We start from the raw sequence: 114,939 nt of genomic DNA on the forward strand, positions 1-114,939 counted from the left end.
CTCCATGAACTCGCTCATGTCGATGCGGATCAGGTGCTCTTCCGAATCGAACAGGAACGACGCCAGCGCCTTGCACAGCTCGGTCTTGCCGACACCCGTCGGGCCGAGGAACAGGAACGAGCCGTACGGACGGTTCGGATCGGCGAGACCCGCGCGCGAACGACGGATCGCATCCGCGACCGCGCTGATCGCCTCGTCCTGGCCGACCACGCGCTCGTGCAGCTTTTCCTCGATGTGCAGCAGCTTCTCGCGTTCGCCCTGCATCATCCGCGACACCGGAATCCCGGTTGCGCGCGACACGACTTCCGCGATTTCTTCCGCGCCAACCTGCGTGCGCAGCAGACGCGGACGCGTCGGGTTGTGCTGCTCCTGCTCTTCGGCCTGCGTGACCTGCTTCAGTTGCGACTCGAGTTGCGGCAGCTTGCCGTACTGCAGTTCGGCGACCTTCTCCAGCTTGCCTTCACGCTGCAGGCGCACGATGTCGGCCCGCACCTTCTCGATCTCTTCCTTGAGCTGCGCGCTGCCCTGCACGGCGGCCTTCTCGGCGGTCCAGATCTCCTCGAGGTCCGCATATTCGCGGCCGAGACGGTCGATCTCTTCCTCGATCAGCTGCAGGCGCTTCTGCGACGCTTCGTCCTGCTCCTTCTTCACGGCCTCGCGCTCGATCTTCAGCTGGATCAGACGACGATCGAGCTTGTCCATCTCTTCGGGCTTCGAATCGATTTCCATCTTGATCTTCGACGCAGCCTCGTCGATCAGGTCGATCGCCTTGTCCGGCAGGAAACGGTCGGTGATGTAGCGGTGCGACAGCTCGGCCGCGGCGACGATCGCCGGGTCGGTGATGTCGACGCCGTGGTGCAGTTCGTACTTCTCCTGCAGCCCGCGCAGGATCGCGATCGTCGCCTCGACGCTCGGCTCGTCGACGAGCACCTTCTGGAAGCGGCGCTCGAGCGCGGCGTCCTTCTCGATGTACTTGCGGTATTCGTCGAGCGTGGTCGCGCCGATGCAGTGCAGCTCGCCGCGCGACAGCGCCGGCTTCAGCATGTTGCCCGCATCCATCGCGCCTTCGGCCTTGCCCGCGCCGACCATCGTGTGGATCTCGTCGATGAACACGATCGTCTGGCCTTCGTCCTTCGCGATGTCGTTGAGCACGGCCTTCAGGCGCTCCTCGAACTCGCCGCGATACTTCGCGCCGGCGAGCAGCGCGGCCATGTCGAGCGACAGCACGCGCTTGCCCTTCAGCGTCTCGGGCACTTCGCCGTTGACGATCCGCTGCGCGAGCCCTTCGACGATCGCGGTCTTGCCAACGCCCGGCTCGCCGATCAGCACCGGGTTGTTCTTGGTGCGGCGCTGCAGGATCTGGATCGAGCGGCGGATTTCGTCGTCGCGGCCGATCACCGGGTCGAGCTTGCCCGCACGGGCGCGCTCGGTCAGGTCGACCGTGTATTTCTTCAGCGCCTCGCGCTGGCTTTCGGCGTCCTGGCTGTGCACCTGCGAGCCGCCGCGCACCGCGGCGATCGCGGCTTCGAGCGACTTGCGCGACAGGCCGTGCTGGCGCGCGAGCTTGCCGGCTTCGCCCTTGTCGTCGGACACGGCGAGCAGGAACATCTCGCTCGCGATGAACGTGTCGTTGAGCTTCTGCGCTTCCTTGTCGGCCTGGTTCAGCAGCCCGGCCAACTCGCGGCCGATCTGGATGTCGCCGCCCGTGCCCGTCACTTGCGGCAGGCGCGAAATGGCCTCGTTCAGCGCGCCTTGCAGCGCCTGCACATGAACGCCGGCGCGCGACATCAGCGAGCGGGCGGAGCCGTCGTGCTGCGCGACCAGCGCCGCCAGCACGTGAACCGGTTCGATGTATTGATTGTCGCGGCCTGCCGCGAGGCTTTGCGCGTCTGCCAGTGCTTCCTGGAACTTGGTGGTGAGCTTGTCGATTCTCATTTAGTCGAGACCTCCAATTTTCGATTAACACCAAGATGAGGATGGTTATGCGGGTTTCAAGCGAAATTCGGGTTGATTCAGCGCAAAAAACACACGCATCGGTTCATGGGCACAGGGCAGCGGGATGCGGGGTAACGCCGGCGTGTCAGCCGGCCTTCGACGGCACTACCACGGACGCCAGCGCGTCATCCCCGGACGGCTCGGCCCGCACCAGCGCGATCGGACGAATGCCCAGCAGCGCGACGAGCGGCGACGCGGGTTCGGCCAGCTCGCCGAGCGTGTGGCCGTCCAGTTCGGCGAAGAACGCATCGCGCGCGGCCGCCAGCACGCCCTTCAGGCGGCACTGCGGCTCGATCACGCAGCCGCGCGACTCGCCGCCGTCGGCGGAAAAGCAGCCGACCAGCGCGAAATCGTTCTCGGTCGCGCGCACCACCTGCCCGACCGTCAGCTTCAGCGAGTCGGGGAACAGTCGCAGCCCGCCGTTGCGGCCGCGCACGGTATCGACCCAGCCGAGCTCGCCGAGCTGCTGGACGACCTTCATCAGATGGTTCTTGGAGATGCCGTAGGCGTCCGAGATCTCCTGGATCGTCGCGAGCCCATCGCCGCGCACGGCGAGATACAGCATGACGCGCAGCGAGTAGTCGGTGTAGTCGGTGAGTCTCATGAGCGGATACGGAAAATGATCGATCGTGCCCCGATCATGCGGACCGGGTCGATCGGCGCGCGCCGGACCGGCCGGCGGGCGCGCCTGAAGGCGCCGGGTTGCCGGGACGGCCTGCGCGCAATAAGATGCATGGAATCCACGCATTTTTCAGGCAATGGTCGACGCTATTTTGCGTCAAAATCCGCCCGGCGTCCTGCGCATTCCCTGCGCTGCCGCACCCACGGGCTCCGCCAACGCCCCGAATTTTCCGGCCCTTTTTGCGATGACTGCCCTGCCCGCCTCGCCCGATACCGCGCCGGCCCGCCCCCGCGACGCCGAACCGACCGAAGACAATATCCGCGATCTCGTGTACGCGTTCTACGACCGCGTGCGCGCCGATCCGCTGCTCGGGCCCGTGTTCGACGCGAAGCTGGATGGCCGCTGGGACGACCATCTGCCGAAGATGGTCAGCTTCTGGTCGAGCCTCGTGCTCGGTACCAAAGGCTATCGCGGCAACGTGCAGCAGGCGCACCAGCCGCTCGACGGGATCGAGCCCGCGCATTTCAGCCGCTGGCTGTCGCTGTTCCTGAAGACCGTCGAGGGGCGCTACACACCGCCAGCGGCGCTCCGCTTCATGGAACCCGCGCTGCGGATCGCGCAAAGCCTGCAGCTGAGCCGCTTCGGCTGGGACTACCAGATCCCGCCCGAGCAGCAGGCGCTGCTCGATGCGGTCGCGCCGCGCCGCCGCGACGCGGGCGACGATCCTGACGCGCTGCCGTCGCGCGCGCGTGGCGAGCCGTTTCCGACGAAGATCATCGGGCGCGGCGTCGATCCGGACGCCTGACGCGGCGAATCGCGGCGCTTGAACGCCGGAGCGCTCGACCGCCCGCGGCACAATGCCGCACGCCGCGATGCCGCGCTCAGCGCCGCGTGTTCCCCGATTCGACGCCCCAGCGCGCGAGCGCCGCATCGTCGGTGCTGCGGGCATCGACCCAGCGTTCGCCGTCCGGCGTCGTTTCCTTTTTCCAGAACGGCGCCTCGGTCTTCAGGTAATCCATCACGAACTCGCACGACGCGAACGCGTCGCCGCGGTGCGACGCGACGGTGGCGACCATCACGATCTGGTCGAGCGGCAGCAAGCGGCCGACGCGATGCACGATCGCGACGTCGATGCCGGGCCAGCGCCGGCCAGCCTCGGCGGCGATCTTCTCGAGCGCCTTCTCGGTCATCCCCGGATAGTGCTCGAGCTCCATCGCGGCGACCGAATCGCCTTCGTTCAGGTCACGCACGGTGCCGACGAAGCACGCGAGCGCACCGATTTTCGGGTTGCGCGCGCGCAATGCCGCCACTTCGGCATTCAGGTCGAAGTCATCGGTCTGGATTCGTATCGTTGCCATGACAAACCCCTCATCCGCCCGTCACCGGCGGAAAAAACGCGACCTCGCAGCCGTCGGTGAGCCGCGTGTCGGGGTCGGTCATTTCGTGATTGCACGCCATGCGCAACGCGCGCCCTTCGGCGAGCGTCTCGGCCCACGCGCCGCCGCGCAGGCGCAGCCATGCGCGCACGTCGCCGACGGTCGTCACGCCGTCGGGCACGTCGGCCTGCTCGTCGGACACGCCCAGCGCCTCGCGCACGCTTGCAAAGAATTTCAGCTGAATCTTCATAGGTCGGGAAGCCGTCGCGTTACGACAGCAGTTCGGAAAACGGAATGAAACGCACGGTCTCGCCCGCGCTGATCGCGTGCTGCGGCGGATTGTCGATCAGGCCATCGCCCCAGACCGTCGACGTCAGCACCGCCGAACTCTGGTTCGGGAACAGGTCGAGGCCGCCGGCCGCGTTGACGCGCGCGCGCAGGAATTCGTTGCGCCGGTCGCCCTTGCTTTGCGAGAAATCCGCCCGCAGCGACAGCGCGCGCGGCGCGACGTCGCGCACGCCGGACAGGCGCAGCAGGAACGGCCGCACAAACAGCAGGAACGTGACGAAGCTCGACACGGGGTTGCCCGGCAGCCCGATGAAGTGCGCGCCGGGACGCTCGTCGCCGCGACGCACCGCGCCAAACGCGAGCGGCTTGCCGGGCTTCATCGCGATCTGCCACAGCGAGAGCCGCCCTTCGGCCTCGACGGCCGGCTTCACGTGATCCTCGTCGCCGACCGATACACCGCCGCTCGTCAGGATCACGTCGTGATCGCGCGCGGCCTCGCGCAGCGTGTCGCGGGTCGCGGCAAGCGAGTCGGGCACGATCCCGTAGTCGGTCACGTGGCAGCCGAGCCGCTCCAGCAGCCCGCGCAGCGTGAAGCGGTTCGAGTTGTAGATCGCGCCGGGCTTCAGCGGCTCGCCCGGCATCGTCAGTTCGTCGCCGGTGAAGAACACCGCGACCCGCGGCCGCCGCGCGACCGACAGCTGCGCGCAGCCAACCGACGCGGCCAGGCCGAGCGCCTGCGGCGTGAACCGCGTGCCGGCCGGCAGGATCACCGAACCCTGGCGGATGTCCGCGCCCTGCGCGGTGATCCATTCGCCGGCCTTCGGCGTATGCAGGATCTCGACCGCGTCGCCGTCGGCCGACGCCTGTTCCTGCATCACGACGGCGTCGGCGCCGGGCGGCACCGTCGCACCGGTGAAGATCCGCGCGGCCGTGCCCGCCGCGAGCGGCGCGGCCGGATGGCCGGCCGGGATCCGCTGCGACACCGGCAGGCGCCGCTCGCCGTGCAGCAGGTCGGCGACCCGCACCGCATAGCCGTCCATCGCGCTCGTATGCATCGGCGGCACGTCGAGCGGCGAGCTCACGTCGGCCGCCAGCACGCGGCCGAGCGCATCGAGCGTCGCGACGGTTTCGGCGCCGGGCAGCGGCTTCGCGGCATCGAGCAGCGCGGCGAGCGCTTCCGCGGTCGACAGCATCGGCGCGCGCGGCGCCACGGAATTCGGGTTCGACATCGGGGGAATCGGGGATCGTTGGAGTCAATACGTCATTGTAGCGACGCCGTCGCGCGCACGTGCGATATGGCGGACATGCGGCAACTGTGATCGGCGCGAACGCGCGGCACTGACACTTGCTTCGCGCGGCCGCCACCAAATGAGACGGCCGGAACCCCGATCCGTGCGACGAATCGGCATTCCGGCCGTCCTGTGCCGCCGAGCCCGGCAGCCCGGCGCTGCGTTACGCGCCCGTATGCGCGGCGATGAAGGCCTTCACCTGTTGCGCGTCGGCCTTCACGACCTCGAAACGCTGCGGCAGCGCCTCGAGCCCGTCGAATGCAGCCGGCCGCTCGGCTTCGCGATCGAGCGCTTCGCGGATCGTCTCGCCGAACTTGATCGGCTGGGCCGTCTCCAGCACGACCATCGGCACGCCCGCGTCGAGATGCTCGCGCGCGACCTTCACGCCGTCGGCCGTGTGCGTATCGATCATCGTGTCGTAGCGCGAGAACACATCGCGGATCGTCGCGATGCGGTCCGTGTGGCTGCTGCGGCCCGACACGAAGCCGAACTCGGCCACGCGCGCGAAATCGCCGCTCGCCGCAAGGTCGAAACCGCCCTTCTCCTCGACGTCGCGGAACAGCTGCATCACGCGTGCCGGATCGCGGCCGAGCAGGTCGAACACGAAGCGTTCGAAGTTCGACGCCTTCGAGATGTCCATGCTCGGGCTGCTCGTGTGATACGTGTTCTCCGCGCTGCGCACGCGATACGCGCCGGTGCGGAAGAATTCGTCGAGCACGTCGTTCTCGTTGGTCGCGACCACGAGCTTCGCGATCGGCAAGCCCATCATCCGCGCGATGTGACCCGCGCAGACGTTGCCGAAGTTGCCCGACGGCACCGTGAACGACACGCGCTCTTCATTGGACTGCGTCGCCGCGAAATAGCCCTTGAAGTAGTACACGACCTGCGCGACGACGCGCGCCCAGTTGATCGAGTTGACCGTGCCGATCTTCTGCTGCGCCTTGAACGCGTGATCGTTCGACACGGCCTTCACGATGTCCTGGCAGTCGTCGAACACGCCTTCGACCGCGAGGTTGAAGATGTTCGGATCCTGCAGGCTGAACATCTGGGCCGTCTGGAACGCGCTCATCTTCTTGTGCGGCGACAGCATGAACACGCGCACGCCGGCCTTGCCGCGCATCGCGTATTCGGCCGCGCTGCCCGTGTCGCCCGACGTCGCGCCGAGAATGTTCAGCGCGTCGCCGTGCTTCGCGAGCGTGTACTCGAACAGGTTGCCGAGCAACTGCATCGCCATGTCCTTGAACGCGAGCGTCGGGCCGTTCGACAGTTCGAGCAGCGACAACGCCGTGCCGTTCTCGGTGCCGAGCGTCTTCAGCGGCGTGATGTCGGACGCGTTCTCGCCATGGCGCGTGTTGCTGTATACGGCGGCCGTATACGTACGGCGCGTGATCGCGCGCAGGTCGTCGGCCGGCACGTCGTCGCAGAACTTCGACAGGATCTCGAATGCGAGATCCGCGTACGGCAGCGCGCGCCAGCGCGCCAGTTCGTCGGCCGACACCTTCGGATACTCGGCCGGCAGGTACAGCCCGCCGTCCTTCGCGAGACCGCCGAGCAGGATGTCGGAGAACGTATGGCGCTCGCCGATGCCGGCGCCGCGCGTGGAGATGTAGTTCATGTCGTTCCTGGTCCTCAGTTCAGCGCTTCCATGCGCAGCTTCGTCACCTTCGAGACCACCGTCGCGAGGCTTTCGATCTGCGCGATCGCCTTGTTGACGTGCTTCTCGAGCGTCTCGTGCGTGATCAGGACGATGTCGGTTTCGCCGTTCGCGTCGTCGACCTGCTCCGATTCCTTCTGCAGCAGCGCGTCGATCGAGATGCCCGTCTCGGCGAGCAGGCGCGTGATGTCCGCGAGCACGCCCGTCTGGTCGGCCACGCGCAGGCGCAGGTAGTAGCCGCTCGTCACTTCGTCGATCGGCAGGATCGGCGTGTTCGACAGGCTGTCCGGCTGGAACGCGAGATGCGGCACGCGATGCTCGGGGTCGGCCGTATGCAGGCGCGTGACGTCGACGAGATCCGCGACGACCGCCGACGCGGTCGGTTCCGCGCCCGCGCCCTTGCCGTAGTACAGCGTCGTGCCGACCGCGTCGCCGTGCACGACGACCGCGTTCATCGCGCCTTCGACGTTCGCGAGCAGGCGCTTCTCGGGAATCAGCGTCGGATGCACGCGCAGCTCGATGCCGTTTTCGGCGCGGCGCGTGATGCCGAGCAGCTTGATCCGGTAGCCGAGCTCTTCCGCGTAGCGGATGTCGGTTGCGTCGAGCTTGCTGATGCCTTCGACGTACGCGCGGTCGAACTGGACCGGCACGCCGAACGCGATCGCGCTCATGATGGTCGCCTTGTGCGCGGCGTCGACACCTTCGATGTCGAAGGTCGGATCGGCTTCCGCGTAGCCGAGCTCCTGCGCGGCCTTCAACGCGGTCGCGAAGTCGAGCCCGCGGTCGCGCATTTCCGACAGGATGTAGTTCGTCGTGCCGTTGATGATGCCCGCGATGTACTGGATGCGGTTCGCGGTCAGGCCTTCGCGCAGCGCCTTGATGATCGGGATGCCGCCGGCCACGGCCGCCTCGAACGCGACCATCACGCCCTTCGCGCGCGCGGCTTCGAAGATCTCGGTGCCGTGCACCGCGAGCAGCGCCTTGTTCGCCGTCACGACGTGCTTGCCGTTCGCGATCGCGCGCAGCACGAGCTCGCGTGCGATGCCCGTGCCGCCGATCATCTCGGCGATGATCGCGATCGACGGATCGTCCACTACCGCGTTGAAATCATCGGTGATCTGCGCGCCGCCGGCGTCACCGCCGAGCGCGGCCTGCGCCTTGGCCGGGTTGCGCACGGCAATGCGCGCGACCTCGATGCCGCGCCCCGCGCGGCGCTTGATTTCTTCCTGATTGCGGTTCAGCACCGTGAAGGTGCCGCTGCCGACGGTGCCGAAGCCCAACAGGCCAACTTTGATCGGTTCCATGCTGCGTGTGGTCGATGAGTAAGAATGAATGATTGAATGCCGGGGGACCCGTCCGCTCAGACGGAATGGCGCTTGCGGTAGCCGTCGAGGAAGCGCGCGATCCGGTTGATCGAATCGGTCAGGTCGTCGAGGTTCGGCAGGAACACCACGCGGAAGTGATCCGGGGCCGCCCAGTTGAAGCCCGTTCCCTGCACGAGCAGCACACGCTCCTCGAGCAACAGGTCGAGGATGAACTGCTGGTCGTTCTGGATCGGATAGAGCTTGGGATCGAGGCGCGGGAACATGTACAGCGCGGCCTGCGGCTTCACGCAGGTCACGCCGGGAATCGACGTGAGCATGTCGTACGCGAGCTCGCGCTGCTTGTACAGGCGCCCGCTCGGCACGATCAGCTCGTTGATGCTCTGATAGCCGCCGAGCGCGGTCTGGATCGCGAACTGGCCGGGCACGTTCGCGCACAGGCGCATCGACGACAGGATCCCGAGGCCTTCCAGGTAATCCTTCGCGCGCCGGCGATTGTCGCCGCCCAGACCCGACACGGCCATCCAGCCCGCGCGGTAGCCGCACGAGCGATAGCTCTTCGACAGGCTGTTGAACGTGACGGTGATCACGTCTTCCGACAGCGAACCGAGCGCGGTGTGCTCCAGCCCGTCGTAGACGATCTTGTCGTAGACCTCGTCGGCGAACACGATCAGCCCGTGCTCCCGCGCGATCCCGAGCAGCTCGAGCAGCAATTCGTCGGAATAAAGGGCGCCCGTCGGGTTGTTCGGGTTGATCACGACGATCGCCTTGGTGTTCGGCGTGATCTTGCGGCGGATGTCGTCCAGGTCGGGCATCCACGCGTTCTGCTCGTCGCACACGTAGTGCACGGGCGTGCCGCCCGACAGGCTCACGGCGGCCGTCCACAGCGGATAGTCGGGTGCCGGCAGCAGCACCTCGTCGCCGTCGTTCAGCAGCGCCTGGGTCGCCATCACGATCAGTTCGGACGCGCCGTTGCCGATGTAGATGTCGTCGAGGCCGACGCCGACCACGCCCTTTTGCTGCGTGTAGTGCATCACGGCCTTGCGGGCCGAGAACACCCCCTTCGAATCCGAATAGCCGGACGACGCCGGCAGGTTGCGGATCATGTCCTGGATGATCTCGTCCGGCGCGTCGAACCCGAACGGCGCGAGGTTGCCGATGTTCAGCTTGATGATGCGGTGGCCTTCTTCCTCGAGGCGCTTCGCGTGCTCGAGCACCGGGCCACGGATGTCGTAGCAGACGTTGAGCAGCTTGTTCGACTTCTGAATCGGTTTCACGACGACACGGTTCCTGGGTTGGCCTTGCGGCCGGGGGGACGGGATCAAAACTGGAGAGCGGACGGTCTGTGCGCGCTGTCTAGACTGGGAAAAAGCGGGCGGTCGGACGGCGCTTGTGACGACGCACGACGCAAGTGGCGCCCGGGGGCGACCAAAAAGTTATAATTTAGCGGATTTTGGCCGACTTTCGCAATGCACCATGGCCGCTGCGGGCCCGCGCCGTCAGGCGTCCCGTGTGCGCCGGCTCGCGAAACCGGCCGCCCGGGCCCCTGCGGCCCGTGCCAGACACTCCCCTACGGAAACCGCGGATTAACGATTTGAAACTGCACCAGGACACGAGCGGCGCGCTCAACACCGTCACCGGCTACGGCCCCGATTATGTCGACGTCAACCTCCAACGCCACGAAGGGAGCGTCATCGTACTGCCCGGCGCACCGGTGCGGGAATGGCCGGTGTCGTCGTTCGACGCACTCGCGCCCGAGCATTTCGCGATGCTGCTCGACCCGGCGCCCGAACTCGTGATCTTCGGCAGCGGCGCGCGGCTGCGCTTCCCGCACCCGCGGCTCGTGGCCGCGCTCACGGCCAAGCGGATCGGCGTCGAGACGATGGATTTCCAGGCCGCCTGCCGCACCTACAACATCCTGATGGCCGAGGGCCGCAAAGTCGCCGCCGCGCTCTTAATTGAACGTTAATCCCCGATGCGGTAAAACACGGGCCGGCGCACCGGGTCGATCCCCGAATCATCACCGGATCGATACCCGGCAGGCCGCCCGCCCCCGGCGCAACCCGCCGGCGGCCCATCACAACAACCAACAGGCTCAACATCCATGAACGATACGCCGTCGAGGCTACCGCTCAATCGCATCACGCTCGCCCTTCTGTTCCTCGCGCTCGCGATCGTCTGGTTCGCGCCGCTCGGGCTGCGGCACCTGATCCCGAGCGACGAAGGCCGCTACGCGGAGATGGCGCGGGAAATGTTCGTCACCGGCGACTGGATCACGCCGCGCTACAACGGCTACAAGTACTTCGAGAAACCGCCGCTGCAGACCTGGCTGAACGCGCTGACGTTCGCATGGTTCGGCATCGGCGAATGGCAGGCGCGCCTCTACACGGGCCTTGCCAGCTTCGCCGGCGTGCTGCTGGTCGGCTTCACCGGCGCGCGCCTGTTCAACCCGCTGTCGGGCTTCCTCGCGGCGGTCGTGCTCGCGTGCTCGCCATACTGGAACCTGATGGGCCACTTCAACGCGCTCGACATGGGGCTCGCGTTCTGGATGGCGCTGTCGCTCTGCTCGCTGCTGCTCGCGCAGCGCCCCGGGCTGCGCGCGGGCGCGGTGCACGGCTGGATGTGGGCGTGCTGGGCCGCGATGGCGTTCGCGGTGCTGTCGAAAGGCCTCGTCGGCGTGATCCTGCCCGGCGCCGTGCTGGTGCTCTATACGCTGGTCGCCCGCGACTGGGCGCTGTGGAAGCGGCTCTATCTGGTGAGCGGCCTCGTGATCTTCTTCGCGATCGTCACGCCGTGGTTCGTGCTCGTCCAGCAGCGCAACCCCGAGTTCTTCAATTTCTTCTTCATCGTCCAGCAGTTCCGCCGCTACCTGACCCCGGAACAGAACCGCCCGGGCCCGCTCTACTACTTCGTGCCGGTGCTGCTGGTCGGCTTCCTGCCGTGGCTGTCGGTCGCGTGGCAGAGCCTCCGCCACGCGCTGCGCATGCCGCGCCAGCCGAACGGCTTCTCCCCGATGCTCGTGCTGCTGATCTGGAGCGCGTTCATCTTCGTGTTCTTCAGCGTGTCGCATTCGAAGCTGATCTCGTATGTGCTGCCGGTCGCGCCGGCGCTCGCGCTGATGATCGGCGCGTACCTGCCGCTGATGACCGCGGAGCGGTTCCGGCGCCACCTGCTCGGCTACCTCGTGTTCTTCGTGGTCGCGGCGTTCGGGATCATCTTCCTCGCGTACCAGGGCGACGCCCGCACGCCGAACGCGCTGTACCGCGCGTTCCAGATGTGGCTGTATGCGGGCCTCGCGGTCGCGGCCGCGCTGACGCTCGCCGCCGCGTGGCTCAATCGCCGCGTGGGCGTCGCGGCCGCGATCGCCGCGTTCGGCGCCGCGTGGCTCGCGTTCGGCACGATCGGCGGCACTGGTCACGACGAGTTCGGCCGCTACAGCTCGGGCGCGCTGCTCGCGCCCACCGTGCGCGCCGAACTGGCGAAGCTGCCGCCCGACACGCCGTTCTACTCGATCGAGATGCTCGATCACACGTTCCCGTTCTATATGGGCCATACGACGATCATGGTCCAGCGCCAGGACGAGCTCGCCTTCGGCATCTCGGTCGAGCCGAACAAATGGATCCCGACCGTCGACCAATGGATCGAACGCTGGAAACAGGAAACCCATGCGCTCGCGATCATGCCGCCCGGCCAGTACGACACGCTGGTCAAGCAACGCGTGCCGATGCGCGTGATCGCGCGCGACAACCGCCGCGTGATCGTCGAGAAACCGCAATCGTAAGGACGTCCACCGCATGAATCCCGTTTCGCTCGTCTGCATCGTCACCGGCGTGATGCTCAACGCCTGTGCGCAACTTCTGCTGAAAGCCGGCGTCAACGCAGTTGGACACTTCGAATTCAGCCGCGCGAACATCATCCCCGTCGGCCTGAAGATCGCGACCCAGTTGCCGATCATCGGCGGCCTCGCCTGCTACGTGCTGAGCGTCGTCGTGTGGATTGTCGGGCTGTCGCGGGTCGACGTGTCGATCGCGTATCCGATGCTGTCGCTCGGCTACGTGGTCAACGCGTTCGCGGCGTGGTACCTGTTCGGCGAAGTGCTGTCGGTCCAGCGGCTCGTCGGGATCGGCATCATCCTGATCGGCGTGCTCGTGCTCGCGCGCAGCTGAGCGTGCCCGGCGGGCCCGGGTGCACCCACGCGCATTAAGCGTCCGCCTACAAAAAATCACGGTACGAATCCGCCAACCGGTGTTTAATGCCGGTTTCGGGCCGGACCGCCCGACCCCTTTATTACACGCCATTACAGGCTAACGTGTTCATGAGCCAGACTACCGCTCCGTTTCTGCCGTTCACCCGCCCCGAGATCGATGAGGAAACCATCCAGGGCGTCGTCGAGGTGCTGCGCTCGGGCTGGATCACCACCGGCCCGCAAAGCCAGAAATTCGAAGCCGCGCTGTCCGAGTATTGCGGCGGCCGTCCGGTCCGCGCGTTCAATTCGGGCACCTGCACGCTCGAGATCGGCCTGCGCATCGCAGGCGTCGGCCCCGGCGACGAGGTGATCACGACGCCGGCGACGTGGGTGTCGACCAGCAACGTGATTCTCGAGACCGGCGCGACGCCCGTGTTCGCCGACATCGACCCGGTCACGCGCAACATCGACCTCGACAAGCTCGAGCAGGCGATCACGCCGCGCACCAAGGCGATCATCCCGGTCTACCTGGCCGGCCTGCCGGTCGACATGGACCGCCTGTACGCGATCGCGCGCGCGCACAGCCTGCGCGTGATCGAGGACGCCGCGCAGGCGCTCGGCTCGACGTGGCAAGGCAAGCGTATCGGCGCGTTCGGCGACATCGTGTCGTTCAGCTTCCACGCGAACAAGAACCTGACGACGATCGAAGGCGGCGCGCTCGTGCTGAACGACGAGGACGAGGCGACGCTCGCGCAGAAGTACCGGCTGCAGGGCATCACGCGCACCGGCCTGGACGGGATGGACTGCGACGTGCTCGGCGGCAAGTACAACCTGACCGACGTCGCCGCGCGCGTCGGCCTCGGCCAGTTGCCGCACCTCGAGCGCTTCACCACGCAGCGCCGCGCGCTCGCGCGCGCGTATTTCGCCGCGCTCGGCGACGGCCCGGCCGTGAAGCTCGGCCTCGGCCTGCCCGTCGCCGATTTCGAGAACAGCAACTGGCACATGTTCCAGGTCACGCTGCCGCTCGAGCGGCTGTCGATCTCGCGCGCCGATTTCATGGCGCAGATGAAGGAACGCGGGATCGGCACGGGCGTCCACTACCCGGCCGTCCATCTTTTCACGCTGTATCGTGCGCGCGGCTTCCAGGAGGGCATGTTCCCCCACGCCGAACGGTACGGCGCGTCGACCGTCACGCTGCCGCTCTTCACGCAGATGACCGAAGACGACGTGCGTCGCGTGGCCGACGCCATCAACCAGATTTGCGATCAATACGGAAAATAAGCGTACATGAATCACCTTGAAGCACGCGCCGGGCATCCGGGCGCCGGGCATCCGGGCGCCGCGAACCCGGAGGTATCGGTCATCATCCCCGTGTACAACGAGGAAGAGGGCCTGGCTGCGCTGTTCGCGCGGCTCTACCCGGCACTCGACGCACTCGGCACGTCGTACGAAGTGATCCTGATCAACGACGGCAGCCGCGACCGCTCGGCCGCGATGCTCGCGGACCAGTTCCACGTGCGTCCCGACACGACGCGCGTCGTGCTGCTCAACGGCAACTACGGTCAGCACATGGCGATCCTCGCCGGCTTCGCGCAGTCGCGCGGCGACATCGTCATCACGCTCGATGCCGACCTGCAGAACCCGCCGGAGGAAATCGGCAAGCTGATCGAGAAGATGCGCGACGGCTACGACTATGTCGGCTCGATCCGCAAGCAGCGTCAGGACAGCCTGTGGCGGCGCAAGGCGTCGCAGATGATGAACCGGCTGCGCGAGCGCATCACGCGGATCAAGATGACCGACCAGGGCTGCATGCTGCGCGCATACAGCCGCCGCATCATCGACACGATCAACGTGTGCGGCGAAGTCAACACGTTCATCCCCGCGCTCGCGTACACGTTCGCGCAGAACCCGACCGAAATCGAGGTCGCGCACGAGGAGCGCTTCGCGGGCGAGTCGAAGTACTCGCTGTACAGCCTGATCCGGCTGAACTTCGACCTCGTGACGGGCTTCTCGGTCGTGCCGCTGCAGTGGCTGTCGTTCATCGGCGTGATCCTGTCGCTCGGCTCCGCCGCGCTGTTCGTGCTGCTGCTCGTGCGCCGCTTCATCGTCGGCGCGGAAGTGCAAGGCGTGTTCACGCTGTTCGCGATCACGTTCTTCCTGCTCGGCGTGATCATCTTCGCGCTCGGCCTGCTCGGCGAATACGTCGGCCGCATCTACCAGCAGGTGCGTGCGCGGCCGCGCTACCTGATCCAGGCCGTGCTCGAACAGCACGACGGGATGCCGGCGGTGCCGGGCATGAACCGCTCGGGGGCCGCGCAATGAAGCCGCGCGCCGTCGTCTTCGCGTATCACAACGTCGGCGTGCGCTGCCTGCAGGTGCTGCTGGCACGCGGTGTCGACGTCGCGCTCGTCGTCACGCACGAGGACAACCCGAACGAGAACATCTGGTTCGGCAGCGTCGCATCGGTTGCCGCCGAGCACGGGATTCCCGTCGCCACGCCGGCCGACCCCGCCGACTCGGCGCTGGGCCGCGCGGTGTCCGACGCGCAGCCGGACTTCATCTTCTCGTTCTATTACCGCCACATGCTGCCGGTGGACCTGCTCGCGATCGCGCCGCGCGGCGCGTACAACATGCACGGTTCGCTGCTGCCGAAATACCGGGGTCGGGTACCGACCAACTGGGCCGTGCTGAACGGCGAAACGGAAACCGGCGCGACGCTGCACGAGATGGCCGCGAAGCCGGACGCCGGCGCGATCATCGGCCAGACCGCGGTGCCGATCCTGCCGGACGACACGGCCGCCCAGGTGTTCGACAAGGTGACGGTGGCCGCCGAGCAGACGCTCTGGCGCGTGCTGCCCGCACTGCTTGCGGGCGAAGCGCCGCACCTGCCGAACGAGCTCGCGAACGGCAGCTACTACGGCGGCCGCAAGCCGGAAGACGGCCGCATCGACTGGTCGAAGCCGGCCGCGCAGGTCTACAACCTGGTGCGCGCGGTCGCGCCCCCGTATCCGGGCGCATTCACCGACATCGGCGACACGCGTTTCGTGATCGCCCGCGCGCGCCTCGCTGCGCCCGGCAGCACCGCCGCCGCGGCGGCGGCAGATTTGCCGCCCGGCCTGCACGTAAGCGATAATGCGCTATTCGGCGTCTGCGGCGACAGTCGCGCCCTATCCATTCTCGAGCTGTGGCAGCAGCGCGACGGCAGCGAAACCGTCGTGACGCCCGCGGAATTCGCGCAGTTCATTCATTCTTCCCGTCATTCATGAAAGCAAAAAAAGTCCTGATCCTGGGTGTGAACGGCTTCATCGGCCATCACCTGTCGAAGCGCATTCTTGAAACCACCGATTGGGAAGTGTTCGGCATGGACATGCAGACCGATCGGCTGGGCGACCTCGTCAACCACGAGCGGATGCATTTCTTCGAAGGCGACATCACGATCAACAAGGAGTGGGTCGAGTATCACGTGAAGAAGTGCGACGTGATCCTGCCGCTCGTGGCGATCGCGACGCCCGCGACCTACGTCAAGCAGCCGCTGCGCGTGTTCGAGCTCGACTTCGAGGCGAACCTGCCGATCGTGCGTTCGGCCGTCAAGTACGGCAAGCACCTCGTGTTCCCGTCGACCTCCGAGGTCTACGGCATGTGCTCGGACGAGCAGTTCGATCCGGACGCATCGGCGCTCACCTACGGCCCGATCAACAAGCCGCGCTGGATCTACGCGTGCTCGAAGCAGCTGATGGACCGCGTGATCTGGGGCTACGGGATGGAAGGCCTGAACTTCACGCTGTTCCGCCCGTTCAACTGGATCGGCCCGGGCCTCGACTCGATCTACACGCCGAAGGAAGGCAGCTCGCGCGTCGTCACGCAGTTCCTCGGCCACATCGTGCGCGGCGAGAACATCAGCCTCGTCGACGGCGGCTCGCAGAAGCGCGCGTTCACCGACATCGACGACGGCATCAGCGCGCTGATGAAGATCATCGACAACAAGAACGGCGTCGCGTCGGGCAAGATCTACAACATCGGGAATCCGAAGAATAACTTCTCGGTTCGCGAGCTCGCGCACAAGATGCTCGAACTGGCCGCCGAATACCCGGAATACGCCGGCTCCGCGAAGCAGGTGCAGCTCGTCGAAACGACGTCGGGCGCCTACTACGGCAACGGCTATCAAGACGTGCAGAACCGCGTGCCGAAGATCGACAACACGATGCAGGAACTCGCATGGGCGCCGCAATCGACGTTCGACGACGCACTGCGCAAGATCTTCGAAGCGTATCGCGGCCATGTCGCCGACGCGCGCGCGCTGGTCGAGCAGCAGAACTGACGGGACGCTCGCTTGGCTCGTATCGTCCTCAAGATCGACGTCGACACGCTGCGCGGCACGCGCGAAGGCGTGCCGAACCTCGCGCGCATCTTCGACCGCTTCAGCGCGCGCGCGACCTTCCTCTTCAGCCTCGGGCCCGATCATACGGGCTGGGCGCTGCGGCGCGTGTTCCGACCCGGCTTCCTGAAGAAGGTGTCGCGCACGTCAGTGGTCGAGCATTACGGCGTGAAGCAGCTGATGTACGGCGTGCTGCTGCCCGGCCCCGACATCGGCCGCCGTGCGATCGCCGACATGCGCGCGATCCACGAGGCCGGCTTCGAATGCGGGATCCATACGTGGGATCACGTGTACTGGCAGGACAACGTGCGCGTGCGCGATCGCGACTGGACCGCGCGTGAAATGCAGAAGAGCCACGCGCGCTTCATCGACATCTTCGGCGCACCGCCCGTCACGCACGGCGCGGCCGGTTGGCAGATGAACGACGCCGCATTCGAGCAGATCGACGCATGGGGGATGCGCTACGCATCCGACGGCCGCGGCCATTCGCCGTACCTGCCGGTGGTCGGCGGCCGCACGCTGTCGCACGTGCAGATGCCGACCACGCTGCCGACGCTCGACGAAGTGCTCGGCATCGACGGCATCGACACGCACAACGTCGCCGCGCACATCCTGAAGTTCACGCAAGCCAATCCGCACGACCAGGTGTTCACGCTGCACGCGGAACTGGAAGGCCAGAAGCTCGCGCCGGTGTTCGAACAGCTGCTTGCCGGCTGGCGCGCGCAGGGCCATACGTTTGCGACGATGGGCGACTACCACGCGACGCTGGACCGCGACTCGCTGCCATCGTACCCTGTCACGTGGGGCGAAATCCCCGGCCGCTCCGGCGAACTGATCGTCCAGCCCGACTGAGCGTGCGTGCGCGCCGGCACCGCCCGCCCCGCCCTCGCGGCGTGCCGCAGCGCCCCCGCCGAACCGCGCCGCCCGAGCGGCGCTTTCCATAACAACAGGAGAAACACGTGTCCGTCGAAGTTGACCGTCAAGTTCCCGATTTCACCGCACCGGCCACGGGCGGCGACATTTCGCTGTCCGACCTGAAGGGCAGGAAGCTCGTCCTGTATTTCTATCCGAAGGACAACACGCCGGGCTGCACGACTGAAGGCCTGCAGTTCCGCGATCTCTATCCGAAGTTCAAGAAGGCTGGCGCCGAAGTCATCGGCGTGTCGCGCGACAGCCTGCGCTCGCATGACAATTTCAAGGCAAAGCTCGAGCTGCCGTTTCCGCTGATCTCCGATGCCGACGAAGCGCTGTGCGCGCTGTTCGATGTCATCAAGATGAAGAAAATGTATGGCAAGGAAGTGCGCGGAATCGAGCGTTCGACGTTCCTGATCGACGCCGACGGCGTGCTCCGTCAGGCATGGCGCGGCATCAAGGTGCCCGGCCACGTGGACGACGTGCTAAGTGCTGTACAAGCGCTTTGAGCCGCGCTATATTGGGCCGCAATGAATGCCAGTTCGCCCCATATTTCTCGTAGCTGCGCCGGTGCCCGTTGCGTTGCTTGCCGGCACCTGACGCGCATCACGACGGTATCAGCCGAGCCGCATGTCCCGGTCCACGGGGCAGCGGCTTTTTTTATGGACTGCGTGCCGGCTCTCGGTCCGGCCGTCATCTCGTCAAGGAGTTGACCGACACTTAGGCGAACCGGCTCGACGAAATTCCTGTGCGCCACCGCGCGCAAACTGCATGCGTCTACGTCACGCAGGATGCGATCAGCGGCGCACTTCATGCGACACGATTCCTCCCGAGGGACACCATGCCTTTGCCTACCCCCCCCAGCAAGCTCGGCAGCCTGCTGCCGCCCGACGAATACAAGGCGAAAGCGCGGCCCGCGAAAGCCGCGAAGAAATCCGCCGAAGGGGACGCATCCACAGCCGGTGACTACGGTCCGGCCAGCGTGGCCCAACCGATGACCGAAGCCGCGAACACGACCGCACCGCTGCGCGCCGTCGCGTCGTCGGAGCACGACACCGCAAGCACGCCCGCACGCGGCCGCAAGTCCCGGCAGACGGCTGCACTGCTTCAGCCGATGCCGGCGCCGGCCGTACCGGCGGCACCCGCGGCCCCCGCCGCGCCGGTCGTTGCACGCAACGACAAGCCGGCCGCCGGCAAACCGTCCGCGGCGCCCGCGCGCGATGCCGGCGCGGCGACGAAGTCGCGCAGCCGCAAGCCGGCCGAAGCCGAACTGCAGAAGCTGTTCGTGCTCGACACCAACGTGCTGATGCACGACCCGAGCAGCCTCTTCCGCTTCGAGGAACACGACGTCTATCTGCCGATGATGACGCTCGAGGAACTCGACAATCACAAGAAGGGGATGTCCGAAGTCGCGCGCAACGCGCGCCAGGTGAGCCGCACGCTCGACTCGCTGGTCGCCGACGGCGGCCCGATCTCGGCCGGCATTCCGCTGTCGCGCCTCGGCAGCCGCGAGGCTCTCGGCCGCCTGTACTTCCAGACGAAGCTCGCGGACATCGCGCCGATCGAAGGCCTGCCCGAAGGCAAGGCCGACAACCAGATCCTCGGCGTCGTGCGCGCGCTGCAGCGCGACCGGCCGGACCGCCAGGTCGTGCTGGTGTCGAAAGACATCAACATGCGGATCAAGGCGCACGCGCTCGGCCTGCCCGCTGAAGACTACTTCAACGACCAGGTACTCGAGGACAAGGATCTCCTCTACAACGGCGTGCGCGAACTGCCGCAGGATTTCTGGACCAAGCACGCGAAGGGCATGGAGAGCTGGCAGGACACGAAGACGGGCACCACGTACTACCGCGTGACCGGCCCGCTCGTCGCGTCGATGCTCGTCAACGAGTTCGTCTATCTGGAGCCGCAGAACGGCGAGCCGACGTTCCACGCGATCGTCCGCGAACTGAACGGCAAGACGGCGCTGCTGCAGACGCTGCGCGACTACAGCCACCACAAGAACAACGTGTGGGGCATCACCGCGCGCAACCGTGAGCAGAATTTCGCGCTGAACCTGCTGATGAACCCCGAGATCGACTTCGTCACGCTGCTTGGCCAGGCCGGCACCGGCAAGACGCTCGTCGCGCTCGCGGCCGGCCTCGCGCAGGTGCTCGACGACAAGCGCTACAACGAGATCATCGTGACGCGCGCGACCGTGCCCGTCGGCGAGGACATCGGTTTCCTGCCCGGCACCGAGGAAGAGAAGATGCAGCCGTGGATGGGTGCATTCGACGACAACCTCGAGGTACTGCAGAAGACCGACGACGCGGCCGGCGAATGGGGCCGTGCGGCGACGCAGGAGCTGATCCGTTCGCGCCTGAAGGTGAAGAGCATGAACTTCATGCGCGGCCGCACGTTCGTCGACAAGTACCTGATCATCGACGAAGCGCAGAACCTGACGCCGAAGCAGATGAAGACGCTCGTGACGCGCGCGGGCCCCGGCACGAAGATCGTGTGCCTCGGCAACATCGCGCAGATCGACACGCCTTACCTGACCGAAGGCAGCTCGGGCCTGACCTACGTCGTCGACCGCTTCAAGGGCTGGGGCCACAGCGGCCACGTGACGCTCGCGCGCGGCGAACGCTCGCGGCTCGCCGACTACGCGTCGGACATCCTGTAACGCACGGCACGCCGGCTCTCGCCGGCCGTCGACGCCCACGCGGCGCTCCGTTTCCGGAGCGCCGTTTTTATTTTTGGGGTCGGAAACGTTGGTCACGCTTCGTAACGCAACGGCCGCACTTACGCGCGAAACTTCAAGTAAATTCTCAGGAATGGTTGCCTAAGCCCCGCCGGAACGTCTACCATCAGGTCTGTCTGTTGTCATACGATTGGCGAGTGCGCCGCGCTCGTCCGCTTTGCCATGCTTCGAATCTGGGTTCCCGTCGCCGTTGTTTCACTGCTCGCGGCCTGCTCCAGCGTGCCGCCGCAGTCGGCATCGCGCACCTCCGGCATGAAAATCACGACCCCGCGCGCGTTCCCGCCGCCCGCCAATTTCCCGAAATTCGTCGATCACAGCGTCGGCCAGGAAGAAATCTCGATCCAGGCGATGAGCCTCGTCGGCGTGCCGTATCGCTGGGGCGGCAACACGCCGACGAGCGGATTCGACTGCAGCGGGCTCGTGCGCTACGTGATCGGCCGCGCGGCCGACGTGAACCTGCCGCGCACGACCGCCGACATGAGCAGCCGCGGCGTGTCGATCGATCCCGAGCAGGTGGCGCCGGGCGACCTGATCTTCTTCAATACGACCGGACGCCCGCACTCGCACGTCGGCATCTATGTCGGCAAGCTGCGCTTCGTCAACGCGCCGTCGACCGGCGGCACCGTGCGGCTCGATTATTTGACGAACCCGTACTGGGCGAAGCGCTTCGACGGCATTCGCCGTGTCGCGCCGCCGCGCGGCACACCGGCACCGTTCGATACGCCGACCTACGAGGCACGGCGCGACGCACCGCCGGCCGCACCGGCCGCTGTCGTGACCGCCGCCGCGCCGCGCCAGCCCGCCTATGCCGCTGCGCAAGCGAGCGCGGCCCCGGCTCCCGCTCCGGTCGCGCAAGCCGCGGCGATCGTATCGACCGCTGCGGTGGCGCCGGCAGCCGCGCCCGCCGCCGATCCGTACGAACCGCCGCCGCGCATGCAGGCCGCCCGGCAGCAGGCAAGCTCCGCGAACGGCGACATGATCGCCCCGACCGCGAATGCAGCGGCGGCCGTCCCGGCGGAGGTCGGCACGCAGATTCCGACGACCGCGCTGACCGCCGCCCAGGCTGCCGCGTTCGACGACGAACCGCCGCCCGCCGCCGCGCCGTCGCCGCGCACCATCGAGCCCGTGCAGGTGTTGCGTGCGTCGACGCAATCGGCGCCCGTCAGCGCGCGCACGGGCACCGCGGACGATCCGATCGCCCGCTTCGCGAACGGCAGTTACTGACCCGGTTCGTCGTCGGCGGCAACCGCGTCGCTCGCCGCACTTTTTCCGACCACCAAAGAAAATGCGCCGCAACCTTTCGGTTGGCGGCGCATGTCGTGTCGAGGCGATAGCGTCGGAATCAGAAGATCTGGTGCCCGACCCACCATCCGCCGGCCGCGATCAGCGCCGATGCCGGAATCGTCAGCACCCATGCCCACACGATGTTGCCGGCGACGCCCCAGCGCACCGCCGACAGCTTCTGCGTCGCGCCGACGCCGACGATCGCACCGGTGATCGTGTGCGTGGTCGACACCGGAATACCGAGGAACGACGCGATGAACAGCGTGATCGCCCCGCCGCTTTCGGCACAGAAACCGCCGACCGGCTTGAGCTTCGTGATCTTCTGGCCCATCGTGCGCACGATGCGCCAGCCGCCGAACAGCGTGCCGAGGCCCATCGACAGGTAGCACGCGCCGATCACCCACGCAGGCGGCGCATCGGCCGTCGCCGACGCATAGCCTGACGCGATCAGCAGCATCCAGATGATGCCGATCGTCTTCTGCGCGTCGTTGCCGCCGTGACCCAGGCTGTACAGGCCGGCCGACAGCAGCTGGAACCGCCGGAAGCGCCGGTCGACCTTGCTTGGCGCGGTGCGGAAATACAGCCACGACACGCCGAGCATGAACAGCGAACCGAGGATGAAGCCGAGCAGCGGCGAAATGAAGATGAACGCGACGGTCTTCATCAGGCCGTCGATGTTCAGCGCGCTCCAGCCCGACTTCGCGAGCGCCGAGCCGACGAGGCCGCCGATCAGCGCGTGCGACGAACTCGACGGGATCCCGTAGTACCACGTGATCACGTTCCAGCCGATCGCGCCGATCAGCGCGCCGAACACGACGTAGTGGTCGACGATCTCCGGATCGATCGTGCCTTTGCCGACTGTCTGCGCGACCTTCAGGTGGAAGATGAAATACGCGATGACGTTGAACGCGGCCGCGAACACGACGGCCTGCTGGGGCTTCAGCACCCCGGTGGACACCACGGTGGCGATCGAGTTCGCCGCGTCGTGGAAGCCGTTCATGAAGTCGAATACGAGCGCGACGAGCACCAGCGTCGCGACCATCCATAGGGCAAGTTGTATCGAATGCATCGTGGTCCGCTCAGGCGTTTTCCAGCACGATGCCTTCGATGATGTTCGCGACGTCCTCGCACTTGTCGGTGATCTCCTCGAGCAGCTCGTAGATCGCCTTCAGCTTGATGAGCGTCTTCACGTCGTCTTCCTCGCGGAACAGCTTCGACATCGCCGAGCGCAGCACGCGGTCGGCCTCCGACTCCCAGCGGTCGATCTCTTCGCATTGCTTGAGGATCTGCGCCGACTGCTTCATGTCGGACAGCATGGCGACGGCCTGCTGCACGTGCTGGGCCGACTGCGTGACGATGTGCGCGAGCTGGCTCGCCTCGGACGTGACGGAGCGCACGTCGTACAGCGACACGGCCGTCGCGACGTCTTCCATCAGGTCGAGGATGTCGTCCATCGTCGTGATCAGCTTGTGGATCTCGTCGCGATCGAGCGGCGTGATGAAGGTCTTGTGCAGCAGATCGATCGCTTCGTGCGTCAGCTTGTCAGCGGCCTTCTCGGCGATTTGCACGTTTTGCTTGTGAATCTCGGCGTCGGCGAGATTGTCGATCAGCAGTTCGAGCTCGCGGCCACCGGAAACGATGTGCTTCGCGTGCGCGTTGAAGAGTTCAAAGAACTTGCCCTCGGTGGGCATGAATCGACCGAACATGGGATTCCTGAGAGATTGTCAAACTACTGTCACGAAAACGGGCGACATTGTACCGTTTCCGGTCGGGCCGCGCCGCGCGCATATGCGCGCGGCGGGATTGGATACAACGTTTGGCGATTTAGGGCTTTACATCCGGCGTCACTCGCCGTAGAAGGTCTGCGCCCCTGCAAAGTTGTCGAACTTCGTGAATTGCCCCAGGAACGTGAGCCGAACGGGGCCGATCGGACCGTTACGCTGCTTGCCGATGATGATCTCGGCCGTGCCCTTGTCGGGGCTGTCCGGGTTGTAGACTTCATCGCGATAAATGAACAGGATCACGTCCGCATCCTGTTCGATTGCGCCCGATTCGCGCAAATCGGACATCACCGGACGCTTGTTCGGACGCTGTTCGAGGCCGCGGTTCAGCTGCGACAGTGCGATCACCGGCACGTCCAGCTCCTTCGCCAGACTCTTCAACGATCGCGAGATTTCCGAGATTTCGGTCGCGCGGTTCTCGCCCTGCGACGAACCCGACATCAGCTGCAGGTAGTCGACGATGATCAGGCCGAGCTTGCCGCATTGCCGTGCGAGACGCCGCGCGCGCGAGCGCAATTCCATCGGGTTCAGGCCACCCGTCTCGTCGATGAAGAGCTGCGCCTCGCTCATCTTCTGCACCGCGTGCGTGAGTTTCGGCCAGTCCTCGTCGGTCAGGCGACCGGTACGCATCCGGTGCTGGTCGAGCCGGCCGATCGAGCCGAGCATACGCATCACGAGCTGGGTGCCCGGCATTTCCATCGAGAACACTGCGACCGGCAACCCGTACTCGACGGCGACGTATTCGCCGATGTTCATCGAGAACGCCGTTTTGCCCATTGACGGTCTTCCGGCCACGATGATCAACTCGCCGCCGTGCATCCCGGACGTCATCCGGTCGAGGTCGACGAAACCCGTCGGCGTGCCCGTGACGTCGCTCGGATTCGCGGTGTGGTACAGCGTGTCGATGCGCTCGACGACCTGCGTGAGCAGCGGGCCGATCTCGAGGAAGCCCTGGTTGCCGCGCGCGCCTTCTTCCGCGATCGAGAACACCTTCGATTCGGCTTCGTCAAGCAACTGGCGGACTTCCTTGCCCTGCGGATTGAACGCGTCGGCCGAGATTTCATCGGCGACCGACACGAGCCGGCGCAGCACCGCACGGTCGCGCACGATTTCCGCATAGCGGCGGATGTTGGCCGCGCTCGGCGTGTTCTGCGCGAGTGCGTTCAGGTACGCGAGGCCGCCGACGTCGTCGGCCTTGCCGGACGTGGTCAGCGCTTCGTACACGGTCACGACGTCGGCCGGGCGCGTCGACGCGATCAGCCGGCCGATGTGCTCGTAGATGATCCGGTGGTCGTAGCGATAGAAGTCGCCCTGCGACAGGAAGTCGGCTATCCGGTCCCATGCCGCGTTGTCGAGCAACAGGCCGCCAAGCACCGACTGCTCGGCTTCGACCGAGTGCGGCGGGACTTTCAGCGATTCGATTTGAGGATCTTGCGGCGCGTTCATGGGTTGGGATTATCGCGAATAACCTACGACGTTGCTAGAGACGTGCCCCGACGAACAGGCAATAAAAAAGGCAGGCCCCGGTTGCCCGGGCGCCTGCCCTTGTCCGGACAGCGGAAGCCGCCCGGGAAGCTTGCGTACGACGCTTACGCGTGGTCGCCGATCACGTTGATCGTGACGTCGACGACGACGTCCGTATGCAGCGCGACCTGAACCGTGTGCTCGCCGATCATCTTCAGCGGGCCTTCCGGCATGCGAACTTGCAGCTTCTCGACTTCGTAGCCTGCCTTCTTCAGCAGTTCCGCGATGTCGCCGTTCGTGACCGAGCCGAACAGACGGCCGTCGACGCCCGACTTCTGCGTGATTTCGAACGACTGGCCGTTCAGCTTCTCGCCGACTGCCTGCGATGCTGCCAGCTTCTCGGCGGCGACCTTTTCGAGCTCAGCGCGGCGAACTTCGAATTCGGCGATCGCTTCCTTCGTTGCACGGCGAGCCTTGCGGTTCGGGATCAGGAAGTTGCGAGCGTAACCGTCCTTGACCTTGACGATGTCGCCGAGGTTACCCAGATTGGCGACTTTTTCCAACAGAATGATTTGCATTCGAATTCTCCTTATTGCGTCGCCTGATTACGCCTTGTGCTGATCGGTGTACGGCAGCAGCGCGAGGAAACGCGCACGCTTGATGGCCGTATCCAGCTGACGCTGATAGTGCGCCTTCGTACCCGTCAGACGAGCCGGCGTGATCTTGCCGTTTTCGCCGATGAAGTCCTTCAGCGTTTCCGTGTCCTTGTAGTCGATCTGGTCGACGCCGGCTGCCGTGAAACGGCAGAACTTCTTGCGCTTGAAGAGCGGGTTTTGTTGCTGACGACGCTTGTCGAATTTCTTACCAGTCGGGCGGGGCATGATTTCAGTCCTTTCCAATGTCCTGCAATGCTGTGATGTGAAACACCAAGGTTCTCGCGTTGCGGCTTTTCTTTGCCAGGAAGCCCGTGAACAGCGTTTCGACGCCCATTTCACGACTTTCCAGCCTGCCGCTCGCCTCACCGGCCGCCACCGCCTCGATCGTCATTTCGACCTGACGGGGAATGCCTGCTTCGACGACTTCCGTGCGGTGGTGCAACGTGGCGCTTGCGATCGGAACGCCTGCCGGCGTATATCGCACCGGTGCGCGTTCGACGACGCTCGCCGTCAATTGCAACCTGTTCACGTGAGTAGCGCGCTCCTTGATGGCTTAATGAATGACGAACTTAAGCCTGCGCTTCGGTCGGCTGAGCAGCAGCCGCCTTCTTGGCTTCTTCGCGCTGAACTTCCTTCATCATCGGCGACGGGCCGGTCTCGGCCTTCTTCATCTTGACGATGAGGTGGCGCAGCACGGCGTCGTTGAACTTGAACGCGTGTTCGAGTTCGTCGAGCGTCGTCTGGTCGCACTCGATGTTCATGCAGACGTAGTGAGCCTTCGCGAGTTTCTCGATCATGTAGGCCAGTTGGCGACGGCCCCAGTCTTCGACACGGTGGATCTGGCCGCCGTGCGTCGTGATCGTGGTCTTGTAACGCTCGATCATCGCGGGCACTTGCTCGCTTTGATCGGGGTGCACGATGAATACGATTTCGTAATGACGCATTACACACTCCTTGTGGATTGAAGCCACCCGGGCGTCTGAACCGGTGTGGCAAGTGAGAAGCCGAAGATTCTAACCCGGATACAGGGCGCATGCAACACCGATCGACGATTCCGGACCGGATTCGGCCATGTTTTCAAAGACTTGAACCCGCGCCGGCGGTCGAATGGCGCCTCGGGCACCCGCCCGGGAATCGGGGGCGGAGCATCATGTGCGGATGACGGGCCGGCGCCGCGGCCCGCCATCACTCGCTGCGCGCCCCGCCCAGCCGCGCGTCGAGCGCCGTCCTGAACGCGGCGAGCGCCGACGGCTCGGCGTCGGTCACGGCCCACCAGGTCATCCCGGCCGCCTCCCAGCGGTCGAGCGCGTAGCCCTGCGACACGGTCGCGTACGGCGCCGTCTCCATGCCGCCGCCCGCCGGCCGCACATACAAGTCGATCACGTGCTGCCGGTATCGGTACACGAGCACCGCGACGCGGCGCCGCCCGACGTAGTCGAGCCGACCGCCCACGAGCGGGAAGCCGCTCGCCGACAGGTCCTCGACTGGCGGCGCATAGTCGAGCCGGCCGTTGAACCACGGCTTGACCGTATGCCGGTCGGTCGAAATTACGTCGATGTCGCGCGCCGACAGGCCGGCCCGCACGTGGCTCGCGACCAGCTCGTCGACCATCTGGCCGGTTTCGGCGTGACGGGCGGACAGCGTCATCCCGGCCGCCGCGGCGAGCGCGACCACCAGCGCCACGCCCCAGCCGAGCCCAGGCACCGCCGTGACGCGCGGCCCCGGCCCGGCAGAACCCGGGCGAGCCGATACGCCGCGTCCAGCCGGCCAGGAGAACCAGCGGCGCCCGCTTGAGCGAGGCCGAGGCCGCGGCCGCGGCGCCGCATCGGGCTCCGGCGCCGCCGCGGCCGGCCCGCGCTCGCTCGCGCCGCCTGTCGCCGGCAGCGCCGCGAGGATGCTCGCCCGCAGCGCATCGGGCGCGCGGTGGTAATCGGCCTGCCGCACGGCCCGCCCCAGCACGACGATCCGCTCGCGTTCGCGGCGGCACGCGTCGCACCCGTCGACATGCCGCTGGACGCGCAACGCATCGGGCGCCGACAGCTCGCGGTCGACGTCCGCGTCCAGCAAGGCTCGCGCTTCGTTACAGTCCATCGATCGCCTCCGATGCGGTTCCGCTCGCCGACGCACGCCCCGACGCGGGTCCGGACGGCGGCACCTGCGTGCCGTCCAGCAGCGCCGCAAGCCGGCGCCGGCCGCGCGAGAGCCGCGACATCACCGTGCCCACCGGCACGTCGGCGATCGCCGCGATCTCGCGGTAGCTCAAATCCTCCATCTCGCGCAGCACCAGCACCTCGCGGTATTCGGGCGGCAGCTTCGCGAGCGCCGCGTTCACGAGCCGCACGTTCTCGCCGCGCAGCAACTGCGCGAGCGGATCCCCGGGCGCCGGCTGCCAGTCGTCGGGCACCTCCGTGTCGTCGAGCGTGTCGGGCAGTGCAACCTCGTGCGCGTGGATGCGGCGCCGCCACTCCGTGTACCAGGTGTGGCGCACGATCGTCAGCAGCCACGGCCGGGCGTTGTCGCCGCGGCACGAGTCGACGAAGCGCAGCGCGCGCATGCACGCGTCCTGGACGACGTCGTCCGCATCACCCGGATTGCCGCTCAGCCAGCGTGCGAGGTTGTACGCGGCGTCGAGATGCGGCAGCACGAGCGCGCGAAACCGCTCGCCGCGCGCGATCGCGTCGTCCTCCGCCCGCTCGTCGACCGCCTGTCCGGCTTGCCCCACATGGCCTCCCTGGTCCCGGCGGCCGAAACCGCGCCCGTCTTGCGTCCGTTCTCGCGTCCGATGCCCGGACGGACCGGCAGCGCGCGCACTCGATGACCTTACCGCCGCTGCATCGAGTTTATTCCCGCATGAAGCCGGTGAAGCGCAAAAAATGCGTTGCCCGCCGCGCCCGTTACGGCGTGCTGCTCCAGTAGCCGGGCCGCGCATACGCGTCGCGCAGGTAGTCGATGAAGTAGCGCACGCGCGCGGGCACGTAGCGCTGTTGCGGATAGACCGCGAGGATGTCGTAGTCCGGCAGCGCGTATTCGTCGAGCACCGTCTCGAGTTCGCCCGTCTCGAGCTGCGCGGCGATTTCCCAGGTCGAGCGCCAGCCGAGCCCGAGGCTCTCGGCCACCCACCGATGCAGCAGTTCGCCGTCGTTGCAGTCGAGATTGCCGGCCACCCGCATCGTGACGATCTTGCCGTGGCGCTGGAAATACCAGCCGCGGTTCTGCCCGCCCTGCAGGTTGAATGCCAGACAGTTGTGCTTGAGCAGGTCGTCCAGCGACTTCGGCCGGCCGTGACGGCGGAAATACTCGGGCGTGCCGCACACGACGCGCCGGTTCGACGCGAGCTTCACCGCGACGAAGTTCGGATCGACCGAGCCGCCGATCCGGATCGACAGGTCGTAGCCTTCGCGCACCAGATCGACGACGCGATCGGTCAGGTTGAACGACAGCTGCATTTCCGGCTTGTCGACGAGGAAACCGGGCGCGTGCGGCGCGACGTGCTTGCGGCCGAACGCGGCCGGCGCGGACACGATCAGATGCCCGCTGACCGCACGCCGCCCGGCGGCCAGCTCGTTCTCGGCCTGATCCCATTCGGACAGCAGCCCGCGGCAGCGCTCGAGGAACGCGGCGCCCTCCTCGCTGACCACCAGCCGCCGCGTCGAGCGGTACATCAGCTTCACGCCGAGGCGCTTCTCGAGCGCGTCGATGCGCCGCCCGAGCACCACCGGCGACACGCCCTCCTCGAGCGCCGCCGCCGCGAGGCTGCCCGCGTCCGCGACCCGCACGAACGTCTCGATCTGCTTGAAACGATCCATCTCCTGTCTCCGTCCCGGCGTCGACGCCGGCGGGAAGCCCCGTCCGGCCGTCATTCCATACTTTTAGTTTCGAAATAAGCGACTTCGGCTGATCTTATCAAACCTTTCCTGCATCCCTAAAGTGTTCCCAACAGACCGATTCGCAAGATCCACACATTCAAGGAGACATGCATGGCCAAGATGAGAGCCGTCGACGCAGCCGTACTCGTGCTCGAGAAGGAAGGCATCCAGACCGCGTTCGGCGTGCCGGGCGCAGCGATCAACCCGTTCTATTCCGCGATGCGCAAGTCGGGCGGCATCAGCCACGTGCTGGCCCGCCACGTCGAAGGCGCGTCGCACATGGCCGAAGGCTTCACGCGTGCCGCGCCCGGCAACATCGGCGTGTGCATCGGCACGTCGGGCCCCGCCGGCACCGACATGATCACCGGCCTGTACTCCGCGTCGGCCGACTCGATTCCGATCCTCGCGATCACGGGCCAGGCACCGCGTGCACGCCTGTACAAGGAAGACTTCCAGGCCGTCGACATCGAGTCGATCGCGAAGCCCGTCACCAAGTGGGCCGTCACCGTGCGCGAACCGGCGCTGGTGCCGCGCGTGTTCCAGCAGGCGTTCCACCTGATGCGCTCGGGCCGTCCGGGCCCGGTGCTGGTCGACCTGCCGATCGACGTGCAGCTCGCCGAAATCGAATTCGACATCGACACGTATGAGCCGCTGCCGGTCTACAAGCCCGCGGCGAGCCGCGCGCAGATCGAGAAGGCGCTCGCGATGCTCAACGACGCGGACAAGCCGCTGATCGTGTCGGGCGGGGGCGTGCTCAACGCGGCGGCCGAAGACTTGCTCGTGCAGTTCGCCGAAACGATCGGCGTGCCGGTGATCCCGACGCTGATGTCGTGGGGCGCGATTCCCGACGACCATCCGCTGATGGCCGGCATGGTCGGCCTGCAGACGTCGCACCGCTACGGCAACGCGACGATGCTCGCGTCAGACTTCGTGCTCGGCATCGGCAACCGCTGGGCGAACCGCCACACGGGCAGCGTCGAGGTTTATACGAAGGGCCGCAAGTTCGTGCACGTCGACATCGAGCCGACGCAGATCGGCCGCGTGTTCGGCCCGGATCTCGGCATCGTGTCCGACGCGAAGGCCGCGCTCGAGCTGTTCGTCGCGGTGGCGCAGGAATGGAAGGCCGCCGGCAAGCTGAAGGACCGCAGCGCGTGGGTGTCCGAGTGCCAGGCGCGCAAGCGCACGCTGCAGCGCAAGACCCACTTCGACAACGTGCCGGTCAAGCCGCAGCGCGTGTACGAAGAAATGAACAAGGTGTTCGGCCGCGATACGTGCTACGTCAGCACGATCGGCCTGTCGCAGATCGCCGCCGCGCAATTCCTGCACGTGTTCAAGGCACGCAACTGGATCAACTGCGGCCAGGCAGGCCCGCTCGGCTGGACGATCCCCGCCGCGCTCGGCGTGCGTGCGGCCGATCCGACCCGCCCGATCGTCGCGCTGTCCGGCGACTACGACTTCCAGTTCATGATCGAGGAGCTGGCCGCCGGCGCGCAATTCAAGCTGCCGTACGTGCACGTGGTGGTGAACAACTCGTACCTCGGCCTGATCCGCCAGGCCCAGCGCGCGTTCGACATGGACTACTGCGTGCAGCTCGCGTTCGATAACGTCAATGCACCGGAGCTGAACGGCTATGGCGTCGATCACGTGGCGGTCGCCGAAGGCCTCGGCTGCAAGGCGCTGCGCGTGTTCAAGCCGGAAGAGATCGAGCCGACGCTGAAGCAGGCGCAGGCGCTCGCGCAGGAGTTCAGCGTGCCGGTCGTCGTCGAAGTGATCCTCGAGCGCGTGACGAACATCTCGATGGGCACCGAAATCGACGCGATCAACGAGTTCGAGGAACTCGCCGAGAAGGCCGAGCACGCGCCGACCGCGATCTCGATGCTCGACTGATCCGCACGCCGTTTTTTGACTGACCGACCGAAGAGGCTTAGCTCATGCCGAAGTTTGCTGCAAACCTGACCATGCTGTTCAACGAAGTGCCGTTCCTCGACCGCTTCAAGGCGGCCGCGGACGCGGGCTTCGACGCCGTCGAGTTCCTGTTCCCGTACCCGTACGCGAAAGAGGAACTCGCCGAGCGGCTCGAGACGCACCGCCTGCGCCTCGTGCTGCACAACCTGCCCGCCGGCAACTGGGACCAGGGCGAGCGCGGCATCGCGTGCCTGCCCGATCGCGTCAGCGAGTTCCAGGAAGGTGTCGGCCGTGCGATCGAGTACGCGAAGGCGCTGAAGGTGCCGCAGCTGAACTGCCTCGTCGGCATCCCGTCGGCGAGCACGGCGCGCGACAAGACCTTCGTCACGATCGTCGACAACCTGCGCTTCGCGGCCGACGCACTCAAGCGCGAAGGCATCCGCCTGCTGGTCGAGCCGTGCAATAGCTTCGACATCCCGGGCTTCGCACTGAACCGCTCGTCCGAAGGGCTCGACGTGATCCGCGCGGTCGGCTCGGACAACCTGTTCCTGCAGTACGACATCTATCACATGCAGCGGATGGAAGGCGAACTGGCCGCGACGATCGAACGCAACCTCGCGTCGATCGGCCACGTCCAGCTCGCGGACAATCCGGGCCGCAACGAGCCGGGCACGGGCGAGATCAACTACGCGTTCCTGTTCGCGCTGCTCGACCGGCTCGGCTATGCCGGCTACGTCGGCTGCGAATACAAGCCCCGCACCACCACGACGGAAGGCCTCGGCTGGCTGCAAAGCGTCGCCGGCTGCGCACCGGGCTCGGCGCGTCGCGCCGCCTGAGATCCGCCCTTCCCACCTACGCCCCTACAGGAGACTTTCACATGGCAACCATCGGTTTCATCGGCCTCGGCATCATGGGCGCGCACATGGCGCGCAACCTGCTCAAGGGCGATCATCAGCTCGTCGTGAACGGCGCGTTCCCGGTGCCGGACGACCTGCGCGCGAGCGCGAAGGTCGTCGCGAACTCGACCGAAGTCGCGCGGAACGCGGACATCATCATCTCGATGGTGCCGGACACGCCCGACGTGCGTAACGTGCTGTTCGCCGACGACGGCGTCGCGAACGGCCTGACGGCAGGCAAGCTGGTGATCGACATGAGCTCGATCTCGCCGCTCGACACGCAGCAGTTCGCGAAGCAGATCAACGCGCTCGGCTGCGACTACCTCGACGCGCCGGTGTCCGGCGGCGAAGTCGGCGCCCGCGAAGCGACGCTCACGATCATGGTCGGCGGCCCGGAGCAGGCCTTCGAGCACGCGAAGCCGTTGTTCGAGAAAATGGGCAAGAACATCACGCTCGTCGGCGACAACGGCGCGGGCCAGACCTGCAAGGTCGCGAACCAGATCATCGTCGCGCTGAACATCGAGGCGGTCGGCGAAGCGCTGCTGTTCGCCGCGCGCTCGGGCGCCGATCCGGAGCGCGTGCGCCAGGCGCTGATGGGCGGCTTCGCCGCGTCGCGGATCCTCGAAGTGCACGGCGCGCGCATGACCAAGCGCACGTTCGATCCGGGCTTTCGCATCGAACTGCACCAGAAGGACCTGAACCTCGCGCTCGACGGTGCACGCAAGCTCGGTCTCGCGCTGCCGCACACGGCGAGCGCGCAGCAATTGTTCAGCGTGTGCGCGTCGCACGGCGGCAAGGCATGGGATCACTCGGCACTCGTGCGTGCGCTCGAGATCATGTCGAACTTCGAAATCGGCCAGACGCCGGCCGCATAACGCGGATGCAGCGGCGCGCGTTTCGCTGCAACGGCGAACGCGCGCGGGCGCAGCGCGGGCGCAGCGCGACGCATGCTCGCGATCCGGCCGCGGCCGGTCGTATCGGTGCGCGAACACGCGCGCATCACGGTGGGGCGCTCCGGCGCGCATCGCTAACAGCGTGCGCGACGGGGCGAAAAACGCCGCTCTGGGCTGAGAGCGGCGTGGTGGGGTCCGCAGCGGCACCCGGCGACGCCGGGGAAGCCTTGGTCGGTCAGACGTCGTCGTCGGGTGTCCGCCTGTCGGATTTCGCGTATTACATTTCTTTACGTTCAGGCGTGCGATTTTTCATGCAATCGTCGCGATGAACGCCTACACTTTCGCCACGCCTTTCGAGAAATCCGCCGCGCCTGGCGCTCACTCCGGTGAGCGCGCTCAGCGCGGTGTTTTTTTCGCCACTTCACGGCGCGTTTTCTTTTCAACCACCTAGGGAGTGCAGCGATGGGTCTTCTTTCGTTTATTAAAGAGGCGGGTGAAAAACTGCTGGGTCACGCTGACGCGCAAGCAGCGGAAGATCCGAATGCGGCGAACCAGACCGCGGCCGATGCAATCAAGAACTACATCAGCACGCAGGGTCTCGATACGTCGAATCTGACCGTCGCGTTCGACGGCGCGTCGCGCACCGTCACGCTGTCGGGCAGCGTCGCCGACCTCGACACGAAGGCGAAGGTCAAGGTCGCGGCCGGCAACGTGCAAGGCGTCGCGGGCGTCAACGACGACGATCTGCAGCCGGACGATCAGGAAGTTCAGTACCATGACGTGAAGCCGGGCGACACGCTGTCGGCGATCGCGAAGGAAGTGTACGGCGACGCGAACAAGTACCCGGCGATCTTCGAGGCGAACAAGCCGATGCTGTCGAGCCCGGACCGGATCTATCCGGGCCAGAAGCTCGTGATTCCGCCGCAGTCCTGAGCAATCGCCCAGCACTGACGCAAAAAAGGCAGGCCATTGGCCTGCCTTTTTTTCATGCGCGCCGCGCGATCGGCGGCGAACGGTCACAGCGTGTCGAATGCGCGTTGCAGCGCTTCGCGCCCTTGAATGCCGTTCGCGAGCGCCAGCATCAGCAGCACGCGTGCCTTGAACGGGCTCAGCGACCCGGCGCTCACGAAACCGAGCGCATCGTCGTTCGCCGCGCCGTTGCGCATCACGTGCCCCGAGCCGACCCGCGACGCGCGCACCACCGCGACACCGGCGTTCACCGCATCGACGAGCGCCGCCTGCAGCGTCGCATGGATCGACCCGTTGCCGGTGCCCGCGACGACGAGGCCGCGCACGCCGGCCGCGACGAGTGCGTCGACGGCCGTGCGCGTCACGCCCGCATAGCTCGCGACGATTTCGACCGGCGGCCACGCCGCAGCGATCGCCAGTTGCGCATCGCGCGTGCGCGTCACGCGGCGCGCGAATTCGACGCGGCCGTCCTGCACCCAGCCGAGCGCGCCCAGTTCCGGCGACTGGAACGCGTCGACCGCATAGGTGCTCGTCTTCACGACGTCGCGCGCGCCGTGAATCCGGTTGTTGAACGCGACGAGCACGCCCTGCCCGTGCGCGTCCGGATGGGCGGCGACCGTCACTGCGTTCAGCAGGTTCAGCGGGCCGTCGGACGACAGCGCGGTGGCCGGCCGCATCGCGGCCGTCAGCACGACCGGCTTGTCGCCAGTCACGACCAGATGCAGCGCGTACGCGGTTTCCTCGAGCGTGTCGGTACCGTGGGTGATCACGATGCCGTCGATCGCCGGATCGGCCATCAGCGCGTCGATGCGCGCGGCGAGCGTATTCCACAGCGGCAGCGCGAGATCCTTGCTGTCGATGCTGGCGACCTGCTCGGCATCGATGCGCGCGACCGACGCAAGCGCCGGCACCGCGTCGAGCAGGAAATTGACGCCGAGCGCGCCGGCCTGGTAACCGGCCGTGCTGGCGGCGTCCGGCGCGGCGCCGGCGATCGTGCCGCCGGTGGCGAGTACGGCGATGCGCGGCAGCGCCGCCGCCGTCGAAGGGGATGCGGGGTTCGGAGTATTCATGGCCGCGATTGTAATGGCTCGCGGCCGGCATCCGGCAGGTTCCGCGTGTACGGCCGCAGCAGACGCCTCCGCGTCATGGTTTGTCCCGATCACCGGCGCGCGTACGCACCGTCAACGGCTATGCGGGCCGCCGCGTTATACGAATGCCGTTTTGGTGTTTTCACATTGATTTGCCATAATCGGAGCGCGCGGCGCGATGCGGCCCTGTTCCCGTTGCGCCGGGCTTCGTGACGGCGTCGATATAAAGCGCAATTCACCCCATGGGAGTGTCGAAATGAAAATTCAATCGCTCGTAGCCGCAGTGCTTCTCGGCGGCATGCTGGCTTCCCCCGCTTTCGCGGCGAACAGCCAGCAGGACAAGATGAAGGCCTGTAACACCCAGGCCACCGGCAAGACGGGCGACGAACGCAAGGCGTTCATGAAGGAATGCCTGTCGGCCAAGCCCGCGAAGGCCATGACGCAGCAGGAAAAGATGAAGGCCTGCAACACGCAGGCCACCGGCAAGAAAGGCGACGACCGCAAGGCGTTCATGAAGAGCTGCCTGAGCAGCCAGCCGGCCGCCTGAGTTCCGGCGCTCCCGCACGAATGCCGCGCACCGCTTCGGCGGGCGCGGCTTTTTTGTTTTCGTTGCACGCGCATCGACGCGCGCGATGCCGCCCGATGCGCCGGCGCATCCTCCGGCGGCATCGCCACACCGATGCCGCGATACGTTGCGCCGCCCTCCCGCCCCGCTTTCCGGGCACGCCGTGCAAATGCCGTCACATGGTGCGGCAATTCGCCGCGATTTCTTCTATGATGGCTGCAACGCGGCCCACCCAAGTACAAGAAGCGCCATCGGGCCGCCCTCGAGGCGGACGCGCACGCCGCGTCAAACGGAGGCATGGATGGCATGGAGACAACACCGCTGGTTTCGCCGCTGGCTGATCGTGATCGTGTTCTGGGCCGTGCCCGTCGCGATCGTCGCCGTGCGCGAGATCCGCGAGGAAATGGCGTACAACAAGGCCGACCTGGAGCTCGCGCTGACCACCTGGCAGCTCACCGACGCGCAGCAGGCCGCCGGCGCCGCCGCGAAGTGCCACGGGGACCCTGACGCGGCGCGGGCCGCCGGCTGCCCGGCCGACGTGCTGAGCGCCAACGCGGCACGCCAGCAGGCGGCCCGCGACGAATACGTGGTGCGCCGCAATACGCTCGCCGGTTATCTGTGGCATGCGTTCGTCGGCTATTGGGTCGTGCCGGCCGCGTTCCTGTTCGCATGCGGGGTCGTGATCGCGCTGATCCGCCGTGCGCTGCGCCGCCCGCCGATCAAGCCGCCCGCTCCGCCGGCGCCGCCCGTCACGCATTGATCACGCATTGACGCGCAGCCCCTCTCTTCCTTTTCCGCTGGCCGCCTGCCACCGCCCGGGGCGCGACGCGTCGCCGCACGCGCCGCGCCGTCCGTTGGCGCGCCGCGACATCCCCGCACGATTTGACGCTTTTTCACGTCGCAATGAAAAGGGGCTGTAATCCACTGTGATATAACTGCCGACGTGATCCGCTCCCTGAGCGAGACTCACTCCGAACGTCATCCGATGGAGAATAACGATGCAAAAACGGAATCTTGTGCTGAAAGCTGCCGCTGCGCTCATCGTCGGTAGCCTCGCGCTCACCGGTTGCACCACTACCCCGGACAAGCCGGACAACGCCGCGACCAACGCGTCGAAGCGTCAAGCGATCGACTCGAGCGTCGACGCCACGCTGTCGCGCATGTATTCCACGGTCAAGGGTTCGCGTGAGCTCGTCGCGAAGTCGCGCGGCGTGCTGGTGTTCCCGAACGTGCTGCAGGCCGGCCTGATCGTCGGCGGCCAGTCCGGCAACGGCGCGCTGCGCGTCGGCGGCAGCACGGTCGGCTACTACAACACGTCGTCGCTGTCGGTCGGCCTGCAGGCCGGCGCGCAGTCGAAGGCGATCGTGTTCCTGTTCATGACGCAGGAAGCGCTCGACGAATTCCGCGGCTCGGACGGTTGGGCAGCCGGCGCCGGCGCGTCGGTCGCGCTGGTGAAGATGGGCGCGAACGGCGCGGTCGATTCCAACACGGCCACCGCACCGGTCCAGGTCATCGTGCTCACGAACGCAGGCCTGATGGGCGACGTGTCGATCAACGGCACGAAGGTCACGAAGCTCAAGATCTGACGCTGACGCCATGCCCGTGCACAGCGTGCGCGGGCCATGCGCAAACGGCGATGTCCTTGCGGGCATCGCCGTTTTTTTATTTGCTCGCGTCGCGCGTCAGGTCGTCGAGTCGATCACCTTGAAGCGCGAGCGCTTCTGCGCGCGAATCAGCGACTGGTAGACGTCGACGTACTGCTGCGCCATCCGGCGCGACGTGAAGCGCTGCTCGAAGCGCTGCCGCACGCGCGCGCGCGGCAGCAGGTGCAGCCGGTTCACGGCGGCCACCGCGCTGATTTCATCCTCGACGATGAAACCCGACACGCCCTCGTCGATCACTTCCGGCACCGCGCCGCGATTGAATGCGATCACCGGCGTGCCGCACGACATCGCCTCGATCATCACCAGGCCGAACGGCTCCGGCCAGTCGATCGGAAACAGCAGCGCATGCGCGCCCGACAGGAATTCGGCCTTCTGGTGATCGGCGATCTCGCCGATGAATTCGACGTGCGGCAACGCGAAAAGCGGCTTGATCTCGCGGTCGAAGTATTCCTCGTCGGCCGCATCGATCTTCGCGGCGATCCGGATCGGCAGCCCGCACTGGCCGGCGATCCGGATCGCCGTGTCGACGCGCTTCTCCGGCGAGATACGGCCCAGGAACGCGAGATAGCGCGGCTCGACGGGCTGCGGCATGTACATCGTCTCGGGCAGCCCGTGGTAGACCGTCGTCAGCCACTTCGCCTGCGGCAGCGGCTGGCGCTGCGAATTGGAAATCGAGATCACGGGCGCCGTGTTGAACGTGTCGAACACCGGCTGCTGCTCGGGCAGGTCGAGCCGGCCGTGCAGCGTCGTCACGTACGGCGTTTGCTGCCGGTTGAAGACCGAGAATGAGTAGTAGTCCATGTGGAAATGGAGCACGTCGAAGTCCTTCGCGCGGCGCGCGACCGTCTCCATCAGCAGCATGTGCGGGGCAACCCGGTCGCGGATCGACGAATCGAGCCGCAGCGCGCGCGGCCACACGGGTTCGAGCTTCGCCCGGGTCGTCGAATCGCCGCTGGCGAACAGCGTCACATCATGGCCGAGATCGACGAGCGCCTCGGTGATGTAGGACACGACGCGCTCCGTGCCGCCGTACAGCTTCGGCGGCACCGATTCGGTCAGCGGGGCGATCTGGGCAATTCTCATGGTCCACGTCTCCTGTGTCCTGTCCGTTGCCGCACGGCCGGCGGGCGTGCGCGCAGTTTGCGCCCGCCCCGCTTTCATGCGGCGCCGGCCGGCATGGCGCCAGCCGGATATCCCATTATTATTCGCGATCGCCGTACAGGGAACCGTCAGCCTTTCATTTTATGGGCGTTGTTACAGACCGGATACATTCCGCGCGGCGCGCCAGGGCGTTCGGGAGCAGCCCTGCCGGGGCCCTTCATGGGGCGAGGATCATCATCGAACGCTCGCCGCCGTGCCGGTCAACGCGACGGCCACTTCCATGCCGGCAGGTCGCGCGTGTCGGCATCGACGAGCGCGGTCGCGCCCAGCTGCTTGTCGAGCACCAGCGATTCGCAGCCGGCCTCGCGCTCGAGCGTCGCGATGAGCCGCGCCGCGTGCGACACGACCAGCACCTGCGAACGCCGCGCGGCCTGCGCGATCAGGCGGCCAAGCGCCGGCAGCAGATCGGGGTGCAGGCTCGTCTCCGGTTCGTTCAGCACCATCAGCGCCGGCGGCCGCGGCGTCAGCAGCGCGGCCGCGAGCAGCAGGTAGCGCAGCGTGCCGTCGGACAGTTCGGCGGCGGCGAGCGGCCGCAGCAGCCCGGGCTGGCGCATCAGCACGTCGAAGCGGCCGCGGCCGCCCGGATTGTCGATCTCGACCGACGCGCCGGGAAACGCGTCGTCGATCGCCGCATCGAGTGCCGCGCCGTCGCCGATTTCGCGAATCGTCTGCAGCGCGGCGGCCAGATCGGCGCCGTCGTCCGCCAGCACCGGCGTATGGGTGCCGATATGCGACTGCCGGGCCGGCGCCTGCGCGTCGGTCCGGAAATGATCGTAGAAGCGCCACGAGCGGATCCGCTCGCGCACCGCGATCATCTCCGGCGCGCCGGTCGGATCGGCGAACTCGGTCATCATGCTGTCGAAGCTCGCGACCGGCTGCGGAATCGTCCGCCACTCGCCCGACGCGGTGCGCGTGCGGATCTGCGCCCCCTGCCGGTCGACCAGCAGCGTCGACGGGCGCGGCAGCGCGCCGCTCCAGATGCATTCGCGCTTGACCACCGGATCGAGCGCGAACTGCGAATGGCTCGGGACCGGCAGGCCGAGATCGATCGCATAGCCGAAATCGTCGCACGCGAAGCCGAGCCTCAGGCTCACGGGTCCCTTGCGCACCGTGCCCGTCACCGGCACGTCGCCGGCCAGCATCGCGCGCGAGAAGCGCTCGGGGCCGGCCCACAGCGTCGACGGCAATCCGCCCTCGCGCGCGAGCGACGGGATCACGCGGCCCTGCGCGGTGTCGGCGAGCAGGCGCAGCGCGCGGTACACGCTCGACTTGCCGCTTCCGTTCGGCCCGGTGACGACGTTGAGCGCCGCGAGCGGCACGATCAGCTCACGCAGCGAGCGGTAATTGGCGATGGCGAGCGTGTTCAGCGCGGTCATGGTGACGGAGGGCGGGCCACGTTTCAGCGGCCGTCGACGGCCTGCGGATCGGCGGCGGTGTTGGCCGCCGTGCTGGCGGCGGGCTGGCGCGCATGCGGCCGAACGGGATTCGGCGCGTCCGGTGCGGAATCATGCGGATACAGCTCCATCCGGCTGCGCGGCAGGCATTGCGGAAAACGCGCCTGCAGGTACGCGATCAACCCTTCGCGCACACGGCAGCGCAGGTCCCAGCACGACGACGAATCGACCGCGCTGACGAGCGCGCGCAACTGCATCGCGCGCTCCGTCGCGTCGGTCACCTGCAGTACCTGGACGCGGCCGTCCCACTCGGGCGCCGCATGAACCAGCCGCGCGAGCTCCTCGCGCAGCGGCTCGAGCGGCGTACGGTAGTCGACCGACAGGTACACCGTGCCGATGATTTCCGCGCTGCTGCGCGTCCAGTTCGTGAACGGATTCTCGATGATCCACTGCAGCGGCACGACGAGGCGCCGCTGGTCCCACAGCCGCACCGACACGAACGAGCCGGTGATTTCCTCGATGCGCCCCCACTCGCCCTGGATCACGACGACGTCGTCGAGCCGGATCGGCTGCGTAAGCGCGATCTGCAGCCCGGCGATCAGGTTGCCGAGCACCGGCCGCGCGGCGATACCGGCGACCAGGCCGGCAACGCCGGCCGACGCCAGCAGGCTCGCGCCGATCTGGCGCACGTTCGGGAACGTCATCAGCGCGGCGCCCGTGCCGATGATCACGATCAGGACCATGACGGTCCGCACGAGCACCTTGGCCTGCGTGTGGACGCGCCGCGCGTGGAGGTTGTCGGCCGTATCCATCGGATGGGCCTGGATGATCGCGTCGCCGACGCCGGCCGCGAGCCGCACCAGCAGCCAGGTCAGCGACACGATCGAGCCGACCGCGGCCGCGGTGCGCATGCCGCGCACGAACGACATGCTCTCGTCCGCCTGGAGCCACACGAACTCGAGCGCGAGCAACGCGAGCGTGACGAGCGACGGTTTGTCGATATAGCGCAGGATCACGCTCATCAGCGGATACGGCTGCGCGATGCGCTTGACGATGCGTGCGCCGAGACGATGCACGATCAACACGACAAGCACGACGATGACCGACACGATCAGCGTGCCGAGCCATGAATGCAATGGCGCATCGGCGATGCGCTGCAGTTCCTCGATTGAAATCATCGGCGCCCGGGATGCTTCGGTTATGAGGCGCGGCGGCCTCGTCCTGGATGCGTCGGCGACGTCCGGGCCGCATGCGCCCGGATCCGGCGTCAGATCAACTGCCGCCCCTGCAGGGGAACGCCTTGCCGAGACCGAGCGACACCGCGGTGCTCGCGTTGTAGTCGGCCAGCTTCGGGTTCTCCGCGATGTACTTGCGCACCGCGTCGGTCATCTGCTGCGCCCGGATGTCGGGCGGCAGGCAGAAGTACTGCCCGACGCGCGGCCCGGTAGTGCCGCCGATCGCGTCGATGGTGTTGTAGACGCCATCGGCGGCGCCTTCGATGTAGGCCGCGCACGACGCCCGCGACTTGACGTCCGTCTTCGCGCACAGCCGGTCGAGATCCGCGCCCGTGAAAGCCGCCGCCGACAACGGCACGGCAAACGCCGCGGCACAAAACATAGCCCGCAACATGGTGTTCCTTATGTCAATGCGGCCCCAGGCCGCTCGCTGCACTGACCGACGCGGCGGCCGCACACCCGCTGCCGGCCGGATTCCGGCCGGGCGGGCGCTTAGCCGCCGCGCCGAAACCGTCATTTTGCACTCTTTTGGGCATCGGCCGGCGCCGATGCGCCGACACGCACCGTCCGCTTGCTCAGGATGTCGATCGCGTCCGGCGCCTTGTAGTGCTTCGCGAACTCGAGCGCGGTGATGCCGAGCTGGTTCTTAACCTGCGGATCGGCGCCCTGGTCGAGCAGCAGATTGACCGTCGTCGCATGGTTGCCGCGGGCGGCCATCATCAGCGGCGTCGTACCGTTCGGCGACGCCGTGTCGATATATGCATCGTGGTCGAGCAGGATCTTGACGACCGCGTCCTGGCCGTTGGTGGCCGCGTAGTGCAGCGGCGCCCAGCCCTTCTTGCTGACTTCCGCGCCCTTGTCGATCAGCAGCTTGACGAGGCCGACATCACCGTTCAGCGATGCGAGCATCAGCGCGTTCTCGCCGGCCTTGTCTTCCTTCTCGAGGTCGACGTTCGGCGTCGTCGCGATCGCGGCGGCGACCTTGTCGGATTTCTCGCGCGCGGCGATCACGAGGATCGGGTCGCCGTTCGGCGCGAGCGTGTTCGGATCGAGCTTGCCGCTCTTCAGCTGCTTGCCGATGTCGTCGATGTCGTCGAACTTGACCGCCTTGACGATCGCGTCGAGCGACTCGGCATGCGTGCCGGCGACGGCAAACAGGCCGCTCGCGACGAGTGCGGCGGTGACGAGGGCGCGCTTGGGCAGGTATGTGGTCAGCTTCATCATTGTTGTGGGCTCCTTCCCTGGGTTGTCGGCTGGCCGCGCGTCATGAGCGGGCGATCTTGAACAGCCGGAAAAAGTTCTGCGTCGTCGCATCGGCCAGCGCCTCGACGGCGATCCCGCGCTCGGATGCGATAAAACGTCCGACATGGCTGACGTACGCAGGTTCATTCGGCTTGCCGCGATACGGCACCGGCGCGAGGTACGGCGAGTCGGTTTCGATCAGCAGCCGCTCGAGCGGCACGCGCCGCGCGACGTCCTGCACGTCGGTCGCGTTCTTGAACGTGACGATGCCCGACAGCGAGATATGGAAGTTCTGCGCGAGCGCCTGCTCGGCGACGGGCCACGGCTCGGTGAAGCAGTGCATCACGCCGCCCGGCACGTCCGCGCGCTCCTCGGCCATGATCCGCAGCGTGTCTTCCGACGACGCGCGCGTATGGATGATCAGCGGCTTCATCGTCGCGGTCGCCGCGCGGATATGCGTGCGAAAGCGTTCGCGCTGCCATTCCATGTCGGCGATCGAGCGGCCTTCGAGGCGGTAGTAGTCGAGGCCCGTCTCGCCGATCGCGACGACCTTCGGGTGCGCGGCCAGCTCGATCAGTTCCGCGAGCGTCGGCTCGCGTGCGTCCTCGTGATCGGGATGCACGCCGACCGACGCATAGACGTTGTCGTGCGCCTGCGCGATCGCGAGCACGTCGGGCAGCGTCTCGAAGTCGACCGACACGCACAGCGCGTGCGTGACGTCGTGCTCGCGCATGTTCTCCAGCACGGCCGGCAGGCGGTCGGCGAGACCCTTGAAATTGATGTGGCAGTGAGAATCGACGAACATCGTGTTTCCTGAATACGTAAGACGGGCGCTCACGCGCTCGCCGGCAATCGTTTCCCCACTCGCAGGAAACAATCCGCGCTCACGCGAACATTTCCCGATAACCGAGAAACAGTTCCTCGAAGACGAGCCGGGCGTTGAGCGGATGGTTCTCGACCGTCCGCTGGCGCGTCACGGCCTTCATGAAGCGCGCGAACGCGTTCGCGTCGACCGCCTCCGCGCAACGCGCGAGCGCGGCCGCCTGCATCGGGAAGTAGCGCGGCGCGCCCGCCATGCGCTGCGCGAGCAGATCGTACAGCCAGCGCTGCAGCCAGCCGAGCACCAGCGGCACCGGCAGCTTCTGCAGCGTCTCGCCGCAGGCGAACGGATCGCACGCGGCGCCGGCCGCGAGCTGGCCGAGCGTGAAATCGCGCAGCGGGCGGTTCTCGTCGCTCGCGAGCGCCAGCGCGGCGAGCGGCGCGCCGCCGGCTTCGGCGAGCAGCGCACGCGCATCGTCGACCCCGCGCGCCTCGAGCCATGCCGCGGCCGCGTCGGGTGCCGGCACGGTCATCGGCCACTGCCGGCAGCGGCTGATGATGGTCGGCAGCAGCCGGTCGATGCGCGCCGACACCAGCAGGAATACGACGCCCGACGGCGGCTCCTCGAGTGTCTTCAGCAGCGCGTTCGACGCGGCGACATTCAGCGCCTCGGCCGGATACAGCACGACCACGCGCGCGCCGCCGCGGTGCGAGCCGACCCCGCAGAAATCGAGCAACGCACGCACCTGCTCGATCTTGATCTCCTTGCTCGGCGCGCGCGTCTTCTTGCCGCCTTCATCGGCGTCGGCCGGCTTCGCGTCGTCGACCGCGCCCGGCGCTTCGCCCGCGAGCACCTCGGGCAGCACGATCCGGTAGTCCGGATGGTTGCCCTGCGCGAACCACGTGCAGGCCGCGCAGCTGCCGCACGGCTCGCCGTTCGGCTGCGGCGCTTCGCACAGGAAGCCCTGCGCGAGATGCTGCGCGAACTGCAGCTTGCCGATTCCGGCCTGGCCGTGCAACAGCAGCGCATGCGGCCATTGCGGACGCAGTTGCTGCAGGCGGTTCCAGTCGTCGGTCTGCCACGGATAGATCATGTGGTGCGTTCCTTCGGGTTACAGCGCGGCGAGCACGCGTTCGAGCTGCTGGCGGATCTCGGGAATCGACTGCGTCGCGTCGACGATCGCGAAGCGGTGCGGCGCCTCTTCCGCGCGCCGCAGGTATTCGCCGCGGGTGCGCGAGAAAAACGCGTCCGACTCGCTTTCGAACTTGTCGGGCATGCGGACGGCGCCGCGGCGCTCGCTCGCCACCTGCGGCGCGACGTCGAACAGCACCGTCAGGTCGGGCTGGAAGCCGCCCTGCACCCAGCGCTCGAGCGTCTCCAGCTTGTCGCGCGGCAACCCGCGGCCGCCGCCCTGGTACGCGAACGTCGCGTCGGTGAAGCGATCGGACACGACCCAGTCGCCGCGCGCGAGCGCGGGCTCGATCACGAGCGCGAGGTGTTCGCGCCGGGCCGCGAACATCAGCAGTGCTTCGGTCTCCAGGTCCATCGGCTGGTTCAACAGGATCTCGCGCAGCTTCTCGCCGAGCTGCGTGCCGCCCGGCTCGCGGGTGACGACGACCTGCCGGCCGCCCGCGGCCAGCTTCGCCTGGAGGCGTTCGCAGAACCATTGCAGGTGGGTGGTCTTCCCCGCCCCGTCGATGCCTTCGAACGTGATGAATTTACCGCTCGCCATTATTGACCTCGTATGTACTTGTCCACGGCCTTGTTGTGATCGCCGAGCGTATCCGAGAACACGCTCGTGCCGTCGCCCTTCGCAACGAAATAGAGCGCGCCCGTCTGGGCCGGATTGATCGCCGCCTGCAGCGAGGCGACGCCCGGCAGGGCGATCGGCGTCGGCGGCAGCCCGCGGCGCGTATAGGTATTGTAAGGAGTGTCGGCCTGCAGGTCGCGCTTGCGCAGGCGGCCGTCGTACGCGTCGCCGAGGCCGTAGATCACCGACGGATCGGTCTGCAGCGGCATCCCGATGCGCAGCCGGTTCGCGAACACCGCCGCGACGAACGTGCGGTCAGCCGCGTGGCCCGTTTCCTTTTCGACGATCGACGCGATCGTCAGCGCTTCGTAAGGCGTCTTGTACGGCAGCCCCGGCGCGCGCGCGGCCCATGCTTCGTCGAGACGCGTCTGCATCAGGTGGTACGCGCGCCGGTAGATGTTCAGGTCGCTCGTGCCCTTGTCGAACAGGTAGGTGTCGGGAAAGAACAGCCCCTCGCCGCTGCCGCGCTGGATCGCGGCGTCCGACGCGCCGATCGCGCGCAGCAGCTCGGCATCGCTCATGCCGGCCGTGGCGTGCGCGAGATCGGGATTGCCGTCGAGCTCCGCGCGCATCCGCTTGAAGGTCCAGCCCTCGATCACGGTCGCGACGTACTCGTTCACGTCGCCGCGCGCGATCTTCTGCAGGACGTCGTACGGCGTGATGCCGGTCTTGAATTCGTAGTTGCCGGACTTGAGCCGGCTCGACAGCCCGAGCACGCGCGTCATCGCGACGAAGCCGAGCGGCTCGACCGGCACGCCGCCGCGCTTGAGCTGCAGCGCGACGCTCTTCACGCTGCTGCGCGGCTTGATCGTGACGTCGAGCGACGCCGAGCCCAGCAACAGCGGCCGGGTCGCCCAGTAATACCCGCCGCCCGCGCCGGCAGCGGCCACAACGACGGCCAGCGCCACGATCGTCGCGGCGCATTTCTTCAGTAGGGACATGGAAACGTGACTCAGGTAAGACCCATATAATACTTGCTCGCCTCCGTCAAAGTCAGGGTTGACTGTTCCCTCATTCCATGAGCACACCGTTCGCTTCACCGGCTGCCCAGGCCGCAACTGCCTCGCTCCCCGTTTCCCCCCGCCCGTCCGCTGCCGATTTCGACGCGCCGGGCGCCTGCATGCCGCTCCCGCAGTTCGGCGTGATCGACGTGGCCGGCGACGACGCCGCGACGTTCCTGCACAGCCAGCTCACCAACGACATCGAGCATCTCGATGCCGCGAGTGCGCGCCTGTCCGGCTACTGCTCGGCGAAAGGCCGCCTGCTCGCGTCGTTCCTCGCCTGGCGCGCCGGTCACGGCGTGCAGCTGCTGGTCTCGAAGGACGTCCAGGCCGCCGTTCAGAAACGCTTGTCCATGTTCGTGCTGCGCTCGAAGGCGAAACTGACGGACGCGAGCGACACGCTCGCGGTGGTCGGCTTCGCGGGCGACGTGCGCGAGGCGCTGTCGGGCATCTTCGACGCGCTGCCGGACGGCGTGCACGTGAAGGTCGACGGCCCGGCCGGCGCGCTGATCCGCGTGCCGGACGCGGCAGGCCGCAAGCGCTATCTGTGGATCGGGCCGCGCGCGGAAGTCGACACGCGCCTCGCCGCGCTCGGCGGCAAGCTGCCGGTCGTGTCGCCGGCCGTATGGGACTGGCTCGACGTGCGCGCGGGCGAGCCGCGCATCACGCAGCCGGCCGTCGAACAGTTCGTCCCGCAGATGGTCAACTTCGACGTGATCGGCGCCGTTAACTTCAGGAAGGGGTGCTACCCGGGCCAGGAAGTCGTCGCGCGCAGCCAGTACCGCGGCACGATCAAGCGCCGCACCGCGCTCGCGCATGTCGCCGGCGAGACCGACACCGTGCATGCCGGCGTCGAGCTGTTCCACAGCGATGACCCGGGCCAGCCGTGCGGAATGATCGTCAATGCGGCCGCCGCACCCGCGGGCGGCGTCGATGCGCTCGTCGAAATCAAGCTGGCCGCGCTCGACAGCGGCACGGTGCACCTCGGTGCGGCCGACGGACCGCCGCTCGCGTTCGACGCGCTACCGTACGCATGGCCGACGGAAGCGTGACGCACTGACAACCTGTTGCACGCCGGTTCGCACGTAGCGGCCGGCGCGCGATGTTTCCTGCGAGAGATTCGCCCGATGTGTCTGATTGCCTTCGACTGGCAGCCTGATGCCGCCGCCGGTCCTGTCTTTACCCTCATCGCCAATCGCGACGAATTCTTTCGCCGTACGAGTGCGCCGCTTTCGTGGTGGGAGGACGTGCCGGGCGTGCTGGCCGGCCGCGATCTCGAAGCGGGCGGCACGTGGCTCGGCGTGTCCCGCGACGGCCGCTTCGCGGCGCTGACCAATTACCGCGCGCCGTTCGACATTCGCGCGGGCGCACCAACCCGCGGCAAGCTCGTATCCGATTTCCTCGGCGGCCCGCCGGTCGCGCCGCTCGATTATCTCGGCGCGCTGGCCGAGCACTCGGCCGTGTACAACGGCTTCAACCTGCTGGTCGGCGACTGGAAGCGGCGCGAACTCGCGTGGTTCTGCAACCGCCCGGCCGAAGGCGAAACTGCTGTCGCGCCGCCGGTCGCGGTCAGCGCCGGCGTGCATGCACTGTCGAACGCGCGGCTCGATACGCCCTGGCCGAAAATCGTGCGCAAGCGCGCGGAACTCGGCACGCTGCTCACCGACAATCCGACCCCGTCGCTCGACGAACTGATCGAGCTGATGCGCGATCCGCGCGTCGCGGACGACGACGCGCTGCCGCACACCGGCATTCCGATCGAGCGCGAGCGTGCGCTGTCGGCCGCGTTCATCGAGACGCCCGAATACGGTACGCGCGGCACGACCGCGCTGCGCGTGACGATGAAGGAAGGCGTGCGATTGACGGTCGACATCAAGGAACGCTGCGACGACGACGGCTCGCACCGTACCGTTCGGCCGGGCACGTTCGAGCGCGCGTTCACGTTCGACATCGACGCGACGCAGCCGCGCTGAGCCTGTGCGAGCGGCGCCCGGGCCTGTTCATACGAATAACGGGCTCTAGGGCGCGCGCGCCATCTCGACGTGCGGCACACCCACTTCGACGAACCGGTCGCCGATCGCCGTGAAACCGTGCCGTACGTAGAACGCGACCGCGGCATCCTGCGCGTAGAGCCGCACGACCGGTTCGCCGCGATGCCGCGCCGCGTCCAGTAGCGCGTGCAGCACGGCCGATCCGGCGCCCTGCCCGCGCGCGTCGGCCAGCACCGCGACGCGGCCGATCGTGCCGGAGCGCAGCAGCCGTCCGGTCCCGACCGCGCGGCGGGTGCCGGTCGCCGCATCGACCCGGTAGGCAACCGCATGCAGCGACAGCGGATCCTCGTCGTCGAGCTCCCATTCCGGCGGAATCCGCTGCTCGCGCACGAACACCGCATCGCGAATGCGCGCGGCATCGCCGCCCAGCACCGTCCAGTCGCCCGTTTCCACCCAGTCGTCGGTCATCGCTTCCTCCGCGCGGCGTCGAGCGCCGCCGCCGTCAAACGTCGTCGAATGCCGCCTTGAGCGCCGCCACCGCGTCGGCATGCGCGGCCCGCACCTCGGGTACGTAGCCGCCCATTTTGAAGAACTCGTGGATCATCCCCGGATAGCAGACCAGCGTGACCGAATTGCCGGCCGCGCGTAGTTTGTCTGCATACGCGGCGCCCTCGTCGTGCAGCGGATCGTATTCGGCCGTCGCGATCCAGGCCGGTGCGACCCCGGCGAACGACGGCGCACCGCGCTTGCCGTCGAGCGGCGCGAACCGCCAGTCGTCGCGATCGGACCGATCGCGCACGTATTGCGTGAAGAACCACTGGATCGTGTCCTGCGTCAGCAGGTAGCCGTTCGCGAGCCGCGCGTGCGATCCGGTGTCCTGGTAGCCCGTCACGCCCGGATAGATCAGCATCTGCAGCGCAAGGTCGATGCCCGCGTCGCGCGCGAGCACCGCGCAGACCGTCGCGAGCGTGCCGCCCGCGCTGTCGCCGCCGAGCGCGAGCCGCGTCGCGTCGATGCCGAATGCGGCGGCCTCGCGATGCAGCCAGCGCAATGCGTCGTCGGCGTCGTTCACCGCGGTCGGGAACCGGTGTTCGGGCGCGAGCCGGTAATCGACCGACAGCACCGCGCACTGCGCGTCGCGCGCGAACATCCGGCACAGCGCGTCGTGCGTGTCGACGCTGCCGACCGTGAAGCCGCCGCCGTGGTAATAGACCAGCGCCGGCAGCGGTTCGGCGAGGCTCGGCTCGACCGGCAGGTACAGCCGCGCGCCGATCGAGCGGCCGTCGCGCGTCGGCACCACGCAGGCCTCGACCGAATGCATCGGCGCGGGTGCGACGTCGAGGATGGGCGCGCTCTTCTCGTACGCGGCGCGCGCCTGCTGCGGCGTCTGGTGGTGATAGGACGGACGTTTCGCGCGCTCGACCATGTCGAGCACTTGGGCGATCTTCGGATTCAGCGGCATCGGTGAGGACGGCGCGTGCGGCGCCGTGAACGGACAAGCGTCACATGATGCCACGCGCGGGTCAGACGAGCTGCACCAGCTGCTTGCCGAAATTACGGCCCTTCAGGAGCCCGAGGAACGCGTCCGGCGCCCGCTCGAGCCCGTGTGCGATCGACTCGCGGTAATGCAGCCGCTTCGTCGCGACGAGTTCGCTCAGCTCGGCCAGCGCGGGCGGCCACGCGTCCGGATGCTCGAACACGATGAAACCCTGCATCGTCAGCCGCGAGCGCAGGATCAGGCCCGGATTCGCGAGCGGCGCGGGCACGCCGTCGTAGCCGGCGATCATCCCGCATACGGCGATCCGGCCGAACGCGTTCATCCGCGCCATCGTCGTGTCGAGCACCGCGCCGCCGACGTTCTCGAAGCAGCCGTCGACACCGTCCGGCGTCGCGGCGGCCAGGTCGTCGGCCAGCCGACCGGCCTTGTAGTCGACGCACGCGTCGAAGCCGAGCGTGTCGACCACGTAGCGGCACTTGTCGGGGCCGCCCGCGATGCCGACCGCGCGGCATCCGGCGCGTTTCGCGAGCTGGCCGACCACGCTGCCGACCGCGCCGCTTGCCGCGCTGACGACGACGGTTTCGCCGGCCTTCGGCGCGATGATCCAGTTTAGGCCGACCCACGCGGTCACGCCCGGCATGCCGGTCACGCCGAGCCATGCGGACAGCGGCACCCGCGACGTGTCGACCTTGCGCAGCCCGCCGCCGTTCGACGTGCCGTATTCCTGCCAGCCGAACTGGCCGACGACGTGCTCGCCGACCGCGAAATCCGGGTGCCGGGACTCGATCACCTCGCCCGCGGTGGCACCGATCATCACCTCGTTCAACGGCTGCGGCGCCGCGTACGACTTCGTATCGTTCATGCGGCCGCGCATGTAGGGATCGAGCGACAGGAAATGATTGCGTACCCGCAATTCGCCCGCGGCGAGCGGGGCGAGCGGCGTTTCGACGAGCCGGAAGTTGTCGGCGCTGGCAGCGCCTTGCGGGCGTGACACCAGCAGGATCTGGCGGTTGACCGTGTCCATCGTTGTCTCCTTGGCTTCATTCGCGCCGTATCGCCATCCCGTTGCGGATCCGTGCCGCAAAATAAAACGGCCCTGCCTTCGATCAGGCAGGGCCGCTCGTTGCGGCGCTTACGCGTCGCTCGGGCCGGGCTGGGCATCCGGCGCCGTGCGCGTGCGTTGCCGCTTGATGTCGCGGCCCACCGCGAGCCGCCGCATGTACTTGAACGTGCCGAGCGCCTTCGCGACGAAGTTGCCATCGCTGTCGCGCACTTCGCCTTCGCAGTACGCCATCGTCGTCGAACGATGCATCACGCGTCCGTACGCGCGCAGCTCACCGCGCCCCGGCTGCATGAAGTTCACCTTCATCTCGACCGTGACGACGCCGACGCCGTCGTCGGTCAGGCTGCGCGCGGCCATCGCGAGTGCGATGTCCGACAGCGTCATCGTCACGCCGCCGTGCGCGATGCTCCACGTGTTCATGTGCCGCTCGTCGAGCGGCAGCACGATCTCGCTCGCGCCGTCCTTCGCGGATACGAGCCGCACGCCGAGCAGATCGACGAACGGGCTTTCGATCGACGGGCCGTCCGTCGGGGATGCCGCGTCGGTCATCGTGCGCTTTCGGAGAAATAGTCGACGCACTGGCGCGATTCGGCTACCGCAACGACGAATTTCTTCACTTCCTGGTGAACCGGGTGCACCTGGTACGCATCGAGCGCGGCCTGGTCCGTGAAATCGGACACGAGCACGACGTCCGACGTCGCGTCGAGGCCGGGCGTCGCCACGCCGACGTCGAGCTGCAGGATGCCCGGCACGAGATCGCGGCAGCCTTCGAGCTTTTCCTTCAGCTTCAGCGCGTTCTGCGCACGCGTGCCGCCTTCCGCCGATTCCTTCAACTTCCACATGACGATATGTCTGATCACTTCGTTTGCTCCAGTTCGTGGTGGTTCGGCGATTCGCCTGGAACCCTTGCCAGTCGGGCATCAAGTGCCCTTTTCATCGTTTGCTTGCGGTTGTCGGGAATCGTGGCGAGCGTAGTAAAAAGCGGGTAGCAAAGCGGGGGCGATTTCGAATCGTCCAACGACGAGACCCGTCTTTTTACCGTGCCACTCACCGACGTCGAAATCCGACAAGCGAAAGCAACAACAAGCCTACCAAACTTACCGAGGGCAATGGACTGTATCTTTTGGTGAATCCGTCTGGCTCCAGTCCATCGCCCAGCCTTCGTCGGCGCCGTTGGGCGTCGGCATGACCACGCGTAGATGACTCGGGCGCTTCTTTCGACGTTTCAGGCGAAGCGACAGGCCTTCTGCGCGGTACAGCCGCTCAGTGCGCTTGTGGTTCTGGACCAAACCCTCCCGGCGCAGCAAGACGTGCAGGCGGGGCGAGCCAAATCGTGGCCGCTCCTCTGCCAGCTCGCGCAGCCGTTGCCGAACTTCATGGTCGGCGTCAGGTGGCGCCGGCCGCCGGAACGTTCGGCGATTCAGGCCAAGGAGCGCGCACGCCCGGCGCTCCGAATAGTCGTGCTGGTCAATCACCTGCTGCACAACTTATCGGTACTGCGCGGGCGAACTCACTTTTTTCCGAGAACGTCCTTCAAAACCTGGATGTCCAGCGCCTGATACTGACTCAAGACGCCGCGCCACTCGCAGGCCGTCAGTGCGAATCCCCCTGCCGTGAGATAGTCACGAATATTTGAGAGACGATCGTCACCGGTTGCCATAAAAGCTGCACCCGTTGCCAATAGCAAACTGAGTTCCAACTAACAATTCGAGCCGACAACAGTGCCAGACATGAGGTGCAACACATCTGCGAGTGCAAACGAAGATAGTTGCCGACACGGTCGACATCAGACTCAAACGAAACTTGATATCAGGAGACAGTCGCATGTGGCGCGATGTCCGTGTCTCGCGATCGGGATGCCATCATCCGTCATCGATGGATCGCCTTCCTCGATGACATTCGGTGAGACGCTGAGGTGCTGCGGACAAGAGACAAGGTCACCCTTACGAGCTACAAAGCGACCATCGAAGCGCATCTTCGTTGAACCGGTTTCGACCTTGCCGCCGTGGTCAGTGGCATCCCCAACTCGAATCAGATTAATCATTCTGGTTCCGTAAGTTTTTGATCTCCAAAGGCGCTGCTCGCCGGTTCCCCAATCATCAACGCCATACCCCGAAACTGCTCAATGCCCTACCCCGTTCGAAATTCCGCTTCAAGAGACTTGAATGAAATTCATATTCTCGAGTGGAGCTTGGCAACTTGCATCATTGCTTGATCGATATCTGATCGGCTTTAATCCAACGAAGCAAATGCTTACCGGATGCGTTAACGTAGTCTACGTAGGCCCACCCAGTCGGAGACTGCTTCAGTACGGTTACGACATCATTCTGGACGAGATAGGCTCGACTTGCGGTCGCGTCGTCGGGGGCTGTGAACAGAGTCGCTTTTGCGACCGATACCGTGGCGGTCGGGCCTGCAGCACCCACTTCTTGCGCTACTGGCGTACCTACAGTGGCGGCAGATCCTCTCGAAAGCGCCATATCAATCAGTTGCGCATCGACGCGCGCCCCGTCCGACTTGAGAGCCGCTGCAATTTTCTGATAGGACTCGCGATTGGCAGAGGAAGGTGGGTCACACCGCAAGAGATTGTCGGCCCCCGAAGCATTGCGCATCAGTAAATGCGGGGGCTGTCCTGCATTGATGGAGGCCAACTTGTTGATTGCCGATGGACGATCGCGCGTGAGCATCATCGAAGTTTGGGAATCTGTTCCCCACTGGGCACCTTGACTCGGTTGCCAACCCGCTCCACAAATCTCTCCGGTTTGCTCGGCCGTAATACAGCCTGTTTTTATCTCAATCATGGAACAGTACTCCCGGTTCAGCACCGTTTCCGGTTGCCCTTGCCCCATGAACACTGTTCCCTGGTCGTTTCGCATGACGATTACATATTGACCTGAAGGAGAGATATTCCATTTGTTAGGCGGCTCCATCTGCGTTCCCCCGCCGGCGTTCGACTCACCTGCTCGTGGCAGCAGGCCAAACGTCGTTCCATTCGGAAAGGAGAAAACCGCTTTCTTCCAGGCCCGACGGGGCAATGGATCTTGAGGGTTCGCCGCATTGCTATAGATCACTGCTGCTCCGCCAGGCAATGCAAAGCGTAGAGTGGACTGCTGTGCTGCGCTTGCAAGACCTGACCAAAGCATAGTCATCGCGAGCATAGTTCCGACATGCGTGACAAGCGTGCGCGGGGAACCTTCCCGAAACAACTGAACACGCGGCCTCGTAAGTTTTAACGCTGAGTCTTTCAAGATGGCATTCCCAAAGCTTGGACCAAATGTTGATAACGCCCCGGCGCAACCGACGCCCCGTTTACCTTCGCCATAGCGCGAGTTGGCCCGTAGTCCTGCAAAATGCTGGCCTCGTACGAACCCCTGTTCGCCCCCCAATCCGCAGGATTCCGTGACACTTGTGGATTGTGGCTGAAAAACCGGTCTAACGATCCTCTCATGCTGTCCGACGTCTGACTGGGCCAATTTACATCTTGATCCAAGACGGTCGCGCGCCCAAGCGGCGACTGTAGATAATCCCTGATCCGATAGGAATAGCCGTTTGGATACTTGTTGATAGCCTGATTGAGACGATCGACGAAATCCTTGATCTGCAGTTCCTGGTATAGCGGCGACGATACTCCGTGAGCCATCGATGCAACTGGCGGGCACTTCACCGGCTTGCCCATGGTGTCTTTAGAACAGTCACGTCGGAGTGCCTTGTATAGTTCGGGACCGATTAGCCGAACGCCATTCGTGAATGTGGGATGTGCATAACCCAACTGCGCATCACCACCAGAACCGGTCACGGTCCAGCCGCAATCGGCAAAGTACTGTTGATATGCGTCAGGTTGCGTGTCGCGGAACACCGCGATCTGAACGGCTAATTCGCCCCCACTAGCATCGCCTCGAATGGTCTTCTGCATCGCACCTGCGCTGATGATAGCAATGTCGATCGCCTGGACAGTATCCACACAGCCTTCATTCTGAGACATGGCACGCAGAATCTTCTCTTCTACATCGCCTAAAGTTCCTTTGGCACGCATTGTTGCTAGCGCTGGGCAATTTCCTAGCGAGATTTTGCCCGAATGCTGTGGCCCGTACCACGGATCAGTCTTGGTATGCATGAAGCGTGTTCCGGTAACGGTCATGCAGCAACCGCAATCGCACTCACCGCCACTCTGAACGAAATTTCCAATCAGCCCAATCGGATGAAAATGCCACGGCTTCGGCTCTTTCGGAAGAATCTTCGCGTCAATACCCTGAACTTCCTCCCACCACTGAAGCTTCTTGATCCGGTCCATCTCGTTCTGCCATTTCCACGGCACGAGCTTCATATGGGGCAAGATGTCCTCCCACTTCCCCATGTTGCCGCCCCATTCGCTCTCGCTCTTCACGACCATATGCGAGATTGCCTCGGCCAACCACTTCGTTTTTTGCGCATCCGCCAGTTCTGCCGCCGTCACCTTGCCATCGTGATTGACATCAATGGCCTGTTCGAGCTTCTGGATGAGGTCACTGGTGGCCAACGCATCCGCACTCGGTTTGAAGTTGTCCTGATCCTCTCCCATGGCGAGTCCGGCGACGAACAGATAACGCTTGAACATATCGACCATTGTGGTCGAACTGTTGTCGACGAGTTCGAACCCCGGCCAGTCCCACGGGCTGCACAGTTTCACCTTGGGATGGTCCTGCTCGCGCACCCATCCTTGACGAGTTCCACCGTCTTTCGTGCCAACGGTCACGTTCCACCAGCGCTTGGCTTTTCCACTCGCGTCCTTGTCTTCTCGTGCCAAGCTCTGCGGACCCTCCTTGTCGAGATCGATTATCCGCAACACATTGCTAAAGTCCGTGCCTGGCCCCTCTGCCTGACTTACTTTTAGCGGAAAGTCTTTCCAGCCCTTGACAGGGGCTGTTGTCATTTGATTGATCAGACCCAGGCTGCTGTCGACCCAGAACGGGCTACCGGTCGACGTCTCGTCCGGCTTTTTCGCTGGCTTTGGCTTGTGCTTCCCTTTGCCAGCAGGAGCAGGCGGCTCCGGCTGCTCGGCAGGCATTTTCACGGTCTTGGGCTGCACCTTGACCCATCGCGATTTCGGATCGCTGACCGGTACCAGCTTCAAACCCGTCTGCTCGAGGGTGTAATCCGGATCGGGCGCTTTCGTCACGAGTTTCGCGCCCTTCAAAATTTCCAGAAATGGCTTGTCCGTCTCTGGCAACTCCTGCGCGCGAGCCTGACTCTTGGTGATGAACGCAGGAAGATCGGGGCCTGCAAAGATTTCGAGATGGAGCAACGGCCGAGTGGGTAGCGGGGGGGTAGGCTTGGCTTCCCTGTAGCGCTGGTATTGTCCGATATGCGCGACGACGTCTCCCGCCTTGACGGGATACGGTTTCTTGAGCACGACCACCTTGTCGACGGGGCCGGACTGAGGGATCGGCGCCAATTCGGAAACGAAAACGTAACCCCACTTCAACTGCACATCGGGCGCCTGACCGACGACCGGACCCACCGGCTCACCTTTAATGATTTTCGTGATCTTTGCCCATCCCTTGCGGCCGCCGTTATCGGCCTCGTTCACGGTAAGTTCCGTTCCCTCGGGCAGCAAGCCGAGGAGTTTCCCGTTCGGAATAATCCGAACCCGCACACCCGCTACAGGCTCCGGCAATGCATCGTCCGGGCCTTGTTGCTGCGGCGACGAATCGTCGCCGAGCGCACCGGGATCGATCGGCTTGCGTTTGGGAAGATCCTGCTTGTTCGGTTTCAATGCGCGATACGAACGGTCGACTTCCCAGTAGGGCGCAGGCTTGAGTTGCGGTGCCTTGGGATCCGCATTGGCCGTTTTGGGCTGATCGAGCGCCGCCTTATACGTTTTCCAGTCGAGCGTGTGCATGTACAAACTGAAGAACGTCAGTGTTTCACCGGGTGGCGGACTGGACGGCGCGGGTGCTTGTGTCGGGGCTGGCGGCGCATCCGACGGTGCGGATGCTGGATCCGGCTTCTTCGGTGCCGGCGGCAATTGCAGGGTATGGCGGATCAGCACAAAGCCACGCGAGTACAAGGCATGACGCTGGTCCTGATAGGTCAGCGTAGGGTATTCGCTATCGAGCCGGTACGCGACGACCTCCCCGGTGGCAATCGCGCGTACACCGTCGTCCTGTTTCAGCGCCTCGCCGGTCTTCTGGCCGAAGTGAATGCCGCCGTGCCAGATGCCACTGGCCCCGAGAGGATAAAAACCATCCTCCGCGGTCGCAAGTACCTTCATGTAGGTCATGGGATCCGTGGTATCCGGAGTTGCACCTTCCTTGGTCGCAGGCGAAAACGGATAGCTCCATGCAAGCGGCGTGTACGCCGGCTTGGCGTCCGGCTCGGGCTTTTTCGGTGGTTGTTTGGAAGGGTGCTTGTCCGTCATGGCAATTTGAATCGCAAGTCGTTATCGTGCTTCAGAAATGGGGCGTCCCGATCAACCGGAAAAATCGTCCGCGTAACCGCCGTGCTTTGACACCGGCGTGCCGTTCAACGGGTCTCGCAACGTCATGGTGGATGCCCCGGGCTTGTCCCACGATGCGCATTTCTCGAGAATCTGGCCCGACGTCCCGTTCTCGATCATGTCAGGCGTGATCTTGATATACGATCCACCGACGTTAAGAATCAGTTCTTTTTCCGCGCGCAGAATCATCCGTCCCGACGCGCTCTCGATCTTGACGTCCTGCTGCGCCAGCATCGTCAGCGCATCGTTCTGAGCCTGGATTTCGATGGGACCTTTGGTCGCGAAGATTTTGATCCCGAGGTTTTGCGCGTAGAGGCTGATCTTGTCCATCACGCTCGCGAGAAGCGACTTCCCGGCCGCAAGGTTGACGTTCTTCCCCGCCACGAGGTTGACCTGTTGATTCGCCGACGCGTGAATCGATTGCTGGCTGGAAAGTCCGACGCCCGCCGGGCTCGACAGCAGCAGCGCCGGCTTCGCAAAACCACTGGCGCTCCCCGTTCCGCCGCCGGCCGTGCGCCCGCCTTGTGTTGCGCCGGGGACACTATGCTGCGTCATCTCGGTAAAGGCTTTCAGCGCATCGCTGCCGTCCTGCAGGCTTTCGGCCCGATTCGTTTCGCTCGCCTGCGAGACCGTCTCGAATACCGCCTCGGAAGCCGCAAGCTGATCGGTCGCAGCCGAGACGTTCATGGGTTGCACAGCGGCGGGATGGGTAGAGATAGACAGCCCCTGAACCGCCCGAATCGCGCCATGTGCCTCCGATTTGAGATCGAAGCCACTGCCCACGAACGAGCCGCGCGTGTTATCGGACTGTTCGATCAGGTAGCCAAGGTGGAGGTGCGACGCATAACTCGTCGTGGAAAGCTGGACCCGATTCTGGCCACTTGCGTCATCCAGCACGAGCTGGTTGAAGCCGTCTCCACCGTATTCGCGGGACCGAAATCCGGACAGCAGGCCGTGCGTATGCCATACCGGCATCGTCGCGCCACCATGCAGTCGCGAGATGATCACCGGCCGGTCGCAATCGCCATTTACGAATCCCAGGAGCACCAGGTCGTCTTTGCGCAACGGAAAGTAGCCGCCACGCTTCGCGCCGGCGTCCGGCATCGCCGCACGGATCCATGACGTCGACTTCGTATTGCGGTCGTTCCGGCTGTTCGACGTCCGGACCCGCACACGGTTGCCGTCGTCCGTGAGGATTTCTTCGTCGCTGTCCGTCACGACGATTGCCGTCTGCAGATGCATTTCGGGCTTCTCATGCTCGAACGGGCTGCGGAACGGTGTCTTGCGGCGTTGCGCCTCGATCTCGACGTGGAAAAATCCGACGCCGCCATCGCGGTGACTCACGGTCGCACCCGTCCCAGCCGCCTGGACCTGTTCGATCTCGCTGCGCAGGCTGCGTGGAAACCGCGTCAGCGCATCCAGGCCCGGCAGATTGTTTTGAATCAGCCAGTCACTCGCGATGATCGACAATTCGCGCTCTTCCTCCGGCAGGGCATCGAGGACGGGATGCCCCGACACCTTGAACCAGTAGCCGGGCAATGCATAGCGCGGGCTGCCGATCGCGAAATAGCGCTTTGCTCGCGAGGCCCATTCCTCGGTGCGGATGCGGGCCTGCTGTTGCCCGATGTCGGATTCGGCCCAGGTCTGTGAGCCGGTATAGAGGTAGTCTTCACCTTGGCCGGGTAAATCCTCCAGGTCTGCCGCCGGCGTACTGACCTGTTTGTCGAGGTCCGGACGCTTGTAGTCGGCGGTGCCGAGCGTCAGCGTCGCGCTTTGTGCGTCCTGCTGTTCGCTTAACTGGGTGAGTCCGTCGAAATCCTCGTCGGTACCTGCATGGCTGAACTTCATCTCCGAATTCGGCAGCGGCGGCCCGAAATACAGGTCGTCCATCATGACGACCTTATGCGACTTGCCATCCTTCGCGAAATCGAAGCGCGGAAACACGCCGACTTCCTCCAGACTCCGATGCACGAAATTCCAGTCGGTCTCCCACTGCACGCGGTGCGAATACGACCGCATCGCCGTGCGCAGTTCCTGCCCATAGTTGCCGGAAGCCTGCGGATGCTTGTCGAATACGTCGGTGAGAATTTGCCAGCCGCTGGCTTCCTGCCAGTCGCGCCGATCGCTGCTGAGCTTCAAAAAGCTCAGCCACGAAGAGAACTGAAGCTGAAAATACGAGATGGTCCCATCATTTCCAAGGCGGCGAGCCCGCTGGACATAGCCATGGATCGGCAGATAACCGCCGTCGGTCTGGCGAATCCAGAGCGTGACGGGTTGCAGCATGAGAGCGCTAAGCTTGATCTTGTCGCCGACGACCGACGAGGCATCGACAGTCACCTCGAAATTGCGCCCGAGCCGCGCGTTGATCTTGACGTACAGCGGCGTGAGCCAATCGTCGCCAAGCGGCGTGTCAAGTTTCACGATGCGATCGAACTGCGCGTAGCCTCCGCGCAGCACCTTCAGCAAGACTTCCCCGCTCATGCGATTACCCCGTTTCGTGCAGAACGCTTCCGACCGTAACTAGACATCAAAACGCCGGGACTGCGTATGTGTTACATGAAAATTACAAATCACAAACAACAATATTAAATTATGCCTTCATGCAGAGGCGGACCCGACCCAAAGTGTGATCGCGGAAGATGCCTCCAAAGATCATACCAAAGTCCGCTTGCTACAATAAAGGCGCCGTGATGATTCTTGACTGTCTTCTTGACGCTATCCACCGAAACTCATCGCAGAGTCGAATACCGACCTTCACAGCAGCACAACCAAAAATCAATGCACGTCGACCTATCGATCGTTAAGTCGTCAACCACTCAATGTGTCATTTATTATAAGAAACCAGAGTGGTTGACGCATCCCATCACGAACTCTGTACGTCACGCCCCAGTGAAAAGACGAGATACTAATAGACCACACTTATTGTGAAAACAAATTATGCAACCTTCTCCACGACTTTGAGGTTCGTAGTGCAGGATCAGCCTCGACAATTTCATCCAGCAACTCCCGCAAACCCATCGGGGGATAGTTAGGTGCCGGCTCAATAATCTTATCCATCACGAAGAGCACATGTTTTGGCCATCGTCTAGAGAGTGACAGATTATCTGTCACTTTTTCCCGCAAGCCGTAAAGCACAACAGCGCTCGCTCGATCAGCGCCTTCTTGAGCGCCAGCGTCGCGGCATTGATGGCTTCGGTTGTCATCGGACCGTTGCCAAACTGCTCAAGCAGTTCGGCCGGAATCGCCGGCAGGTCCACCGGCTGGGCTTTCGGTTTGCGAGGCAGGATGAACGACACCTCCCCTGCCCGCTTGAAGTGGTACTTCGAGGAACCCGAATAGCGAGAGTACCTGCTTCCAGCAATGATCGACCTTCAAGTAGCATCCGTCTGACAACCGTAAATCGCGAGAATCATGGACATCAGACTGAGATTCAGGGACCACGAACTCGAACCCACCAACTTCGAGCAAGTCCTGTCACGCATTCAGATCGTTACGACCGCGCTTGCAGAGGTCGAACCTAGTATCAATCGCTGGTACGCACACGGACAGAGCCCGGAGGAAGCACGGTTATATCCGGTGTTCGAGGACGGCTCACCGTCCACGGCCATTTTGGCCGTGCTCAAACATAAGCTCGGAGAAAATCCGGAAACGACATATGTGAGCCTGTGGGACGGCAACGAGGACATCAATCAAGGGACGACCATTTCGTGCCATCTGAACGAACCTGGACGCCTCAATACGTTCGAGGTATCTCTGGCCGACAAGACAATTCTCGGCAACCTCGATTCCGTGCTGAAAATCGTTCACACTGCAATTGCCACTTTTAAACCCGTCTACGCCGCAGTCGGGCCGAGAAGCTACGCGGCACGGCAAGTGTTCGGCGACAAACCCAGCGTCGGCTGGATGCTCTACCTACCCACGGTAATCACGCAGCAGCAGCTTCCGGAAGCACGTGAGCTTGTTCCTGTCCCAGAGGCCGGCAAATCGCAAACAGGCACCATCATCGTCAGCACAACCGACGCACCATTCTCGATGAAGAACCCTGAGCACATCGAGACGGCAAACCGAATAGAGATCCGGCTCGTCGAGCAGGATCTCCTCCCCGCCTTCGAGGATCTGTAAGCGACGATGCCGGCGCGATAATCCGCGCGCCGGCATCGTCCGTTAGAACAGCCCAACAAACTGCGCCGCGTCCTCGGCGCTACAGATGCTCAGTTTCGTTGCGCTTCACTTGATCAATTGCAGCACGTCGCGAAAGCGCGGATGCCGACTGGATCCGAGCCATTCGAACGCGATCATCTCGACGGTCGCAATCTCCACGCCGTTCGCCCCGAGCCTGCCGATTGCCGCTTCTCGATCGACCGTTTTGCGGGAACCCGCGGCGTCGCTGACCACCGTGACTTTACGGCCGCTACGCAACAAGCCGAAGGCCGTTTGCAACACGCAGACGTGTGCCTCGCAACCGGCCACGATGACGCTGTTGCGTTCGGCCGGAAGCGCATCGGCCAGACCATCCGCGCACGCGTCGAAATGGTCCTTGGTCACGATGTCCGAGCACAACCCTTTGATCTCCGACAGACTCTCGCCGAGCCGGAGCGGGCTTTGCTCGGTCCCGACGATTGGCACCTCGAATATCCGGGCAACACTGCCGAGTTTGACGGCCTGCGCCACGACAGACACCCCGTCGTGGATCGCCGGCATCAGCCGTGTCTGAAAATCGACCAATACGAGCACTGAATCGTCGGGTACGTGCAGCACGGTGCGTTCTCCAAAATTATGTAAAGGCAACCTCGTCCGCCCCCGATCGTCGATGCCACATGCAGCTCCACGAAAGACCGAAATCGAAAGCGGAGGAAGCTGCCAAGCCTACCAAATTCGTCGGCACCGACGGGTGCTCGCGACCGCACTCCGCCCCATGCCGGGCACACCGATTGCTCAGGCGCCGGACGCGTCGAATCCACCGAATCCAACGTCGTCGATTCAATCACCGGGCAACCACGAGCAATTGGCCGATACCAACATCCATTGCCGATCTATTTCGCAGAATTCCGAATTCGGTTATTTTAAAGTCATCCCGATTCGAATATTTTACCGCCCCCTCGGCAATAATTGCCCCCTTTCAAGCAGTCGTTTCAGAGGATTCGAAATCGTTATTGACTCCATCTTTATCCGAACTTTAGAATCCCCTACGACAGCTTATGCATCATTTCCCCGCCGCACACGCGTCGCTTTCGGCGCCATGCCGGGGCACCTATAGAAGAAGTGATCCGTGCCTCACGGAGGCGAAGTCTCCTTTTTCTTTTCAATTCCGGCATTAACCGCCTGCCGGCTATTCCGCCCAATTCGCCCGCATCACGCCCGGATTAAATCACACATTGATCCGAATGCCGTCGCACCGCTGTTTCAATCATTCTCATAAAAAATCGCCATTCACCAGGAGGGACATCACATGCATCGTTTCGCGAAGTCGCTGTGTATGGGGTTCGTCTGCGCCGGCCTGCTGGCGGCCTGCAACGACGACGACATCAAGCCGGCCAATCCGCCGTCGAACCAGGCCGCCCTGTCGTTCCGCATGGACGCCGGCGGACAGATCAATGCGTTCTACCGGCAGCACCAGGTCGCCGCGCATCTGCTGGTGCGTTCGTCGACGAAACCGCGCCTGCTCGTGGTGTTTCCAGCCGGCAACAGCGGCACCGGGCTGTGGTTCGACGATACGGCGCAGCCGGTGAACTGGAGCCTCGACACGCCGCCCTCCGCGCTGTCGGCGCCCGACTCGCACGGTCGTCCGCTGCACGGCATCGGTGCCGACGTGTCGGTCGACACCGATACGCTGACGGTCCGCCAGGGCCTGCTCAGCAACGTGCGCTTCCTGCGCGACTTCAACGGCGGCGCGACGATTCCGCCGGAGATCGTCACCGCCCCGACGATCCAGGGCAGCGCCGCGCAATGGCAGCGCGACAGGATCGACGGCGCCCCCGGCTACGCGCTGCGCATCACGCTGCGCGACGGTGGCAGCATCGCGACGGCCGCAGGCGGCAAGCTCGTACTGCGCGCGGCGCCCGGCTCCCGCACGCTGAAACTGCACGTCGACGCGCTGTCGGGCGAAACGCCGTTGTCGCCGATCACGCGCGCCGACCTGCTCGCGCCGTCCGTGAACCCCGACCCGGTCAGCCAGAACGTGCTCGAATTCCTGAGCTTCCACGACAAGCTGCTGGCCGGCTCGTGGCAGTACGACACCTACTTCGGCCGCGACACGCTGATCTCGGTGCGCATGCTGATGCCGGTGCTGGCGCCGGCGGCGATCGAGGCCGGTCTGACGTCGGTGCTGAGCCGCCTGTCGAACGACGGCAAGGTCGCGCACGAGGAAGGCATCGGCGAATTCGCGCTGGTCGACAACGCGAAGAAAGGCCGGCCGAACGATGCGACGCCGGCCTACGACTACAAGATGATCGACAGCGACTACCTGCTCGCGCCGATCGCCGCGGCCTGGCTGATCGACGACACGCGCGGCCAGGCGCGCGCGGCCGCCTATCTCGCGCAACGCGGTAGCGACGGCCAGACCAACGGCAGCCGGCTGGTCGTCAACCTGCTGCACGTCGCGGCAACCGCGCAGCCATTCGCGCAGCAGCCGTCGGTCGCGAACCTGATCCGCCTGCGGCCCGGCGAGATCGTCGGCAACTGGCGCGACAGCACCGACGGGCTCGGCGGCGGCGTCTACCCGTACGACGTGAATGCGGTGCTCGTGCCGGCCGCGCTGCGCGCGGCGAACGCGTTCCTCGCGCGCGGCCTGCTCGATCCGTACCTGGACGCCGGGCAACGCGCGGCGCTCGCGAACACGGCGACCGAAGCGGCCACGTGGGAGCAGCAGGCGCCGCCGCTGTTCCAGGTGAGCGTGCCGGCCGCGCAGGCGGCGACCGACGTGTCGACCTATGCGCCGGCCGCCGGCGTGCCGGCCGGCACCGCGCCGAGCGCGCCGCTGTCGTTCTACGCGCTGTCGCTCGACCAGCAGGGCACGCCGATCCCGGTCATGAATTCCGACGGCGGCTTCGCGCTGCTGTTCGGCACGCCGCCGGACGACGAACTCCGGCGCATCGTCGCCGACGTCACGCGGCCCTTCCCGACCGGGCTCGTCACCGATGTCGGGATGCTGATCGCGAACCCCGCGTATGCAAGCCAGGCGCTGTGGCCGAAGTTCACGAGTTCCGCGTATCACGGCACGGTGATCTGGTCGTGGCAGCAGGCGATGTGGGTCGCCGGGCTCGACCGCCAGCTCGCGCGCCAGGACCTGTCGGACACGACGCGCACGCTGCTGACGCAGGCACGGCAGACGATCTGGCAGGTGATCTCGAACGGGCGCGACATGCGCACGTCGGAGATGTGGACATGGTCGTACGTCAACGGCCAGTACCGGCCAGACGCATTCGGCACGCGCAGCGCGGATGCGACCGAGGCCAACGCGGCGCAGCTGTGGAGCACGACGTATCTCGCGATCCGCGATCCGCAACTGCGCACGGGCAAATACTGGTGGCAGGCAGGGCAGCGGATGCGGGACGCGCAGCCGGCGAACACGGTGGCGATTGCGTCGCGATAGTCGGGCCGTCGGTAAAACGAAAGCCCCGCGCGCGTATCCGCGGGCGGGGCTTCGTTCGGATTGCGCGCAAAACGGCGGGACGTGGCATCACTCCATTGGCCCGCATCAACGTGCGCGCCGCCGCCGGATGCGCAGTGGTCGCTCGTCAGTGCGCGACCACGCGATTGCGCCCGTCGCGCTTCGCCTGGTACAGCCGTTCGTCGACCGCGCGCAGCAACGCATCGACCGTACTCCCGTCGACACCGTACTGCGCGACGCCGACGCTGACCGTCACCTGCACGCGCTTGAAATCCAGCCCGAACGGCGAACTCGCGATCGACGAACGCACGCGCTCGGCCGTCATGCGGGCACCTTCGAGCGGCATCTCGGGCAACAGCGCCATGAACTCCTCCCCGCCGACCCGCGCGAGCGCACCCGCCGGACGAATCGCCTCGAGACACTGGCGCACGACGCCGCGCAGCACCTCGTCGCCGATCTGGTGTCCGTATGCGTCGTTGATGTTCTTGAAGTTGTCGAGATCGAGCGCCAACAGGCAAAACGGCGTGCCGTCGCGTTCCGCACGCACGATCTCGCGCTCGACCTGCCCGATGAACTGGCGGCGGTTCGACGCACCCGTCATCGGATCGGTCGCGGCCATGTACTCGAGCTTCTGGTTCGTGCGCCGCAACTCCTGCAGCGCGCTATCGGTGCGCGCCATCGATTCCGACAGCCGGCTCATCAAGTCTTCCTGGCGGTAGATCGCCGAGAACGAGCGCGTCGTCTGCAGCGCCTGCACGACGCCATAGCTGAGCAGGAAGAACCCGCCCGCGAAGATCGCATGCGCGAGCCACCACATGTGATTCCATGGCTTGCCGAGGATGAACGCGACCGACGATAGTGCGAACGCCATGATCGACATCCCGTAGATCACCATCAGCGGCGAACGGATCCGCCTGGCGAGCAGCACGCCGACGTTCAGCAGCGAAAACACCAGCGCGCCGCCTTCCATCGACAGCCGCGTGCCCAGCGCGCCGGCGACCGGCGAATACGCGATGTAGGCGACCGCCACATTGATGATCAAGAAGAACGCGATCCACGGCAGCCAGGTGAGCGCGCGCGTGCGCTTCTCCGGTCGATCGGGCGGATTCGAATACGACAGCATGCCCGTCAGCAGCAGGATCGACATTACGAGCCGCGACGCGGGCCCGTACAGCAGGAACAGCCAGATATTGTGGTGCGCCATCCCGGTGAACGCCCCGTGCAGCGCGTAGATCATCGCGAAGCCGAGAAAGCCGAGTGTCAGCCAGCGCAGCAGCGGCTCGCCGGACGACCGGTAGCAGACCCACGTCACGTAGGTGACGAAGGCGCCTTCGAGCGTGGCGGCCGCGATCGCGATTTCATGGAACGCGTGGCTCTCGAACAGGACGTGTGGGTCGCCGAAGAACCACAAATAGGCAATGAGATAGGCCGGCAAGAGCGCGAATCCGACCAGCAGGCATTTCGCGTAGAGCCTCGCGGCCGCGCTGACGACACGCGGCGGTTCCCCGGATGCATAGGTCGTGCTCAATTTGAACCCCGTTTCGGTCTGCTGCGTGGTTCGAACGTCCACGGTGCCGGAAACGCGTGCTGCATCGTCTTCGCCGGCTACCGGAAACGCGTCGCGAGCGTCGGTGCAACGCACGCGCTGGCCCATCCCGCCGAAAGGCAAATGTCAGAGCAAGTATAGATGCGCCAATTCGTTTGACAAGTAAGGGGAAACGGCAGCATCGAATGAATGCCTTTTGCTTCCGGTTCCTTTCGAATGGCCTGCGACTGCCGACGCTCGCGGCTTCCACTCGAGAAGCCGCGAGTCCGTCAGTGGCAATCAAACGATTTCGAACAGCCCGGCCGCTCCCTGCCCGCCGCCGATGCACATCGTGACGACCACGTATTTCACGCCGCGCCGCTTGCCTTCGATCAGCGCATGACCGGTCAGGCGCGCACCCGACACGCCGTACGGATGGCCGACCGCGATCGCGCCCCCGTTCACGTTCAGGCGGTCCTCAGGAATCCCGAGCGTGTCGCGACAGTACAGCACCTGCACCGCGAACGCTTCGTTCAGTTCCCACAGGCCGATGTCGTCGACCTTCAGCCCGGCCTGCTTCAGCAGCTTCGGCACCGCGAACACCGGGCCGATGCCCATCTCGTCCGGCTCGCAACCGGCCACCGCGAAACCGCGGAACACGCCGAGCGGACGCAGCCCTTCGCGCTGCGCGACATCCGCGTTCATCACCACGCACGCCGACGCGCCGTCCGAGAACTGGCTCGCGTTGCCCGCGGTGATCACGCCGCCCGGCACGGCCGAACGGATCTTCGACACGCCTTCGAGCGTCGTGTCGGGCCGGATGCCTTCGTCGGCCGACACCGTCACGTCCTGCGTGAACAGCCGGCCCGTCGCCTTGTCTGCAATGCCCGCGCGTACGGTGATCGGCACGATCTCGTCGTTGAAGCGACCGGCTTCCTGCGCGGCCGCGGCCCGCAGTTGCGACTGCACGCCGTACGCGTCCTGCCGCTCCTTCGAAATCCCGTAGCGCTTCGCGACGTTCTCCGCCGTCTGCAGCATGTTCCAGTAGATCTCGGGCTTGTGCTCGACGAGCCAGCCTTCCTGAAGCATGTGCCGGTTCATCTCGTTCTGCACGCACGAGATCGATTCGACGCCGCCGGCGATGTACACGTCGCCCTCGCCCGCGATGATCCGCTGCGCGGCGAGCGCGATCGTCTGCAGACCGGACGAGCAGAAACGGTTCACCGTCATCCCCGGCACGCTCACCGGCAGCCCGGCGCGCAGCGCGATCTGCCGCGCGATGTTGGCGCCGGTCGCGCCTTCGGGGTTCGCGCACCCCATGATCACGTCCTCGATGCGCGCGGGGTCGAGCTTCGCGCGTTCGAGCGCGGCAGCGACCACGTGGCCGCCGAGCGTCGCGCCGTGCGTCATGTTGAATGCGCCGCGCCACGATTTCGCGAGCGGCGTGCGTGCGGTCGATACGATTACGGCTTCGGTCATGCGAGTCTCCTTCGGTCCTGCTTCATGTTAGGGTCTGCTTACCTATGGAACGCGCATGCGTTGCCACGAGAACGGCCGCTCGCGAGGCGCGCGACGCCGCGAATACTGACGTATTCGCAAGGAGCGCAACGCAGCGAGCGGCCGTTCTCGTGGCAACCCCAAACTTGAAATTCATTCCACGGGAATGCCCGAAATCGCCCGTATGGCGGCGTCGCTCGTCGCTTGTTTGGCTCGGCCAAACGGCGCTCCTCACTTCTTGCCATACGCCCCGAAGGAAGTCCCCTTGGGGGACGAGCGATTTCGGGCATTCGCATGTGCGTTCCATAGGTAAGCAGACCCTAAATCGGATGGGAATGCGCTACGCCGTCGGGCGCGCGCCCGCGGACGTCACATGTGCGACGCCCGCCGCCTGCATCTGTTGCCATGCGTGCGCGAGCGACCCGTTCAGGTCGATCGCGCGGCACGCATCGTTGATCACCGCGGCCTCGAAGCCCGCCGCGCGCGCATCGAGCGCGGACCATGCGACGCAATAGTCGGTCGCGAGCCCGCAACACCACACGCGCTTCGCGCCGAGCTCGCGCAGATAGCCGGCGAGCCCCGTGCGCGTCGTGCGGTCGGCTTCGACGAACGCGGAATAGCTGTCGAGCTGGGCGTCGCCGCCCTTGCGGATCACGAGCCTGGCGTGCGGGATGTCGAGATCGCGATGCAGCGCCGCGCCTTCGGTGTCCTGCACGCAGTGCACGGGCCACAGCACCTGCTCGCCGTACGGCAGCGCGAGCGTCGAGAACGGCTCGCGCCCCGGGTGGTTCGCCGCGAACGACACGTGTTCGCGCGGGTGCCAGTCCTGCGTCAGCACGACCTGGTCAAAGCGTCGCGCGAGCGCGTTGATCACCGGCACGACCGCGTCGCCGTCCGGCACCGCGAGTGCGCCGCCCGGCATGAAGTCGTACTGCACGTCGATCACGAGCAATACGTCGTCGGTGCGTTTCATTGCGTTTCTCCTTGCGGGCCTCGCCGTGCCGTCACGCGCGGCTCGTCAGTCGTTGAATCCGCGTCCGGCCGCCGCCCGCTCGACGATCGACGGCGCGAGCTGCCACGCGTCGCCGTTCGGCGCGGCCGCGTAGCGTCGGATCGCCCGCTCCACGTTGTAGAGGCCGACCATGTCCGCGTACAGCATCGGGCCGCCACGCCAGAGCGGGAAGCCGTAGCCGGTCAGATAGACCATGTCGATGTCGGACGCCTTCGACGCGATCTTCTCCTCGAGAATCTTCGCGCCTTCGTTCACGAGCGCGAACACGAGCCGCTCGACGATTTCGTCGTCGCCGATCTTGCGCCGCTCGATGCCGCATTCCTTCGAATACGCGACGACCATCTCGTCGACGAGTGCCGACGGCTTCGCCTTGCGATCGCCCGGCACGTAGTCGTACCAGCCGCCGCCCGTCTTCTGGCCGAAGCGGCCCAGTTCGCACAGGCGGTCGGCGATCTTCGAGTAATGCAGATCGGGCTTCTCGACATAACGGCGCTTGCGGATCGCCCAGCCGATGTCGTTGCCGGCGAGGTCGCTCATCCGGAACGGGCCCATCGCGAAACCGAACTTCTCGATCGCACGATCGACCTGCGCGGGCAGCGCGCCTTCCTCGAGCATGAAGAGCGCCTGGCGGATGTACTGCTCGATCATCCGGTTGCCGATGAAGCCGTCGCACACGCCCGACACGACCGCCGTCTTGCGGATCTTCTTCGCGACCGCCATCACGGTCGCGAGCACGTCCTTCGCGGTCTGCGCGCCGCGCACGACCTCGAGCAGCTTCATCACGTTCGCGGGGCTGAAGAAGTGCATGCCGACCACGTCGTGCGGACGCTTCGTGAACGCGGCGATCTTGTCGACGTCGAGCGTCGACGTGTTCGACGCGAGGATCGCGCCCGGCTTCGCCACGGCGTCGAGCTGGCCGAACACCTGCTCCTTCACGCCGAGCTCCTCGAACACGGCCTCGACGATCAGGTCCGCGTCCTTCAGGTCGTCATAGGACAGCGTCGGCGTGATCAGGGCCATGCGCGCGTCGAGCTTCTGCTGCGTGAGCTTGCCCTTCTTCACCTGCGCGTCGTAGTTCTTGCGGATCGTGGCCAGCCCGCGATCGAGTGCATCCTGCTTCGTCTCGAGCAGCGTGACGGGCAGGCCCGCGTTGATGAAGTTCATCGCGATCCCGCCGCCCATCGTGCCCGCGCCGATCACGCCGACGCGACGAATCTCGCGCACCGGCGTGTCGGCCGGCACGTCGGGAATCTTGCTCGCCGCGCGCTCGCCGAAGAATGCATGCCGCAGCGCGCGGCTTTCCGGCGTCATCATCAGCGCGACGAAGCCCTCGCGCTCGGCGATGCTGCCCTTGTCGAAACCGTTCAGCACGCCGGCTTCGATCGCGTCGATGCACTTGTGCGGCGCGGGGAAATTCGGCGCGGCGGCCCGCGCCGAATTCCGCGCGAACTGGATGAAACCCGCGGCGTTCTCGTGGACGATCTTGCGATCGCGCACGCGCGGGTGCGGCCCCTTCTGCGCGCCGACCTTGCGCGCGAACGCGACGGCCGCGTCGAGCAGGTCGCCGTCGGCCATCGCGTCGAACAGCCCGCTGTTCGCGAGTTGCTCCGACGGCACCGGGGCGCCCGACACGATCATGTTCAGCGCGGTTTCGAGGCCCACGGCACGCGGCAGCCGCTGCGTGCCGCCCGCGCCCGGCAGCAGGCCGAGCTTCACTTCGGGCAGCGCGACCTGCGCACCAGGCGCCGCGACGCGATAGTGCGCGCCGAGCGCGAGCTCCAGCCCGCCGCCCATCACGACGCTGTGCAGCGCCGCGACGACCGGCTTCGCGCTCGCCTCCACCGCGCGAATCACGGTGTGCAGCGTCGGCTCCTGCAGGGCCTTCGGGGTATTGAATTCGGTGATGTCGGCGCCGCCGGAAAACGCGCGGCCGGCGCCCGTCAATACGATCGCCGTGACCGACGCGTCCTGCAACGCGCGATCGAGCGCGTCCATGACGCCCTGGCGCGTCGACAGGCCGAGCCCGTTGACGGGCGGATTGTTGAGCGTGATGACGGCCACGCCGTCGCGAGTCGAATAGTCCACTGCCATCTGCCTGCCTCCATGCATCGCGCGCCGGGGTGGCTGCGCTTCATTGTGCGCGGTCGAACGGCCGCATGTCCGGATCGAACGGAGGCAGCATACAACGAAAAAGCACGGTCGTTCAATTTGAATTTTTCCCGATCCACGGGCCGGATCGGCGACCGCGTGGCGGACTGCGTGGCGGACCGTGGCCGGCCGTGGTTTACGGCTCGCCGAGTGCCGTCGGCAGCACGTAGTCGCGGAAGGTCTCGCGCAGCTTCAGCTTCTGCAGCTTGCCGGTCGCGGTGTGCGGCAGCGATTCGACGAACACGACGTCGTCGGGCACCCACCACTTCGCGACCTTGCCTTCGTAGAACGCGAGCAGCGCGTCGCGGGTGAGGTTCGCCCCCTCGCGCGGCACCACGACGAGCAGCGGACGCTCGGTCCATTTCGGGTGCGCGCAGGCGATGCAGGCGGCTTCGGCGACGCCCGGGTGCGCGATCGCGACGTTCTCGATGTCGATCGAGCTGATCCATTCGCCGCCGGACTTGATCACGTCCTTGCTGCGGTCGGTGATCTGCAGGAAGCCGTCGGGGTCGATCGTCGCGACGTCGCCGGTGGGGAACCAGCCGTCCGACAGCGGCGACGTGTCGCTCCTGAAGTAGTGATCGATCACCCAGGGCCCGCGCACCTGCAATTCGCCGAACGCGACGCCATCCCACGGCAGTTCGCGGCCGTCGTCGCCGACGATGCGCATGTCGACGCCGCAGATCACGCGCCCCTGCTTCTCCAGCAGCCGGCGCTGCGTGTCGAGCGGCCGCTGCGACTGCGCCCAGTTCAGCTTCGCGAGCGTGCCGAGCGGCGACAGCTCGGTCATCCCCCACGCATGGATCACGCGTACGCCATATTCGTCCTCGAACGTGCGCAGCATCGCGGGCGGGCACGCGGAGCCGCCGATCACCGTGCGGTTGAGCGTCGAGAAGCGCACGCCGGCCTCGCGCATGTAGTTCAGCAGCCCGAGCCACACGGTCGGCACGCCCGCGGAAAACGTCACGCGCTCGGCCTCCATCAGTTCGTACAGCGACTTGCCGTCGAGGTCCTTGCCGGGCAGCACGAGCTTGCCGCCCGTGAGCGGCACCGCGTACGGCAGCCCCCACGCGTTCACATGGAACATCGGCACGACGGGCAGCACGGCGTCCAGCGCCGACAGGTTCATCGCGTCGGGCAGCGCGGCGCCGTATGCGTGCAGCACCGTCGAGCGATGCGAATACAGCACGCCCTTCGGATTGCCCGTCGTGCCCGACGTGTAGCAAAGGCCCGACGCCTGCAGCTCGTCGAGGCGCGGCCAGTCGTAGCGGCCGTCTTCGGCGTCGACGAGCGTTTCGTAGCACAGGTACGGCAGCGCGCCGGACGGCACGTGCGCGGCGTCGGTCATCGCGATCCAGCCCTTCACGTGCGGGCACTGCGGCGCGAGCGCATCGACGAGCGGCGCGAAATTGATGTCGAAGAAAACGTAGCGGTCTTCCGCGTGATTGACGATGTAGGCGATCTGCTCCGGAAAGAGGCGCGGGTTGATCGTGTGGCACACGGCGCCCATTCCGCCGATCCCGTAATACGCCTCCAGGTGCCGGTAGCCGTTCCAGGCCAGCGTGCCGACGCGGTCGCCCGATTCGACGCCAAGCCGGGCGAGCGCCTGCGCGAGGCGCTTCGCGCGTTGCTCGCAGTCGCGGTACGTGTAGCGATGCAGGTCGCCTTCCACGCGCTTCGACACGATCTCCGTGTCGCCCGCATAACGCGCGGCATGCGCGATCAGCGACGACACCAGCAACGGCATGTCCATCATCTGGCCCAGCAACGGCTTACCCATCGTCTTGTTCTCCCGGAAGGACGCGAATCGGTGACCAGCCTTGAAGCGGTGCGCCGGCTTGCGGCCCGTCCACGGCCGGACGGGCGTCGCGCAACGCACGCGGGCCGCCATGCGGGCGGCGCGGCGCCGCCTTACAATATCGGCTTACCCAGAGGCGCTCAACATGTCGTTTTCCCGAAGCGCAGCCGATGCGGCTGACACTCTCCCCGACCTCGCCGCCACGCTCGGCGCGCCGGCCCTTGGCGCGTTCGTCACGCTCGGCGACGCGTTTCATACGCGGCTGCCGGCCGCGCCGCTGCCCGCGCCGTACGTCGTCGGCTTTTCCGACGAAGTCGCGCAACTGCTCGGCCTGCCCGCATCGTTCGCCGCCCAGCCCGGCTTCGCCGAGCTGTTCGCCGGCAACCCGACGCGCGACTGGCCCGCGCACGCGCTGCCGTACGCGTCGGTGTATTCCGGTCACCAGTTCGGCGTGTGGGCCGGCCAGCTCGGCGACGGCCGCGCGCTGACGATCGGCGAACTCCCCGGCACCGACGGCCGACGCTACGAGCTGCAGATCAAGGGCGGCGGCCGCACGCCGTATTCGCGGATGGGCGACGGCCGCGCGGTGCTGCGTTCGTCGATCCGCGAATTCCTGTGTTCCGAAGCGATGCATCACCTCGGCATCCCGACCACGCGCGCGCTCACGGTGATCGGCTCCGACCAGCCGGTGGTGCGCGAGGAGATCGAGACGTCGGCCGTCGTCACGCGCGTGTCGGAGAGCTTCGTGCGCTTCGGCCACTTCGAGCACTTCTTCTCGAACGATCGCCCGGACCTGTTGCGCCAGCTCGCCGATCACGTGATCGACCGCTTCTATCCCGCGTGCCGCGACGCCGACGATCCGTACCTCGCGCTGCTCGAAGCCGCGATGCTGCGCACGGCCGACCTCGTCGCGCAATGGCAGGCCGTCGGCTTCTGCCACGGCGTGATGAACACCGACAACATGTCGATCCTCGGCCTGACGATCGACTACGGCCCGTTCGGCTTCGTCGACGCGTTCGACGCGAACCACATCTGCAACCACTCCGACACGAGCGGCCGCTACGCGTACCGGATGCAGCCGCGCATCGCGCACTGGAACTGCTACTGCCTCGCGCAGGCGCTGCTGCCGCTGATCGGGCTGCAGCACGGCATCGCCGACGACGATGCGCGCGCCGAGCGCGCGGTCGACGACGCGCAGGCCGTGCTCGCGAAGTTTCCGGAACGCTTCGGCCCCGCGCTCGAACGCGCGATGCGTGCGAAGCTCGGCCTCGCGCTCGAACGCGAGAACGACGCCGAGCTCGCGAACAAGCTGCTCGAAACGATGCACGCGAGCCATGCGGACTTCACGCTGACGTTCCGCCGGCTCGCGCAGTTGTCGAAGCACGACGCGAGCCGCGACGCGCCGGTGCGCGACCTGTTCATCGATCGCGACGCGTTCGACGCGTGGGCGAACCTCTACCGCGCGCGGCTGTCCGAGGAGACGCGCGACGACGCGGCGCGTGCGGCCGCGATGAACCGCGTGAACCCGAAATACGTGCTGCGCAACCATCTGGCCGAAGTCGCGATCCGGCGCGCGAAGGAAAAGGACTTTTCCGAAGTCGAACGACTCGCGCAGGTGCTGCGCCGGCCGTTCGACGAACAACCGGAACATGAAGCGTATGCGGCATTGCCGCCCGACTGGGCCGGGTCGCTCGAAGTGAGCTGTTCGTCGTGACCCGCACGACCCGACCGACCGATCAGGAGAACTCCCACATGTCACACGATTCCGACGATAAAACCTACCCGTACCAGAAGGATGACGCCGAGCTGCGCCGCCGGCTCACGCCGATGCAGTACGAGGTCACGCAGCATGCGGCGACCGAGCGCGCGTTCACCGGCGAATACACCGACACTGAGGACGCCGGCATCTACAAATGCGTCGTCTGCAGCACGCCACTGTTCGAATCCGGCGCGAAATTCCATTCGGGCTGCGGCTGGCCCAGCTATTTCAAGCCGCTGAACGGCGAGGTGATCGACGAGAAGATCGACCACACGCACGGGATGGTGCGCGTCGAGGTCCGCTGCAACCATTGCGGCGCGCATCTCGGCCACGTGTTTGAGGACGGCCCGCGCGACAAGACCGGTTTGCGGTACTGCATCAATTCGGCTGCGTTAAACTTCGAGTCCCGACCCGAAAAAGAATGAGCGGCGCCGGACGGATCGGTCGGACAGCCTTGCCGGCTGCGCCGATCCCGGACGGTGTCGCCTGGCGGGTCCCCACAACGGTGAAAGGCCGCGCGACGCGGTCTTTCACGCAGCTGCGAGCGCCATGAAATTCCTGTTCGATCTGTTTCCGATCATCCTGTTTTTCGCCGCCTTCAAGGTCTGGGGCATCTTCACCGCCACCGCCGTCGCGATCGTCGCGACACTGGCCCAGGTCGCGTGGGTCGCCTTCCGGCACCGGAAGGTCGACACGATGCTGTGGGTCAGTCTCGGCGTGATCGTCGTCTTCGGCGGCGCCACCCTCGTCCTGCATGACGAAAAATTCATTCAATGGAAACCGACAGTGCTGTACTGGTTGTTTGCGATCGGGCTGCTCGCCGCACGCTATGCGTTCGGCAACAACCTGATCGAGAAGATGATGGGCAAGCAGCTCACGCTGCCGCATCCCGTGTGGGACAAGCTGAACGTCGCGTGGGCGCTGTTCTTCGCGGTGCTCGGCGTCGCGAACCTGTACGTGGTGCACAACTACACCGAATCGCAGTGGGTGAACTTCAAGCTGTTCGGGACGACGGGCGCGATGGTCGTGTTCATCATCCTGCAGAGCCTGTGGCTCACGAAGTACCTGAAGGACGAATGACATGACCGACGCCTTTCTCGACGCCTCGCCCGACGAGCGCATCGCGCTGATCGAAGCGCGCCTGACCGCCTCGCTCGCGCCGCTGTCGCTCGCGGTGCGCGACGACAGCGCGCAGCACGCGGGCCACGCCGGCGCGGCCGCCGGCGGCCACTACACGGTCACGATCGTGTCGGCCGCATTCGCGGGCAAGCCACGCGTGGCGCGGCACCGGCTGGTGTATGATGCGCTCGCTGATGCGATGCAGCGCGGCATTCATGCGCTCGCGATCGTGGCTTATACGCCCGAAGAATTCAACGAATCTTCAATCTAGTCTCAACAGGAATTCCCGATGATCCTGAAATCCCCCCGCCTGTGGGTCGCGGCGGCTGCTTTTGCAGCGGCACCGGCATTCGCCCAGAACATCGCCGTCGTGAACGGCACGCCGATTCCGAAGTCGCGCGCCGACGCGATGGTCGCGCAGCTCGTCCAGCAAGGTCAGACGGACAGCCCGCAACTGCAGCAGGCCGTGCGCCAGGAACTCGTGAACCGCGAAATTCTGATGCAGGAAGCGATCCGCGAAGGCATCCCGAACCGCCCGGACGTGAAGGCGCAGGTCGCCGTCGCGCAGCAGACCGTCGTGCTGCGCTCGATGATCGAGAGCTTCCTGAAGAAGAACCAGCCGACCGATGCGGAAGTGAAGGCGCGCTATGACGAGCTCGTGAAGGGTGCCGGCGGCAACCGCGAGTACCACCTGCATCACATCCTCGTCGACAACGAGCAGCAGGCGAAGGACCTGATCGCGAAGATCAAGGGCGGCGCGAAGTTCGAGGATCTCGCGAAGCAGTACTCGAAGGATCCGGGTTCGGGCAAGAATGGCGGCGACCTCGACTGGTCCGATCCGAAGGCGTACGTGCCGGAATTCGCAGCGGCCGCGCAGAAGCTGCAGAAAGGCCAGATGACCGACACGCCGGTGAAGACGCAGTTCGGCTGGCACATCATCCGTGCCGACGACATCCGCGACGTCGCCCCGCCGCCGTTCGACCAGGTGAAGGCGCAGATCGCGCAGCAGATCGTGCAGCAGAAGCTGCAGGCGTTCGAGGAAGGCCTGCGCCAGCAGGCGAAGATCCAGTAACGTCGGCGACATTCGCCCACGCCAAGGCCGCTCCCTGTGAGCGGCCTTTTTCATGCGCGCGTGGCGGCTGCGGCATGCGACGCGCCGGATGCGGCCGACCCGCGCGTAGCGGCCCGGACGCGCATGGATACGGCGCGCGCCGCCCTGCCGGCCGCGCAAAGAAAAAGCCGCCTCGAGGCGGCTTCTTTTCGGAACGGCGGGATCCGGGATCCCGTACGGACAGCGCGGCGAACCGCTATGCCGGATAGAAGGCAGCGTGATAGCGGACCTCCCCCGCCGGCCGCGGCGCGGCTTCGTCGAACGCCAGCGCGAGGAAATACTCGCGCGGCGCATCCGCGAACACGAGATCGCCCGACGGCACGAAGCCGAAACGCGCGTAGTACGCGGGGTGGCCGAGCACCACGCAGCCGCGCGCACCGAGCCGGCGCAATGCGTCGAGCCCTGTGCGCACGAGCCCCGCACCGATGCTCCGGCGCCGGCATTCTGGCCGCACCGCGAGCGGCCCGAGCCCGTACCACGCGTGGCTGCCGGCCGGCGCGCCGCCGATCGAGACCGGCGAGAACGCGACGTGACCGACCACGCGCTCGTCGCGCTCCGCGACGAGCGACACGGCGAGTGCGCCATCCGCGCGCAGCGCGTCGACGATCTGCCGCTCGAGCTGCCCGTGCTGCGGTTCGTCCGCGAACGCGGCCACGATCACGCGACCGATCGCATCGACGTCGCCGGCGCGTTCATCGCGCAGCGTGACGATCTCGACCGGTGCGTGCGGATCGAACATCAGCCGATCCAGCGGCGTGCGTTACGGAACACGCGCATCCACGGGCTCGCTTCGTCCCAGCCTTCCGGATGCCAGCTCATCGTGACCGTGCGGTGCACGCGCTCCATGTGCGGCATCAGCACCGAGAAGCGGCCGTCGGCCGTCGTGACCGACGTGATGCCGGCCGGCGACCCGTTCGGGTTGAACGGATAGCGCTCGGTTGCTTCGCCGCGGTGGTCGATGTAGCGCATCGCGACCGCGACGCGATCGATGTCGCCCTGCTGCGAGAAGTCCGCATAGCCTTCGCCGTGCGCGACCGCCACCGGAATCCGCGAGCCTTCCATCCCCGCGAAGAAGATCGACGGCGACTTCTCGACTTCGACGAACGAGAAGCGCGCCTCGAACTGCTCGGACTTGTTGCGCGTGAACTTCGGCCAGGCCTCGGCACCCGGAATCATCGATGCGAGGCTCGACAGCATCTGGCAGCCGTTGCAGATGCCGAGCGCGAACGTGTCGGGGCGCGCGAAGAACGCCGAGAACATGTCGGCAAGGTTCGCGTTGAAGCGGATCGTCTTCGCCCAGCCTTCGCCGGCACCCAGCACGTCGCCGTACGAGAAGCCGCCGCACGCCACCGCGCCCGCGAAATCGGCGAGCGTCGCGCGGCCCGCGAGCAGGTCGCTCATGTGCACGTCGTGCGCGTCGAAGCCCGCGCGGTCGAACGCGTACGCCGTTTCGAGGTGCGAGTTCACGCCCTGCTCGCGCAGGATCGCGACGCGCGGGCGGGCGCCCGTCGCGATGAACGGCGCGGCGATGTCGTCGGCCGGATCGAACGTCAGCACCGGCGAGATGCCCGGGTCCGCCGCATCGAGCAGCGCGTCGTATTCGGCGTCCGCGCAAGCCGGGTTGTCGCGCAGGCGCGCGATGCGCCAGCTCACTTCGCCCCACGCACGATGAAGTTCGGCGCGCGGCGCGTCGAAGATCTTCTTCGCGTCGCGGTACACCTCGATCACGTCGCGCTCGTTCACCGTGCCGATCACGTGCGAGCACGCCGACAGGCCGAACTCGCGCAGCGCGCCGAGCACCGCGTCGCGATCGGCCGCGCGCACCTGCACGACGGCGCCGAGTTCTTCCGAGAACAGCGCGCGCAGCGTGCGATCCTCGCGACGGCCGCTCGTCTGCTTCGCCCAGTCCTTCGCGTCGCCGTAGTCGGATTCGTGATTCGGGTCGAGCGTCAGCATGTCGACGTTCAGCGACACGCCCGCATGACCCGCGAACGCCATTTCGCACACCGTCGCCCACAGGCCGCCGTCCGAGCGGTCGTGGTACGCGAGCAGCTTGTCTTGCGCGTTGAGCGACTGGATCGCGTTGAAGAAACGCTTCAGGTCTTCCGGATCGTCGACGTCCGGCGTCGCGTCACCGACCTGCTGCGTGACCTGCGCGAAGATGCTGCCGCCCATCCGGTGCTTGCCGCGGCCGAGATCGATGGCGATCAGCACGCTGTCGCCCGCGTCGGCGATGCGGCGCAGTTGCGGCGTCAGGTGGCGGCGCACATCCTCGACCGGGGCGAACGCGGAGATGATCAGCGACACCGGCGACACCACTTCCTTCGCGACGCCCTGCTCGTCCCACTTGGTCTTCATCGACAGCGAGTCCTTGCCGACCGGAATGCCGATCCCGAGCGCCGGGCACAGCTCCATGCCGATCGCCCGGACCGTATCGAACAGCGCGGCGTCCTCGCCGGCCGTGCCGCACGCGGCCATCCAGTTCGCCGACAGCTTGAGCTTGTCGAGCGACGCGATCGGCGCGCTCGCGATGTTCGTGATCGCCTCGCCGACGGCCATGCGGCCCGATGCCGGCGCGTCGATCACCGCGAGCGGCGTGCGCTCGGCCATCGTCATCGCCTCGCCCTTGAAGCCCGCGTAGTCGAGCGCGGTCACCGCGCAGTCGGCCACCGGCACCTGCCACGGGCCGACCATCTGGTCGCGCACCGACGTGCCGCCGACCGAACGGTCGCCGATCGTGATCAGGAACGACTTGCTGCCGACCGTCGGGTGCTTCAGCACGTCGACCGCGACTTCCGACAGCGCGATGCCCGTCACGTCGACCGGCGCGCGCTCGGTGGCGACGCGCGCGACGTCGCGATGCATGCGCGGCGGCTTGCCGAGCAGCACTTCCATCGGCATGTCGACCGGGTATTCGTCGGCGCCCGTCGCTTCGTCGTCGACGAGCTTCAGCTGGCGTTCGTCGGTCGCGACACCGACCACCGCGAACGGGCAGCGCTCGCGTGCGCAGATCGCCTCGAAGCGCGGCAGGTCGGCCGGCGCGATCGCCAGCACGTAGCGCTCCTGCGCCTCGTTCGACCAGATTTCGCGCGGCGACAGGCCCGATTCCTCGAGCGCGACCTTGCGCAGTTCGAAGCGCGCACCCTTGCCCGCGCCGTCGACGATCTCGGGGAACGCGTTCGACAGGCCGCCCGCGCCGACGTCATGGATACTCAGGATCGGGTTTTCCGCGCCGAGCTGCCAGCAGCCGTTGATCACTTCCTGCGCGCGCCGCTCGATTTCCGGGTTGCCGCGCTGCACCGAGTCGAAGTCGAGTTCGGCCGTGTTCGCGCCGGTCGCCATCGAGCTCGCCGCACCGCCGCCCATGCCGATCCGCATGCCGGGGCCGCCGATCTGGATCAGCAGGGAGCCGGCCGGCACGTCGTGCTTGTGCGTATGCTGATCCGCGATGTTGCCGAGGCCGCCCGCGATCATGATCGGCTTGTGATAGCCGCGCACCTGACCGTCGACGTTCTGCTCGTACACGCGGAAGTAGCCGCCGAGGTTGGGACGGCCGAATTCGTTGTTGAACGCGGCGCCGCCGAGCGGGCCGTCGATCATGATCTGCAGCGGCGATGCGATGCGGTCCGGACGGCCGTACGGGCCGTGCGCATCGTTCGGGTTGCGCTCGCCGAGCGGCTGCGCCGCGTCGCGGGCGTTTTCCCACGGCTGGCGTGCGCCGGGCAGGTCGAGGTTCGACACGGTGAAACCGGTGAGGCCGGCCTTCGGACGCGCACCGCGGCCCGTCGCGCCTTCGTCGCGGATCTCGCCGCCCGCGCCGGTCGCCGCGCCCGGGAACGGCGAGATCGCCGTCGGGTGGTTGTGCGTCTCGACCTTCATCAGCGTGTGCGTGAGCTCGGTGTGGCGCCCATAACGCTCACCCGGCTCGCCGGCCGCGCCCGCGTTGCGCGGGAACCAGCGCTCGGCTTCGGCGCCGACCATGATCGACGAGTTGTCCGAATACGCGACGATCGTGCCCTGCGGGCTCAGCTTCTCGGTGTTGCGGATCATCGCGAACAGCGACATGTCCTGCGGCTCGCCGTCGATCGTCCACTGCGCGTTGAAGATCTTGTGGCGGCAGTGCTCGCTGTTCGCCTGCGCGAACATCATCAGCTCGACGTCGGTCGGGTTGCGTTCGAGCTTGCGGAACGCGTCGACCAGGTAGTCGATTTCGTCATCGGCGAGCGCGAGGCCCAGCTCGACGTTCGCGCGCTCGAGCGCGCCGCGGCCGACGCCGAGCACGTCGACGGTCGCGAGCGGCTTGGCCGGCAGCTCGTCGAACAGGTGCTTCGCGTCGTCGCGCGCGGCGACCACGCTTTCGGTCATCCGGTCATGCAGCGCGGCCGCGACCGCTGCGCGCGCGTCGTCGGACAGTGCCTTCTTGCCGCCGAGCAGGCCCGACTTCAGCGTGACCGTGAATTCGACGCCGCGCTCGATGCGACGCACCTGCGTGAGGCCGCAGTGCTGCGCGATGTCGGTCGCCTTGCTGGCCCATGGCGAAACCGTGCCGAAGCGCGGCAGCACGACGAAGGTCTCGGTCGCGCCCTTCTCGGCCGCCGGCTCGAACGGTGCGCCGTAGTGCATCAGCGCGTCGATGCGTGCGCTGTCGTCGGCCGACAGCGGCTCGGCCGCATTGACGAAGTGCAGGAACTGGCCGCGCACCGCGACGATGTTGGCGTCGATTTGCCTGAGCGTGTCGAGCAGACGGGTTTGACGGAAATCGGAGAGGGCCGAAGCGCCGGGAAAACACGAGAAGTGAGCCATGGGCTGGACTGACGTCGATGAGTCGCGCGAGGTGGCGACGTGGGGCGAAAGGAAGGCCGTAATTATACCCGGAAGTCGGTCGTCCCAGACCGGCCGATCGGGACCCGTCGCGCACCGCGACGGTGCACCGGGATCCGCCGCGCCCGCCTCGCCGAGCCGCCCGCCCATCCGCCCGCCGGGCCGGCATGCCCGGCCCCGGCAGCCGGCGGCCACACGATGGCGGAATCGGATGGGCTCGCGTGGCGCCGGTTCGCGCGCTTTTGGCGCTATCATTCCCGGTTCACCGGGCCGGGGGCCCGTCAGCGAATTCTCACCGGGCGGCGTACGCGCCGCCCGTCATCGAAGCAATCCATGGATGTCATCGTCATCGGCGGCGGACTCAGCGGCGTCGCCACCGCCTACCAGCTGCGTGCGGCCGGCCATCGCGTGTGCGTGGTCGAGCGCCACGCGACCGTCGCGCAGGGTGCGACCTACGGCGACGGCGGCGCGCTGCTGCCGAGCCCGCTCGACGTCTGGTTCGGCCCCACCTTCATGCACCAGCGCCAGCCGCGCGACACCGGCATCGTGTACAAGCCGGGCTTGAACGGCGGCGTGCGCCGCTTCGTCAAGCAGCTCGCGGCGCTGCGCGAGCCCGACGCATTCGTCGCGCAGTACGCGCGGCTGCGCCCGCTGATCGACGCGTCGCGCGAGTCGCTCGCCGACATCGAGGCGCGCTTCCAGCTCGAATTCGAGCAGAAACCGGGGATCCTGCACGTCGTGCGCGACGCGCGCGACTGGGACGCGCTGCAGCCGGCGCTCGACCTGCTGCGCACGCTCGACCAGCCGTACCGGGTGCTCACCGCCGACGAATGCGCGGCACTCGAGCCGTCGGTGCCGGCCGAGCCCGGCTTCGCCGGCGGCGTGCTGCTCGAGGCCGAGCGCACCGGCAACTGCCCGCTGTTCGCGAAGCTGGTCAAGCAAACGCTCGACGAGCACGGCGTGCAGTTTCGCTTCGGCGCGGACGTCGCCGCGATTCGCGTCGACACCGGCCGCGCCGCGGTCGAGCTCGCGCCGCCGGCCGGCGGCCGGCACGCGACGAAGGCCCACGAGGTCGACGTGATTTCGGCCGATGCGATCGTGGTCGCCGCCGGCGCCGGCAGCCTGCCGCTGCTGGAGCGGCTCGGCTGGCGGCTGCCGCTGCATCCGGTGCGCGCCCACACGCTGACCGCGCCGGTCGCGTACGAAGAGCATGCGCCGCATCTGAGCGTCGTCGATTCGATCAAGCGGATCTCGATCACGCGCACCCACCAGCGGTTGCGCATCGGCGGCGGCGCTGTGCTGCAGAGCCTCGCCGACACCGCGAAGCCGCTTCCCGAGCCGTTGTCCGAGGCCGCGCTCGCGCTGCTCGGGCAGGCAGTCCACGACTGGGTGCCGGGCGCCGCGAAGATTTCCGCCGCGCTCTCGTGGCAAGGCACGCAACTGCTGTCGCCGGACGGCCTGCCGGTCGTCGGTCCGACCCCGCATCCGCGCGTGTTCGTCAATTTCGGCCACGGCCCGGCCGGCTGGGGCCTCGCGTGCGGGTCTGCTAAAGTGGTGACCGACTGCGTGGGCGGCGCCGCGCAGCAGTGGCCGGCCGACACGCTCGCCGCGCTGAGCGCCGCGCGCTTCACGACCTGACCGCCGCGGGCTCGCCCCCGGGGCGGCTTCCTCTTCGCCGCCATGACTCCGCGATGACGAATACCCGCCCGCTTCCCGACTCCGCCCCGCTCGCGCTGCTGCGCGTCGCCGACCTGCGCGCGGCCGAGGCCGCCGCAACCGCCGAACTGCCGCCGCACACGCTGATGGGCCGCGCGGGCGCGGCCGCCGCGCGCTGGCTGTCCGAGCGGGTCGCCGGCGACGAACGGCCGGTCTGGTTCGCGGTCGGCCCGGGCAACAACGGCGGCGACGCGCTGGTGGCCGCCGCGCAGCTGCAGCAGCTCGGCGTCGCCACGCAGGCGTGGATGCCGGTCGCGGTCAAGCCGGACGATGCGCAATGGGCGCTCGGGCTCGCGCGCGCAGCCGGCGTGCCGCTGTCGACCGAACCGCCCGCGTCGCTGGACGATTACGCGTGGGTCGTCGACGGACTGTTCGGCATCGGCCTCGGTCGCGCACTCGACGGCCCGTTCGCCGTCCAGGCCACGCGCATCGCCGCGCACACACGAAACGGCGGCCGCGTGCTCGCGCTCGACGTGCCGAGCGGACTGGACAGCGACACGGGCCGGATCGTCGGCGCGGGCGTCGCCGTCGCCGCGACCCATACGCTCACCTTCATCGGCGCGAAGCCGGGCCTTTACACGGGCGACGGCCGCGATCTCGCCGGCGAGATTCACATCGCGTCGCTCGACGTCGCACCGCCCGCCGCGCCGGCCGTCGTGCTGAATGCGCCGGCCCGGTTCGCGGCCGCGCTGCCCGCCCGCGCGTTCGCGTCGCACAAGGGCACGTTCGGCAGCCTGGCGGTGCTCGGCGGCGACACCGGCATGTGCGGCGCGCCGATCCTCGCCGCGCGTGCCGCGCTGTTCGCGGGGGCCGGCAAGGTACATGTCGGCTTCCTCGGCGCCGGCGCGCCGCCGTACGACCCGCCGTTTCCGGAGCTGATGCTGCACCCGGCGGACGGCCTCGACCTCGATGCGATGTCCGCGATCGCGGCAGGCTGCGGCCTCGGCACGCGCGAGGCCGCGGCAACCCTCGTGCGTGACGTGCTCGCGCACGACGCCGTGACGCTGCTCGACGCCGACGCGCTGAACCTCGTCGCGACCCACGCCGAGCTCGCGACCGCCGTTGCCGCTCGCGGCGCGCGCGGCCTTGCGTGCGTGCTGACGCCGCATCCGCTCGAGGCCGCGCGGCTGCTCGGCAGCGATACCGCGACGGTGCAGCACGATCGACTGGCCGCGGCCCAGGCGCTTGCCGCGCGCTACGCGAGCATCGTCGTGCTGAAGGGTTCGGGCACGGTGATCGCAGCGCCCGACGGCCGCCTGACGGTCAACCCGACCGGCAATGCCGCGCTCGCGACCGGCGGCACCGGCGACGTGCTCGGCGGCCTGATCGGCGCGCTGCTCGCGCAGCGCGTCGCGCCGTACGAAGCCGCGCTCGCGGGCGTGTATCTGCACGGCCTCGCGGCCGACACGCTGACCGCGAACGGCAACGGCCCGGCCGGCCTCGTCGCGGGCGAACTCGCGCCGATGGTGCGCACGCTGATCAATCGCCTTTTTTACCCGTCGCCGCGCGCCGACATATAACGCCGCTATACTGAGTGCCCCGCCGCACGGCGGGCCCTCTCGTCCGCCGGCCTTCCGATCCCGATGAGCCGGCGCGGCATTCCTCCCGATTCACGCTTCACTCGAACCGCCATGACGCTGAATTCGCTCCCCGCCTGGACTGCCCTTCAATCCCACTTCGAACAAATCCACCATGCGCGGCTGCGCGACTGGTTCGCGCCGGAAAACGACCGCGCGCCGACCCGTGCCGAACGCTTCACGATTCCGGGCGGCGGCCTTGCGGCCGACTTGTCGAAGAACCGCATCAACGACGACACGCTGCGCCTGCTCGTGCAACTGGCCCGCGAAGCGGGCGTCGAAGCCCGCCGCGACGCGATGTTCGCCGGCGAGATCGTCAACCCGACCGAAGGCCGCGCCGCGCTGCACACGGCATTGCGCGCGACCGACCCGCACGCGCCGTTCCATGCGCAGATCAGTGCCGAGCGCGCGAAGATGGCGACCTTCGCGCGCGCCGTGCGCAGCGGCGCGTGGACCGGCTACACCGGCAAGCGCATCCGCCACGTGATCAACATCGGCATCGGCGGCTCGGATCTCGGACCGAAGATGGTCACGCATGCGCTGCATCACGTCGCGAGCCCGGACATCTCGACTCACTTCGTGTCGAACGTCGACGGCGCCGATCTCGCGCGCGTGCTCGAACAGGTCGACCCGGAGGAAACGCTCGCGATCATCGTGTCGAAGACCTTCACGACGCTCGAGACGATGACGAACGCACGCTCGCTGCGCGACTGGTTCGTCGCGCGCGGCTGCCCCGAGGCTGCCCTCGCGAAACACTTCGTCGGCGTCTCGGCGAACCCGGCCGAAGTCGTGAAGTTCGGCATCGACGCGGACAACGTGTTCGAAATGTGGGACTGGGTCGGCGGCCGCTATTCGCTGTGGTCGGCGGTCGGCCTGTCGATCATGATCGCGATCGGGCCCGAGCAATTCGACGAACTGCTCGCCGGCGCGAACGACATGGATCGCCATTTCCGCCAGGCGCCGCTCGAGCGCAACCTGCCGGTGCTGCTCGGCCTGATCGGCATCTGGTATCGCAACTTCTTCGGCTCGCAGAGCTATCTCGTCGCGCCGTATTCGGAGGCGCTGCACTACCTGCCGTCGTACCTGCAGCAGCTCGAGATGGAAAGCAACGGCAAGTCCGCACGCCTGGACGGCACGTTCGTCGACTATCCGACGTCGGCCGTCACGTGGGGCGAGCCGGGCACCAACGGCCAGCACGCGTTCTTCCAGATGCTGCACCAGGGCCCGACGATCGTGCCGATCGACTTCATCGCGGTGCTGACGCCCGAGCATCCGCTCGCGAGCCATCATCCGAAGCTGCTCGCGAACTGCTTCGCGCAGAGCGAAGCGCTGATGCTCGGCCGCACGCTCGACGAAGCGCGCAAGGTCGCGGGCCCGGGCAAGGAAGCGCTCGCGCCGCACCTGACGTTCCCCGGCAACCGGCCGACGACGACGCTGCTGGTGGATGCGCTGACGCCGCGCACGCTCGGCGCGCTGATCGCGCTCTACGAGCACAAGGTGCTGGTGCAGGCGACGGTGTGGGACATCAATCCGTTCGACCAGTGGGGCGTCGAGCTCGGCAAGATTCTCGGCAAGGTCGTCGAAGCCGACCTGTCGGCCGAGTCGATCGATCCCGCGAAGCACGATTCGTCGACGACCGCGCTGATCGAGCGCGCGCGTGCGGCGCTCAAGCGCTGACGCGACCACGTCATGCGCATGCCGGCCGCACCGGCGATCGACCGTGTGCGACCGGCGCGAGCATTCGGCGCCGCGCTACGCCGCCTGCGGCGCGACGATGCGTCCGGCGTCGATCGTGACCGTCGTCGCGCAGCGCCGCGCGAGTTCGGTATCGTGCGTGACGAGCACGAGCGTCGCGCCGTGCGCGCGATTCAGTTCGAACATCAGGTCGATGACCGCGTGGCCCGTGGCCGCATCGAGGCTGCCGGTGGGTTCGTCGGCGAACAGGATCGCCGGGTGCGTGACGAACGCGCGCGCGAGCGCGACGCGCTGCTGTTCGCCACCGGACAGCAGCTTCGGATAATGCGCGGTGCGCTCGCCGAGACCGACCTGCACGAGCAGCGCGCGGGCCCGCTCGGCCGCGTCGCGCGCACCGATGCCGCCCCTCAGCTCGAGCGGCAGCATCACGTTCTCGAGCGCCGTCAGGTGCGGCATCAACTGGAATGACTGGAACACGAATCCGACGGCGCCATTGCGCAGCGCGGCACGCTCGTCCTCGTCGAGCTGGTCGAGCGAACGACCGAGCAGGCGAACCGTGCCGCTCGTCGCGCTGTCCAACCCTGCAAGCAGGCCGAGCAGCGTCGATTTGCCGGACCCCGACGCACCGACGATCGCGAGGCTGCTGCCGGATCGCACACTGAGCGTGATGCCGTCGAGGATCGTCAGCTCGCCAGTTGCATCGGCGACCCGCTTGCATACGTCTTGGACTTCGATGATCGGATCGGTAATCTTGAACATGGACACGACATTCCACTGGAAGAGACGCGCGGCGCTCGCAGCGCTGCTGGGTACGCTGCTCGCAGCAACCGTGCCCGCACGAGCCGCGACGGCGGCCCCGGCATCGGGCCAGGGCCGGCCCGCGCTCGTCGTGCTCGGCGACAGCCTGTCGGCCGAATACGGGCTGCCGCGCGACACCGGCTGGGTTGCGTTGCTGCGGCAACGGCTCGCGACCGAGCGAATCGATTATAGCGTCGCGAACGCAAGCATCAGCGGCGACACCACGAGCGGCGGCCGCGCACGGCTGCCGGCGGTGCTGCAACGGCTCAAGCCGTCGATCGTCGTCGTCGAGCTCGGGTCGAACGACGCGCTGCGCGGCGTGCCGCTCGCAACGACCGAACAGAACCTGCGTGACATCATCGCCGATGCGCGGCAAGCGCGTGCGAAAGTCGTGCTGGTCGGCATGTACGTGCCGCCCAACTACGGGCCCGATTACACGCAGAAATTCCATGCGCTCTATACGCGGCTGTCGAAGGAACTCGGCGTACCGCTCGTGCCATTCCTCTTGGCCGGCATCGAGAACAAGCCGGAAATGTTCCAGTCGGACCAGATGCATCCCACGCAGCAGGCGCAGGGCATCCTGCTCGACAACGTCTGGCCCGCGCTGAAACCGCTGCTCGGCAAACCGCGCGGCTGACCTGGCGATTCGCCCCGGCCTGAAAAAAAGAAAGCCCCGCTCGAAGCGGGGCTTTCTATTGTTGCGTACGAAACCGTGAACGGCGCTACGCTCAGTTGCCGCTGTCCTGCGACTGGCTCGGCGTGGTGCCGTACAGCTTCACCTTCGAGCGGTCGCGCAGCGCGGCGAGATACGCTTCGCCTTCGCTTTGCGCTTCGACCTGCGCCATCTGCTGCTGCGCGGCCGCGAGCTGCTGCGGATCGACGGCCGTGCCCGGGATCACCGCGTTCACGCGATAGATCGCGTAGCCGTCCGCACCGAGATCGACCCCGACGTAGGCCGGCAGCGTCTTCGCATCGACCTTGTAGACGGCGCTCAGCGCCGCCGGCGTCAGGCCTTGCGATTGCATGCGCGACACCTTCTGCACGGGCGTGAAGCCATCGGCCGATTTCGACTTCTGCAGCTCGGCCAGCTTCGCCGCACCGTCCTTCTTCGCGAGTTCCGTGGCTTGCTCCGCGACGACCTTCTGACGCACCGCGTCCTTGATCGTGTCGAGCGCCGGCACGGCAGCCGGCTTGTAGTCGGTCACGCGCGCCGAGATCAGCGTGTTGTTGCCCACGTCGATCGCCTGCGTGTTGTTCCGGCTCTTCACCGAGTCGCTCGCGAACACGGCAGCGAGGAACTTCGGATTGTTCAGCGGGCTCGTCGGCGGCAGCTGCGGGTTCGGCGTCGGCATGACGGTGGCCGTCTGGATCGTCAGCTTGTACTTGTCGGCGGCCGGCTGCAGCGTCTTCGCCTTTTCATACACGGTCGACGTGAAGCCTTCCGCGTTGTCCGTGAACGCCTTCGCTGCATACTGCTGCTTCAGCTGCACCGCGATCTGATCCTTCACGTCGGCGAACGGCTTGACCACCGACGGCTTCACTTCCGTCGCCTTCAGGATGTGGAAGCCGAGATCCGACTGCACGACACCGCTCACGTCGCCCTGCTTCAGCGCGAATGCGGCATCGTCGAACGCCTTGCCGCCCGCCGTCGAGCCGCGCGTGATGAAGCCGAGATCGCCGCCCTTCGCTGCCGACGGTGCATCCTGCGAATTCTTCTGCGCGATCTGCGCGAACTGGTCCGGATGCGCCTTCACGTCGGCGAGCAGCTGCTCGGCCTTCGTCTTCGCGGCTGCCTTGTCGGCGGCGCTCGCGTCGCTCGCCGCGGCGATGAAGATGTGGCTCACGCGCACCTGCGCTTCCGAGCGGAAGTGCGTCGGGTTGTCGTCGTAGAACTTCTTGATGTCCGCATCGGTCGGCTGGGCGCTCGCGGCGGCCGCGGCCGGCGAATAGACGAGATACTGGATCGTCGCGGTTTCCGGCGTCGCGAAGCTCTGCTTGTGCGCGTCATAGTACGCGGTGAGCTGCGCGTCGGTCGGCTGCACCTTCGCCGCGTAGTCGCTCGTCTTCAGCACGAGCGCCTGCACTTCGCGCTGCTGCGCGGCCAGCTCGGACAGGCGTTGCGCCGGGCCCTTCGGCGTGAATGCGCTCGCCACGATGCTGGCCGGAATCTGCTGCAGCGCGAGGCTGTAGCGCACGCGCTCCTGGTACTGCTCGGGCGTCATCCCCTGGAACGACAGCAGCTGCGCATAGCGCTCGACGTCGATCGAACCGTCGGGCTTCTTCAGCGACGCGATCATCGGGTCGCTCATCAGCGCGTCGCGCACGGCGTTGTCGGATGCGGTCAGGTGCAGGCGTTGCGTCTCGTCGGCCAGCACGCGTTGCTGGATCAGGCCGTCGAGCACCTGCTTGCGGTGTTCCGGCGTGTCGAATGCCTTGATGTCGAACTGCCCACCGAGCGCCTGGCGCGCCTGATCGATCTGCTGGCGGAACGCGCCGTCGAATTCGACCCGCGTGATCTTGTGCCCGTTGACCGCAGCGACGTTCGCGCTGTCGTCGAAGAAGCCGCGGAAACCTTGGATCCCGACGAAACCCAGCCCCGGCAACACGATAAGGAGCAGGAGCGCCATCATCAGGCGCTGGTGATTACGGAAGAAATCGAGCATGCGTGACGGGAAAATTGGACAAAACGTCCGATATTACAACATACGGGATGGCACGGGAGAAAAGCAGGTGCGTAACGAACCGGGCGCAGGCGGCTTCCTCCACTCCGCAGTCACGTGCCCGCAAGCGGGCACCAACGGAAAACGCAAATGAAAAAGCCCGCACAAGGCGGGCTTCTTCATTTTCTGGCGGAGCGGACGGGACTCGCCTACATCCCGCAGGCCGCGGCTGCGCGTGCACGCGCAGCCCTTCGAGTCCCGCCGGAAGCCGCGCAGGCGGCTTCCTCCACTCCGCAGTCACGCGCCCGCAAGCGGGCGCGAACGGAAACGCAAATGAAAAAGCCCGCACAAGGCGGGCTTCTTCATTTTCTGGCGGAGCGGACGGGACTCGAACCCGCGACCCCCGGCGTGACAGGCCGGTATTCTAACCGACTGAACTACCGCTCCTTGGTCTGGCTGAATCGGGAAACTGGTGGGTGCTGAGGGGTTCGAACCCCCGACCTACGCCTTGTAAGGGCGCCGCTCTACCAGCTGAGCTAAGCACCCGTTTCCGATTCGTTCTGGCTGCGATCTGCGTTTCGGCATCAACAACCAGCGAGCCCGCAAGTTTAATTCATCCCCGATCATTTTGCCAAGCCCGCACGTGAATTTTTTTCAATGCGCATCGTTCAACGCTCACGCACGCGATGTCGACGCGCATAAAAAAAACCCGCGGACACGCCGCGGGTTTCGTGAACAACCGTCAGTGGCGGTGTTCAGTTTCTCAGTGCTTGACGACTTCCGTCGAGCCGGCATCCTTCGCCGCGTCGCCAACCGGTGCCGCAGCCTTCGCCTCTTCTTCCGGCGGCAGCGGGGTCGGCGTACGTTCGAGCGCGAGCTCGAGCACCTTGTCGATCCAGCGGACCGGCACGATCTCGATCGCGTTCTTCACGTTGTCCGGAATGTCCGCGAGATCCTTCACGTTCTCTTCCGGAATCAGCACCAGCTTGATGCCGCCGCGATGCGCAGCCAGCAGCTTTTCCTTCAGCCCGCCGATCGGCAGCACTTCGCCACGCAGCGTGATCTCGCCCGTCATCGCGACATCGGCACGCACGGGAATGCCCGTCAGCACCGACACCAGCGCGGTCGTCATCGCACCGCCCGCCGACGGACCGTCCTTCGGCGTCGCGCCTTCCGGCACGTGGATGTGGATGTCCTGCTTCTCGAACGCTTCGTCCTTGATGCCCAGACGCCGCGAACGCGAGCGCACGACCGAACGCGCAGCCTCGACCGACTCCTTCATCACGTCGCCGAGCGAACCCGTGCGAATCACGTTGCCCTTGCCCGGCATCACCGCGGCTTCGATCGTCAGCAGATCGCCGCCGACTTCCGTCCACGCGAGGCCCGTCACCTGACCGACCTGGTTTTCCTTCGCCGCGAGACCGAAGTCGTACTTGCGCACGCCGAGGAACGTATCGAGGTTCTCGCCATCGACCTTGATCGCGCCCGATGCCTTCTTCAGCAGCAGCATCTTCACGACCTTGCGGCAGATCTTCGACACTTCCCGCTCGAGCGAACGCACACCGGCTTCGCGCGTGTAGTAGCGGATGATGTCGCGGATCGCCTGTTCGGTGACGTCGACCTCGCCGTCCTTCAGCCCGTTGTTCTTCTTCTGCTTCGGCAGCAGGTAACGCTGCGCGATGCTGACCTTCTCGTCTTCCGTGTAGCCCGACAGACGGATCACTTCCATCCGGTCGAGCAGCGGCGGCGGGATGTTCAGCGAGTTCGACGTCGCGACGAACATCACGTCCGACAGGTCGAAGTCGACTTCGATGTAGTGATCGGCGAACGTGTGGTTCTGTTCCGGATCGAGCACTTCGAGCAGCGCCGACGACGGATCGCCGCGGAAATCCATGCCCATCTTGTCGACTTCGTCGAGCAGGAAAAGCGGATTGCGCACGCCGACCTTCGCGAGGCTTTGCAGGATCTTGCCCGGCATCGAGCCGATGTACGTCCGGCGGTGACCGCGGATCTCGGCTTCGTCACGCACGCCGCCGAGCGCCATCCGGACGAACTTGCGGTTCGTCGCACGCGCGATCGACTGGCCGAGCGAGGTCTTGCCGACGCCCGGGGGCCCGACGAGGCACAGGATCGGCGCCTTGACCTTGTCCACGCGCTGTTGCACCGCGAGGTACTCGAGAATGCGTTCCTTCACCTTCTCCAGGCCGAAGTGATCCTCGTCGAGCACCTGTTCGGCGTTCGACAGATCGTTGTTGACCTTGCTCTTCTTGCGCCACGGCAGGCCGATCAGCGTGTCGATGTAGTTGCGCACGACGGTCGCTTCCGCCGACATCGGCGACATCAGCTTCAGCTTCTTGAGCTCGGCGTCGGCCTTCTTCTTCGCTTCCTTCGGCATGCGCGCGGCGTTGATGCGCTTCTCGAGCTCCTCGAGATCCGCACCTTCCTCGCCTTCGCCCAGTTCCTTCTGGATCGCCTTGACCTGTTCGTTCAGGTAGTACTCGCGCTGGCTCTTTTCCATCTGGCGCTTCACGCGCCCGCGGATGCGCTTTTCGACCTGCAGGATGTCGATCTCGGCTTCGAGCTGCGCGAGCAGGTGCTCGAGGCGCTCGATGACCGGGAACATCTCGAGGATGTGCTGCTTCTGGTCGAGCTTCAGCGGCAGACGCTCGGCGATCATGTCCGCGAGGCGCCCGGCTTCGTCGATGCCCGACAGCGACGTGAGAATCTCCGGCGGGATCTTCTTGTTCAGCTTCACGTACTGGTCGAACTGCGACACGATCGCGCGGCGCAGCGCTTCCGTTTCCGCGCTGTCGGCGTGATCGGGCTCGAGCGGCATCACGTCGCAGGAGAACTGCGTCTCCTGTTCTTCGATCGACAACGCCTTCGCGCGCTGCAGGCCCTCGACGAGCACCTTCACGGTGCCGTCCGGCAGCTTCAGCATCTGCAGGATGTTGGCGATACAACCGACCTCGTACATGTCCTTTTCGGTCGGTTCGTCCTTGGCCGCGGTTTTCTGGGCGACGAGCATGATGTGCTTGCCGCCTTCCATCGCTGCTTCGAGGGCCTTGATCGATTTCGGCCGGCCCACGAAGAGCGGAATCACCATGTGCGGGAAAACGACGACGTCCCGCAGCGGCAGCAGCGGGAGCGTGATGCGTTCCGGCGGGAGAAGTTGGGTGCCTGACATTTCATTTCCCCATGAGTGGAATCAATTGTTCGGTAATTGAGGCCGCCACAACGAATTGCAAGCCTTCAAGTGCGGGAAATATTCGGTAAGAAAGTAACCACCGCGTGTCGAGTCAGAGTTACCCACAAGATAAACGAAAAAAAGCCGCCCACGGACTCATGAACGGCCTTTTTCGCAGAACATCGTCGGCAAGCCGGTCAGTTCGAACCCGCCACTTTCGGCGTGTCCTCATAGATCAGCAGGGGTTTGCCGTCGCCATCGATCACGTTTTCATCGATGATGACCTTGCTGACCCCTTTCATCGCCGGCAACTCGTACATCACGTCGAGCAATGCCTGTTCGATGATCGAACGCAAGCCGCGCGCGCCAGTCTTGCGGCGGATCGCCTTGCGGGCGACTGCCTGCAACGCGCCCGGCCGGATTTCCAGCTCGACGCGCTCCATCGCGAACAGCTTGTGATACTGCTTGACGAGCGCATTCTTCGGCTCGACGAGGATCTTCATCAGTGCGGCTTCATCGAGCTTGCCGAGCGTCGCGACCACGGGGAGCCGGCCGATCAATTCGGGGATCAGACCGAATTTGATCAGGTCTTCCGGTTCCGTCTCGCGCAGCACTTCGCCCGCGTCGCGTTCCTGCTTGCTCTTGACCGTCGCGCCAAAGCCGATGCCCGTCTTTTCGGTGCGATCGGTGATCACCTTCTCGAGACCGTCGAACGCGCCGCCGCAAATGAACAGGATGTTGGTCGTGTCGACCTGAATGAAATCCTGGTTCGGATGCTTGCGGCCACCCTGCGGCGGCACCGATGCCATCGTGCCTTCGACAAGCTTCAGCAGTGCCTGCTGGACGCCCTCGCCCGACACGTCGCGCGTGATCGACGGGTTGTCCGACTTGCGGCTGATCTTGTCGATTTCGTCGATGTAGACGATCCCGCGCTGGGCCTTGTCGACCTCGTAGTTGCAGTTCTGCAACAGCTTCTGGATGATGTTCTCGACGTCCTCGCCGACGTAGCCGGCTTCGGTCAGCGTCGTCGCATCGGCGATCACGAACGGCACGTTCAGCAACCGCGCGAGCGTCTGCGCGAGCAGCGTCTTGCCGGAGCCCGTCGGGCCGATCAGCAGGATGTTGCTCTTCGACAGCTCGACGTCGTCCTTCTTGTCGAGATGCTTCAGGCGCTTGTAGTGGTTGTACACGGCCACCGCGAGGATCTTCTTCGCGCGCTCCTGCCCGATCACGTACTGATCGAGGATGTCGCGAATTTCCTGCGGGCTCGGCAGATCCGACCGGGACAGGCTGGCCTCGACGCCGGCGGCAGCCGCCTCGTCGCGAATGATCTCGTTGCAGAGGTCGATGCATTCATCGCAGATGAATACCGACGGGCCGGCAATGAGCTTCTTCACCTCATGCTGGCTCTTTCCGCAGAACGAGCAATACAACAGCTTCTCGCTGTTCGAACCTTTTTTGTCCGCCATGAATGTAGAGCCTCCGGACAGGTAAATGACATGATACGCCGAATGCTCCGGACGCCGCGCCTAGGGCGCGACCGGAGCCGGCTGGATGCGCTTGCCGCAGATGCTCAAGGCACTCGGGACGTTGCAGCGGGCGCCGCCCCAATCGGGGCGGCACCCCACTTAAATTCACGGGCGCTTCAGCAGCACCTGGTCGATCAGCCCGTACGCCTTCGCGTCCTCGCTCGACATGAAGTTATCACGGTCGGTGTCGCGCGCGATGCGCTCGACGTCCTGGCCCGTATGTTGCGCGAGCAGGTTGTTCAACCGTTCCTTCAGGTAGAGGATTTCGCGCGCCTGGATCTCAATGTCGGACGCCTGGCCGCGTGCGCCGCCGAGCGGCTGGTGAATCATCACGCGCGAGTTCGGCAGCGCGAAACGCTTGCCCTTCGCGCCCGACGCGAGCAGGAATGCGCCCATGCTGGCCGCGAGGCCCATGCAGAGGGTCGACACGTCCGGCTTGATGAACTGCATCGTGTCGTAGATCGCCATGCCGGCCGACACCGAGCCGCCCGGGCTGTTGATGTAGAGGCTGATGTCCTTGTCGGGATTCTCGCTCTCGAGGAACAGCAATTGCGCGACCACGAGGTTGGCGGTCTGGTCGTTCACTTCGCCGACCATGAACACCAGGCGCTCCTTCAGGAGACGCGAATAAATATCGTACGAACGCTCGCCGCGGCCGCTCGTTTCGACGACGATCGGCACCAGCCCCAGCGCTTGCGCCTCGAAACCCTGCGGCGCGTTCGAAGCAAGCATGTCCAGCAATTCAGCGCGAGTGATCATTCAATGAACCTTGTTCGAATGGAAAATTGAACGGAAGGAAGCCGCCCGCTCAATCGCCATATTAATGGCAACCGTGCGCTTGACGTAAAAACGGCGTGCAGGCCGTCGCTCCGACAGCCGGCACGCCGCTAGAGCGACACTTACGCTTGCGACGATGCGCTCGCGAGTGCCTCGAAGCTCACTTCCTTGTCCGTCACCTTTGCCTTGCCCAGCACGAAGTCGACGACGTTGCTTTCAACGACGAACGCTTCCATCTCGGCGAGGCGCTGCTGGTTGGAATAATACCAGCGGACCACTTCCTTCGGGTCTTCGTAGCTCTTCGCGAACTCGTCGACTTCCGCGCGGATCTGTTCCGGCTTCGCTTCGAGGCCGTTCGCCTTCACGAGCTCGGCCAGCACGAGGCCCAGCTTAACGCGACGTTCCGCCTGCTCGGCGAACATCTCGGCGGGGATCGGTGCGTCCTTCGCGTTCGGCACGCCGCGCTGCGCCAGATCCTGGCGAGCCATTTCGACGAGGCGTTGCTGATCCTGCTCGATCAGTGCCTTCGGCACGTCGAGTTCGGAAATCTTCAGCAGCGCGTCCATCACCTGATTCTTGACGATCGACTGCGTGCGGCGCTTCGCTTCGCGCTCGAGGTTTTCCTTGATCTCGGCGCGCATCTTCGTCAGGTCGCCGTCTTCGATGCCGAGCGACTTCGCGAATTCGGCGTCGATTTCCGGCAGGTGCGGCCACTCGATCTTCTTCATCGTGACCGTGAATTGCGCCGTCTTGCCCGCCACGTCCTTGCCGTGGTAGTCGTCCGGGAACTTCAGGTCGAACGTACGTTGTTCGCCGACCTTCAGGCCGAGCGCCGCCGTTTCGAATTCCGGCAGCATGCGGCCTTCGCCGAGCACGAACGGGAAGTCTTCGGCCGTGCCGCCCTGGAACGCGACGTCGTCGATCTTGCCGACGAAGTCGACCGTCACGCGGTCGCCGTTCTTCGCCGCGGTGTCCGCGCCGCCGTCGCCGTGCTCGCCGGCTTCGCCGCGAGCGTGGTAGTGCACGCGCTGCTTGCGCAGGATGTCCAGCGTGCGGTCGATTTCGGCGTCGCCGATCGACGTCGTCGAGCGCTCGACTTCAGCCGTCGCCAGGTCGCCGATCTTCACTTCCGGGTAGACCTCGAACGTCGCGTCGAACGCGTATGCGTCCTCGGCCTGCTCCTGCTTCGGCTCGAAGCTCGGCTGGCCGGCCACGCGCAGGTTTTCCGCGCGGCTGATCGTGAAGAATTCCTGGCCGATCTTGTCGCTCAGCACTTCCGCTTCGACCTGACCCGAGTACTGCTGGGCGACCATCTTCAGCGGCACCTTGCCCGGGCGGAAACCCGGCATGCGAACGTTCTTCGCGAGTTTCTGGATACGGGCGTCGATTTCCTTCTGCACGGTGTCTTTCGGCAGGGAAATCGTCACGCGGCGTTCAAGCTTGCCGAGGTTCTCAACAACGTTAGCCATGGCTTCAATCGTCCTAAAATTATTCGAGCGAATCGGGTTTTCCTTGCCGTGCCTGCCTGCGGCGAGATGTGCATCACATCCACATGCCGCGCCGGAGCGCCACGCCATCCCTGCACGCGCCGAATGGCTAGCGCAAGCGGCTCGGAGCACGGCTTTGGCCGGAAGAATCGACTATTCTAGCAAACAATTTTCCTCGTACCGCCAGATCCCTCATGACAGGGGTGCGCACCCGCGCCCCTGCATAGCAATGCGCGCGGATTGTCGCTATGCCGAACGACGTATCCACCACGCGCGCGCCATCCTGTAAGCTCCGATTGAGGGTGCGCCGCCGTCGCGCCCCCATTTCTCAGATCAATTACGCTTCCCGGAGACACCATGCCGCACCACCCGTCCGCGCCTGTCGTCGTCATCGCGCCCGATTCGTTCAAAGGCTCGCTTTCCGCCGAGCAGGTCGCGGACGCGATCGCCACCGGCATCCGCCGGGCCCGCCCCGACGCGGTCGTGCGCTGCTGCCCGATGGCCGACGGCGGCGAAGGCACGCTCGATGCGATGCTGGCAGGCGGCGGCACGCGGCGTGCGCTGCGGGTGGCCGGCGCGTCGCTGGCGGCACGCGATGCGGCGGTGGGCGTGATCGATGCGCGCACCGCGATCGTCGAGACGGCCGAGATCGTCGGCATCACCGACGCGGTCGGCATGAGCGTGCCGGTCGACGCGCGCAGCACGCGCGGGATGGGCGAAGCGATCCGCACGCTGCTCGACGAAGGCGTGCGCCGCTTCTTCGTCGCGCTCGGCGGCAGCAGCACCAACGACGCGGGCGCAGGGTTGCTCGCGGGCCTCGGCCTGCAATGCTTCGACGCGGCCGGCCAGCCGGTCGAGCCCGTCCCCGCGCGGCTCGCCGACATCGCGCGGATCGACGCGTCGGCGCTCGATCCGCGTCTGAAGGACGCGGAATTCATCGGCATGTCCGACGTCGACAATCCGCTGACGGGCACGCATGGCGCGACCGCGGTGTTCGGTCCGCAAAAGGGCGTGGCGTCCGAGCAAGTCGCGACCCTCGATGCCGCGCTCGGCCACTTCGCCGACCTGCTCGAGGCGGCGCTCGACCGGCGCGGCCGTGACCTGGCCGGTGCCGGCGCCGCGGGCGGCCTCGGTTTTGCGCTGCACATGCTGGGCGCTCGGTTCGAAGCCGGCGCGGAAGTCGTCGCGCGCCAGGTCGGGCTCGACGCGGCGCTTGCCGGCGCCGACTGGCTGATCACCGGCGAAGGCCGCTCCGACGTGCAGACGCTGCACGGCAAGGCGCCGTTCATCGCCTGCCGTCACGCGCAGGCCGCGGGCGTGCCCGCGTCGCTGCTGTCCGGCGCCGTCGACCCGGCCGCGCTGCCGCGCCTGTCCGAACACTTCGCCGGCTGCTTCTCGCCGGCACCGGGGCCGATCACGCTCGACGTCGCGATCCGCGACGCGGCGAATCTGCTCGCGAACGAAGCGGAGCAGTTGACACGGCTGAAGTACGGCGCACACTGACCGTTGACCCGAGCGCGCGATACAGGAACAATCGGGCCCGCCCTTTTTCTTCAGGATTCGACATGAAAGGCCGTCAAGCCGGGCTCGATCAGTTTCTGACCTATCGCCTCCATGCGCTCACGAAGCGATCCGACCGCGGGATCGCCGACGTGTACCGGCACAAGCTCGACATCTCGCTGCCAGAGGCGCGCGTGATCGCCGCCGTCGGCGCGTTCGGTCCGTTCTCGATCATGGATCTCGCACGTCATACCAATCTCGACAAGAGCCAGGCGAGCCGCGCGGCGGAAGCGCTGCTGCGCCAGGGGCTGCTCGAGCGCAGCGCGAGCGAGGACGACGGCCGGATCGTGCTGATCGCGCTGACGGCCGACGGCCGCGCGCTGCATCGCCGGATCATGCCGATCGTGCGCAAGTGGAATGAAGGCCTGCTCGCATGCCTGTCCGACAGCGAGCGCCAGACGTTCGAGCGGCTGCTCGACAAGGTGGTCGCGCACGCGGTCGACGGCGACGAGTGAGTCTCGCGGGCGGGGCGATCCGTGCCCCTGTGCGCGTTGCGAAATGTATGCCACATGCACCGGGAGCGCCACGCTGGATGCTCGCTGCGCAGATGCGCCCTGAGCGTTCCAGTGCCCGCCACTTTATTCAGATGAATCCTGCAGATCGCCCCATTCGTCTCCGTCGCTTGAATCGCGCAAGCGCACGGGCGGCGACCCGGTTTTCCCTATCGTGCACGTATCGAACGACTGCTCGTCGTCCTTCGTCAAACCAGGCCATCGCCGCAGCGATCCCCTTGCGCTATAGCCCGCTGTTCGCCGCGCGCTGACGCAGCAGCCCCAGCACCGCGTCGCAATACGGCGTCGGCACGTCGAGCTTGCGCCCCAGCTCCGGAAACACGCCGAGGATCGGCCCGATCTCGAGCGGTCGCCCGGCCTCGAAATCCTGCAGCATCGACGTCTTGAACGCGCCCAGCTTGCGCGTCAAGGCGATCCGGTCCGGCCCGGCCATCCCCGTATCGAGACCGAGCTTCGCGCCGATCGCGGCCGCCTCCTCCATCATCCGCAACGCAAGATCCCGCGTGAACGGATCGTCGAGCAGTTGCTCGGTGGTCGAACCCGTGAGCGCGCTCAACGGATTCATGTTCATGTTGCCCCACAGCTTCGTCCAGATCTCGGTGCGGATCGCCGGCGTCGATTCGACGTCGAAGCCGCCCGCGGCGAGCGCCGCCGCGAACCGCGCGGTCGGCGCGTCCAGGCGCGCATCGGGCGAGCCAATGATCAGGCGGTTGCCGCGGCCGCGCCGCACGATACCCGGCGCATCGGTACTCGACGACAGGTGCACGACGCAGCCGATCGCCTGCTCGGGCGGCAGCGCCGCCGAGACCGCACCGGCCGGGTCGACCGCGTCGAGCGGCATGCCGTCGAGCGGCCCCGCGAGCCCGTGCGTGAACCACCACGGCAGCCCGTTCATCGCGGCGACGATCACCGTGCCGGAGCCGACCAGCGGCGCGATGCGCGCGGCCAGCGCCGGCAAGGCCTGCGCCTTCAGCGCAATCACGACGTAGTCCTGCTCGCCGAGCTCGGCCGCGTCGTCGCTCGCGCGCACCGGGACCGACGACACCGCGCCCGCCTCGTCGATCACGCGCACGCCGTGCGCATCCAGCGCATCGAGCGTCGCGCCGCGTGCGTAGGCGCTCACCGTCATGCCGGCGTGCGACAGCGCCGCCGCGAGCAATCCGCCGATCGCGCCGACACCGACCACAGCGGCGCGCACCGACCCTGAATTCGTGTCGTTCATGATGAAATTCCGTCTTCGGGAAGCTGACGAGCATAACGCTCAATGGTTGCGCGCACAACCATTTAGGAAAGCGGGCGCAGCATGGATTCGCACGTGCGCTTCAGCGCGACGCGCCTGCGCGGCGGCCTGCTGCGCATCTCGCGAACGCGCAGGCGTGGGGCGAACCTGAAGTGCCGTTGCCGGCTGACAGCGGCGACGACGCGTAGCGCCATGCGTTCGAGCGGATCGTGCTGCCGACGCTGGACCGGTTCCGGCCGGAACTGATCGTCGTCGCGAGCGGCCTCGATGCGAGCGCGGTCGATCCGCTCGCGCGCATGCTGCTGCATACCGACAGCTACCGGTTCATGCCGCGGGCGGTGAAGGACGCGGCACAGCGCCACTGCGGCGGGCGGCTCGTGATCGCCCATGAGGCGGTTATTCGGAGGCGTACGTGCCGTTCTGCGGGCTCGCGATCGTCGAGGAACTGGCGGGCATGCGCACCGAGGTTACCGATCCGATGCTCGAGCTCGCGATCGCGCAGCAGCCGGGCGAGCGGTTCCTCGCGTTCCAGCGAGAGATGCTCGACGAACTGGCGGCGTCGTTCGGCTTGTAACGCGCGTTCACCCAAGATACGGGTCGGCACACGCCGGCCCTTGCGCGATCGGTGCGGATGGGGTTTCCTGTGCTTTTACACCTGCCAGGCCCCTCGTCAGATGAAATCGTCTCCGCGCGAACCCGACACCAACGACAAAGCGCGCCGCCAGCCTTCGAAGCTGGCTCTGAATATCGCCGCCGTGCTGGTCGGCCTCATCACGTTCGCGATCGGCGTGGCGTGGTTGATCTATAGCTGGATCGTCGATCGCGAAGCGCAGTATTTCGCGATTCCGCTGGTGTTTTCGGTGCCGGTGATCGTGGCGGTCGCGGTGCGGAGTTTCTGGGACTAGACGCGTCACGCAACACGACAAAGCGCTGCGGTCGGGCGACGCGCGGCGCGGGTTATCGGGTTTGATTCAGGGTGAAGCGATGATTGCTACGGTTCGCTTGCGCGCCCATCACAAGCCGGGCCGCGCGCACGGATTGGGGACTGCGCCCCGGTGCTCGGCAATGACGAGGGGCGGTGCTGTGCCGGCCAGCACCCGGCCGACAGCTTTCAGCACGGTTTCCGTCGTCATCCGCTCACCGCTCGAAATCACGCGCCCCGAATAGGCAGAGCACACCGACGACGATGCAACCGTCTGCGCCGGCCTGGCGCTCCATGCGATGTTGTCGGCGGGCGTTGATGCACATGCCGGCGCGGCGAGCATCAGCGCCAGAACGGAAATTGGCGCGTACACGGTGGTCTTCATCGATTGCCCTCGGTGTAGTTGTGCTTTTTATAGGTAAAGTGAGCACGATATTACACTCGGCAGGCACGGTTTTCCGTGCGCGCGCGTCGACGGGTCCCCGCCGGAGAAAAACACCGGCATCAAGAAAAAAGCGCTGCGGGTCAGCCGACCGGCAGCGCTTTTTTTAGGAACGGCCCTTGGCGGGACACGTTCGACTTCGTGGTGCGTGAGGCCGGACTCGAACCGGCACACCCTTGCGGGCGTCAGGACCTAAACCTGGTGCGTCTACCAATTTCGCCACTCACGCGTATTGTCCGTCACCTGACCGCGCGGCACGCAAGATGCGTTCTCCACGCGCCCGGAGCTTCATGCCGACCCGAAAACCGGCACGCCCAATCAGGCGAGCGCGAGATTCTACCCGATCTGTGCGGCATTGTCTCGCCCCGCCGGCGGCCGCCTGACAGCGGTGCTAGAATGCCGCGCTCGACGTGCCGGCCCCGCGCCGGCGCGCGCCCCCGAACCCGCCTCCGCCACGATCCCACCCGTGAACTTCGACGACTACTGTCAGCAAAAGGCCGCCCCCGCGGGCTCCAGCGTCTACTACGCGCTGCGCCAGGCGCCGCTCGCCGCCGAACCGCGCCTGACCGCCCTGTTCGCGCTGCGCCGCGAACTCGAGGAAACCGTCAAGGAAACCAGCGACCCGACCGTCGGACACACGAAGCTCGCGTGGTGGCACAAGGAACTCGCGGCGCTCGCCGCCGGCGAACCGTCGCACCCGGTCACGAAGGCGCTCGCGCAGCATCACCCGGCGATCGCGGCCGAAGCCGATGCGCTGCGCACGCTGGTCAACGGTTACGGGATGGATCTCGAACAGGCGCGCTACCTGGATTTCGCGAACCTGCAGCGCTACATCGCGCAGGTCGGCGGCACCTTCGCGTCGCTGGTCGCGCGCGCCAGCGCCGCGAATCCGGCCGACCCGCAGCCGTGGGCCGCGGACGCCGGCCGCGCGCTGATGCTCGCGCAATTCGTGCAGGAGCTCGGCAACGATGCGCGCCATGGCCGCATCTATCTGCCGATCGACGAACTGCAACGCTACAACGTGACCGCGGCCGACCTGCTGAACCGCCGCTACAGCCCGGCCTTCACCGAGCTGCTGCAGTTTCAGACGGCCCGCGCGCGCGAAGCGCTCGCCGCCGCCGACGCAGCGATCCCCGCGTCGGAACGCCGCGCGCAACGCACGCTACGTGCGCAGATCGCACTGGCCGGCGCGCTGCTCCACGAAATCGAGCGCGACGGCTACCAGGTGCTGCACCAGCGCATCGCGCTGACGCCGATCCGCAAGCTGTGGATCGCGTGGCGCGCCGCGCGCCGCCGCTGACCGGCGCCGCAACGCACATCCCCCATCACACCTTGAGCAGCGGCAGCATGTCGAAGCGCTGCTGCAGCACGCGCGTCGCATCGAGTCCCCACCACGGCCCGAGCACGGTCGCATACAGCTGACGGAAATCGACCGCGACCGGCAGGTTGCCGTTGCCGTCGAGGCGCCCGAGCGCGGGCGCCCCACCGTACAGCCCGCCGGCCACGCGGCCGCCCATCACGAAATGCGGCGCGGCGGTACCGTGATCGGTGCCGTTGCTCTGGTTCTCGCGCACCCGCCGCCCGAATTCCGCATACGTCATCACGAGCGTCTGGTTCCAGCGCCCCAGCTCGATCAGCGCGTCGCGCATCGCACTCATCCCTTCCGCGAACTGCTTGAGCAGCGCGGCGTGCTGTCCCGGCTGGTTCTGGTGCGTGTCGAACCCGTTGAGCGTGAGCCGCAGCACCGCGACGCCGTCCTGCGCGCCGGGCCCCGACGCTTCGCATGCCGCGAGCACCTGCATGGCGGTCTTCACCGAGGTGCCGAACGTACCGGCCGGAAAGGCCGTCCTGAACTCGCGCATCCCGCCGCGCGGGCGCAGCCGGTCGGCCGCCTTCACGATGTCGTTCTCGACGTCGATGATGTGTGCGAGCGCCGGGTTCCGTTCACGCAGCGACGACGGCTCGGCGAGCCGCGCCGCGCGGATGAACTGGGCGGGATTGACGAGCGCGATCGCGCGCGCGCCGTTCGCGAGCGGTCCCATCTCGGCGCTGCCGAGCACCACGCCGTCCGCCGCGAAGCCCGGCGGCACCGGCGCCTGCGCGAACGTGCGCGTGAGCCAGCCTTCGTGCAGGTACTGGTCCGAGCGCGACGCGGTGTCCCAGATCTCGATCGAACGGAAATGCGACAGGTTCGGCTGCGGATAGCCGACGCCCTGCACGATCGCGACCTGCCCGTCGCGCCACAGCGGCATCAGCGGCGCGAGCGCCGGGTGCAGCCCCGTATGCGCATCGAGCTGCAGCACCTGATCGCGCTTGATGCCGATGCCGCGGCGGAACTGGTAGTAGAGCGGATCCGCATACGGCACGACCGTGTTGAGGCCGTCGTTGCCGCCCTTCAGCTCGACGAGGATCAACACGTTCGCATAGCCGGGCCGCCCCGCCGCGGGCATCGAAGCCGCGTGCGCGGCCGGCTGCCACAACGACACGCCCGCCGCGGCCGCGGCGCCCGTGAGCGTCAGAAAATCACGTCGGTTCATCGTGCATCCTTCGGTTCGCCGCGCGGCATGGCCACCGCTGCAGCGCGCCTGTTCGTCGTCGTTTCGGTCATTTCAGTTGATAGGCCGGATCCATCAGCAATGCCTCGAGATACGCGCTGCCGGTCGAGTCCGTATCGATCGCCGCGACCGGCGACACCGGCAGCACCGCGTGCTGCAGCTGAAGCTCGGTGGACAAGCCGGCGCGCGCCTGCGGCCGCACACGATATTGCGCGAGCCAGCGTTCGAGGTCGAACCGCAGGCCGCCGCGTGCGGGCTTGACCGGCGCGCCGGGCATACCGGCACCCGGCATACCGGCACCGGGCGTACCGGCACCGGGCAAGCTGGCGCCGGAGGCGTTGTCCGCAACCGGCATCGCATGCGCACGCGCATTCGGCACCGGCTGCGCCATCGCGTGAGCGGGAGCCCGCATGCCGGCCGCCTCGGTCGCGCGGAACAGCTGTTCGACGAACTGCTTGCGCGCGAGCAGCGTGGTGCTGTTGATCCACAGCGCGCCGCCGGGCCAGCCCTTCACGTTCGGCGGATAGAACAGGTTCTGCCCGAGCGTGCGCACGGTGTTCGCGAGCATCTGCGGATCGCCGTACGCGACGTCGAACAGCCGCACCGACCCGACGACGAACTCGGCCGGCGACTTGACGAGCACGCCGCGATTGCCCGGATCCCAGAACGCGTCGGTCGACCAAAGCGCGGCGAGCGCCGTGCGGATGTCGTAGCCGCTCGCGCGAAACCGTTCGGCCACGACCTCGAGCGCGCCGGCGTCCGGCGCATCGGACACGAACTCGCGCCACAGCTTGCCCGCGATGAAGCGTGCGGTGTCGGGCCGCTTCAGCAGGATGTCGAGAAACCCGTCGCCGTCGAACGCACCGGTCTCGCCGAGTATCGTCTTCTCGCCCGTGTCGTGCCACTCGGGCCGCGCCACGAAGCGCAGCGTATCGGGATCGACGCTCCAGCCGGTCATCGCGCGCGCGGCTTCGGTCACGTCGTGCTGCGTGTAGTGCCCTTCGCCGAGCGTGAACAGCTCCATCACCTCGCGCGCGAAATTCTCGTTCGGGCGTCCCTTGCGGTTGCTCGCGCCGTCGAGATACTGGAGCATCGCCGGATCCTTCGCGACCGCATGCAGCAGCGTGTCGAAGCTGCCGAGCGCCTCGCGGCGAAACAGCGCATGCTGCGCGGCCATCGTCTGCGGATACGGGACCTTGTCCTGCCCGGACGTGAAGTGCCCATGCCAGAACAGCGTCATGCGCTCGGTGAGCGGCGACGGCGTCGCGACCATCTCGTTGACCCACGCCGCGCGCAACGCATCGTAGCGGCGATTGCGCTCGCGCTGCTCGTCGCGCCGCATGTCGGGTGTCAGCGCCTGGCGCTGCGCGCGGGTCGGCGGCAACTCGGCGACCCAGTCGGGCCAGCGCGTCACGGGCTCGCGCCGCACGTTGCCGAGCGTCTCGGCGACGACCTGCGCGCGCGTCATGCCGACGAGGCGGGCGACCTCGGCCGGTGCGGGAGAAAAGCCGGTGCGGCTCAGGAAGAACAGCGCATCGTCGGCGTCGAGCGGCGCCTGCATCGCGGGCGATGCCGGGGCGGCAGCGTTCGCTTTCATCGTCGTGGACTCCCGGAACGCACCGGCGGTGCGGATGCAGGTTCAACGGCGGCACGCATGCGAAAGTTGACGGGAAAATTGCTACGGAATCTTTCGTTGCCGTGCGGAGACGCGTGCGTGTCAGCGCTTGTACAGCTCGCGAACGGCGTCCTCGATGTGCTGGCGCAGCAGGTGGCGCTCTTCGGGCGTCATGTGCCCGTCGCGGCGGTGCTGTTCGAGATCGGGAGGCACGGCGGACCGGACCGCCGTGTCGGCGGCGCGGTCGGACTGCGGCGCCTTGCCGCGCTGCAGCTTGCGCGACGATGCGCCCGGCTCGGGGCGCTGCGCATACGCGAAGTTCGACGCATATGGACCGGCAAGTGCGATCGTCAGCATCACTGCAATCCGCGCAGATCGCATGACCGTCCTCGCTTCTCTGGTCGATTTGTTCGCTTCGTCACGCGGCAACCGGTTACCTCTGGTACTTGAAAAACCCTGCGGAATTCGGGTGTACAAAGATGAAAGATGGAGTGCTGGGGAGTATCTACCGAACTCCGGCTTCGAGTAAAGGAATCTCTATAGCGTGCCTTTACTCCACGCGACACTACGGGTAAATTTTGTAACGGACTGTAACGCGCGAAAATACGCGAGCGTGCGTGATTTCCCATTCGCGATAAGATGCCGCTCATGGAAACGAAAAACCCCTCCAAGATTCTCGTCGTCGACGACGACCCGCGCCTGCGCGATCTGCTGCGCCGATATCTCGGCGAGCAGGGTTTCAACGTATACGTCGCGGAGAACGCGACTGCGATGAACAAGCTCTGGGTGCGCGAGCGCTTCGACCTGCTCGTGCTCGACCTGATGCTGCCGGGCGAGGACGGCCTGTCGATCTGCCGCCGCCTGCGCGGCAGCAACGATCGCACGCCGATCATCATGCTCACCGCGAAGGGCGAGGATGTCGATCGCATCGTCGGCCTCGAGATGGGCGCCGACGACTACCTGCCGAAGCCGTTCAACCCGCGCGAACTGGTCGCGCGCATTCACGCCGTGCTGCGCCGCCAGGCGCCGGCCGAACTGCCGGGCGCGCCGTCGGAAACCACCGAGGTGTTCGAGTTCGGCGAATTCTCGCTGAACCTCGCGACGCGCACGCTCACGAAGTCGGGCCAGGAAATTCCGCTGACCACCGGCGAATTCTCGGTGCTGAAGGTGTTCGCGCGCCATCCGCGCCAGCCGCTGTCGCGCGAGAAGCTGATGGAGCTCGCGCGCGGCCGTGAATACGAAGTGTTCGACCGCAGCCTCGACGTGCAGATCTCGCGCCTGCGCAAGCTGATCGAACCGGATCCGGGCAGCCCGCGTTTCATCCAGACCGTCTGGGGCCTCGGCTACGTGTTCATTCCGGACGGCGCCGCCTGATCTTTTTCCTTTCCGGTTTCGCCTGTCCTCGGCCCGTCCCATGCGTATCGACCGGCGCCTCCTGCAGCTCGCGTTCGGCGGGCTGTTCTGGCGCACCTTCCTGCTGATCGCGCTGCTGATCTCGGTCAGTCTCGCCGCGTGGTTCCAGAGCTTTCGCGTGATCGAGCGCGAGCCGCGCGCGCAGCGCGTCGCGCTCCAGCTCGTCGCGATCGTGAAGCTCACGCGCACCGCCCTGCTCTATTCCGATCCCGATTTGCGGCGCGCGCTGCTGCAGGATCTCGAGAGCAACGAGGGCGTGCGCGTCTACCCGCGCGAAAAAACCGACAAGTTCAAGCTGCAGCCCGACGAATCGCTGAACCGTCTGATCGAACACGATATCCGCAGCCGGCTCGGCGACGAGACCGTGATCGCGCAGTCGGTCAACGACATTCCCGGCGTGTGGATCAGCTTCAAGATCGACGACGACGACTACTGGGTCGCGCTCGACCGCGACCAGCTCGACAGCGTCACGGGCCTGCAGTGGGCGGGCTGGGGCCTGTTCGCGCTCGCGCTGTCGCTGTTCGGCTCCGCATTCATCACGAGCCTCGTGAACCGGCCGTTCTCGCGGCTCGCGCTCGCCGCGCGCCAGATCGGCTCGGGCCAGACGCCCGAGCTGCTGCCCGAGCGCGGGATGGGCGTCGCGGCCGAGACCAACCGCAGCTTCAACCAGATGGTGCGCGACCTCGAACAGCTCGAGGCCGATCGCGCGCTGATGCTCGCGGGCATCTCGCACGACCTCCGCACGCCGCTCGCGCGGCTGCGGCTCGAGACCGAGATGAGCCCCTCCGACCAGGCGACCAAGGATGCGATGGTCGACGACATCGAGCAGATGGACCGCATCATCGCCGCCTTCATCGACTACGCGCGCCCGTCCCAGCGCAAGCCGGAGCCGGTCGACCTGTCGTCGATCGCGCACGAAGTCGCCGCGCGCGTGTCGGGCGAGGACGGCGTCGAGATCCGCACGCGGCTCGCGCCGAGCGCCGTGATCGAAGCCGACGAGACCGACATGCGCCGCGTAATTGGCAACCTCGTCGAGAACGCGCGCAAATACGGCCAGAGCCGGCAGGACGGCGTGTCGCGGATCACGCTCGAGACGCGCGTGTCGCACGCGCGGGTCGAGCTGTCGGTGAGCGACGAAGGTCCCGGCATCCCCGAGGATCAACTGCCGCTCGTGATGCGGCCGTTCTACCGCGTCGACACGGCGCGCACCAAGGCGGACGGCACAGGGCTCGGCATGGCGATCGTGCTGCGCCTCGTCGGCCGCTATCGCGGCGCGCTGCGCCTGCGCAACCGCAGCCCCGACGCGGGCCTCGAAGTCACGCTCGAATTCCCCGGCGCCGGCAAGGCGCGTGCGACGGCGTGACGCGTTCGCGCATGTCGCTTGAGCGTCACACTATCGGTGCGGTTGAAAAAAACTATGGAGACTGTTAGCCAAAATCTATTGAATCGCTTGATTAATAGTGTTACAGTCTTCGCATGCTGTCACATCAACGTTGCAGCACCGAGGTAGCTTGACTCAGTCTTCTTCCCAACTCACACAGGAGTATCCGCATGAAAACCGTGGGCGATAAACTCGAAGCATTCACCGTCGTAGCCGCGAAGCCGGGCTTCAACAATCACGAGGAAAACGGCCAGTCGGCGTTCGAGACCGTCACCGAAGCGTCGTTCCCGGGCAAGTGGAAGATCATCTACTTCTATCCGAAGGATTTCACGTTCGTGTGCCCGACGGAAATCGTCGAGTTCGCGAAGCTGACGAAGCAGTTCGAAGAGCGCGACGCCGTCCTGCTCGGCGGCAGCTCGGACAACGAATTCGTGAAGCTCGCATGGCGCCGTGAGCACAAGGATCTCGACAAGCTGAACCACTACTCGTTCGGCGACGTCAAGGGCGAGCTGATCGACCAGCTCGGCGTGCGCGACAAGGAAGCCGGTGTGGCCCTGCGCGCGACGTTCATCGTCGATCCGGACAACACGATCCAGCACGTTTCGGTGAACAACCTGAACGTCGGCCGTAGCCCGGAAGAAGTCCTGCGCATTCTGGACGGCCTGCAAACGGACGAACTGTGCCCGTGCAACCGTGCAGTCGGCGGCGCAACGCTGTAAGCGCATCGATGCACGAAGCCCGCGGCGCACGTCCTGCCTGCGGGCTTTTTTAACGGCCAACCCATAGGAGATATCAATGGAATTCATCGACTCGATTAAGGCACGTATCCCCGACTACGCGAAGGACATTCGCCTGAACCTCGACGGCACGATCTCGCGCTCGTCGCTCGAAGGCAACGATGCAGTCGGCGTGGCGCTGGCGGCGGCGGTCGCGGCGAAGAGCACCGTGCTCGTGAAGACGATCCGTGAAGCCGGCGTGCTGTCGCCCGAAGAGACGAACGCCGTGCTGACGGCGGCCGCGCTGATGGGGATGAACAACACCTGGTATCCGTATGTCGAGATGGCCGACGACGCCGACCTGAAGACGCAGCGCGCCGAACTGCGGATGGGCGCGTATGCGTCGCACGGCGGCGTCGACAAGCGCCGGTTCGAGATGTACGCGCTCGCCGCGTCGATCGTCGGCAAGTGCCACTTCTGCGTGAAGTCGCACTATGCGCTGCTGAAGAACGAGCAAGGGATGACGACGACGCAGCTGCGCGACGTCGGTCGCATCGCGTCGGTGATCAACGCCGCCGCGCAGGTGATCGCCGCCGAAGGCGAGTAAGCGCACCACTCGGCCGGCACCGCGGTGCGGCGGCCCTTCGACGCCGCATCCGCAGCCCCGGCTCAGAAACGAAAATGCCACGCAAGCGCGTGGCATTTTTCATTGCGGCGGCGCAACTTGCGCGCCGCTTCGGGCCGGCGTCAAACCGGCATCAGGCGCTCACGCCCCCGCTTTCACCAGCAGCGCGGCGGCCTGCGCCTCGATGCCCTCGCCGCGGCCGAGGTAGCCGAGCTTCTCGTTGGTCTTCGCCTTCACGTTCACGCGCTCGAGCGGCAGCCCGAGATCGGCCGCGATGTTCGCGCGCATCCCGTCGATATGCGGCGCGAGCTTCGGCGCCTGCGCGATCACGGTGCTGTCGACGTTCTGGATCGTGAAGCCGGCCGCCTTCACGCGGGCGGCGCACTCGCGCAGCAGCACGCGGCTGTCCGCCCCCTTGAACGCGGCGTCGGTGTCGGAGAAATGGCGGCCGATGTCGCCGAGCGCCGCCGCGCCGAACAGCGCGTCGGTGATCGCGTGCAGCAGCACGTCCGCGTCCGAATGGCCGAGCAGGCCGCGCTCGTACGGAATCGTCACGCCGCCGATGATGAGGGGGCGCCCCGGGACGAGCTGGTGCACGTCGTAGCCTTGTCCGATTCTGAAATCCATGCGTATTCCGGTGTGAGATGAGGTGAAAGTCAGGAAGCGTTCGTGGCGCGCGCGAGGATCGCTTCGGCGAGCGCGAAATCTTCCGGGTACGTGACCTTGAAGTTGCGCAGGCTGCCCTGCACGACGCGCGGGGTATGACCGGCCCATTCAATCGCGCTGGCCTCGTCGGTCAGGTCGTGCCCTTCCCGCTGCGCGCGCAGGATCGCGTCGCGCAGCATGCCGATGCGGAACATCTGCGGCGTCTGCGCCTGCCACAGCGCGTCGCGCGACTCGGTGCGGGCGATCGCGTCGCCGCCGGCCGGCACGCGCTTGAGCGTATCGGCCACCGGCAGCGCGACGATCCCGCCGACCGGATCGTCCTTCAGCGCCGCGACCAGCGTGCGGATGAGCTCCGGCGTGATACCGGGGCGTGCGGCGTCGTGCACGAGCACCCAGTCCTGGTCGGTCGCGCCGAATTCGCCCAGCCCCAGCAGCCCGTTCAGCACCGACGCCTGCCGCGAGCCGCCGCCGCAGCGGCGCACCGCGAAGCGCAGGCCCGCGAAGCGGCGCGCGTCGAAGTGCGTGTCGTCGGGCGCGAGGACGACGAGCGTCTGCGCGAATTCGCTGCACGCGTCGAACGCGGCGAGCGTGTAATGCAGGAGCGCGCGGCCGGCCAGCGTGCGGTATTGCTTCGGCACGGCCGAACCGGAGCGGCTGCCCGTGCCGGCGCAAGGAATCAGGGCGAAAAGTCGGGGAGTCACGAAGTGGAAACGCCGGAAAGATGAAATCGAGAAGCGGATTTTATAATAGGTCTTTCGTCTCGACCGGCGCACCGCGCCGCGCCGTGCCCGCCACCCCTGCCGTCCCTATGCCAGACAACGCTTCCATCCCGTTCGCCTCGCCCGTCGCCCGCATCAAACCGGGCCAGCGGTTCGCCTTCGACGGCACGCACGGCTCCGCCGACGCACTCGCCATCGCCCGCTATCTCGCCGAGAACCGCGCGGCGGTCCCGCTCCTTGCGGTGATCTGCGCGAACGCGGTCGACGCGCAGCGGCTGTCGCAGGAACTCCGCTACTTCTCGCCCGATGCGCGCGTGCGCCTGCTGCCGGACTGGGAAACGCTGCCGTACGACACGTTCTCGCCGCACCAGGATCTCGTCTCCGAGCGGCTTGCGACGCTGCACGACCTCGGCGAGGGCCGCTGCGACATCCTGCTGGTGCCCGCGACCACCGCGCTGTACCGGATGCCGCCCGCGTCGTTCATGGCCGCGTACACCTTCGCGTTCGCGCAGGGCGAGCGGCTCGACGAGGCGAAGCTGAAAGCACAGCTCACGCTGGCCGGCTACGAACACGTGAGCCAGGTCGTGCGGCCCGGCGAATACTGCGTGCGCGGCTCGCTGATCGACCTCTACCCGATGGGCTCGCCGCTGCCGTACCGGATCGACCTGTTCGACGACCAGGTCGACTCGATCCGCGCGTTCGATCCCGATACGCAGCGCAGCCTCTACCCGGTTCGCGACGTGCGCCTGTTGCCCGGCCGCGAGTTTCCGTTCGACGAAGCCGCGCGCACGGCCTTTCGCAGCCGCTGGCGCGAGACCTTCGAAGGCGACCCGAGCCGCGCGCCGATCTACAAGGACATCGGCAACGGCGTGCCGTCGGCCGGCATCGAGTACTACCTGCCGCTGTTCTTCGACGAGACGGCCACGCTGTTCCACTACCTGCCGCAGGACGCGCACCTCGTGTTCACCGGCGATCTCGAGGCGTCGATCCGCCGCTTCACGGCTGATACGAAACAGCGCCACGCGTTCCTCGCGCACGACCGCGAGCGGCCGATCCTCGAGCCGCAGCGCCTGTTCCTGTCCGACGAGGATTTCTTCGCGTTCGCGAAGCCGTTCGCGCGCGTCGTGCTGCCCGCGCAGCCGGCCGGCGGCTGGGCGACGGGCCTGCCCGAGCTCACGGTCGATCGCCATGCCGACGATCCGCTCGCCGCGCTGCGCACGTTCGTCGAATCATCGGGCAAGCGCGTGCTGCTGACGGTCGAATCGGCCGGCCGCCGCGAAACGATCCTGCAACTGCTCGCCGAGCATCACCTGCGCCCCGCGTCGAACGACCACTTCGCGGGCTGGCTCGAAAGCGATGCACCGTTCGCGCTCGGTGTCGCGCCGCTCGCGAGCGGCTTCGTGGTGCCGGGCGAAGGCTACGCGATCGTCACCGAAACCGAACTGTACGGCGCGCTCGGCCGGCGCGCGGGCCGGCGCCGCCAGGAACAGGCGAGCAACGTCGACGCGATGGTGCGCGACCTGTCGGAGCTGAAGGTCGGCGACCCGGTCGTCCACGCGCAGCACGGCATCGGCCGCTACATGGGCCTCGTGTCGATGGATCTCGGCGAAGGCGAGACCGAATTCCTGCACCTCGAATACGCGGGCGACAGCAAGCTCTACGTGCCGGTCGCGCAATTGCACGTGATCTCGCGCTACAGCGGCGCCGATCCCGACAGCGCACCGCTGCACGCGCTCGGCTCGGGCCAGTGGGAGCGCGCGAAGCGCAAGGCCGCGCAGCAGATTCGCGACACGGCGGCCGAGCTGCTGAACCTGTACGCGCGCCGCGCGGCCCGCGAGGGCCATGCGTTCGCGCTCGATCCGCGCGACTACGTGAAGTTCGCGGAAAGCTTCGGCTTCGAGGAAACGCCCGACCAGGCCGCGGCCATCGCGGCCGTGATCGGCGACATGACGAGCGGCAAGCCGATGGACCGCCTCGTGTGCGGCGACGTCGGCTTCGGCAAGACCGAGGTCGCGCTGCGCGCCGCGTTCATCGCGGTGATGGGCGGCAAGCAGGTCGCGTTGCTGTCGCCGACCACGCTGCTCGCCGAGCAGCACACGCAGACCTTCGTCGACCGCTTCGCGGAGTGGCCGGTGCGCATCGTCGAGCTGTCGCGCTTCAAGACCACGAAGGAAGTGAATGCGGCGATCGCTCAGATCAACGAAGGCACCGTCGACATCGTGATCGGCACGCACAAGCTGCTGTCGTCGGACGTGCAGTTCAAGCGCCTCGGCCTCGTGATCATCGACGAGGAACACCGCTTCGGCGTGCGCCAGAAGGAAGCGCTGAAGGCGCTGCGCGCGGAAGTCGACGTGTTGACGCTGACCGCCACGCCGATCCCGCGTACGCTCGGGATGGCGCTCGAGGGGCTGCGCGACTTCTCGGTGATCGCAACCGCGCCGCAGAAGCGGCTCGCGATCAAGACCTTCGTGCGTCGCGAGGAAGAAAGCGTGATCCGCGAGGCGATGCTGCGCGAGCTGAAACGCGGCGGCCAGGTGTACTTCCTGCACAACGAGGTCGAGACGATCGAGAACCGCAGGGCGATGCTCGAGGAACTCGTGCCCGAGGCGCGCATCGTGATCGCGCACGGCCAGATGCACGAGCGCGAACTCGAACGCGTGATGCGCGATTTCGTCGCGCAGCGCGCGAACGTGCTGCTGTGCACGACCATCATCGAGACCGGCATCGACGTGCCGAGCGCCAACACGATCATCATGCACCGCGCGGACAAGTTCGGCCTCGCGCAGCTTCACCAGCTGCGCGGCCGCGTCGGCCGTTCGCACCACCAGGCGTATGCGTACTTGCTGGTCCACGATCCGCAGTCGCTGACCAAGCAGGCGCAGCGCCGGCTCGAGGCGATCCAGCAGATGGAGGAGCTCGGTTCGGGCTTCTATCTCGCGATGCACGACCTCGAGATCCGCGGCACCGGCGAGGTGCTCGGCGACAAGCAGTCGGGCGAGATCCACGAGATCGGCTTCCAGCTGTACACCGACATGCTGAACGACGCGGTGAAGGCGCTGAAGAACGGCAAGGAGCCCGACCTCACCGCACCGCTCGCCGCGACGACCGAAATCAACCTGCATGCGCCCGCGATCCTGCCGGCCGACTACTGCGCGGACGTGCAGGAGCGGCTGTCGCTGTACAAGCGTCTCGCGAACTGCGAGCACGGCGACGCGATCGACGGCATCCAGGAAGAGCTGATCGACCGCTTCGGCAAGCTGCCGCCGCA

General features: G+C 66.3%; 101 protein-coding genes, 3 tRNA genes and 3 pseudogenes (2 of these 107 cut by a window edge). 42 read left to right on the plus strand and 65 right to left on the minus strand.

Annotated features, from left to right (window positions below; translation table 11 throughout):
• Positions 1-1,935, minus strand: the 5' portion of a protein-coding gene (gene clpB / locus FFI87_RS09410) for an ATP-dependent chaperone ClpB (protein ID WP_011657048.1). 663 nt of this gene lie to the left of the window's left edge; 1,935 of the gene's 2,598 nt are visible here — the first part of the coding sequence; it begins with the start codon at positions 1,933-1,935; its stop codon lies off the left edge, out of view.
• A gap of 145 nt (positions 1,936-2,080) precedes the next feature.
• Positions 2,081-2,599 carry an Rrf2 family transcriptional regulator gene (locus FFI87_RS09415; RefSeq protein WP_012364020.1) on the minus strand — a complete coding sequence of 173 codons (519 nt, stop codon included), beginning with the start codon at positions 2,597-2,599 and terminating at the stop codon, positions 2,081-2,083.
• Positions 2,600-2,861: 262 nt separating this feature from the next.
• Here FFI87_RS09415 and FFI87_RS09420 point away from each other — a divergent pair, with 262 nt between their 5' ends.
• Entirely contained in the window at positions 2,862-3,422 is a 561-nt protein-coding gene (locus FFI87_RS09420) for a group III truncated hemoglobin (protein WP_138847594.1), read from the plus strand.
• Positions 3,423-3,498: 76 nt separating this feature from the next.
• Here the strand turns inward: FFI87_RS09420 and FFI87_RS09425 are convergent, their stop codons facing one another.
• The 6 genes from FFI87_RS09425 to FFI87_RS09450 form a co-directional block, all read right to left on the minus strand.
• Positions 3,499-3,975: a molybdenum cofactor biosynthesis protein MoaE gene (locus FFI87_RS09425; protein WP_138847593.1), complete on the minus strand. Its 477-nt coding sequence runs from the start codon at positions 3,973-3,975 to the stop codon at positions 3,499-3,501.
• 10 nt (positions 3,976-3,985) lie between these two features.
• On the minus strand, positions 3,986-4,243 hold the full coding sequence (gene moaD, locus FFI87_RS09430) for a molybdopterin converting factor subunit 1 (protein WP_006758354.1): 258 nt from the start codon (positions 4,241-4,243) through the stop codon (positions 3,986-3,988).
• A gap of 19 nt (positions 4,244-4,262) precedes the next feature.
• Positions 4,263-5,510 (minus strand): gephyrin-like molybdotransferase Glp, encoded by a 1,248-nt coding sequence (gene glp, locus FFI87_RS09435; protein WP_138847592.1) that lies wholly within the window; start codon positions 5,508-5,510, stop codon positions 4,263-4,265.
• Positions 5,511-5,733: 223 nt separating this feature from the next.
• Positions 5,734-7,185, minus strand: coding sequence for a threonine synthase (thrC, locus tag FFI87_RS09440; RefSeq protein ID WP_138847591.1), 1,452 nt, complete (start codon positions 7,183-7,185; stop codon positions 5,734-5,736).
• A 14-nt stretch (positions 7,186-7,199) separates the two neighbouring features.
• A complete protein-coding gene (locus tag FFI87_RS09445) occupies positions 7,200-8,528 on the minus strand; it encodes a homoserine dehydrogenase (protein ID WP_012364025.1) in 1,329 nt (442 codons plus the stop codon).
• 56 nt (positions 8,529-8,584) lie between these two features.
• Positions 8,585-9,823, minus strand: a complete 1,239-nt coding sequence (locus tag FFI87_RS09450; protein WP_006754745.1) for a pyridoxal phosphate-dependent aminotransferase — start codon at positions 9,821-9,823, stop codon at positions 8,585-8,587.
• A 317-nt stretch (positions 9,824-10,140) separates the two neighbouring features.
• Here FFI87_RS09450 and FFI87_RS09455 point away from each other — a divergent pair, with 317 nt between their 5' ends.
• The 9 genes from FFI87_RS09455 to FFI87_RS09495 all read left to right on the plus strand — a co-directional run bounded on the left by FFI87_RS09455 (position 10,141) and on the right by FFI87_RS09495 (position 18,528).
• Positions 10,141-10,515, plus strand: coding sequence for an Mth938-like domain-containing protein (locus FFI87_RS09455; protein WP_041489817.1), 375 nt, complete (start codon positions 10,141-10,143; stop codon positions 10,513-10,515).
• A 135-nt stretch (positions 10,516-10,650) separates the two neighbouring features.
• Positions 10,651-12,327, plus strand: a complete 1,677-nt coding sequence (locus tag FFI87_RS09460; RefSeq protein ID WP_138847590.1) for a glycosyltransferase family 39 protein — start codon at positions 10,651-10,653, stop codon at positions 12,325-12,327.
• Positions 12,328-12,340: 13 nt separating this feature from the next.
• Entirely contained in the window at positions 12,341-12,712 is a 372-nt protein-coding gene (locus tag FFI87_RS09465; RefSeq protein WP_011657057.1) for an SMR family transporter, read from the plus strand.
• Positions 12,713-12,861: 149 nt separating this feature from the next.
• Positions 12,862-14,013, plus strand: a complete 1,152-nt coding sequence (locus FFI87_RS09470) for a DegT/DnrJ/EryC1/StrS family aminotransferase (protein WP_138847589.1) — start codon at positions 12,862-12,864, stop codon at positions 14,011-14,013.
• Positions 14,014-14,019: 6 nt separating this feature from the next.
• A complete protein-coding gene (locus FFI87_RS09475; RefSeq protein ID WP_012364029.1) occupies positions 14,020-15,054 on the plus strand; it encodes a glycosyltransferase in 1,035 nt (344 codons plus the stop codon).
• A complete protein-coding gene (locus FFI87_RS09480) occupies positions 15,051-15,998 on the plus strand; it encodes a formyltransferase (RefSeq protein ID WP_138847588.1) in 948 nt (315 codons plus the stop codon). Before FFI87_RS09475 ends, FFI87_RS09480 begins: the two co-directional genes overlap by 4 nt.
• Positions 15,995-17,050: a bifunctional UDP-4-keto-pentose/UDP-xylose synthase gene (locus FFI87_RS09485; protein ID WP_006755950.1), complete on the plus strand. Its 1,056-nt coding sequence runs from the start codon at positions 15,995-15,997 to the stop codon at positions 17,048-17,050. The genes FFI87_RS09480 and FFI87_RS09485 overlap by 4 nt, the downstream gene beginning before the upstream one ends.
• Before the next feature lie 12 nt (positions 17,051-17,062).
• On the plus strand, positions 17,063-17,959 hold the full coding sequence (locus tag FFI87_RS09490; protein WP_011657062.1) for a polysaccharide deacetylase family protein: 897 nt from the start codon (positions 17,063-17,065) through the stop codon (positions 17,957-17,959).
• A 107-nt stretch (positions 17,960-18,066) separates the two neighbouring features.
• On the plus strand, positions 18,067-18,528 hold the full coding sequence (locus FFI87_RS09495; RefSeq protein ID WP_031403668.1) for a peroxiredoxin: 462 nt from the start codon (positions 18,067-18,069) through the stop codon (positions 18,526-18,528).
• 192 nt (positions 18,529-18,720) lie between these two features.
• Here FFI87_RS09495 and FFI87_RS35330 read toward each other — a convergent pair.
• A pseudogene (locus FFI87_RS35330) lies at positions 18,721-18,965 on the minus strand (hypothetical protein); the annotation flags it as partial.
• Between FFI87_RS35330 and FFI87_RS09505 the strand changes: the two are divergent.
• A complete protein-coding gene (locus FFI87_RS09505; protein WP_012364032.1) occupies positions 18,861-20,681 on the plus strand; it encodes a PhoH family protein in 1,821 nt (606 codons plus the stop codon). The pseudogene FFI87_RS35330 and the gene FFI87_RS09505 overlap by 105 nt on opposite strands.
• Before the next feature lie 240 nt (positions 20,682-20,921).
• Complete coding sequence (locus FFI87_RS09510; RefSeq protein WP_012364033.1) at positions 20,922-21,983, plus strand: C40 family peptidase; 1,062 nt, start codon at positions 20,922-20,924, stop codon at positions 21,981-21,983.
• Positions 21,984-22,101: 118 nt separating this feature from the next.
• Here FFI87_RS09510 and FFI87_RS09515 read toward each other — a convergent pair whose 3' ends face one another.
• From FFI87_RS09515 to FFI87_RS09560, 10 genes are all read right to left on the minus strand, one after another.
• The gene (locus tag FFI87_RS09515) at positions 22,102-23,112 is read right to left on the minus strand and encodes an inorganic phosphate transporter (protein WP_011657066.1); all 1,011 of its coding nucleotides are present in this window, start codon (positions 23,110-23,112) and stop codon (positions 22,102-22,104) included.
• 10 nt (positions 23,113-23,122) lie between these two features.
• On the minus strand, positions 23,123-23,749 hold the full coding sequence (locus FFI87_RS09520) for a DUF47 domain-containing protein (RefSeq protein WP_012364034.1): 627 nt from the start codon (positions 23,747-23,749) through the stop codon (positions 23,123-23,125).
• Between the two features lie 138 nt (positions 23,750-23,887).
• The gene (locus FFI87_RS09525; RefSeq protein ID WP_006755439.1) at positions 23,888-25,270 is read right to left on the minus strand and encodes a replicative DNA helicase; all 1,383 of its coding nucleotides are present in this window, start codon (positions 25,268-25,270) and stop codon (positions 23,888-23,890) included.
• 143 nt (positions 25,271-25,413) lie between these two features.
• Entirely contained in the window at positions 25,414-25,866 is a 453-nt protein-coding gene (gene rplI / locus FFI87_RS09530) for a 50S ribosomal protein L9 (protein ID WP_006755438.1), read from the minus strand.
• A 27-nt stretch (positions 25,867-25,893) separates the two neighbouring features.
• Complete coding sequence (gene rpsR / locus FFI87_RS09535; protein ID WP_011657068.1) at positions 25,894-26,169, minus strand: 30S ribosomal protein S18; 276 nt, start codon at positions 26,167-26,169, stop codon at positions 25,894-25,896.
• A gap of 4 nt (positions 26,170-26,173) precedes the next feature.
• Positions 26,174-26,473 (minus strand): primosomal replication protein N, encoded by a 300-nt coding sequence (gene priB, locus FFI87_RS09540; protein WP_011657069.1) that lies wholly within the window; start codon positions 26,471-26,473, stop codon positions 26,174-26,176.
• Between the two features lie 40 nt (positions 26,474-26,513).
• Positions 26,514-26,888 carry a 30S ribosomal protein S6 gene (rpsF, locus tag FFI87_RS09545; RefSeq protein ID WP_006755436.1) on the minus strand — a complete coding sequence of 125 codons (375 nt, stop codon included), beginning with the start codon at positions 26,886-26,888 and terminating at the stop codon, positions 26,514-26,516.
• A gap of 241 nt (positions 26,889-27,129) precedes the next feature.
• Positions 27,130-28,035, minus strand: coding sequence for an anti-sigma factor family protein (locus tag FFI87_RS09550; RefSeq protein ID WP_138847587.1), 906 nt, complete (start codon positions 28,033-28,035; stop codon positions 27,130-27,132).
• Positions 28,025-28,666 carry an RNA polymerase sigma factor gene (locus FFI87_RS09555; RefSeq protein ID WP_138847586.1) on the minus strand — a complete coding sequence of 214 codons (642 nt, stop codon included), beginning with the start codon at positions 28,664-28,666 and terminating at the stop codon, positions 28,025-28,027. The genes FFI87_RS09550 and FFI87_RS09555 overlap by 11 nt, the downstream gene beginning before the upstream one ends.
• 172 nt (positions 28,667-28,838) lie before the next feature.
• Positions 28,839-29,750, minus strand: coding sequence for a LysR family transcriptional regulator (locus FFI87_RS09560; protein WP_138847585.1), 912 nt, complete (start codon positions 29,748-29,750; stop codon positions 28,839-28,841).
• A 171-nt stretch (positions 29,751-29,921) separates the two neighbouring features.
• Here FFI87_RS09560 and gcl point away from each other — a divergent pair, with 171 nt between their 5' ends.
• From gcl to lysM, 4 genes are all read left to right on the plus strand, one after another.
• Positions 29,922-31,697, plus strand: a complete 1,776-nt coding sequence (gene gcl / locus FFI87_RS09565; protein WP_138847584.1) for a glyoxylate carboligase — start codon at positions 29,922-29,924, stop codon at positions 31,695-31,697.
• A gap of 44 nt (positions 31,698-31,741) precedes the next feature.
• Positions 31,742-32,551 (plus strand): hydroxypyruvate isomerase, encoded by an 810-nt coding sequence (gene hyi / locus FFI87_RS09570; protein WP_059687389.1) that lies wholly within the window; start codon positions 31,742-31,744, stop codon positions 32,549-32,551.
• Between the two features lie 41 nt (positions 32,552-32,592).
• Positions 32,593-33,486, plus strand: a complete 894-nt coding sequence (locus FFI87_RS09575; RefSeq protein WP_138847583.1) for a 2-hydroxy-3-oxopropionate reductase — start codon at positions 32,593-32,595, stop codon at positions 33,484-33,486.
• 480 nt (positions 33,487-33,966) lie between these two features.
• On the plus strand, positions 33,967-34,437 hold the full coding sequence (lysM, locus tag FFI87_RS09580; protein WP_006755060.1) for a peptidoglycan-binding protein LysM: 471 nt from the start codon (positions 33,967-33,969) through the stop codon (positions 34,435-34,437).
• 83 nt (positions 34,438-34,520) lie between these two features.
• Here lysM and FFI87_RS09585 read toward each other — a convergent pair whose 3' ends face one another.
• A complete protein-coding gene (locus tag FFI87_RS09585; RefSeq protein ID WP_138847582.1) occupies positions 34,521-35,543 on the minus strand; it encodes an asparaginase in 1,023 nt (340 codons plus the stop codon).
• Between the two features lie 274 nt (positions 35,544-35,817).
• On the opposite strand from FFI87_RS09585, the gene FFI87_RS09590 reads away from it, so the two are divergent.
• From FFI87_RS09590 to FFI87_RS09600, 3 genes are all read left to right on the plus strand, one after another.
• Complete coding sequence (locus tag FFI87_RS09590; protein WP_012364040.1) at positions 35,818-36,108, plus strand: PsiF family protein; 291 nt, start codon at positions 35,818-35,820, stop codon at positions 36,106-36,108.
• A gap of 319 nt (positions 36,109-36,427) precedes the next feature.
• Complete coding sequence (locus FFI87_RS09595; protein ID WP_011657077.1) at positions 36,428-36,886, plus strand: membrane protein; 459 nt, start codon at positions 36,428-36,430, stop codon at positions 36,884-36,886.
• Positions 36,887-37,124: 238 nt separating this feature from the next.
• Positions 37,125-37,712 carry a YSC84-related protein gene (locus FFI87_RS09600; protein WP_011657078.1) on the plus strand — a complete coding sequence of 196 codons (588 nt, stop codon included), beginning with the start codon at positions 37,125-37,127 and terminating at the stop codon, positions 37,710-37,712.
• A gap of 96 nt (positions 37,713-37,808) precedes the next feature.
• Here FFI87_RS09600 and FFI87_RS09605 read toward each other — a convergent pair whose 3' ends face one another.
• The 9 genes from FFI87_RS09605 to mltG form a co-directional block, all read right to left on the minus strand.
• Entirely contained in the window at positions 37,809-38,873 is a 1,065-nt protein-coding gene (locus tag FFI87_RS09605) for a glycosyltransferase family 4 protein (RefSeq protein ID WP_011657079.1), read from the minus strand.
• A 278-nt stretch (positions 38,874-39,151) separates the two neighbouring features.
• Complete coding sequence (locus tag FFI87_RS09610) at positions 39,152-40,327, minus strand: AAA family ATPase (protein WP_138847581.1); 1,176 nt, start codon at positions 40,325-40,327, stop codon at positions 39,152-39,154.
• Positions 40,328-40,350: 23 nt separating this feature from the next.
• Positions 40,351-41,523 carry a mechanosensitive ion channel family protein gene (locus tag FFI87_RS09615; RefSeq protein WP_012364044.1) on the minus strand — a complete coding sequence of 391 codons (1,173 nt, stop codon included), beginning with the start codon at positions 41,521-41,523 and terminating at the stop codon, positions 40,351-40,353.
• Between the two features lie 94 nt (positions 41,524-41,617).
• On the minus strand, positions 41,618-41,974 hold the full coding sequence (locus FFI87_RS09620; RefSeq protein ID WP_006755340.1) for a Rap1a/Tai family immunity protein: 357 nt from the start codon (positions 41,972-41,974) through the stop codon (positions 41,618-41,620).
• A 119-nt stretch (positions 41,975-42,093) separates the two neighbouring features.
• On the minus strand, positions 42,094-42,801 hold the full coding sequence (locus FFI87_RS09625) for an ankyrin repeat domain-containing protein (protein WP_138848479.1): 708 nt from the start codon (positions 42,799-42,801) through the stop codon (positions 42,094-42,096).
• A gap of 43 nt (positions 42,802-42,844) precedes the next feature.
• Entirely contained in the window at positions 42,845-43,627 is a 783-nt protein-coding gene (locus FFI87_RS09630; protein WP_138847580.1) for a TatD family hydrolase, read from the minus strand.
• Between the two features lie 79 nt (positions 43,628-43,706).
• Entirely contained in the window at positions 43,707-44,735 is a 1,029-nt protein-coding gene (locus FFI87_RS09635) for a DNA polymerase III subunit delta' (protein WP_105834086.1), read from the minus strand.
• Positions 44,736-44,753: 18 nt separating this feature from the next.
• Positions 44,754-45,374: a dTMP kinase gene (gene tmk / locus FFI87_RS09640; protein WP_011657084.1), complete on the minus strand. Its 621-nt coding sequence runs from the start codon at positions 45,372-45,374 to the stop codon at positions 44,754-44,756.
• Entirely contained in the window at positions 45,374-46,393 is a 1,020-nt protein-coding gene (gene mltG, locus FFI87_RS09645; RefSeq protein WP_138847579.1) for an endolytic transglycosylase MltG, read from the minus strand. The genes tmk and mltG overlap by 1 nt, the downstream gene beginning before the upstream one ends.
• A 77-nt stretch (positions 46,394-46,470) precedes the next feature.
• On the opposite strand from mltG, the gene FFI87_RS09650 reads away from it, so the two are divergent.
• On the plus strand, positions 46,471-47,505 hold the full coding sequence (locus FFI87_RS09650) for a YgfZ/GcvT domain-containing protein (protein ID WP_138847578.1): 1,035 nt from the start codon (positions 46,471-46,473) through the stop codon (positions 47,503-47,505).
• Positions 47,506-47,580: 75 nt separating this feature from the next.
• Complete coding sequence (locus FFI87_RS09655; RefSeq protein WP_105834083.1) at positions 47,581-48,426, plus strand: NRDE family protein; 846 nt, start codon at positions 47,581-47,583, stop codon at positions 48,424-48,426.
• 45 nt (positions 48,427-48,471) lie between these two features.
• Here FFI87_RS09655 and FFI87_RS09660 read toward each other — a convergent pair whose 3' ends face one another.
• The 12 genes and pseudogenes from FFI87_RS09660 to FFI87_RS09715 all read right to left on the minus strand — a co-directional run.
• Complete coding sequence (locus FFI87_RS09660) at positions 48,472-48,912, minus strand: GNAT family N-acetyltransferase (RefSeq protein WP_138847577.1); 441 nt, start codon at positions 48,910-48,912, stop codon at positions 48,472-48,474.
• A gap of 34 nt (positions 48,913-48,946) precedes the next feature.
• Entirely contained in the window at positions 48,947-49,906 is a 960-nt protein-coding gene (locus FFI87_RS09665) for an alpha/beta hydrolase (protein ID WP_011657089.1), read from the minus strand.
• A gap of 61 nt (positions 49,907-49,967) precedes the next feature.
• Positions 49,968-50,966, minus strand: a complete 999-nt coding sequence (locus FFI87_RS09670) for an NADP-dependent oxidoreductase (protein ID WP_138847576.1) — start codon at positions 50,964-50,966, stop codon at positions 49,968-49,970.
• 108 nt (positions 50,967-51,074) lie between these two features.
• Positions 51,075-51,554 (minus strand): PaaI family thioesterase, encoded by a 480-nt coding sequence (locus FFI87_RS09675; protein WP_138847575.1) that lies wholly within the window; start codon positions 51,552-51,554, stop codon positions 51,075-51,077.
• Positions 51,551-51,865, minus strand: coding sequence for a Dabb family protein (locus tag FFI87_RS09680; RefSeq protein WP_006753419.1), 315 nt, complete (start codon positions 51,863-51,865; stop codon positions 51,551-51,553). The genes FFI87_RS09675 and FFI87_RS09680 overlap by 4 nt, the downstream gene beginning before the upstream one ends.
• A gap of 237 nt (positions 51,866-52,102) precedes the next feature.
• Positions 52,103-52,489 carry an IS3 family transposase gene (locus tag FFI87_RS09685; protein WP_138847574.1) on the minus strand — a complete coding sequence of 129 codons (387 nt, stop codon included), beginning with the start codon at positions 52,487-52,489 and terminating at the stop codon, positions 52,103-52,105.
• Between the two features lie 26 nt (positions 52,490-52,515).
• On the minus strand, positions 52,516-52,704 hold the full coding sequence (locus tag FFI87_RS09690) for a hypothetical protein (RefSeq protein ID WP_138847573.1): 189 nt from the start codon (positions 52,702-52,704) through the stop codon (positions 52,516-52,518).
• A gap of 93 nt (positions 52,705-52,797) precedes the next feature.
• Complete coding sequence (locus FFI87_RS09695; protein WP_138847572.1) at positions 52,798-53,049, minus strand: PAAR domain-containing protein; 252 nt, start codon at positions 53,047-53,049, stop codon at positions 52,798-52,800.
• 160 nt (positions 53,050-53,209) lie between these two features.
• A complete protein-coding gene (locus tag FFI87_RS09700; RefSeq protein WP_138847571.1) occupies positions 53,210-54,076 on the minus strand; it encodes a hypothetical protein in 867 nt (288 codons plus the stop codon).
• Between the two features lie 173 nt (positions 54,077-54,249).
• On the minus strand, positions 54,250-57,402 hold the full coding sequence (locus FFI87_RS09705) for a lytic transglycosylase domain-containing protein (protein ID WP_186381697.1): 3,153 nt from the start codon (positions 57,400-57,402) through the stop codon (positions 54,250-54,252).
• Positions 57,403-57,453: 51 nt separating this feature from the next.
• Positions 57,454-59,961: a type VI secretion system Vgr family protein gene (locus tag FFI87_RS09710; protein WP_138847570.1), complete on the minus strand. Its 2,508-nt coding sequence runs from the start codon at positions 59,959-59,961 to the stop codon at positions 57,454-57,456.
• Positions 59,962-60,617: 656 nt separating this feature from the next.
• Positions 60,618-60,764, minus strand: a pseudogene (locus tag FFI87_RS09715) (IS256 family transposase); the annotation flags it as partial.
• 127 nt (positions 60,765-60,891) lie between these two features.
• On the opposite strand from FFI87_RS09715, the gene FFI87_RS09720 reads away from it, so the two are divergent.
• On the plus strand, positions 60,892-61,602 hold the full coding sequence (locus FFI87_RS09720) for an immunity 52 family protein (protein ID WP_138847569.1): 711 nt from the start codon (positions 60,892-60,894) through the stop codon (positions 61,600-61,602).
• Between the two features lie 105 nt (positions 61,603-61,707).
• On the opposite strand, the gene FFI87_RS09725 is transcribed toward FFI87_RS09720, so the two are convergent.
• Positions 61,708-62,238, minus strand: coding sequence for an isochorismatase family protein (locus FFI87_RS09725; RefSeq protein ID WP_138847568.1), 531 nt, complete (start codon positions 62,236-62,238; stop codon positions 61,708-61,710).
• A gap of 691 nt (positions 62,239-62,929) precedes the next feature.
• Between FFI87_RS09725 and FFI87_RS09730 the strand changes: the two genes are divergently transcribed.
• A complete protein-coding gene (locus FFI87_RS09730) occupies positions 62,930-65,071 on the plus strand; it encodes a hypothetical protein (protein WP_138847567.1) in 2,142 nt (713 codons plus the stop codon).
• A 145-nt stretch (positions 65,072-65,216) separates the two neighbouring features.
• Here FFI87_RS09730 and FFI87_RS09735 read toward each other — a convergent pair whose 3' ends face one another.
• The 5 genes from FFI87_RS09735 to FFI87_RS09755 all read right to left on the minus strand — a co-directional run bounded on the left by FFI87_RS09735 (position 65,217) and on the right by FFI87_RS09755 (position 73,051).
• Positions 65,217-66,617: a GGDEF domain-containing protein gene (locus FFI87_RS09735; RefSeq protein ID WP_138847566.1), complete on the minus strand. Its 1,401-nt coding sequence runs from the start codon at positions 66,615-66,617 to the stop codon at positions 65,217-65,219.
• A 297-nt stretch (positions 66,618-66,914) separates the two neighbouring features.
• Positions 66,915-68,093 (minus strand): acetyl-CoA C-acyltransferase, encoded by a 1,179-nt coding sequence (locus FFI87_RS09740; RefSeq protein WP_126228033.1) that lies wholly within the window; start codon positions 68,091-68,093, stop codon positions 66,915-66,917.
• Positions 68,094-68,451: 358 nt separating this feature from the next.
• Positions 68,452-69,084 carry a bifunctional nicotinamidase/pyrazinamidase gene (gene pncA / locus FFI87_RS09745; RefSeq protein ID WP_012364063.1) on the minus strand — a complete coding sequence of 211 codons (633 nt, stop codon included), beginning with the start codon at positions 69,082-69,084 and terminating at the stop codon, positions 68,452-68,454.
• Positions 69,085-69,129: 45 nt separating this feature from the next.
• Positions 69,130-71,214, minus strand: coding sequence for a 3-hydroxyacyl-CoA dehydrogenase NAD-binding domain-containing protein (locus FFI87_RS09750; protein WP_138847565.1), 2,085 nt, complete (start codon positions 71,212-71,214; stop codon positions 69,130-69,132).
• A gap of 193 nt (positions 71,215-71,407) precedes the next feature.
• On the minus strand, positions 71,408-73,051 hold the full coding sequence (locus FFI87_RS09755) for a 3-(methylthio)propionyl-CoA ligase (protein WP_138847564.1): 1,644 nt from the start codon (positions 73,049-73,051) through the stop codon (positions 71,408-71,410).
• Between the two features lie 163 nt (positions 73,052-73,214).
• On the opposite strand from FFI87_RS09755, the gene FFI87_RS09760 reads away from it, so the two are divergent.
• From FFI87_RS09760 to FFI87_RS09780, 5 genes are all read left to right on the plus strand, one after another.
• Positions 73,215-74,783: a protein adenylyltransferase SelO gene (locus tag FFI87_RS09760; RefSeq protein ID WP_138847563.1), complete on the plus strand. Its 1,569-nt coding sequence runs from the start codon at positions 73,215-73,217 to the stop codon at positions 74,781-74,783.
• Between the two features lie 38 nt (positions 74,784-74,821).
• Complete coding sequence (gene msrB / locus FFI87_RS09765; RefSeq protein WP_138848478.1) at positions 74,822-75,253, plus strand: peptide-methionine (R)-S-oxide reductase MsrB; 432 nt, start codon at positions 74,822-74,824, stop codon at positions 75,251-75,253.
• A gap of 124 nt (positions 75,254-75,377) precedes the next feature.
• Positions 75,378-75,908 (plus strand): septation protein A, encoded by a 531-nt coding sequence (locus FFI87_RS09770; RefSeq protein WP_006753406.1) that lies wholly within the window; start codon positions 75,378-75,380, stop codon positions 75,906-75,908.
• A gap of 1 nt (position 75,909) precedes the next feature.
• Complete coding sequence (locus FFI87_RS09775; protein ID WP_012364068.1) at positions 75,910-76,218, plus strand: BolA family protein; 309 nt, start codon at positions 75,910-75,912, stop codon at positions 76,216-76,218.
• Positions 76,219-76,236: 18 nt separating this feature from the next.
• Entirely contained in the window at positions 76,237-77,019 is a 783-nt protein-coding gene (locus FFI87_RS09780) for a peptidylprolyl isomerase (RefSeq protein ID WP_138847562.1), read from the plus strand.
• Between the two features lie 235 nt (positions 77,020-77,254).
• On the opposite strand, the gene FFI87_RS09785 is transcribed toward FFI87_RS09780, so the two are convergent.
• The gene (locus tag FFI87_RS09785; protein ID WP_138847561.1) at positions 77,255-77,797 is read right to left on the minus strand and encodes a GNAT family N-acetyltransferase; all 543 of its coding nucleotides are present in this window, start codon (positions 77,795-77,797) and stop codon (positions 77,255-77,257) included.
• Positions 77,797-81,861 (minus strand): phosphoribosylformylglycinamidine synthase, encoded by a 4,065-nt coding sequence (gene purL / locus FFI87_RS09790; protein ID WP_138847560.1) that lies wholly within the window; start codon positions 81,859-81,861, stop codon positions 77,797-77,799. The genes FFI87_RS09785 and purL overlap by 1 nt, the downstream gene beginning before the upstream one ends.
• Before the next feature lie 351 nt (positions 81,862-82,212).
• Between purL and FFI87_RS09795 the strand changes: the two genes are divergently transcribed.
• The 3 genes from FFI87_RS09795 (at position 82,213) to pgi (ending at position 86,849) form a co-directional block, all read left to right on the plus strand.
• Positions 82,213-83,517, plus strand: a complete 1,305-nt coding sequence (locus FFI87_RS09795; RefSeq protein WP_138847559.1) for an FAD-dependent oxidoreductase — start codon at positions 82,213-82,215, stop codon at positions 83,515-83,517.
• Between the two features lie 53 nt (positions 83,518-83,570).
• A complete protein-coding gene (locus FFI87_RS09800; RefSeq protein WP_138847558.1) occupies positions 83,571-85,115 on the plus strand; it encodes an NAD(P)H-hydrate dehydratase in 1,545 nt (514 codons plus the stop codon).
• A gap of 111 nt (positions 85,116-85,226) precedes the next feature.
• Positions 85,227-86,849 (plus strand): glucose-6-phosphate isomerase, encoded by a 1,623-nt coding sequence (gene pgi, locus FFI87_RS09805; RefSeq protein WP_138847557.1) that lies wholly within the window; start codon positions 85,227-85,229, stop codon positions 86,847-86,849.
• Between the two features lie 75 nt (positions 86,850-86,924).
• Here the strand turns inward: pgi and FFI87_RS09810 are convergent, their stop codons facing one another.
• Positions 86,925-87,626, minus strand: coding sequence for an ABC transporter ATP-binding protein (locus tag FFI87_RS09810; RefSeq protein ID WP_138847556.1), 702 nt, complete (start codon positions 87,624-87,626; stop codon positions 86,925-86,927).
• On the opposite strand from FFI87_RS09810, the gene FFI87_RS09815 reads away from it, so the two are divergent.
• Positions 87,625-88,302 (plus strand): arylesterase, encoded by a 678-nt coding sequence (locus FFI87_RS09815; protein WP_041489821.1) that lies wholly within the window; start codon positions 87,625-87,627, stop codon positions 88,300-88,302. The two genes, FFI87_RS09810 and FFI87_RS09815, sit on opposite strands and share 2 nt — an antisense overlap.
• Before the next feature lie 91 nt (positions 88,303-88,393).
• Here the strand turns inward: FFI87_RS09815 and FFI87_RS09820 are convergent, their stop codons facing one another.
• The 7 genes from FFI87_RS09820 to tig all read right to left on the minus strand — a co-directional run bounded on the left by FFI87_RS09820 (position 88,394) and on the right by tig (position 97,287).
• Entirely contained in the window at positions 88,394-90,328 is a 1,935-nt protein-coding gene (locus FFI87_RS09820) for a SurA N-terminal domain-containing protein (protein ID WP_138847555.1), read from the minus strand.
• Between the two features lie 367 nt (positions 90,329-90,695).
• Positions 90,696-90,772 (minus strand) — tRNA-Asp (locus tag FFI87_RS09830).
• Positions 90,773-90,795: 23 nt separating this feature from the next.
• Positions 90,796-90,871, minus strand: a tRNA-Val gene (locus tag FFI87_RS09835).
• Between the two features lie 217 nt (positions 90,872-91,088).
• On the minus strand, positions 91,089-93,512 hold the full coding sequence (lon, locus tag FFI87_RS09840; RefSeq protein WP_011657161.1) for an endopeptidase La: 2,424 nt from the start codon (positions 93,510-93,512) through the stop codon (positions 91,089-91,091).
• A gap of 197 nt (positions 93,513-93,709) precedes the next feature.
• Positions 93,710-94,981 carry an ATP-dependent Clp protease ATP-binding subunit ClpX gene (clpX, locus tag FFI87_RS09845; RefSeq protein WP_006754177.1) on the minus strand — a complete coding sequence of 424 codons (1,272 nt, stop codon included), beginning with the start codon at positions 94,979-94,981 and terminating at the stop codon, positions 93,710-93,712.
• 165 nt (positions 94,982-95,146) lie between these two features.
• Positions 95,147-95,800, minus strand: a complete 654-nt coding sequence (clpP, locus tag FFI87_RS09850; RefSeq protein WP_006496351.1) for an ATP-dependent Clp endopeptidase proteolytic subunit ClpP — start codon at positions 95,798-95,800, stop codon at positions 95,147-95,149.
• 140 nt (positions 95,801-95,940) lie between these two features.
• Entirely contained in the window at positions 95,941-97,287 is a 1,347-nt protein-coding gene (gene tig / locus FFI87_RS09855) for a trigger factor (protein ID WP_012364079.1), read from the minus strand.
• Between the two features lie 375 nt (positions 97,288-97,662).
• Between tig and FFI87_RS09860 the strand changes: the two genes are divergently transcribed.
• Together FFI87_RS09860 and FFI87_RS09865 are read left to right on the plus strand one after the other, a co-directional pair.
• Positions 97,663-98,808 carry a glycerate kinase gene (locus FFI87_RS09860; RefSeq protein ID WP_138847554.1) on the plus strand — a complete coding sequence of 382 codons (1,146 nt, stop codon included), beginning with the start codon at positions 97,663-97,665 and terminating at the stop codon, positions 98,806-98,808.
• A 62-nt stretch (positions 98,809-98,870) separates the two neighbouring features.
• A complete protein-coding gene (locus FFI87_RS09865; protein ID WP_011657164.1) occupies positions 98,871-99,320 on the plus strand; it encodes a MarR family winged helix-turn-helix transcriptional regulator in 450 nt (149 codons plus the stop codon).
• A 280-nt stretch (positions 99,321-99,600) separates the two neighbouring features.
• Here the strand turns inward: FFI87_RS09865 and FFI87_RS09870 are convergent, their stop codons facing one another.
• Positions 99,601-100,599, minus strand: a complete 999-nt coding sequence (locus FFI87_RS09870; protein WP_138847553.1) for a 2-dehydropantoate 2-reductase — start codon at positions 100,597-100,599, stop codon at positions 99,601-99,603.
• A gap of 167 nt (positions 100,600-100,766) precedes the next feature.
• Between FFI87_RS09870 and FFI87_RS09875 the strand changes: the two are divergent.
• Both FFI87_RS09875 and FFI87_RS09880 read left to right on the plus strand, forming a co-directional pair.
• A pseudogene (locus FFI87_RS09875) lies at positions 100,767-101,191 on the plus strand (class II histone deacetylase); the annotation flags it as partial.
• Between the two features lie 100 nt (positions 101,192-101,291).
• Positions 101,292-101,522, plus strand: a complete 231-nt coding sequence (locus tag FFI87_RS09880) for a hypothetical protein (RefSeq protein WP_006752038.1) — start codon at positions 101,292-101,294, stop codon at positions 101,520-101,522.
• 108 nt (positions 101,523-101,630) lie between these two features.
• Here FFI87_RS09880 and FFI87_RS09885 read toward each other — a convergent pair whose 3' ends face one another.
• Together FFI87_RS09885 and FFI87_RS09890 are read right to left on the minus strand one after the other, a co-directional pair.
• Entirely contained in the window at positions 101,631-101,924 is a 294-nt protein-coding gene (locus FFI87_RS09885) for a hypothetical protein (protein ID WP_138847552.1), read from the minus strand.
• A gap of 199 nt (positions 101,925-102,123) precedes the next feature.
• Positions 102,124-102,210, minus strand: a tRNA-Leu gene (locus FFI87_RS09890).
• 237 nt (positions 102,211-102,447) lie between these two features.
• Between FFI87_RS09890 and hpnD the strand changes: the two genes are divergently transcribed.
• Entirely contained in the window at positions 102,448-103,281 is an 834-nt protein-coding gene (gene hpnD / locus FFI87_RS09895; protein ID WP_012364083.1) for a presqualene diphosphate synthase HpnD, read from the plus strand.
• A gap of 25 nt (positions 103,282-103,306) precedes the next feature.
• On the opposite strand, the gene FFI87_RS09900 is transcribed toward hpnD, so the two are convergent.
• The 3 genes from FFI87_RS09900 to FFI87_RS09910 all read right to left on the minus strand — a co-directional run bounded on the left by FFI87_RS09900 (position 103,307) and on the right by FFI87_RS09910 (position 106,532).
• On the minus strand, positions 103,307-104,518 hold the full coding sequence (locus FFI87_RS09900) for a DUF1501 domain-containing protein (RefSeq protein WP_138847551.1): 1,212 nt from the start codon (positions 104,516-104,518) through the stop codon (positions 103,307-103,309).
• Positions 104,519-104,585: 67 nt separating this feature from the next.
• Entirely contained in the window at positions 104,586-106,133 is a 1,548-nt protein-coding gene (locus tag FFI87_RS09905) for a DUF1800 family protein (RefSeq protein ID WP_138847550.1), read from the minus strand.
• A 120-nt stretch (positions 106,134-106,253) separates the two neighbouring features.
• Complete coding sequence (locus FFI87_RS09910; protein WP_012364086.1) at positions 106,254-106,532, minus strand: hypothetical protein; 279 nt, start codon at positions 106,530-106,532, stop codon at positions 106,254-106,256.
• A gap of 258 nt (positions 106,533-106,790) precedes the next feature.
• On the opposite strand from FFI87_RS09910, the gene ompR reads away from it, so the two are divergent.
• The 4 genes from ompR to FFI87_RS09935 all read left to right on the plus strand — a co-directional run bounded on the left by ompR (position 106,791) and on the right by FFI87_RS09935 (position 110,268).
• A complete protein-coding gene (gene ompR / locus FFI87_RS09920) occupies positions 106,791-107,525 on the plus strand; it encodes a two-component system response regulator OmpR (protein WP_004192636.1) in 735 nt (244 codons plus the stop codon).
• A gap of 40 nt (positions 107,526-107,565) precedes the next feature.
• On the plus strand, positions 107,566-108,927 hold the full coding sequence (locus FFI87_RS09925; protein ID WP_012364087.1) for an ATP-binding protein: 1,362 nt from the start codon (positions 107,566-107,568) through the stop codon (positions 108,925-108,927).
• Positions 108,928-109,115: 188 nt separating this feature from the next.
• Positions 109,116-109,664, plus strand: a complete 549-nt coding sequence (locus FFI87_RS09930; protein ID WP_006478563.1) for a peroxiredoxin — start codon at positions 109,116-109,118, stop codon at positions 109,662-109,664.
• A 76-nt stretch (positions 109,665-109,740) separates the two neighbouring features.
• Positions 109,741-110,268, plus strand: coding sequence for a carboxymuconolactone decarboxylase family protein (locus FFI87_RS09935; protein ID WP_006752031.1), 528 nt, complete (start codon positions 109,741-109,743; stop codon positions 110,266-110,268).
• A gap of 159 nt (positions 110,269-110,427) precedes the next feature.
• Here FFI87_RS09935 and ispF read toward each other — a convergent pair whose 3' ends face one another.
• Both ispF and ispD read right to left on the minus strand, forming a co-directional pair.
• Positions 110,428-110,913 (minus strand): 2-C-methyl-D-erythritol 2,4-cyclodiphosphate synthase, encoded by a 486-nt coding sequence (gene ispF / locus FFI87_RS09940; protein WP_012364088.1) that lies wholly within the window; start codon positions 110,911-110,913, stop codon positions 110,428-110,430.
• Between the two features lie 29 nt (positions 110,914-110,942).
• Entirely contained in the window at positions 110,943-111,653 is a 711-nt protein-coding gene (ispD, locus tag FFI87_RS09945) for a 2-C-methyl-D-erythritol 4-phosphate cytidylyltransferase (RefSeq protein ID WP_105785531.1), read from the minus strand.
• 20 nt (positions 111,654-111,673) lie between these two features.
• Between ispD and mfd the strand changes: the two genes are divergently transcribed.
• Positions 111,674-114,939, plus strand: partial view of a transcription-repair coupling factor gene (gene mfd / locus FFI87_RS09950; RefSeq protein WP_138847549.1) — the 5' portion only. The gene runs 292 nt beyond the window's last position; only the first 3,266 of its 3,558 coding nucleotides appear in the window; the start codon lies at positions 111,674-111,676; its stop codon lies beyond the right edge, outside the window.

The organism is Burkholderia sp. KBS0801, from assembly GCF_005937855.2.
Classification (GTDB): domain Bacteria; phylum Pseudomonadota; class Gammaproteobacteria; order Burkholderiales; family Burkholderiaceae; genus Burkholderia; species Burkholderia ambifaria.

Bases quoted from the DNA above. Each gene is read 5' to 3' on its own strand.
- FFI87_RS09415 (WP_012364020.1), bottom strand. From the start codon at position 2,599: ATGAGACTCACCGACTACACCGACTACTCGCTGCGCGTCATGCTGTAT.
- FFI87_RS09420 (WP_138847594.1), top strand. From the start codon at position 2,862: ATGACTGCCCTGCCCGCCTCGCCCGATACCGCGCCGGCCCGCCCCCGC.
- FFI87_RS09425 (WP_138847593.1), bottom strand. From the start codon at position 3,975: ATGGCAACGATACGAATCCAGACCGATGACTTCGACCTGAATGCCGAA.
- moaD (WP_006758354.1), bottom strand. From the start codon at position 4,243: ATGAAGATTCAGCTGAAATTCTTTGCAAGCGTGCGCGAGGCGCTGGGC.
- glp (WP_138847592.1), bottom strand. From the start codon at position 5,510: ATGTCGAACCCGAATTCCGTGGCGCCGCGCGCGCCGATGCTGTCGACC.
- thrC (WP_138847591.1), bottom strand. From the start codon at position 7,185: ATGAACTACATCTCCACGCGCGGCGCCGGCATCGGCGAGCGCCATACG.
- FFI87_RS09445 (WP_012364025.1), bottom strand. From the start codon at position 8,528: ATGGAACCGATCAAAGTTGGCCTGTTGGGCTTCGGCACCGTCGGCAGC.
- FFI87_RS09460 (WP_138847590.1), top strand. From the start codon at position 10,651: ATGAACGATACGCCGTCGAGGCTACCGCTCAATCGCATCACGCTCGCC.
- FFI87_RS09465 (WP_011657057.1), top strand. From the start codon at position 12,341: ATGAATCCCGTTTCGCTCGTCTGCATCGTCACCGGCGTGATGCTCAAC.
- FFI87_RS09470 (WP_138847589.1), top strand. From the start codon at position 12,862: ATGAGCCAGACTACCGCTCCGTTTCTGCCGTTCACCCGCCCCGAGATC.
- FFI87_RS09475 (WP_012364029.1), top strand. From the start codon at position 14,020: ATGAATCACCTTGAAGCACGCGCCGGGCATCCGGGCGCCGGGCATCCG.
- FFI87_RS09480 (WP_138847588.1), top strand. From the start codon at position 15,051: ATGAAGCCGCGCGCCGTCGTCTTCGCGTATCACAACGTCGGCGTGCGC.
- FFI87_RS09485 (WP_006755950.1), top strand. From the start codon at position 15,995: ATGAAAGCAAAAAAAGTCCTGATCCTGGGTGTGAACGGCTTCATCGGC.
- FFI87_RS09505 (WP_012364032.1), top strand. From the start codon at position 18,861: ATGCCTTTGCCTACCCCCCCCAGCAAGCTCGGCAGCCTGCTGCCGCCC.
- FFI87_RS09510 (WP_012364033.1), top strand. From the start codon at position 20,922: ATGCTTCGAATCTGGGTTCCCGTCGCCGTTGTTTCACTGCTCGCGGCC.
- FFI87_RS09515 (WP_011657066.1), bottom strand. From the start codon at position 23,112: ATGCATTCGATACAACTTGCCCTATGGATGGTCGCGACGCTGGTGCTC.
- FFI87_RS09520 (WP_012364034.1), bottom strand. From the start codon at position 23,749: ATGTTCGGTCGATTCATGCCCACCGAGGGCAAGTTCTTTGAACTCTTC.
- FFI87_RS09525 (WP_006755439.1), bottom strand. From the start codon at position 25,270: ATGAACGCGCCGCAAGATCCTCAAATCGAATCGCTGAAAGTCCCGCCG.
- rplI (WP_006755438.1), bottom strand. From the start codon at position 25,866: ATGCAAATCATTCTGTTGGAAAAAGTCGCCAATCTGGGTAACCTCGGC.
- rpsR (WP_011657068.1), bottom strand. From the start codon at position 26,169: ATGCCCCGCCCGACTGGTAAGAAATTCGACAAGCGTCGTCAGCAACAA.
- rpsF (WP_006755436.1), bottom strand. From the start codon at position 26,888: ATGCGTCATTACGAAATCGTATTCATCGTGCACCCCGATCAAAGCGAG.
- FFI87_RS09550 (WP_138847587.1), bottom strand. From the start codon at position 28,035: ATGGACTGTAACGAAGCGCGAGCCTTGCTGGACGCGGACGTCGACCGC.
- FFI87_RS09560 (WP_138847585.1), bottom strand. From the start codon at position 29,750: ATGGATCGTTTCAAGCAGATCGAGACGTTCGTGCGGGTCGCGGACGCG.
- gcl (WP_138847584.1), top strand. From the start codon at position 29,922: ATGGCCAAGATGAGAGCCGTCGACGCAGCCGTACTCGTGCTCGAGAAG.
- hyi (WP_059687389.1), top strand. From the start codon at position 31,742: ATGCCGAAGTTTGCTGCAAACCTGACCATGCTGTTCAACGAAGTGCCG.
- FFI87_RS09575 (WP_138847583.1), top strand. From the start codon at position 32,593: ATGGCAACCATCGGTTTCATCGGCCTCGGCATCATGGGCGCGCACATG.
- lysM (WP_006755060.1), top strand. From the start codon at position 33,967: ATGGGTCTTCTTTCGTTTATTAAAGAGGCGGGTGAAAAACTGCTGGGT.
- FFI87_RS09585 (WP_138847582.1), bottom strand. From the start codon at position 35,543: ATGAATACTCCGAACCCCGCATCCCCTTCGACGGCGGCGGCGCTGCCG.
- FFI87_RS09590 (WP_012364040.1), top strand. From the start codon at position 35,818: ATGAAAATTCAATCGCTCGTAGCCGCAGTGCTTCTCGGCGGCATGCTG.
- FFI87_RS09595 (WP_011657077.1), top strand. From the start codon at position 36,428: ATGGCATGGAGACAACACCGCTGGTTTCGCCGCTGGCTGATCGTGATC.
- FFI87_RS09600 (WP_011657078.1), top strand. From the start codon at position 37,125: ATGCAAAAACGGAATCTTGTGCTGAAAGCTGCCGCTGCGCTCATCGTC.
- FFI87_RS09605 (WP_011657079.1), bottom strand. From the start codon at position 38,873: ATGAGAATTGCCCAGATCGCCCCGCTGACCGAATCGGTGCCGCCGAAG.
- FFI87_RS09610 (WP_138847581.1), bottom strand. From the start codon at position 40,327: ATGACCGCGCTGAACACGCTCGCCATCGCCAATTACCGCTCGCTGCGT.
- FFI87_RS09615 (WP_012364044.1), bottom strand. From the start codon at position 41,523: ATGATTTCAATCGAGGAACTGCAGCGCATCGCCGATGCGCCATTGCAT.
- FFI87_RS09620 (WP_006755340.1), bottom strand. From the start codon at position 41,974: ATGTTGCGGGCTATGTTTTGTGCCGCGGCGTTTGCCGTGCCGTTGTCG.
- FFI87_RS09625 (WP_138848479.1), bottom strand. From the start codon at position 42,801: ATGAAGCTGACCACATACCTGCCCAAGCGCGCCCTCGTCACCGCCGCA.
- FFI87_RS09630 (WP_138847580.1), bottom strand. From the start codon at position 43,627: ATGTTCGTCGATTCTCACTGCCACATCAATTTCAAGGGTCTCGCCGAC.
- FFI87_RS09635 (WP_105834086.1), bottom strand. From the start codon at position 44,735: ATGATCTATCCGTGGCAGACCGACGACTGGAACCGCCTGCAGCAACTG.
- tmk (WP_011657084.1), bottom strand. From the start codon at position 45,374: ATGGCGAGCGGTAAATTCATCACGTTCGAAGGCATCGACGGGGCGGGG.
- mltG (WP_138847579.1), bottom strand. From the start codon at position 46,393: ATGTCCCTACTGAAGAAATGCGCCGCGACGATCGTGGCGCTGGCCGTC.
- FFI87_RS09650 (WP_138847578.1), top strand. From the start codon at position 46,471: ATGAGCACACCGTTCGCTTCACCGGCTGCCCAGGCCGCAACTGCCTCG.
- FFI87_RS09655 (WP_105834083.1), top strand. From the start codon at position 47,581: ATGTGTCTGATTGCCTTCGACTGGCAGCCTGATGCCGCCGCCGGTCCT.
- FFI87_RS09660 (WP_138847577.1), bottom strand. From the start codon at position 48,912: ATGACCGACGACTGGGTGGAAACGGGCGACTGGACGGTGCTGGGCGGC.
- FFI87_RS09665 (WP_011657089.1), bottom strand. From the start codon at position 49,906: ATGCCGCTGAATCCGAAGATCGCCCAAGTGCTCGACATGGTCGAGCGC.
- FFI87_RS09670 (WP_138847576.1), bottom strand. From the start codon at position 50,966: ATGGACACGGTCAACCGCCAGATCCTGCTGGTGTCACGCCCGCAAGGC.
- FFI87_RS09675 (WP_138847575.1), bottom strand. From the start codon at position 51,554: ATGACCGACGCGGCATCCCCGACGGACGGCCCGTCGATCGAAAGCCCG.
- FFI87_RS09695 (WP_138847572.1), bottom strand. From the start codon at position 53,049: ATGATTAATCTGATTCGAGTTGGGGATGCCACTGACCACGGCGGCAAG.
- FFI87_RS09705 (WP_186381697.1), bottom strand. From the start codon at position 57,402: ATGACGGACAAGCACCCTTCCAAACAACCACCGAAAAAGCCCGAGCCG.
- FFI87_RS09710 (WP_138847570.1), bottom strand. From the start codon at position 59,961: ATGAGCGGGGAAGTCTTGCTGAAGGTGCTGCGCGGAGGCTACGCGCAG.
- FFI87_RS09720 (WP_138847569.1), top strand. From the start codon at position 60,892: ATGGACATCAGACTGAGATTCAGGGACCACGAACTCGAACCCACCAAC.
- FFI87_RS09730 (WP_138847567.1), top strand. From the start codon at position 62,930: ATGCATCGTTTCGCGAAGTCGCTGTGTATGGGGTTCGTCTGCGCCGGC.
- FFI87_RS09740 (WP_126228033.1), bottom strand. From the start codon at position 68,093: ATGACCGAAGCCGTAATCGTATCGACCGCACGCACGCCGCTCGCGAAA.
- pncA (WP_012364063.1), bottom strand. From the start codon at position 69,084: ATGAAACGCACCGACGACGTATTGCTCGTGATCGACGTGCAGTACGAC.
- FFI87_RS09750 (WP_138847565.1), bottom strand. From the start codon at position 71,214: ATGGCAGTGGACTATTCGACTCGCGACGGCGTGGCCGTCATCACGCTC.
- FFI87_RS09755 (WP_138847564.1), bottom strand. From the start codon at position 73,051: ATGGGTAAGCCGTTGCTGGGCCAGATGATGGACATGCCGTTGCTGGTG.
- FFI87_RS09760 (WP_138847563.1), top strand. From the start codon at position 73,215: ATGTCGTTTTCCCGAAGCGCAGCCGATGCGGCTGACACTCTCCCCGAC.
- msrB (WP_138848478.1), top strand. From the start codon at position 74,822: ATGTCACACGATTCCGACGATAAAACCTACCCGTACCAGAAGGATGAC.
- FFI87_RS09770 (WP_006753406.1), top strand. From the start codon at position 75,378: ATGAAATTCCTGTTCGATCTGTTTCCGATCATCCTGTTTTTCGCCGCC.
- FFI87_RS09775 (WP_012364068.1), top strand. From the start codon at position 75,910: ATGACCGACGCCTTTCTCGACGCCTCGCCCGACGAGCGCATCGCGCTG.
- FFI87_RS09780 (WP_138847562.1), top strand. From the start codon at position 76,237: ATGATCCTGAAATCCCCCCGCCTGTGGGTCGCGGCGGCTGCTTTTGCA.
- FFI87_RS09785 (WP_138847561.1), bottom strand. From the start codon at position 77,797: ATGTTCGATCCGCACGCACCGGTCGAGATCGTCACGCTGCGCGATGAA.
- purL (WP_138847560.1), bottom strand. From the start codon at position 81,861: ATGGCTCACTTCTCGTGTTTTCCCGGCGCTTCGGCCCTCTCCGATTTC.
- FFI87_RS09795 (WP_138847559.1), top strand. From the start codon at position 82,213: ATGGATGTCATCGTCATCGGCGGCGGACTCAGCGGCGTCGCCACCGCC.
- FFI87_RS09800 (WP_138847558.1), top strand. From the start codon at position 83,571: ATGACGAATACCCGCCCGCTTCCCGACTCCGCCCCGCTCGCGCTGCTG.
- pgi (WP_138847557.1), top strand. From the start codon at position 85,227: ATGACGCTGAATTCGCTCCCCGCCTGGACTGCCCTTCAATCCCACTTC.
- FFI87_RS09815 (WP_041489821.1), top strand. From the start codon at position 87,625: ATGGACACGACATTCCACTGGAAGAGACGCGCGGCGCTCGCAGCGCTG.
- FFI87_RS09810 (WP_138847556.1), bottom strand. From the start codon at position 87,626: ATGTTCAAGATTACCGATCCGATCATCGAAGTCCAAGACGTATGCAAG.
- FFI87_RS09820 (WP_138847555.1), bottom strand. From the start codon at position 90,328: ATGCTCGATTTCTTCCGTAATCACCAGCGCCTGATGATGGCGCTCCTG.
- lon (WP_011657161.1), bottom strand. From the start codon at position 93,512: ATGTCAGGCACCCAACTTCTCCCGCCGGAACGCATCACGCTCCCGCTG.
- clpX (WP_006754177.1), bottom strand. From the start codon at position 94,981: ATGGCGGACAAAAAAGGTTCGAACAGCGAGAAGCTGTTGTATTGCTCG.
- clpP (WP_006496351.1), bottom strand. From the start codon at position 95,800: ATGATCACTCGCGCTGAATTGCTGGACATGCTTGCTTCGAACGCGCCG.
- tig (WP_012364079.1), bottom strand. From the start codon at position 97,287: ATGGCTAACGTTGTTGAGAACCTCGGCAAGCTTGAACGCCGCGTGACG.
- FFI87_RS09860 (WP_138847554.1), top strand. From the start codon at position 97,663: ATGCCGCACCACCCGTCCGCGCCTGTCGTCGTCATCGCGCCCGATTCG.
- FFI87_RS09865 (WP_011657164.1), top strand. From the start codon at position 98,871: ATGAAAGGCCGTCAAGCCGGGCTCGATCAGTTTCTGACCTATCGCCTC.
- FFI87_RS09870 (WP_138847553.1), bottom strand. From the start codon at position 100,599: ATGAACGACACGAATTCAGGGTCGGTGCGCGCCGCTGTGGTCGGTGTC.
- FFI87_RS09880 (WP_006752038.1), top strand. From the start codon at position 101,292: ATGAAATCGTCTCCGCGCGAACCCGACACCAACGACAAAGCGCGCCGC.
- FFI87_RS09885 (WP_138847552.1), bottom strand. From the start codon at position 101,924: ATGAAGACCACCGTGTACGCGCCAATTTCCGTTCTGGCGCTGATGCTC.
- FFI87_RS09900 (WP_138847551.1), bottom strand. From the start codon at position 104,518: ATGAACCGACGTGATTTTCTGACGCTCACGGGCGCCGCGGCCGCGGCG.
- FFI87_RS09905 (WP_138847550.1), bottom strand. From the start codon at position 106,133: ATGAAAGCGAACGCTGCCGCCCCGGCATCGCCCGCGATGCAGGCGCCG.
- FFI87_RS09910 (WP_012364086.1), bottom strand. From the start codon at position 106,532: ATGCGATCTGCGCGGATTGCAGTGATGCTGACGATCGCACTTGCCGGT.
- ompR (WP_004192636.1), top strand. From the start codon at position 106,791: ATGCCGCTCATGGAAACGAAAAACCCCTCCAAGATTCTCGTCGTCGAC.
- FFI87_RS09925 (WP_012364087.1), top strand. From the start codon at position 107,566: ATGCGTATCGACCGGCGCCTCCTGCAGCTCGCGTTCGGCGGGCTGTTC.
- FFI87_RS09930 (WP_006478563.1), top strand. From the start codon at position 109,116: ATGAAAACCGTGGGCGATAAACTCGAAGCATTCACCGTCGTAGCCGCG.
- FFI87_RS09935 (WP_006752031.1), top strand. From the start codon at position 109,741: ATGGAATTCATCGACTCGATTAAGGCACGTATCCCCGACTACGCGAAG.
- ispF (WP_012364088.1), bottom strand. From the start codon at position 110,913: ATGGATTTCAGAATCGGACAAGGCTACGACGTGCACCAGCTCGTCCCG.